This window comes from Nocardia sp. NPDC051463, from assembly GCF_040681975.1.
GTDB lineage: Bacteria > Actinomycetota > Actinomycetes > Mycobacteriales > Mycobacteriaceae > Nocardia.
Map to the genome: position 1 here is coordinate 169,147 of NZ_JBFBAB010000002.1, position 115,343 is coordinate 284,489.

The following is a 115,343-nucleotide window of genomic DNA, read 5'->3' on the forward strand; positions in this document are numbered from 1 at the left end:
CCATCGCGCCCAAATCGCCCACATCCATGGGCGGTAGCACAACAGTGCCGCCATGGGCTACCGCCGCGTCGGCTGTCGCCTTGGCATCCACGGCGGCGAGGTAGACCGTCCATTGGTCGGGGCCCTCGACACCGCCCGCCATCTTCCCCATTGCGCCCGCGACAGCCTTGCCGTCTTTGCGGAAGGTGATGTAGCCACCGAATTCTTCGTCTGCCCGCTCGGCTGTCCAGCCGAAGAGCTCGCCGTAGAAATCGATCGCGCGGTCGGGATCGGCGGTGTAGAGGTCGACCCAGGTCGGGTCGCCGGGCTTGGTGGTCGCGTTGTCTGTCATGAGTGGACTCCTGGCCAGGGGTAGGAACACCTGTCACTGATGCAGACGTGCGCCGCATCCGGAATTCATCGTCGATGGTCGTGCCGGTAGAGCGAGATTCCGGCGCGGGGCAGCTGGGCGGCGGATCAACGAAATACGACAGAGAGTAGGACCCGTGCGGACGGCGGCGGCAGCACCGTTTACGATTCCATGAGCGCAAGCGAACCGTCGTCTATCTCGGCACCGAGATCGGCGCATGAAGCGGAGCCTGCGGAGCGACCTAAAGGCACCTTTCAGGAGGATCAGTGACTGCCGTAGAGCCAAAGCCAGTCCCTCAGTTGGAAGCGACTCGGCCGTATCCGGCTCGGACCGGGCCGAAGGGCTCGTTCCTCTACAAGATGGTCACCACCACTGACCCCAAGGTCCTCGGCACCATGTACCTGGTGACCGCGATGAGCTTCTTCCTCGTCGGTGGTCTGATGGCCCTGATGATGCGCGCCGAGCTGGCACGTCCCGGCCTGCAGTTCCTTTCCCCGGAGCAGTTCAACCAGCTCTTCACCATGCACGGCACCATCATGCTGTTGTTCTATGCGACCGCGATCGTGTTCGGCTTCGCCAACATCGTGCTGCCGCTGCAGATCGGTGCACCCGACGTCGCCTTCCCGCGGCTGAACGCGTTCAGCTACTGGCTGTACCTGTTCGGCGGCACCATGGCGACCGCCGGCTTCATCACCCCGGGTGGCGCGGCGGACTTCGGCTGGACGGCATACACGCCGCTGACCGACATCCTGCATTCGCCCGGTGTGGGCGCCGACCTGTGGATCCTCGGTCTCGCCGTCTCGGGTCTGGGCACCATCCTCGGTGGCGTCAACATGCTGACCACCGTCGTCTGCCTGCGTGCCCCCGGCATGACCATGTTCCGGCTGCCGATCTTTACCTGGAACATCGCCGTCACCAGTGTGCTCGTCCTGCTCGCCTTCCCGCTGCTGACCGCCGCGCTCTTCGGCTTGGCCTACGACCGTCACCTGGGCGGGCACATCTACGACCCCGCCACCGGCGGCATCCTGCTCTACCAGCACCTGTTCTGGTTCTTCGGTCATCCCGAGGTGTACATCATCGCGCTGCCGTTCTTCGGCATCGTGTCGGAAATCTTCCCGGTGTTCTCGCGTAAGCCGATCTTCGGTTACACCACGCTGGTGTACGCGACGCTGGGTATCGCCGCGCTGTCGATCGCGGTGTGGGCGCACCACATGTACGCGACCGGCGCCGTGCTGCTGCCGTACTTCTCGTTCATGACCTTCCTGATCGCGGTGCCGACGGGTGTGAAGTTCTTCAACTGGATCGGCACCATGTGGCGCGGTCAGCTGACCTTCGAGACGCCGATGCTGTGGTCGATCGGCTTCCTGGTGACCTTCCTCTTCGGTGGCCTCTCGGGTGTCATCCTGGCGAGCCCGCCGCTGGACTTCCATGTCACCGACTCGTACTTCGTGGTCGCGCACTTCCATTACGTGCTCTTCGGCACCATCGTGTTCGCGACCTTCGCGGGCATCTACTTCTGGTTCCCCAAGATCACCGGTCGCATGATGGACGAGCGGCTCGGCAAGTGGCATTTCTGGACCACCTTCGTCGGGTTCCACACCACGTTCCTGGTGCAGCACTGGCTGGGCGCCGAGGGCATGCCACGTCGTTACGCCGACTACCTGCCCAGCGACGGTTTCACCACGCTGAACACGATCTCCACGATCGGAGCGTTCATCCTCGGCGCGTCGATGCTGCCGTTCGTCTGGAACGTCTTCAAGAGCTTCCGCTACGGCGAAGTGGTCACGGTGGACGATCCGTGGGGCTACGGCAACTCCCTGGAGTGGGCGACGACCTGCCCGCCGCCGCGGCACAACTTCTACGAGCTGCCGCGTATCCGGTCGGAGCGTCCGGCGTTCGAGTTGCACTACCCGCACATGGTCGAGCGCATGCGCGCCGAGGCCCACGTGGGTTGGGGCTCGGGCAAGCACGCCACCGAGGTGCACGAAGGCGCCCTCGTCAAGAACTAGTCGCCGCACTGGCATAGCGGCAACGAAGTAGCATTCTCGAGTGTGCACCTGCTGGTGACCAGCGGGTGCACACTCGTTTGTGGAGCACATCCGCACCAGCGGCGATGCTGGCGCAAGCGACAATGCGGTCGGCGCAGCGACAACGAGGTCCAGTACCGCGACGGCAAACACTCGAACTTGGAGCACATCAGTTGGCCGACACCACAGTTCTCGTCACCGTCACCGGGCCGGACCGGCCCGGTGTGACGTCCGTGCTGCTCGCGGCGATGTCGCGGCACCAGGTCAGCCTGCTGGACGTCGAGCAGGTGGTGATCCGTGGGCGCCTGACGCTCGGGGTACTGGTCACCTGCCCGAATGACCCCGAGGCATTGCAGGACGAGCTCGAAGAGGCGATGAACACCGTCGGCATGCATGTCGACGTGGAGGTCGACGCCGAGATCGGCAGGCAGCCGATGTCCACGCACGCGGTGGTGATTCTCGGCAGCCCGGTCACCGCGCGCGCGTTCAGTTCGGTGTCGCGCCAGCTCGCAAGCCTCGGCGCCAATATCGACACCATCCGCGGCATCGCCGACTACCCGGTGACCGGCATGGAGCTGCTCGTCACCGCGACCGACACCGATGCCGATGCCGACGCACGGTTGCGCACCGCGCTGGCCGAGGTAGCTGTCGCCGAACAGGTCGACGTCGCGGTGGAGCGTGCGGGCCTGGCACGCCGCGCCAAGCGGCTCATCGTGTTCGACGTCGATTCGACCCTCATCCAGGGCGAGGTCATCGAGATGCTCGCCGCGCACGCGGGGGTCGAGGAAGAAGTCCGCAAGGTCACCGAGGCCGCCATGCGCGGTGAGATCGACTTCGGCGAATCGCTGCGGCAACGGGTGGCGACGCTGGAGGGGCTGGATGCCTCGGTGATCGATGAAGTCGCCGACCGGATCGAGCTGACGCCGGGCGCGCGCACCACCATCAGGACGCTGCGCCGGATCGGTTTCCGCTGCGGCGTGGTGTCGGGCGGCTTCCGCCAGGTGATCGAGCCACTCGCCCATGAGCTGGAACTGGACTTCGTGCAGGCCAATACCTTGGAGATCAAGAACGGCAAGCTGACCGGTCAGGTTGTCGGTGAGATCGTCGATCGGGCGTTCAAGGCGACCGCATTGCGTGAATTCGCCGCGGAAGCCGGCGTGCCGATGGAGCAGACGGTGGCGGTCGGCGATGGCGCCAACGACATCGACATGCTCAATGCGGCGGGCCTCGGCGTCGCTTTCAACGCCAAGCCCGCGCTGCGCGAGGTTGCCGACGCCGCGCTGTCGCATCCCTACCTGGACGCGGTGCTGTTCATCCTCGGTGTTACCCGCGACGAGGTGGAAGCTGCCGATGCTCGCGACGGCGGCGTGCGTCGGGTGCCCCTCATCGGTAGGTGAAGCCCTGTCGTCGGTGCCTCGACCGGGACTTCCGACGAATCGCTGGAATACCATCCGGCACTCGCCTGTTCGGGTATCGGTGGCCGCGGACACACAGCTCGTGTCGGTAGGCTCGCAGAAGTTGATCATTCATCGATCGGAGGCTGCGGTGCGAAAGTTCCTGCTGGTGCTCGTTCTCGCCTCAGCACTCGTCGCATGCGGCACGAACGACTCCGACGTGGAGACGAAGAGGACGTCCTCGGCGCAGCCGACCTCACACGCGGCGCATGACGCACTCGCGGTAACCGATTCGAACAACGGCCAGGAGCGGACGCTGCGGATCGGCCAGCAGCTCGTTGTGTCGCTGCCCGCGAATCCTTCTACTGGCTATACGTGGGCGCTGGGGGAGCTCGAGCAGCAAGTGCTACGGCAGGACAGTGAGCCCGACTATCGCCCCGATCCGAATGTTCCAGCTGCACCGGGGTCCGGCGGTACTGCGGTGTGGACGTTCGTCGGAAACAGTGTGGGCGTGGCGCAACTCACGCTGCACTACACGCGACCGTGGGAGCAGGGCATCGACCCGGCGCAGAAGTTCTCGTTGACGATCAAGGTGGAGTAATGACGGGTTTCCCGGAATGTGGTGCCGATGTCCGGGCCGGCAGCGAAACAGACATCGATGCAGCGGGATTCCATTTCCGGCATGCGGAGCTCGCACAGGGCTACGGTGGCGCGGGCGATCCGGACGATCCGGCCATGGTGCAGGCGATGCAGATGGTGTTGCACATACCCAAGGCCGATCCACCGCGCCGCAGCGCGCTGCTCGAGGCGGCCGCGGCGGCGAGCGTGGCTCTGTGTCTGGATGCGCGGGTCGGGCCCGGTGGGGAATGGGAGCAGCGCTATCTCGGATGGAAGCGATCGCGGATCCGCAAGGTGGCCCGCCGTGCGCGCGGTGCGCAGTGGCTGGCCGCAGGCGAGGTGCCAGGGGTGACTGTCGAAGTCGATGGCGCCCAGGCACGAGCGTTGGTGCCGGGACCCGTGGGTGCGGTGGATCCACGGATCAAGCGCTTGCAGATCGGCGGCACCGATCTCGAACACGACGATCCTGGTTCCGCCGATCCCGGACTCCCCACGCTGTGGGTGAATTCGGAGCTCGGTATGACTCTGGGCAAGGCGGCCGCACAGGTCGGGCATGCCAGCATGCTGCTTGCGGGCGCGTTGCCCGAGGAGCATGCCTATCGATGGGCACAACGCGGATTCCGGTGTGCGGTAAGGGAAGCAGACAAGGATCGGTGGGCGACACTGGTCGATCAGGTGCGACTCGGCACCGCGGTCGCGGTACGCGATGCCGGATTCACCGAGGTCGCGCCGGGTTCTATGACGGTGATCGCGGTACCGGGATCGAAATGAACTGTCCCGGGGCCTGGACGGTACAACCATTCGGAAGTATGGGCGTCGTCCATGGCCGGGAAGACAGCGAGATGACTCGGTGTCCAGGCGCGCGCCGGGGCAGGATTTGCTAGCTGCTTGCTTCGCCGCGAGACGAAACCGATTACGGGGCACTGGTGATCCCGTTTTCGGCACAATGGGGTTCGCATCGCGCTTATCTGGGTATTGAGACGGAACAGGACCGCCCGCACGTAACTCGCCGGAGGACCGCATGATGACAACGCCGTTGGTGATTCTCGCCGTATGGGTGGTCTGCTCGATTCCGCTAGCACTGATTTTCGCGCGGCTGTTCCGCTCGCCGACGTCCACGCCGCTCGATCGATCGAAGGCTGCCGCCTGGCCGGTGGACGAACTCTCGGCCGTGCGCCGTCGCAAGATCGCCAGGTCGGGGAATACGCCATGGGTCGGTAGTACGAACGCGGCACATTTGGTCCAAGATGGAGCCCGTGCCGCAACCGGATCCCGATCTTCTTATTGATTTCACCGACGTGACCATCCGACGCTCGGGTCACACCCTCGTCGGTCCGGTCACCTGGCAGGTCGAGCTAGACGAACGCTGGGTCGTGCTCGGCCCCAACGGCGCCGGCAAGACCTCCCTGCTGCGGATGGCAGCCGCCGAAGTACATCCGACCTCGGGGATCGCCCACTTACTCGGTGAAGTGATCGGCAAGACCAACGTCAGTGAATTGCGTCCGCGGATCGGCCTGTCCTCGGCCGCGGTGGCCAGCCGCATTCCGCGCGACGAAAAGGTCAGCGACCTGGTGGTGTCCGCGGGCTATGCCGTGCTCGGTCGCTGGCGAGAGCGCTACGACGACCTGGACACCGACCGCGCCATCGACATGCTGGAAAGCCTCGGCGCCGAACACCTTTCCGATCGCACCTACGGCACCCTTTCCGAAGGCGAACGCAAACGGGTCCTCATCGCCCGCGCGTTGATGACCGACCCGGAACTGCTGCTACTGGACGAGCCCGCCGCCGGACTCGATCTCGGTGGTCGCGAGGAGCTGGTGGAACGCCTCGGCGACTTGGCCGCGGACCCGGACGCGCCGGCCATGGTGCTGGTCACCCACCACGTCGAGGAGATCCCGCCCGGCTTCACCCACGGCCTGCTGCTCAACGAGGGCGCCGTGGTCGCGCAGGGCCTGCTACCGGAAGTGTTGACCGCCGACAATCTGAGTGCGGCCTTCAGTCAGTCCATCGCCCTGGACCGAGTCGACGGCCGCTATTTCGCTCGCCGCTCGCGCCGCTTGGGGCGGCACCGGTCACGCCAGTAGGCCGAGGCGGTCGCCGCATTTCGCCGCCGCCGATAAGTCGCCGCACGGGCTGTTGGTTGTCGGCGCACCTTACGGCGTCGACTCGAACTGTTCGGTGAACCCCATTCGACCCGCAGGGCAGCATGTCCTTCGGATCATGACCGGTGCCGAGTGTGCGCTGCGATCGTCGCACCCTCTCGGCAGCGCGGAGCCGCGCTCGATGCGCTGACTCGGATAGGCCAGGCGACCCAGTACCAAGCAGGCGCTAGGGTGCAAGGGTGAGTGAGACAAACGCGCAGGCCGGCTCTCAGCCGCAGGTGCCGTCGCCCAAAGACGCGTCGACGGTCATGGTGGTGCGAGACGGCGCCGCGGGACCAGAGGTGTTCCTGCAGCGCCGGGTGGGCGCAATGGCCTTTGCCGCAGGGATGACGGTATTCCCCGGTGGTGGCGTCGACCCCTCGGACGGGACCGCCGACATCGAGTGGGCCGGGCCCGAACCCGCATGGTGGGCCGCGAAATTCGGCACCACGGAGGCGCGTGCCAAAGCATTGGTGGCAGGCGCGGTGCGCGAGACGTTCGAAGAATGCGGCGTGCTGCTTGCGGGGCCGACCGCTGCTAGCGTCGTCTCGGACACCGCAGGTTACCGCGATGCCCGGGGGCGGCTGGAACGCCGTGACGTATCGCTCGCCGCCTTCCTCGCCGAGGAAAAACTCGTGCTGCGCGCGGATCTGCTACGGCCGTGGGCGAATTGGATCACCCCGGTGATCGAGCCGCGCCGCTACGACACCAGGTTCTTTGTCGCCGTGCTGCCCGAGGGGCAGCTGGCCGACGGAGCCACCTCCGAGGCCGAGGAGGTGCAGTGGCGTACGCCTGCCGAAGCGCTGGATCGCTGGCGGTCGGGCACCGATATTCTGCTGCCCCCCACCTGGGCGCAGCTCGTCGCGCTGAGCGAGTTCGCTTCCACCGCGGACATTCTCGCCGCCGAGGTGGTCATCGACCCGATCATGCCGGTGCTGTCGGCGGTCGAAGGACGTCAGGTGCTGACCTTCCCCGACAATCAGCGCTACTTCGCCGACCTCCCGGATCAGGGTCGGCTCAAGGGATCCGTGCGCAAGTGAGGAAACCGGCGGCTACCCGGTAGCGTGGCGTTCCATGGCCGAATTCGTGACCCTGGATCTGCCCGAGGATGGTGCCGCGCGTGGCGTGGCCGTGCTCCGGATCGCCCGCCCGCCGATGAACCAGTTCACCGTGCAGCTGGTGCGGGAAGTGGCCGCGGCAGCAGAAACGGTCGCCGCGGACACCCGCGTCGCGGCGTTGGTCGTCTACGGCGACGAGCGCGTGTTCTCGGCGGGTGACGATCTCGCCGAACTGTCCGGGCTGGACCCCGATCAAGCCGCCGCCATGGCAGCCGATCTGCAGACCGCTCTCGGTTGCCTGGCCAAGATCGGACAACCGACGGTAGCCGCGATCACCGGCTACGGCCTCGGCAGCGGGCTGGAACTGGCGCTCGGTGCTGACCGGCGCATCATCGGCGACAACGTCAAGCTCGGGTTACCACAGATCCAGGCCGGTTTGCTGCCGCTCGCGGGGATTCGTAGGCTGTCGCTGTTGATCGGCCCCGGCCCCGCCAAAGACCTCGTCTACACCGGCCGCTTCGTCGAAGCGGAAGAGGCGCTCGCCCTCGGCCTGGTCGATGAGGTGGTTGCGCCCGATGATGTGTACACCGCCGCGCTGCGCTGGGCCGAGCAATTCATCGGCGGCCCGGCTCGTGCGTTGGCGGCTGCCAAGGCGGTCTTCGAGGCGGGTCCGCACGGTCTGGACCGCGCGCGGACGGAGTGGGCCGATCTGTTCACCACCGAGGACCGAGAAATTGGAACGCGTTCCTACCTGGCTGACGGTCCGGGGTCCGCGGCGTTCGTCGGCCGGTAGCTCGGCGGATCTCCAGTTCCCTCCGTGCAACAGCCGGTGGCGGTTGCACGCGGGTAACTCGCCGAGCGCGTCCGAAATCGGACCGGGTTCTCGACCGTGGACCCGCACCGCGAATTAGGCGGCACTCACTACTCCGCTGACGACCGGCACCGGCGGGTTAGCTAGGCTAGCCGACCATGACGGTACGTTCCGACGACCCCGCGCCGAACCCGCATGCCACCGAGGCCGAGGTCGAAGCAGCGCTCAAGGATACAAAGCTCGCCCAGGTCCTGTACCACGACTGGGAAGCCGAGACCTATGACGACAAATGGTCGATTTCCTATGACGAGCGCTGTATCGAATACGCCCGCGGTCGGTTCGACGCCGCCGTGGGTCCCGCCCCCCTGCCATACGAGCGGGCGCTGGAACTCGGCTGCGGCACCGGCTTCTTCCTGCTGAACCTGATGCAGGGCGGCGTCGCGAAGTCCGGCTCGGTCACCGACCTTTCGCCGGGCATGGTGAAGGTCGCGCTGCGCAATGCGCAAAACCTCGGGCTCGATGTCGACGGCCGCGTTGCCGACGCCGAGACCATCCCGTACGACGACGACACCTTCGACCTGGTGTGCGGGCACGCGGTGCTGCATCACATCCCCGATGTGGAGCTGGCGCTGAAGGAATGCCTCCGGGTGCTCAAGCCGGGCGGGCGTTTCGTTTTCGCGGGCGAGCCGACCACGGCGGGCAACTTCTACGCACGGTGGCTGGGCCGGATCACCTGGAAGGCCACCACCACGGTTACCAAGCTGCCCGCATTGGCGGGCTGGCGACGGCCGCAGACGGAGCTGGACGAGTCGTCGCGTGCCGCGGCGCTGGAAGCGGTCGTCGATCTGCACACCTTCGACCCGCGCGAGCTGGAGGCCATGGCGTCCTCGGCGGGCGCGGTCGAGGTGAAGGCGACCACCGAGGAGTTCGCCGCCGCCCTGTGGGGCTGGCCGGTGCGCACCTTCGAGGCCGCGGTGCCCGAGGAGAAGCTCACCATGGGTTACCGCCTGGCGATGTACAAGGCGTGGCTGGGGCTGAGCTGGGTGGACGAGAACGTCATGCGCCGCGTGGTGCCGCGCCAGTTCTTCTACAACGCGATGATCACCGGCGTGAAGCCCGGCGCTTCCGCGAAGTAGTGGGGTACAGCTTCGGCGCCGAGGATGTCACATTTCTCGGCGGTGCGGCGGGTATCGCCGCGCTGGCCGAGGTGGATGGGCTGGAGCTGACCACCACGACGCACCTGCGCGATCTCGAGTGGGTGCGTCGTGCGCACGGCGACCGCGCCGCCGCCCTTGTCGAGACCGTACGGTTGCGCCGACGAGCCGCGACGAAGCTCTCCGATGCCGGAGCGTGGCTGTTCACCGATGACGCGCTGCAGCAGGCCACCCCCACCCTGGTGGCCCGGCACCGCGCCGCGCGGCTGGCCGATCGGGCTGTGCACGACGTGACCTGCTCCATCGGCGCGGAACTCGCGGAGCTGGCTCGTGCCTGCCCGGCCGTGATCGGTAGTGATCTGGACGATGTTCGACTCTCGATGGCCGCGCACAATCTGGCAGGTGCGCGAAACGTGGTGCTGGCCAAGGCGGATGCCCTGGTGTCGTGCAGTGTCGGCACGGTCGTCATCGCCGACCCCGCCCGGCGGGCCGACGGTCGCCGCACCCACGATCCGGCCAAGCTGCAACCGCCTCTGCCCGATCTGCTTGCCGCCTACCCGGGTCGCGATCTCGCCGTGAAGTGTGCGCCCGGGCTGGATTTCGATCGACTCGACTGGTCGGGCGAGGTCGAAGTGGTGTCTTTGGACGGGGCCGTGCGAGAGGCCTGCCTGTGGTCGCCGGGACTGGCCGAGACCGGCACCCGCCGGGCGACGGTGCTGGACTCCCACGGCGAATCCTGGACACTCACCGATGCCGAGCCCGACGAGATTCCCGAACAGGATCCGGGGGAGTGGATCATCGACCCGGACGGTGCCGTCGTGCGCGCCGGCCTGGTGCGCCACTATGCGGCGAAACACGGTCTATGGCAACTGGACCCGCGCATCGCCTACCTCACCGGCGACCAGGTGCCCGACGGGGTGCGCGGCTTCCGGATCATCGATCGGCTCGACTACCGAGAGAAGAGCTTGCGCACCGAGCTGCGCAAGCGTGAGTGCGGGCCGCTGGAGATTCTGGTGCGTGGAGTCGATGTCGATCCCGATCTGCTGCGCCGCAGGCTGAAACCGTCCGGCTCCCAGCCTTATACGTTGGTCATCACGCGAATCGGCCGCACCGCGGCCGCCTTCCTGTGCACCGCGCACCGTGCTCGGCAGGCCCGCGCGTCCCCTACTCCTCGGGCTTGAAGACGAACAATTCGCCGATGCGCGTGGCGAGCACGACCTCACCCTTGGCCCCGATCGAGGTGCCCGTGGTGCTGCCCTTGGCGTCCGGAAGCGCGTCCGAGTCGAGGGTCGTCCCGGTCTTGGTGTCGAAGGTGATGAGGTTCAGGCCCTCGCCGATGGCGGCGGCGGTGTATCCGGTGCCGCCGTCGGTCTGCACCGGAATGCCGCGTAGGGCGAGATCCTTACGCTCCCAGACGATTTCGGCCGTGCTGCCGGTGTCCCGCAGCGCGACCAAATAGCCGTCGTCGCCCGCCGGGATGATCAGGCCGTCGCCGGAGACCGAGATCCCGCCGCGCGGCGCCCATTCGAGGGCGTGCACCCATTTGGTGTGGCCGTCGGCGGCATCCATGGCGATGAGCCGGTTGCTGTTGTCGCCCACATAGACGGTCGTGCCGTCGGCGGACAGGGCCGGGCTGGTTGCGCTGCCGTCGGTGAGTATGTCCGCGTGCCACTGCTGCTCGATCGTGTTGTTGCCGTAGCGCATTGCCACCAGGGCGGCGGTGGGCGCGCCCGGCTTCCACACTGTGACGAAGAAACGGCCGGTCGACACGTCCATCGCCGAGATATTCGCGATGGGGCACTGCGGGCCGCCGGTGGAACAGTCGTCGAGACCTTGGCCCGAGGCCGGTCGGGTGAGATCCGGATATTCGAGGAAGTCGGGCTCGCCGAGTAGCTGCACCGTGGGGACCACACGCTCACCTGTCTGGCGCGAGAGCACGTCCACCTGGCCGGATTGTGTCACCGACAGCAGATCGCCGTCGCCGGTGAACTGCACCGAAACCGGAACCCCCGCAACGGGAGTGCGCCAGCGTGGCTGACCGAGATAGTTGAAGGCATTCAGCGCGCCGTCGTCCCCGACATACACATTGGTGCCCCCGTCGACCACCGACGGTGCGGAGACCGTATTCGGGCCGAGCTGCTGGTTGCAGAAACGCTTACGGCCGCTGCGCATCTGGAAGGAGAAGATCACGCACCCCGACGGCGTCCGTGCGGTGACGAACATCTGCCCGTCCGGGCCGAGCGTGACGGCCTGCTCGATCGGACCGCCGAGCGGGCGCGACCAACTCAGCGTCATCCTCCGCGACCCTGTGACCGGGCTCGTTCCGTCGTTACGGGCGTCGTGATGCGCCGAGGGCCAACCCGTGCCCGGACCGACGGTGATGTCGTCGACATCGGTGCCGCAGCCGGTCAACGCCAGCACACCGATCGCGGCCAGCGAGATCGCTGCCCGCCGCCGCACCGGACGCCACCTGGATGTAGCCAGTACGCCGCCGCTTCGCACCTGCTGCTCTCCTGTCGTTTTCGGCCGCTCGCCCGAGACCGAAGCGTGTCGAACCTCAGCTCGTTCCCCACCCGAGCCGGGTGTCCGCGTGCGGGTTCGGAGTCACTGTACGGGAGGGTCATCGGCGGGTGTACGAGTCCCAGGGGTGTCGTGGTGGGCACCGCGTCCTCCGGAGATGCAGGCAGATAGGCTCTATCTGTTGCGGCCGGGTCGGACGCGACCCGAAGAACCACGAAGGAGATCGTTCGTGACGAGCATGTGGGGCGCACCGTTGCGCTCGCGGTGGCGCGGATCGCGCCGCCGGGATCCGCTGCAGGCACGTTTTCTGACCGTAGCTTCGCTGCGCTGGGTGCTCGCCAACCGGGCGTACACGCCGTGGTATCTGGTGCGCTACTACCGGCTGTTCAAATTCAAGGCGGCCAACCCGCACATCGTGCTGCGCGGCATGGTCTTCCTGGGCCGCGGGGTGGAGATCCACGCGACACCGGAGCTCGGACGGATGGAGATAGGTCGCTGGGTGCACATCGGCGACGGCAACGCCATTCGTTGCCACGAGGGTTCGCTGCGCATCGGCGACAAGGTGGTCTTCGGCAAGGACAACGTCGTCAACACCTATCTCGACATCGAGATCGGTGAGTCGACGCTCGTCGCCGACTGGTGCTACATCTGCGACTTCGACCACCGTATGGACGACATCAACATGCCGATCAAGGATCAGGGCATCGTGAAGAGCCCGGTGCGCATCGGCCCGGACACCTGGATCGCCGCGAAGGTGACCGTGCTGCGTGAGACGCGCGTCGGCCGCGGTTGTGTGCTCGGTGCGCACGCGGTGGTCAAGGGCGAGATCCCCGACTACAGCATCGCCGTCGGGGCCCCGGCCAAGGTAGTCAAGAACCGCAAGGAGACGTGGGAGGCGGGCGCGCAGGAGCGCGCGAAATACGTTGCCGCGTTGGAAGATATCGCGCGCAAGAAGAACGGCGTCACGCAGTCGGCGTAGCCGTGTCGCAGGCCGCGCTCGACCCGCAGGCCGGGCGAGCCGGTGTTTGTCGGTCACGATGGGTACGGTCGGCGCTATGAACAGGTACGCCGCGCTGTTGCGCGGGATCATGCCGACCAACCCGAACATGAAGAACGAGAAGCTGCGCGGGGTGTTCGAGGGTCTCGGCTTCGAGCACGTCACGACGCTGCTGTCGAGTGGCAATGTGGTGTTCCGCAGCGCCGATACCGACATACCGGAGTTGGAAGCGCGCATTCAGGACGCGTTGAACAGCGAGCTCGGGATTCCGGGCGGCACGATCATTCGCAGCTACGAAGAACTGCGGGATCTGCTCGATACCGATCCGTTCCCCGGTCTGACGCACGGTCGCGAAACCTACCTGATCGCGACCTTCTTCAAGCAGCCGCCATCGAAGATCACCGCGGAGCTGCTGAAGCACAGTGAGCCGGGCGTCCGCATCGTCGGCTATGACAAGAAGGCCCGCGTCGTCCTCTCGGTCATCGACAACACCGAGCCGCGCACCCCGGACTTCATGGCCTGGATGGAGAAGACCTACAGCAAGGAGATCACCACGCGCACGTGGCTCACCGTCCAGAAGGTCGTGAAGAAGCTGGAAGCGTAGTCGCGGCGCTCAGACGGGCTGGTTCGGATCGCGTTCGGGGAGTGGGCGTTCCACGATCGTCGGACGGCCCATCGGGTTGCGGACGCGGCGTTTCGCGGACTGGTAGATCTGGATCGTCTCGGCGGCCACGACGTCCCAGGCGAAGTCGGCGGTGAGGCGTTCGCGGGCGGCGTAGGCGCGATCCTGGGCCGCTGCGGGGTCGTCGAGCACGGCACGGACCGCATCGACGAGTCCGTCCACGTCGGCGGGTTCGAAGGACGCGCCGGTGACACCGTCGACGACGAGTTCACCGAGACCGCCCGCGGTGGAGGTGACCAACGGGATACCCGCCGCGGCCGCTTCCAGGGCGACGATGCCGAACGGTTCGTAGCGGCTCGGCAGCACGATCGCGTCGGCGCCGTGCAACCAGCCGAGCAGCTCCTCGTGGCCGAGCTGTCCGGCGAAGGTCACCGCACGCGCCACCCGATGCACCCGGGCCCGCTCGCGCAACCACTCGAACTGGGTGCCGACTCCGGCGACGGTCAGCGTGGTGCCGGGGTGCGCGCGCCGGATCCTGGGCAGCGCCGCGATCGCGTCCTGCACGCCCTTCTCGTACTCCAGCCGCCCCACATACAACAGCCGCGGCGGGCCCGTGCGCGGTGCGCGCGGACGGAAGGTCCAGGCGCCGACGTCGATGCCGTTGCGGATCACCCGCAGCGGAATCCGCTCCGGCCCGTAGAGCCGCTCCACCTCGTCCTGCATCGAGGCCGAACAGGTGATGAGCGCGTCGGACTCGTTGGCGAGCCACCATTCGACCGAGTGGACCTGCTTGTTGACCCGGCCCGATACCCAGCCGCTGTGCCTGCCCGCCTCCGTCGCATGCAACGTCGAGACCAGCGGCACGTCGTAATACTCGGCGAGAGCGATCGCAGGATGGGCGACCAGCCAATCGTGCGCGTGCACGACGTCGGGGACCCAGCCGTCACCGATGCCCGGCTTGCCCAGTGCGACACCGGCCCGCACCATCGCGTGCCCCATGGCCAGCGTCCAGGCGAGCATGTCGTCGCCGAAGTCGAAACACGGCGGATCCTCCGCGACCGCGACCACCAGTACACCATCGGCGATGAAGGAGTGGGTGGGATGGGTCGAGGAGTCGGTGCCGGTAGGGCGACGCGACAGCACGACGACCTCGTGGCCCGCGGTGGCCAGCTCGATCGCCAGGTGATGCACGTGCCTGCCCAACCCGCCGACCACGACCGGCGGGTACTCCCACGACACCATCAAAATCTTCATGCATGTCCTTCTGAGGCGGAGCCTTGGTCCGTGGCGGGGCCTGGTCCCGGCGCAATTTCCGGCGCGGCAGCGTGATGACCGGACCCAGAATAGGCAAGTCGCCGTGCGTCCACACCGGGGAAGAATCCGTCAGCCGCACCCCATCCTGCCGCCAAGTGTTGTGCTTTGGCGACTTGGCCCGCCCCGACCGCGGCTGCGATCTCGCGGACGGCATGCGCGTGCCGGTGCGCGCGATCCCTGGCGTACCCCGCCGCCGAGTCCTTGCTGACCATGAAGGCCCAGTCGCTGGACACAGTGAGGACCGCCTCGCGCAGCAGCTGGTCGGCGACGTGGTCGCGCAGTTCGGCGCCGCCGTCCGCGGTGCGCATCTTGTCGACGGTGTCGAGGGTCAGGCGGACGATGTCGTCGTTGAGTTCCACCAGGTCACGGACTTGGTCGCCGGCCCAGACCCGCCAGTCCTTGCCGGAGCCCCACGACGAATCCGCCAGCGGTACCGGCTCGCCGACGAATCCGCGTTCGCGGGCACCGGCCAGGGTGCCGACCGACACGCCTGCCTCGGGCAACGCACGCAGGACCTGCTCGAGCCACTGCGGACCCTCATGCCACCAATGGCCGAACAGTTCGGTGTCGAAAGCGGCCACGACCAGGGCGGGACGGCCGATCCGCTCGGATTCGGCGATCAGCCGCTCGCGCACTGTCTGTACGAAATCGTCGACATCGCGGGTGATCGCGGCGGCGGCGAGTTCCGGGTCGTACGGTGCCTTGTCCGGGCCCGCCACCGTCTTGCCGGTGACGCGGGAGGGCTTGAGACCGGTCGCGTGGTCATAGTGATGAAAGTCACGGTAGGCGCTGTGTCCGGGATAGCCGGATTTGGGCGACCACACTCGGTAGCTCACCTGGAGGTCCCGTCCGAAGGCCACCACATCGGACTCGTGAACGGGTCGGCCCAGCGAGGTGTCGCCGCGCAGCGCGGGACCGTCGACCATGAAATGCGTCACACCGGCGTCGGCGTATCCGGTCTCCATGCCCGGGGTGTAGCCGCATTCCGGCGCCCAGATCCCGGCTGGGGTATGGCCCCAGCGCTGCTGTGCGTCGGCGAGCCCCTCGGTGAGCTGGAAGGCGCGCAGCCGCGGGTCCAGCAGTGGCTGGAACGGATGCGCGAGCGGACCGCCGAGCAGCTCGATCGCGTCGGCGTCGATGAGGGCCCGCCAGACCGGGGCCGCGCCGTGCCGCCAGCGCTGTTCGAAGTCGGCCAGTGCGGCGGTGGCCAGCTGGTGTTCGTGCCTGCCGAGCGCGGTGTTTCCGGCCATCGCGGCCTCGTCGGCACGCAGCTGCCAGTTGCCCAGCCAGTGGTGCATGCCGGACAGGCAGTGTGGATCGTCGAGCTGGGCGGCGAGCACTGGGGTGATCCCCAGGCTCAGCAGGTGTGAACGTCCCTCGGCGGCAAGGTTTCTCAGTACCTCCGCGACTGGGAGGTAGGACGCCGCCCAGGACTGATAGAGCCATTCTTCGCCGACCGGCCAGCGGCCGTGATGGGCGAGCCAGGGCAGGTGTGAATGCAAGACCAGAGTGAACTGGCCGGGTACGGTCGAGCTGCTCAAGGCTTCACCGCGATGGCGACCAGGTCGAGGCTTGCATCGATGTCGTCGGTGACCAGGGCGAAATCGTCGATGCCGACAGCCGCGACGTCGGCGGTCAGCTCGGCGGGCCACGGCTCGCCGGCGAGCGCGCGTTCGATCTGGGCGTCGATGAACGAGCCGCCGTGTTTGGTGTCCAACGCTTTCAGGCTCGGGCCGTGGTGCACGCCGGTCATCAGCGTGACCTCGAATCCGGCCTCGACCAGCAGTTCGGCCAGCTCAGCGGCATTCAGCTCTCTGGTGTGGAACGGGTTGAGCGGCGTGTCGCGACCCGGCGAGAAGGTGATCCGATTGGGGGTGCTGATGAGCAGCTCGCCGCCCGGCCGCAGCACTCGAAGGCATTCGCGAATGAACTGTCCCTGGTCCCAAAGATGTTCGATGACTTGGAAATTCACCACCACGTCGACCGCGGCGTTGTCCAGTGGGAGCGCAGCGAGATTGCCTTGGAGCATCTCGACGCGTGGGTAGCGTGCGCACACGTGTGCGACCGCGCTGCTGTCGTAGTCGAGGCCGATGACCTTGGTGGCCACGTCGGCGATCATGTTCGCGCCGTAACCCTCCCCGGATCCGGCCTCCAGTACCGTCTTTCCCGCGCATCGCTTCAGCAGGCGCGCATAGACGATCTCGTGCCTGCGGAACCAGTAGTTCTCCTCGGCGATGCCGGGTACGGTGCGCTCGCCGGTCAGCGGCAGCGGCTCGAGGTCGCCGGTGGTCGACTCGGGAGTAATGCCCGGTGGGGTGCCCACTGCGGCAGGGATCACAGCCTCGCTCATCCGTCCGACGTTACTGGTACAACCGGCGCACGATATCGGCCGGACCGGTGTTGTGAGAGAGAAGCGGGTAAGTTACCCATGGGTAACTTAACGTAGGGTAGTGTCACGCCCTGAGCTACTCAATGGACGTACGGCCCGCTCGTGCGACCACCACAACGTGCCCCCAGAACAGGAGGTCGACGAAGACCAATGCCGAACATCGTCGTACTCATCAAGCAGGTTCCCGACACTTGGTCCGAGCGCAAGCTGACCGATGGTGACTTCACGCTCGACCGCGAGGCTGCCGACGCCGTCCTCGACGAGATCAACGAGCGCGCCGTCGAAGAAGCGCTGCTGATCAAGGAGGCCCAGGGCGGCGAGGTCACCGTGCTGGCCGCCGGTCCGGACCGTGCCACCGAGGCCATCCGCAAGGCGCTGTCCATGGGCGCCGACAAGGCCATCCACGTGAACGACCCGGCGATCCACGGCTCCGACGCCGTGCAGACCGCGTATGTGCTCGCCGCCGCACTCGGCCAGGTCGAGGGTGTCGAGTTGGTCATCGCGGGCAACGAGGCCACCGACGGTCGCGCCGGCGCCGTGCCCGCGATCATCGCGGAGTACATCGGCATCCCGCAGCTGACGCACCTGCGCAAGCTGGTCGTCGACGGCGACAAGATCACCGGCGAGCGCGAGACCGACGAAGGTGTCTTCAAGCTGGAGGCCACCCTCCCGGCCATCGTCAGCGTCACCGAGAAGATCAACGAGCCGCGCTTCCCCTCCTTCAAGGGCATCATGGCCGCGAAGAAGAAGGAAGTGCAGACCCTCACGCTGGCCGACCTCGGTGTCGATCCGGCGACCGTCGGCGTCGCGAACGCGGGCACCACCGTCACCGCGGCCACCCCGAAGCCGCCGCGTACGGCGGGCGAGAAGATCGCGGACGAGGGCGACGGCGGCACCAAGATCGCCCAGTACCTCGTCGGTCAGAAGATCATCTGATCCGGCTGAGCCTGTGCGGGACGCCCGCACCCGGTCGGGCGGAACGAGCCGCTGCGCGATTGTCGCTCGTCCCGCCTTCCAGGCCCGAGACTGCTTAGGAGAGAACACAAAATGGCAGAAGTACTTGTGCTCGTCGAGCACGCCGACGGTGCGATCAAGAAGGTCACCACCGAACTGCTCACCGCCGCCCGCACCCTCGGCGAACCGGCTGCCGTCGTGCTCGGCGCGGCCGGGACCGGCGAGAAGCTGGCCGACGCGCTGGCCGCGGCCGGCGCCGAGAAGATCTATATCGCCGAATCCGACGATGTCGAGAACTTCCTGGTGACCCCGAAGGTCGACGTGCTCGCCGCGCTGTCGGAGTCGGCCTCCCCGGCCGCCGTCATCGTCGCCGCCACTGCCGAAGGCAAGGAGGTGTCGGGTCGCCTCGCCGCCCGCATCGGCTCCGGCCTGCTGGTGGACGTCATCGATGTCAAGGCCGACGGCTCGGCCGTGCACTCCATCTTCGGTGGCGCGTTCACCGTGGACGCCAAGGCCACCGGCGACGTGCCGGTGATCTCGGTGCGCCCCGGCGCCATCGAGGCCGCGGCGCAGGCCGGTGCGGGCGAAAAGGTGACCGTCGAGGTCCCGGCTCAGGAAGAAGGCGTCGTGCGCGTCATCTCCCGCGAGCCGATCGTCGGTGGCGACCGTCCGGAGCTCACCGAGGCGAGCATCGTCGTCTCCGGTGGCCGTGGTGTCGGTTCCGCCGACAACTTCGCGGTCGTCGAGGCGCTCGCCGACTCGCTGGGCGCCGCTGTGGGCGCCTCGCGTGCCGCGGTCGACTCGGGCTACTACCCGGGTCAGTTCCAGGTCGGCCAGACCGGTAAGACGGTCTCCCCGCAGCTGTACATCGCCCTCGGCATTTCCGGCGCGATCCAGCACCGCGCGGGAATGCAGACCTCGAAGACCATCGTCGCGGTCAACAAGGACGAAGAGGCCCCGATCTTCGAGATCGCGGACTACGGCATCGTCGGCGACCTGTTCAACGTCGCCCCGCAGCTGACCGAAGCGGTCAAAGCGCACAAGGGCTGATAGCTCCGCGCTGAGCGTTTCTCGAGTGGCCCCGGCTGGAAACAGCCGGGGTCGCTTGCATTTTCGTACCGCGCATTCGACGGGCAGAACCAGCCGTCGGCGCACCCGGCATTGCCGCGGCGCAGCGGGTATCGCCGTGATGCCTCGTTCGGCGTCGGCTAGGTGGATCTCATTCCGCGATCGAGGTGCGGTAGGCCCAGGTGTAGACGCGTAACGGCCCGTCGGTGGTGTCCTGCAGTCGAGGAGTCACCTCGAAGTGTTCGTAGCCGCCTCTGAAGGGCACCTTGATTTCGGTCCCCGGCGGGGTGATGGGAACAACGCGGTCCGGTAGATCCGCCGGTCCGCCTTCCAAGACAGCTTTCGCAGCGTTGCTCATTCTCCGATGCTAGGCGCGCCGCCGCCCTGTTCCAGGGATTTCGGCGCAACACAAAATCGGCACTCTCCTCGCGTGGGGTCGGAGGTGTCTTCATCATCGTCGATGCTGCGCTGCGGGATCAGATGCGGATCGCATCTTCGAAATCGCGGACCAGCGCATCGCCGGTGACCTGTTCGTCCTCGCTTCTCAGCTGACCGAAGTGGTCACGCCCACCGGTGCCGTCAGTCTCGTGCTGGGCATGCTCGAACTTCTTCGACTGGAACAGCAGGGGCCACTGACATTTTCACGCGCGCTGTGGCAACGCGCGCGGCCTTGTTGCCCGAATTCGCGGCTATGGCATCGTTATCGACATGTCCCAGCCGATGTCTGGCGCACCTTGCTACTCCGGCGGTCGGCCACCGCGACGGAGCAGCGCTGGTGTACGACCATGCCTATCCCGAAATGCACTGGCTCGCAGGTCACTTCACCGGGGTGCGCTGTCGATTTTCGCCGCCCTTGTGTTCGTGTCGCTGGTGGTCGCCGGCTGTGGCTCGGAGAGCTCGTCGCCGATGGAGGCCGGCACCTGCGGCTTTTTGGTCGATCCCCCGGGAAAGGATCGGTTCGACTTCCGAAAACGTGTTGTGACAACCCTGAGGCGGCGATACGGGTGGTGCGCGGCTGGAATGTGCAGCACTGCCCCGGGGGCGAGTTCGAAGAGTACGACTCCCCACGGCGCGGCCGAACCAGCTACATATGCCTGCAGCTCAATGCCGCGCTCGGCGACTGCTTCACCGAAGTCCAAGTCCCGATGCGAATTACCAAGCTGCGGAAGATTCCCTGCACCCAACCCGGTGCGTTCCAGGTGAACGCCAAGCTCGACGCCCGTGATGACGATGTCTGCACCACGGCCATCAGGAAACAGCATCCCGGCACGAACGCGTTGAAGCACTCCGACAAGAGCTACTGCCTGCACCCGATCGCCCCGTGAGAACACGGCGGCCGCATGGTTGTGGGTCGCCATGTGAATGCGCATCGCCCAGTCGAGAAGAGTAGGCGGTCGATTTCCGTTGTGGCCGAACGTGCCTCGGCTGGCCATGCGATCACGCGCTGAGCGCAGACGAACGGGTCATCCGAGTCGCAGTCCTCCAGCGGGTCGTATTCGCGCGTAGTTGCTGCTGCCTGGCCAGCTGGACTCATGGGGCCCTGGTAGGTCAGCGCGGGCGCGGCCGCTGCCGACAACAAGCCCAGAGGCCGGCGCTGGTGGCGATGCCGGTGTTCGGACTGCGTCCGGACACACTGAGATCGGTGGCTCGATACTGCTGATCGCGGTGATGGCCGCCGGTTTCCCCGCGGCGTCGATCTTCGAGATCGCGGACTACGGCATCGTCGGGACACTTCGGTCCTGCCGCCGTCCGCATGGTTGCCGGGGCCGCCGGATCGGCTGCGGCCACGAGCAGGCAGCGCTTAATCCTGCATTTCTCGCCGCGGCCACTCGCGGCCGCTTCGAGGCAGATCGGCGGGAGCGGTTGCCAGTGTGGTGGATTTGCGCCGGGTGGCTCCGGACTGGGTGGATCGGGGCTGGGCAGCAGCGGGCCGGGCAGGTACGGGGAGTGGATCGGGCTTGCTGAGTTCGTCGAGTTCGGCCAGCCCAACCACGGCGACCAACATGATGGTGATCACGGTAACGGTCAGGATCAGCGGTGTGATCAGCTGCATGGGGTCGGCACCGTCGGGGAGAACAGCATGCTGACCGACGTGCTGGGCGTGCATCGACGCCATTCCGGTGTAATGCATGCCGCACACCGCGAGGCCCATGATCAGCGCCGCGCCGATCGTTGCGCCGAAGCCGCTGACGTGCAGCATGAACCATAGCGCCGCGGTCGCAGCGACCACGGCGATCACCAGCGACAGCGCAACAGTTCCGAGGTCGTATCCCACGGTCGCGTCCGTGTTCATCGCATACATGCCCAGGTAGTGCATGGCGGCCACGCCGAGCCCGGTAATCGCACCGCCGATCGGCAGCGCAAGGGCTTCTCGTTGCCAGCGCACGACGACCGACAGCCCGATCCACACCACCACGATCGCCACGGCCGCGCTGAGTAGCGTCATCGGCACGTTGTAACGAATGGTTCCACCGCGGATGGAGAAGCCGAGCATCGCGGTGAAATGCATGACCCAGATACCGGCGCCACCCAGGGCAACCGCTGCGGCGATGAGCCACCCTGCCGGCCAGTACGACGATCGGGCGTGCACCGCGCATCGAAGGCCGAGCATCGATCCGGCGACGGACATGGTGTAAGCCAGAACGGGGGTCACCCACCCGTTACTGAAGTGATCGAGTTCCAGCACGCATCCGCTCCGTGGCCACTAACCGGCTTCTTGCCAGCAAATCGACTGCGACCATAGCGCAACTCGACGCGAGTTGCATTATGCAGATTTCACATTGCGCGATTGCACTGCGTGCACCCCGTCGGAGTCGCCACTCGGTTCGAGGCAAGGAAGGCGGTTTGTACTGGGCGTCTATTTAGATCTGCGCGGTGGTAGCTGCCACGGATCGTCATGATGCCCACCATCTGCCGGGGCCGGTGGTTAGCACTGACCACTGCGGTCTGCGTCGTCCACGCCGGTGGGAAACCACGCCGGAGCGCTTCGTTGGATCCACGCGCTAAGTACTGGCAAATAGGCGCGCAAGGCAGCAGTAAATTCATAAGCGACCTATACCCACGATCGTGAAGTCCTTGCGCGCCTTCGCCTTCGACGGGCGCACGGAAGAGAATGTCACGGCAGTACAAACATTCAACATGTCTGGTGGACAGGAATGACGCCATCGCCCATACGCAGAACGCGAACGCTTTGAATGGTGTACCTCTGCGATGCCTCGAACGCGACTTCGCGGTCGAGGCGGAATCCGGCTACCCGATTTCCTGCCCTACGTTGCTCGACGAGGGCACCGGTAGGGGTTCAGCGCGCGGGAATCGGGGAGCTCCATAGGCTTTCGTGGTGGATGATCTCCGCCCGGTATTGCTGGAGCAGCATGACAACGTGGGGGTCATGGACCGGGTCGAACGGCCAATTCGCGCTGCGGCGTAGCTCGGCCGAGGCGACCACGAGTTGCCTGGCTTGCCAGTGGCCGGGCACGGACAGCACGGTGAGCGAGGCCAGTCGGTTGCCGTGTTCGGTATACACATCGACGCGGGAGCGAACCGCGCCGAGCATCCTCGGCACGACCAGGATCGTCCCCACGATCAGCTGCACCGCCAATTCGATCGACGCGCATACGCACAGCACGAGAAAGAGCAAGAACATCAGCAGCTCTAGCACCTGTCCGACGAGCGCAACGAGCGCGAGGACGATGAGCAGCAGCGGAAACCAGTACAGCCATTGCCAGCCTTCGACCCGGTCCAGCTTGTGCTCCCGATCGTCCCGCCGTTGTTGGCGGCGAGCAGCGCGCGGGGTGGGCCGCTGAACCGCTCGCGGACCTGAGGGCGGCGCGGCTCCGACAGGAACCTTGTACCGGAAGTATGTGCCCTCCATGCCGATATTGAACGGTTGGACCAGCCGTCGCCACGGCAAGAACCTACGTCGCAGGTACCAGGCACGCTTACCTGTGTCTGTAACCCTCACGCGCTTCAGTAAATCAGGCCTGCTTCCGCTCTTCTCGCGAGATGCTGTGCCTCGCACGATGATCTTTCCGGCAGCGGGGGTGGAGGGGGTGACGCCAGGAACAGCTCCAGTGCCGGTTCGAGTGCTCGATCGAGCATTCGGCTAGCTCGCCTCGATGTCCAGCACCCGCAAGGTCGCGCGGGCGATGAGGGGTTCGAAGTGGTCGGTGAACAGCTTCGCGACGAGTTCGCCGCGGCTGGTGACACCGACCTTGTCGAAGACGGACTTCACGTGGTCACGGACAGTGTGCGCGGAAAGGAAGAGCCGAGCAGCGATTTCGCCCGTGGAAAGCCCGCGGGCGATGAGTTCGGTGACTTCCAGCTCGCGGCGGGTCAGTTCGTAGGCGGCGACCACCAGGGACGCGACATCCGACGGCTTGGCCGGTTCGATGACCAGCGCTGTCATTCCGGCGTTCCCGTCGGCGTCACGCAGGCACGAGGCGTGGCAGAGCAGCCAGCGACCTGTCGTGGTCCGGATGCGGATCCGCGTGCTCTCGCCGGTCAGCCGCGCTCGGCCCGCGGTACTGAGAATCCAGACCGGCAGCGGCAATTCGATGCCCAACGAGGTCGGTGTGGACGGGCCCGGGGGCATCTGCGCGAGCAGGTCACGAGCCTCATCGTTGACCGAAATCAGGCCGCCGGCCGCGTCGAAGAGGAGCATGCCGGGAGCAATGGCCAGGTTCGGCGACGAGTGTGGCGCCGGTTGGGCGTAGGTGCGCAATCGCCGCGCCATCGGGGCGGACAGAGTGTGGACCAGCGCGATATCTCTGGCCGAGAACGGCTTTCGCCCGCGCTCACGGAACAGGCTGAGCTGGCCCCACGGTTGCCCGTCGATACGCAGCACGGCGCGCAGTTCGTCCTCGAAACCACGCGGGCACATGAAATTCCGGTACAGCCGGCTCAACGTCGGGCGATCACCGGTTACCTCGCGTAGCCCGGCGACCGGAATCGTGGCTCGTGCAAGGTCGCGGAAGAGATTCACGTGCTCGGCGAAAAGTTCTGATTCCCAATAGGTTCCGCAACCACTCTCGTGCAGGTTCTCCACCCGTACCGGTGCGGCGGTCAGCCCGTTGATCGGATCGGTGGCCACCCAGACGGCGGCGTCGAAGGGCGCGAGCCGGCGCAGCCGGGCAGAAGTTTCCGCGAACAGCGCGTGCGCGTCGGGAGCGTCCGCGATGCCGGTCAGCAGGGCGCCGACCGCGTGCGGAGTCGGGGTGGCCATGTCGCCATCCTGCTACCGCCCGCGGGTGCCCGCTATCCCCCATAAGGGGGGAAATTGACCCGCCGCCATCGAAATTCCCGCAATCGCGGGATATCGCCCTGGCCGCGGCCGGATGAGGCTCGACACGGCAAGACACGAATCGAGGGAGATCATGATGCGGATTGGAATCGTCGGCGGGGGCGCTGCAGCGGTCGGCCTGCTGGACACACTCGCCGGAACCGACTCGGCCCGCGGCCGCATCACGGTGTTCGACGGTTCGTCCGCGGTATGGCGCGGTCGCCCGTACCAGTCGGACCTGAAGGCGGTGCGGGTGAACGCCCCGCCTGCCTTGATGTCGGTACGCGTGGGCGACCCGGCGCACTATGTGCGCTGGCTGCAAGCCCGAAACGATGCGGCGAGCTACTTCGACGAGGGGCTCGGGCAGCCACTTGTGCCGCGCGGCGTATACGGCGAATATCTCGAGCAGACCGCGCTGGCCGCCATCAGGTGGTTACGGCGCGCAGGGTGGCAGGTGAGCGTGGTCAATGCGCGCGTCACCGGGTTCGCCGATGGCGGCGGTACCGTCCTGCACACCGAAGACGGGAGCGCCCATCCGCTCGATCGCGTCGTGCTGTGCGTCGGGAGTGGCCGTCCCCGTGACCATTACGGCCTCACCAACGCCCCGGGGTACGTCAACGAGCCGTACCCACTCGAGCACACACTCGCCGCCGTCCGAGCCGACGCGCACGCCGCGGTCATCGGCAGCGGCCTGACCGCGGTCGACATCGCCGCCGCGCTGACTGCGAACGGCCATACCGGGCCGATCAGCCTGCTCTCCCGCAGCGGCGTTCTGCCCTACGTCCAACAACGCCCGCTCCCCCTCGCCCCACGGCACCTCACCCCCGCCAACGCACTGCGAGCAGCTGAACAGGGCACTGTCACCTTTGCCGAGTTGGTCGAGCTCATGCGGGCTGAACTAGCCGGTCTCGGACAGGATTTCGACTCCTTCGCTTCCGAAATCCGGGAGACCGGCACCGAGGAACCCGTCGCTCGCCTGCACCGCCAACTGGCCGAGGTCGACTCCCCGCACCAGGGCCGCCGCCTGCTGACGATGGCGATCCGCACCATCGGCCCGATCCTGTGGCCCGTGCTCGCGGAGAACGACCGAACAATGCTGCGCACCGAACACTTCCGCACGGTCGGCAGCCTGAGCTCTCCGATGGTTCCGTACAACGCGAGAATCATGCTGCGCCTCCTGGATTCGGGTCAACTCCGACTTCGCTCCGGACTTACCAAGATCGAAGCTCGCCCAGGCGGTGGATTCACCGTGTTCGACGACGCCGAATGGACCGCTGACGCCGTGTTCAACGCCGTGAACCCGCCTGCCTACACCACGCCCCAGGAAAGCGAACCCTTGGTCAGCGCGCTCCTCGCCGCCGGCGTAGCGGAACTCGCCCCCACCGGCGGCCTCCGCGCCGAATCCGGGACCCGACGGCTTCTCACCGCGGGCGCCCCGAGCCCTACCTGGCACGTCCTGGGCAATCTGGCTGCCGACTCCCTGTTCATCGCCACCAACCCACCCGGCCTCGCCGCCGAAGCGGCCACCCTCGCCGACCATCTCACCTGTTGACCAAGGGAGACTGCCAGACTGTCGCCTGTATTTACGTGGTGGGCGGCAGACGGGTCAGCAGCGGTGCAGGGCGGTGAGGAGGGTGGTCAGGGTGGGGGAGCGGCGGGCGTCGGTGCGTAGGACCGCGGACACCGGGATGCGGAGGCGGTGTTCGGTCAGCCTCAGCACCACCAACCCTTCGGTCGGGCTGTCGGCGTAGAGCACGGTCCAGGCGTCGGGGCGGTTGATCAGTTCCATCGTGGCAGTGTGGTCGGGTGGGATCGGTGGCCCGAAGGTCGGTCCGGTCGGCAGGTCGGCGAATGCCGTTCGAATGATGGTGTGCAGCAAGACCTGTTCCTGCTCGGGGGGCAGCAGCAGCGGATATGGACTCAGTTCCGCCAGTGTCACTTCCTCGCGCGTGGCCAGCGGGTGCCCACTCGACGTGGCGATCACCAGATCCTCGACCCAGAGTTGTTCGACGGCCAGGCCGGGCTGATCGACGCGGCCTCGGATGAGCGCCAGATCGCAGTCGCCGTCGGCCACCGCGGTGATCCGTTGCCGGAACGGTTTGATGACGAACTCGATCTCGGCGTCGGGGTGGGCGGCGCGGGCGCCCGCAATCGCAGAGAGGGATCGAGTCGCGAAGGACATGTTGGCGGCCAGCCGGATGCGGTGCCCGGAAGTGCGCACCGTGGCACGGATGGCGGACTCCAGGCTGAGCATCTGCTTAGCCAGGGGAAGTAGCCGTGTGGTCGCGTCGGTCGGTACGACAGCCCTGGTCGAGCGCTCGAACAGCGGCACACCGAGGTCGCGCTCCAGCCGGGCGATCTGATGACTGATCGCCGATTGGGAGATGTAACAGCGAATGGCCGCTCTGCTGAAACTGAGCTCTTCGCAGACTGCGACGAAGTAGGTGAGCTGGCGAAGCTCCACGTCATCTCCAATTCATGAGCGATCAAGATAAGAGTCATCTACATTATGCGCCTGAACACCTGAAATATCTGCGCTTCGAATGACGGTTGGTAATGAGAGAAGGAGGCTGTCATGGAACACGCAGATGTTGTCATCGTTGGATCGGGATTCGGGGGGCTTGCCGCCGCTAAGCAATTGGCCAAATCGGGTATCAACTACGTACTCATCTCGAGCACGCCGGAACATCTCTTCCAGCCACTGCTCTACCAGGTCGCGACAGGTGTGCTGGCTTCCGATGAGATCGCGCCGCCGATCGCCTCGGTGCTGCGACGACACCGGGGGGCCGACGTCCGGCTCGGCAAAGTGGTAGGCATCGAGCCGGCCACTGCGATCCTCACCTACGAGCACGAGGGGACGCGTCGGCAGATCCGATACGGCTCGCTGATCGCCGCCACCGGCGCCTCGCAGTCCTACTTCGGGCGCGACGACTTCGCCGACAAGACTTTCTCGCTCAAGACCATCGACGACGCGAGACTGCTGCGCGCCCAGATCGAACGGGTCTTCGCCGAGGCCGCGGGCGCGGACGAGGAGACGCGAGGCAGGCTGCTCAGCTTCGTGGTGGTCGGCGCGGGCGCGACCGGCGTCGAGGTCGCCGGCCAGCTGAAGGAACTCGCGAAAAGGCATTACCACCAGGAAGTTTCGGTAACCCTGGTGGAGGGCGCCGGTGAGGTGCTTCCGCCCTTCGGTGGCGGGCTCTCGGAATACGCGAAGAAGTCGCTCACCAAGAGTGGCGTGGAGGTGTTGCTCAGCACCTTCGTGACCGATATCGAGCTCGGCAAGGTGACGGTCAAGGACACCGACGGCGTCGAGCGCAGGATCGCGGCGGAGACCGTGGTCTGGTCGGCGGGCGTGCAGGCGGGCGGCTTCGCGACCCTCCTCGCCGAGGCCACCGGTGTCGAGACCGACCGGGCCGGAAGGCTTTTGATCAACCCCGACCTCACCGTCGGCGGCCATGCCGACATCTTCGCCATCGGCGACATGACCTCGCTCAACGGGTACCCGGGGCAGTCGCCGGTCGCCATGCAGGAGGGTAGGCACGCCGCCGACATCATCCGCAGGAAGAAGCGGCCGGGCACCCCGTTCAAGTACTGGGACAAGGGCAGCATGGCGGTGATCAGCAGGTTCAGCGCGGTGGTGAAGCTCAACGACCGCATCACCTTCCGGGGTGTGATCGCCTGGTTCATGTGGCTTGCCGTACACCTGCTGTATCTGGTCGGCTTCCGCAACCGCTTCGCGGCGGTGGCCTCGTGGCTCGTCGCGTTCATCGGGACGGGTCGCCCCGGCTTCGATGAAGTGGAGCGGACTCCGGTGCGGACTCTGGAACGCACCGCCGCCTGATCGCAGGCCATGACAATCGCGCTGTCCCCACTCAGGGGGCAGCGCGATTCTTTGCTCGATAGGTCGTCGAGCAGCCACAAGGCGCGGTTCGGATGCGAGGGCGGGAACGAAATACGACCGTCTGGTGAACGGGCGGTGTGACCGTCATCGCGTTCACCGAACCGGCATCGACGCGACACTTCGAGGTTGCTCCGCCGCAGCTTCTGACTGGCTTCATCACGGATATGACTATTTCGTCCGTGTTGACAGCCCCGGCTCGACAGACGGAATCCGGGGTGGAGCGATCCCGGTATTCATTGGTCGTTTCCTCCGACGTCGAGCACCGCACGGCGGCCCAGCGGCTGCGCTACGGCGTGTTCGCCGGCGAGCCGGGCTTCCGGATTCCCGACAACGGCACCGGCCTCGACGCCGACCGGTTCGATGAGTACTGCGATCACCTGCTCGTCCGCGACGATGTCACCGAGCAGTTCGTCGGGTGCTACCGAATGCTGCCACCGGACAAGGTGATTGCGGCGGGCGGGTACTACACGGCCACCGAGTTCGATCTGAGCCGGCTCGATCCGGAGGGCAACCGGATCGTGGAGATGGGGCGCGCCTGTGTGGTGCCCGATCACCGCAACGGCTCGGTGCTCACCCTTATGTGGGCAGGCATCCTGCACTACATCCAGCTCACCGGATACGAATGGGTGATGGGCTGCGTGTCGGTGCCGATGCAGGACACCCCCGCCGACCCGGTCGGGGTGAACGTGCGCGGTGTCAGGGACATGCTGCTCGGCAGGCACGGCTGCGATCCGGAACGGCGGGTGCATCCCCACCGGCCGGTGGTCGTCGACGGACTCACCTTGGACGAGATGGCGCCGCCGTCACGGCCCAAGTTGCCCCCGCTGCTGCGCGGCTACCTGCGTCTCGGCGCGGAGATCTGCGGCGAGCCCGCCCACGATCCCGATTTCGCGGTCGCCGACTTCGTCGCGCTGCTCGGGCTCGACACGATCAACACCCGCTATCTGAATCGATTACAGGATGCCGCGAACGCACTCGACGGGGGACGGTGAGGTCCATGGTGTTCGACGCGCCGCCTGCACAGCACACCGCACACGCGTGGATGCCGTCGAGCCCGTGCGGGCCCGGTTGCATCGAGCAGATCGATGAGGTCGGGACCGGCAGGGTTGTCGTCCGGTTGCTCGGCGTGGCCGGGTTGCTGGTCAGCTTCCCGGTGGTGAACATCCTCACCCCGCACGGCAGGCGTGAGCAGCTTCAGCGGCGCTACGCGCGCATGGTGCTCGGCTGTCTCGGCGTGCGATTGCGTGTCGTCGACAACCGGGTGAGGACCCCCGGTGCCCGCGGTGCGTCATCCGACGCACGTTTTGCCGATCGTGGCGAGGGCTTGCTGATCGTCGCCGGTCACATCGGCTGGACCGATGTGGTCGTGATGGCCGCGGTGCAGCCACTCGGATTCGTGGCGCGCGCGGACATGGTCGATTGGCCGGTACTCGGCGGTTTGGCGAAGCTGATGCGCGTCATCCCGATCGAACGCGAGCGGCTACGTGAACTCCCCGCCGTCATCGCCCGCCTCGGCGCGCGCCTCGCGGCCGGTGACCGAGTCGCGGTCTTCCCCGAGGGAACCACCTGGTGCGGCCGCGCTTACGGCACCATGCGCCCCGCGCTGTTCCAAGCCGCGATCGACACCGGCACCTCGGTCCAACCTGTCCGGCTGCGCTATGTGGATCGGCACGGCGCACAGGCTACGGTCGCCGGCTTCGTAGGAGAAGACACCTTCAGCAGCTCCGCGAAGCGAGTCCTCAAGTCCGCAGGTCTGGTGGCCGAGGTGGTGCTCGAGCCGCTCGAGCACCCCGGCCTGGACCGACGTGATCTGGCTCGCCGCTGCGAACTCGCGGTGCGCGGTGCGGAGCGATCACGCCACGGTGTGCTCGTCACCCAGGAATGGATCGAGGCAGGCGCCACCCGCGTCCAGGATCCGGAAGCTCGCGGTGGCCGCGCCCGCGGTCGTCCGCGGGCAGGCGCGACGATTGCGTCCATTCCGTCGGAGCTCGCGCGCCGGGTCGACGCGGTAGATCCTCGGACGATGTCGGTTCCCGGGGAAACAGGGGGCATCGGTGCGAACACCTCGAAGAGCGCGGCCTTGGTGCCGGGCCAGCCGTAACAAGAGGCATCTCCGGGTGATCGGTCGGGGTAAGGGCGGCAACCAGCTGGTAACTGGAGGTGAAGTCGGCATCGGGTCTCGGTAGTTCCCAGTGCTGTGGTCGGCGCTCCTCAGGATCACAGTTGCGACCGAATGGTTGAAATGACAGCCAGTTACCGCATTCATGGTCTGGACGGAGTATCGAAACGAGACCGTGAGCACGGGCGGACCCCCGCCCGAGCACCTAGGTAGTTGAATACTCGTGCAATTCGCGGCGGGATGGCGCATTCTGAGTTAATCGGAACGGTGCCCACAGTTCATGACGTACCTCGGATTGGGACGACCCATCATGTCCACGTCGCACGGACAACAGGCGCTGCGTTACGAACCGTACTCGGTGGCAGGCCAGCGTGCGCAGCAACAGTCGGTTGATGGCGCCATGCTGTCCCACCGTGTGGGGCATGGAATTTGGCGCGAGATTCCACTCGATCCCGACGAGCCGGGTGTGACGATCGGGCGGTCGAACGCGGCGGATATCACCGTGGCCGCCGACGGGACCGTTTCGCGACTGCACGCCATCATCGAGCGGGTGTCCGACTGCTGGGTCGTCATCGACAACGGTATGTCGACCAACGGGACCTTCGTCAACGGCGAGCGGGTCGGCGGGCGTCGAAAACTCAACTCCGGCGATACGATCCGCCTCGGAGAATCGGTGTTCATCTTCACCGACGGCCGCCCGCCCGAAGACGAAATAACGATTGTCCCGATCAACCTGCCGACCCGCAACGACCTGACCGACGCCCAGTATCTGGTTCTGGAGGCACTGTGTCGCCCGTACGATGCTCGGACGACGTACACCTACCCCGCATCGAACTGGCAGATTGCACACGATCTGTGCCTGAGCGTTGCCACGGTCAAGACCCACCTGCGGGCGATATTCAAGATATTCCAGGTCGAAGACCTGCCGCAGAACCAGAAACGCGTGCTTGTGGTCGAGCGCGCCCTCGCGAGCGGCGTGGTCGTCAATCACGAGGGATAGACCTCCGGCCGGAGTGTGATTGATGTCGGTTCGCGCCCCATCACGGCGGCGCCGAGCAACATCTCCTCTCGGTCGATACGTGTCCAGCTAGATCGGGTGGAATCCAGCGCCGACACCACCGCGCGCGTTGATGTCGTCGATGATGGCGGCCATGTTCCCACCGAGTTGCGGTCCGAGGCACGGCACGGTCAGGTATCCGTTGACCATGCCGACGAGCGTTGTTCCGACCGTGACCGGACCGCCGGAGTCACCGGGCAGGACACATATCTGCGTCCAGGTCCAGTTGGGGGACTGGAATACATCTCCGTAGGTCAGTCCGCAGGTCTGGCCCGTGGTGTAGCCCTGCTTGCACGCGATGTCCGGGAACTGCGCTGGACCGCCCAACGTGGTAATCGTCGTGTTTCCCACGCGGTTCACGGGTACGACCTTGCCGGGATCGAACTCGATGACGGCGTAGTCCATATCGGTGTAGGTGAAGGCGAAGGTGCCGACTACACCGGCGTCCCGGTTGGCCTCTGCGGTGACCTGGGTTCCCGCCTGACCACAGTGAGCTGCGGTGAGCCCGACCAGCCGACCTGCGGCATCGTGCCCAATTGTGGTGAGGGTGCAGATACCGAGGTCGTCGATGACCATGCCGGAGCCGCCGCCGAGCACCGCCGGATCTGCCGCATGCGCGGTACCTATTTGTGCTCCGACCAGCATGGCGCCCGCTGAGAATGCCACGGCAGCCCGCGCGAGTTTCTTGAACATGTCCAATCCAATCGTCCGGGCCGCAACCATCCTGCGCGGCGCGAATAACGTCTGCACATTTCCTGGACGGGGTCTATCGCCACGGCGGCCTCAGGCCCCGTCGTCAGGCGTTCTCTGGCGTGGAATCTGGTTGGAGGTGTGTTCTGGTGGCAACGCTATGACGGTCACCACACCCTCGGGTGTGTGACGCGCTGTGTTGTCCGCATTGTTGTAGTGCTGCCCAGCGGGTCAGACCAGGCAGATGCCTGTACCGAACGGGAAGATCGGCGGGACGAAGCAAACCCACCACAGGAATGGGTTCCACCACAAGACGGCAGGCTCAACCTGTACTGGGGTTGGCGCGGAGGGGGCCACCTGGACAGGTAGCGGGGATTCGGCTGGGGCTGCGGTCGCAACGCCGGTGCCGATGGCGATCATCGGTGCGAGCGCCACCGCTGCCACTGCTACGCGAATTTTGGTCGTGTTCATGATGCTTCCTTCGACTGAGCGCTTCCGGGACGCCCTCGTCCGTTGAAGGCTTCCCGCATGTGAACATCACCAACTCTCCTCGTAGAGTGCGCGGGCGATCATCCTCCCGCGGGTTGGAAACACTCAGACCTCGGGTGGAACTGCAACCGCGTCGCCGGCATCACGTTGATTGCGACGAGCGGCAACCGGAGAACACATCGCCGCCCTCGACACCGACACGCATCTGGGTGGACCGACAGCGCGATGCGGCCCTCGGCGAACGGCGAAGTACTGCGGCGCGGGGAATACCGGAAGGCGGCCTGCGGGTTGCCGATCGTAGGTGAAACGTAGGTAAATCGGAGACGGCGGGGGATACCCCCAAGATGTGCAGGTCAAGGCTGGGATAGGCTTTATCGGTCATGAAGTCGGGTTTTTCGGGTCAGCTCAACGGTGCTCCCAAGACGGTCTACCTCGATCATGCGGCGACCACACCGATGCTGCCTGCCGCAATCGAGGCGATGACGGCTGCTCTCGGGCTGACGGGCAATGCGTCGTCGTTGCACAGCTCGGGACGGGCGGCGCGGCGGCTGCTGGAGGAGGCGCGGGAGTCCATTGCCGCGGATCTGGGCGCCAGGCCCTCTGAAGTGATCTTCACTTCGGGCGGCACCGAGAGCGACAATTTGGCGATCAAGGGCATCTTTTGGGCCCGGCGCGCTGCGGATCCGCGGCGAACCCGGATCATCGTGGGCTCGACCGAGCATCACGCGGTGATCGACACCGTCGAATGGCTGGAGCAGCACGAGGGCGCACAGGTGACCTGGCTGCCGGTGGACGGCGACGGAGTGGTCTCGCCGCGTGTGCTGCGGGCCGCGCTGGTCGAACATGTCGACGAGGTCGCGCTCGTGACCGTCATGTGGGCAAACAACGAGGTCGGCACAATTCAGCCGATCCGCGAATTGACCGCTGTCGCACAGGAATTCGGTGTTCCGATGCACAGCGATGCCATCCAGGCCGCGGCTCAGCTGCCGATCGACTTCGGCGCGAGCGGCCTCTCGGCGGCGAGTTTCGCCGGGCACAAGGTCGGCGGTCCGCACGGCGTAGGGGTGTTGTTGCTCGGGAGGAAGGTGCCGTGTGTGCCGCTGCTACACGGCGGCGGGCATGAACGCGATCTCCGTTCGGGTACCTCGGATACCGCCGCGGCGGTCGGGTTGGCCACCGCGCTGCGTGAGCTGGCGGCAGAGCTGTCGACGCGCGCCATCGAGTTGACCGGACTACGTGACGAGCTGATCGAGCGGATCCGCGACATCGTGCCCGATGCGGTACTCAACGGTCCCGCAGGCGACCAGCGACTGCCGGGCAATGTGCACTTCACCTTCCCCGGGTGCGAAGGCGATTCCTTGCTGATGCTGCTGGACGCGGCCGGCATCGAGTGCTCGACCGGGTCGGCCTGCAACGCGGGCGTCGCCTCGCCGAGCCATGTGCTGATCGCCATGGGCGTCGAGCCGTGGCAGGCCCGTGGTTCGCTGCGATTTTCGTTGGGGCACACCTCGACTCGTGCCGATGTGGACGCGTTGACGAGGGTGTTGCCCCAGGTGGTTGAACGGGCCAGGGCCGCGGGTCTGGCCGGTGCGAAGGGAGGTGTCTGATATGCGAGTACTCGCCGCGATGAGTGGTGGTGTGGACTCGGCGGTGGCGGCGGCACGTGCCGTCGACGCTGGTCACGAGGTGGTCGGCGTGCATCTTGCGCTGTCGGCGACACCCGGCACGCTGCGCACCGGTTCGCGCGGTTGCTGCTCGAAGGAGGACGCCGGTGACGCACGGCGCGCTGCCGACGTGCTCGGAATCCCTTTCTACGTGTGGGATTTCGCCGACCGCTTCAAAGAAGACGTGATCGACGATTTCGTCGCGGCCTACGCGGCAGGCGAGACCCCGAATCCGTGCCTGCGCTGCAACGAGAAGATCAAGTTTTCCGCGCTCGCCGACCGCGCGGTCGCGCTCGGCTTCGATGCCGTGGCCACCGGGCACTACGCCCGGCTGGAGGACGGGGTGCTGCGGCGCGCGGTCGACGCCGACAAGGATCAGTCCTACGTGCTTGCCGTGCTGACGGCACAACAGCTTTCGCGTGCCATGTTCCCGGTGGGTGACACGCCGAAGCCACAGATCCGCGAGGAAGCCGCCGAGCGCGGTCTCGCGGTGGCCGACAAGCCCGACAGCCACGACATCTGCTTCATCCCCTCCGGTGACACCCGCGCCTTCCTCGGCGCCAAGATCGGCATCCGGCCGGGTGCGGTCGTCGACAACGACGGCCGGGTGCTCGCGAATCACGAAGGCGTGCACGGGTTCACGATCGGCCAGCGCAAGGGCCTCGGCCTGGCGGGTCCCGCCGCCGACGGTAAGCCGCGCTATGTCACCGACATTGATCCCGACTCGGGCACCGTCAGGGTCGGTTCCGCCGAAGACCTGGAGGTGTGGGGCGTACAGGCCGAGCGCGCGATCTGGACCTCCGGCGTCGCACCGGACGGGCCGATCGAGTGCGTCGTGCAGGTACGTGCCCACGGTGGCATGGCCCCGGCGATCGCCGAAGCGGTCGGCACCGGACTGACGGTGCGCCTACGCGAGCCGTTGACCGGCGTGGCCCGCGGCCAGGCGGTCGTGTTGTACCGTCCGGATGTCCGCGGCGATCAGGTGATCGGTAGCGGGACTATTTCGGGCACGGTGCGCGACGCGGCCGATGAGTCCGATGCGGTGAGCGGCGCGAGCACGACGCAGTGACCGTCGCCGGTGCAGGGCACCAGGCGACATGGAGACGTATCTTTTCGGCACCCCGGCGCGCGTCGGGGTGCAACCCACGATGAGGCGCGAGCCTCCTACAGAGGTGGCACGGTGAGCGAGATCGCCAAGGTAGCCGGCGAAGTCGACGCGAAAGAACCGGTGCGCATCCCCGCCGGCATCGCGACGGCCGTCGGCTCGTGGCCGGGCACCGATGCACGCGAGGCGGCGACCACCATCCTCGGTGAGCTCCCGGATCTGGCGCATCTGGTGGAGTTGCCCGGGCGCGGCATCGGGGCGGACATGCTCGGCCGGGTTTCTGCCCTGCTCGTCGATCTGCGATTCGATACCACGACGCGGGGTTATCGGCTGGCCCCGCGACCCGGTGCCACCTCCCGGCGTGCACGGGACCTGCTGCGCGCGGATCTCGATGCGCTCGAAGAGGCCTGGGAGACATCGGGTTCGGCGGGCACCGGTCGCATCGTCAAGGTGCAGGCCACTGGCCCGCTGACCCTCGCCGCGCAGGTGGAACTGCCGGGTGGGCACCGTATCCTCACCGATTCCGGTGCGGTGCGCGATGTTTCGGAATCACTGACCGAAGGTCTGGCTCAGCATGTGGCCGAAGTGCGCAAACGGCTCGGCGCGGAAGTGGTTCTGCAACTGGACGAACCCTCGCTGACAGTCGTACTGGAAGGCTCGCTGCGCGGCCCGAGCATTCTGAATACCGTGCGGGCACTGCCCGAACCGGAGGCGCTCGCGGTACTGGACGCCGTGATCACCGCACAATCCGCGCCGGTGTTGGTACACAGCTGCGCCGAAGCGCCCGCGCTGGCTTTTCTGCGCGGCAGTGCCGCCGCGGCGATCGGCTTCGACATGGCCGCCATCGGCACCCGCGACCTCGACCACATCGGCGAAATCCTCGACACCGGAAAACGATTGGTTCTCGGTCTGGTGCCGACGGCGCCCCCCGCCGAGCCGGCGACCTGGCGTGACTTCGCCGAACCCGGCGTCCGGCTCATCGACCGCCTCGGCTTTCCGCGCAAGACACTCGCCGAGCGGATGGTGGTCGGCCCCGCGTGCGGGTTGGCGGGGGCTCCGCTGGAATGGGCGCGTACCGCCCTGCGCGTGTCCGCGGAAGTCGCTCGCGCCTACGCCGAAGAACCGGAATCGCTGAGCTTCGACTGACGGTGGGCCGCCACCGTGCCGCCCGATCCGAACCGGGTTGTCGGGGCGGCGACGTGCGGGAACGTGCCATCGAGATGTCGGTGGGCTCGGCTAATGTGCGTTGGGTGAGTGACAGCGACAGTGCGGCGGTCCCGGCGACGGCGGAGCAGCGGGTGCAGTGGCAGCGGCTTGCGGACGAAGTTCGCGAACATCAGTTCCGCTACTACGTGCGCGATGCGCCGATCATTACCGACGGTGAGTTCGACACTCTGTTGCGGCAGCTGCAGGCTCTGGAGGAGCAGCACCCCGACCTGCGCACGCCCGATTCGCCGACCCAGCTGGTCGGCGGTGGGTTCGCGACGGATTTCACCGCCGTGGATCACCTCGAGCGGATGCTGTCGCTGGACAATGTGTTCGACTTCGACGAGCTGCGCACCTGGGCGAGCCGGGTGGAGGCCGAAACCGGGTCGAACCTGCACTATTTGTGCGAGGTGAAGATCGACGGTGTCGCGTTGAACCTCGTCTACGAGAAAGGTCGCCTCGTGCGCGGCGCGACCCGTGGCGACGGCCGCACCGGTGAGGACGTCACACTCAACGCCCGCACCATCGAGGACATCCCCGGCGAGCTGACGCCGACCGACGAGTTCCCGATTCCCGACCTGCTCGAGGTGCGCGGCGAGGTGTACTTCCGGCTGGCGGACTTCGAGACGCTCAATGCCGCCATCGTCGCCGAAGGCAAACCCCCGTACGCGAACCCACGTAATACCGCGGCGGGCTCGCTGCGGCAGAAGGATCCAGCGGTGACCGCGCGACGCAGGCTGCGCATGATCTGCCACGGCTTCGGGCGCATCGAGGGATACACCCCCGCCTCGCAGCACGAGGCGTATCGTGCGCTGGCGGCCTGGGGGCTGCCGGTGTCCGAGCACACCAGGCGGGTGCAGGGCATCGACGCGGTCATCGAGCGCGTCGCCTACTGGGGCGAGCATCGCCACGATATCGAGCACGAGATCGATGGTCAGGTGATCAAGGTCGACGAGATGGCGCTGCAACGCCGCCTCGGCTCGACCTCGCGGGCGCCGCGTTGGGCGATCGCCTACAAGTACCCGCCGGAAGAGGCGACGACCACGCTGCTGAATATCGAGGTGAACGTCGGCCGCACCGGCCGCGTTACCCCGTTCGCGGTGATGGAGCCGGTCTCCATCGCAGGGTCGACGGTGGCGATGGCGACGCTGCACAATGCCTCGGAGGTCAAGCGCAAGGGTGTCCTCATCGGCGACACGGTCACTATCCGCAAGGCGGGTGATGTGATTCCCGAGGTGCTCGGCCCGGTGGTGGATGCGCGGACCGGCGCGGAACGCGAGTTCGTGATGCCGTCGAACTGCCCGGAGTGCGGCACCGAGCTGGCACCGCAGAAAGAAGGCGACGCCGATATCCGTTGCCCGAACCAGCAGTTCTGTCCGGCCCAGTTGCGGGAGCGTGTCTTCCATGTCGCGGGCCGCGGTGCGTTCGATATCGAGTCGCTCGGATACGAGGCCGCGGGCGACCTGCTGAAGTCGGGTGCGATCACCGACGAGGGTGACCTGTTCGACCTCACCGAGGAGCGTTTGCTCACCACCACACTGTTCGCCAATAGGGACGGGGGTCTGTCCGCGAACGGCAAACGGCTGCTGGAGAACCTGCGGGCTGCCAAGGATCGACCGCTGTGGCGGGTGCTCGTCGGGTTGTCCATCCGGCATGTCGGCCCGACGGCGGCGCGGGTGCTCGCGCGCGAATTCGGCAGCCTCGACCGGATTCAGGACGCATCGGCGGCGGAACTCGGCGCGGCCGACGGCGTCGGCCCGACCATCGCCGCGGCGGTGGCGGAATGGTTCACCGTCGACTGGCATCGCGTGATCGTCGGCAAGTGGCGGGCCGCGGGCGTGCGAATGGCGGACGAGCGCGACGAGTCGGTCGAGCGCACGCTGGAGGGTTTGTCGATCGTGGTGACCGGTTCGCTGCAAGAGTTTTCGCGAGACGGCGCCAAGGAAGCGATCCTGATGCGCGGCGGTAAGGCATCCGGATCAGTGTCCAAGAAAACCGCGTTCGTGGTCATCGGTGAGGCCCCCGGCTCCAAGGCCGCGAAAGCCGAGGAACTCGGTGTGCCGATCCTCGATGAGGACGGCTTCCGGCGGTTGCTCGAAGCGGGACCGGAAGCGGTGACGCCGGGTGCGGCCGCGCAGGACACCGCCATCGAGGATGCCGTAGCGGAAGAGTAGGGCGGGTCGGTCGCAGTCCGTGGTTGCCACGGCCGCGATCGTGGTCGGTTCGGCGGCGTTGGTGTGCCGACGGAGAACACTTCTTGACCTAAACCATGGTTAAGGTATGAGGATCGAGTGATAGGCAACTATCAGGAGTTCACCATGGTTCACCGACCTACCGCTCTCATCACGGGCGCTTCCGCAGGATTCGGTCTCGCACTGACGCGTTCGCTGGTCGGGCGCGGCTGGCAGGTGATCGGTACCGGCCGCCGCGCCGACCGACTCGAACGCGTGCGTGCCGAACTCGGTGACGCCGTGCTCGCGCTGCCAGGCGACATCACCGATCCGGCCCATCGCGCCGAGTTGGCCGATATCGCACGGCGGATCGGATACCTCGACCTCGTCGTGAACAACGCGAGCAGGCTCGGCCCGAGCCCGATGCCGCGACTCGCGGACTATCCGCTCGACGAACTCGAGCTGGTGTATCGCACCAATGTCATCGCCCCGCTGGCGGTTGTGCAGTTCGCGCTGCCGCTGCTCGGCTCCGCCGGTGTCGCGATCGACATCAGCTCGGATGCCGGCATCGAACCGTACCCGGACTGGGGTGGTTACGGTTCGTCGAAGGCGGCACTCGATCAGCTCACCGCCATCCTGGCCGCCGAGAATCCCGACGTGTCGATCTACGCCTTCGACCCCGGCGATATGCGCACCGAAATGCATCAGGCTGCGTTTCCCGGCGACGATATCTCCGATCGTCCCGCACCCGAGACCGTCGTCCCCGCGTTGCTGCGGTTGATCGAGGAACGTCCGAAGAACGGGCGCTATACCGCAGCCGAATTCGCTACGGGGGTGGCGAGATGATGTCGGTTCTGGCCGACTGGGCGCACGTCTTGCCGCCGGAGCGCAATGCCATCGCACCGCCGGAGGCGCGCGGGCTGGCGCGCGACGAGGTTAGGCTGCTGGTGTCCGCGGATCGGATCACCCACACCAGATTTCGTGAACTACCACAGCACCTGATGCCGGGTGACCTTGTGGTGGTGAACAATTCGGCCACGATGGCCGCGGCCGTGGATGCCACGATCGAGGGCAGACCGGTCACCCTGCACTTCTCCACGTGGCTCGATGCGGGGGCCGAACCCCCCGCACCGATGATCGGCGCCGCGAACACCACTACCGCAGACACTTTCGGCGCTTGCACGGCGCGGTGGGTGGTGGAAGTGCGCACTGTGGATCGCACGCCGGTACCCGAGGGAGAACTGGACGCGGGCACCGAGATCCGGCTACCGGAAGGCGCGGTGGCCACGCTGCGCGAGCCGTGGCTATCCGGTGCGCGTCGACTCTGGATTGCCGAGCTCACCGGCGATCCGCGGCGGCTGCTGGAGCGCCACGGTTACCCGATCACCTATTCGTATGTGCCACAGCGCTGGTCGTCGTCGTATTACACGACGGTCTTCGGGCGCATCCCCGGCAGCGCGGAAATGCCGAGCGCGGCACGGCCGTTCACCCAGCGACTGGTGTTGGACCTGGTGAGTTCTGGAGTCGCGATCGCGCCGATCACACTGCACACCGGGGTGTCTTCACCGGAAGCGGGGGAACCTCCCAGTCCCGAACGTTTCGCGGTCTGCGCCGCGACCGCGCGCAGAGTCGACGACGCCAAGGCGGCGGGAGGTCGCATCATCGCCGTGGGTACCACGGTGACACGAGCCCTGGAGACCACCGCGGACCACACCGGGCGGATCCATCCCGCCCACGGGTGGACCGAACTCGTCCTCGGTCCCGATCATCCGGCTCGCACGGTCGACGGCATCATCACCGGCTGGCACGCACCTGGCGCGTCGCACCTGGATCTGCTCGTCGCGGTGGCCGGCGAACCGGCCGTGCGCGAGGCTTACGCGACGGCCCTGGACGCCGCGTACCTCTGGCACGAGTTCGGCGACAGCGCCCTGCTTTTCGGTGCGGGTGGCGCTCGGAGTTAGGACGGGGTGATGGTCACCGTGGCGTTCAGCTGACCGGCGATTTCGATTCGCCCGCACTGACCGTTGCTCAGATCGAGGTGCCGCGTGGCGGTCTTGGTCTTGCCTGTCTTGATGGTCGCGTCGACGATCACGTTGACCGGCCCCACCGAGCACACCTTGGAGATGGCGGGCGATCCGTTGAAACTGACCGTGCCACCACCCTGACAGGTATTCGTCTCGTTGGTGAAGAAAAGTCGCGCCGTGCCGTCCGGGCACGGCGCCTCGGCGGCGGCTTGGGGAGCAGCGACAACGATCGACCCCAAGCCGAGGGCGGCGACGATGGAGCTTCGGACCACAAGACGACGAACGGTCATTTCCATCGTTATCCATCCAATCGAAAACAGTTAGTGCAATGAGCACCACGAAACAACCATGGCGCCAGCATGCTAACGCGCACCGCGCACCCCCCGCACCACGAATGGGTCGCGTACCTGCGAAGAAAGCAAGAAATCCGGTGTCGACGACCGGTATTCGTGCCCATCGTGCACGGTCGTCGCTCTGGGCGTTTCCGCTCTTGTGGGCTGCCGATGGCGTGCATTCGGACGCTGAAGTGCCGCGACCGCGGTCGGATTTCCGGGCAGGTGCGGCGCGGTCGGAGGTGGCGGTGTCGCGGCGCGGTGGGGGAGAGGACAGGATGGCGGGATGCTGCGGAGTTTTCAGGTGACCAACCACAGATCGCTGGCGGATCGGCAGGAATTGCGATTGAGCCGGGGGAGCGGACCGGTGGCGGTGCCGGTGACAGGGGTGCACGGCGCGAGCGCCGCCGGGAAGACGAGTCTGATCGATGCGCTGGGCCACATGCGCGACGCGGTGCTGAATTCGGTGACGGGGTGGGATCCGTATGCGGGGCCGGTGCGGTCGCCGCATCTCGGCTTCCCCGATCGGCCTTCGGAATACGTGGCGGGGTTCGTTGCCGAGGGCGTGCCTTACACCTATGGCTTCGAGCTGGACAATGCCGATGTCGTGGCGGAGTGGTTGCATGCGCATCCGCGCTCGCGCAAGCGAATTGTGTTCGAACGCAACGGAGAACAGATCAAGATCGGGCCGATGTTCGAGGCCGCGCGTTTTGGCATCGCTGCGTTGATCCCATTGGTGCGTCCGAATGCTTTGTTGCTCAGCCTCGCCGGTCAGATGTACGCCGAAGCGCTGGTGCCCGCCTATCGGTGGTTCTCCTCGATGCTCGAGGTACAGCAAGGCCCGACGGCGGCAACGGCGGTTGCCCATCGACTCGGCAGCCATGCCTCGGCGTCCGGGGAGAATGCGGTGCGCCTGCTCATGCTGCTGCGCACCGCCGATCTCGGCATCACGGATCTGTTGCTCGCGGAGAACGACCCGCTGTACGCCGATTACCTCCGGGACCTGGACGGCGATATCGCCGCGACCGCCGAACAGCTGGAGCTATGCGCTTCCTCGCCCGGTCACGCCGACAACTTGTTGCGGGAGAACGGGATCACCGAGCTCATGCTCGACCGTGAACTGAGCAATGTGAAGTCGGCGCGCGATGCCCTCTACGCCAGGATGGTGGCCCGCCGCGGCGTCGGGCTGAGCCTGGTGCACGCCGGTATCGACAACGCCTTCGACATCACCGACGAATCCACCGCCACGCTGTCGCTGCTGCGCCTGCTGCCTGCCATGTTGGATGCACTCGATGCCGGCCGTGTGCTCGCCATCGATGACATCGGCGCCGACCTCCCGGCCGAGGAGACCGACCGTCTGATCCAGCTTTTCCAGAACCCGGAAACCAATTCCCGTGGCGCGCAACTGATCTTCACCACCAACAACCGGGCTCTGATCGATCGGGGCAACGGCCGTTCGCAGCGAACGCGCACCGCAGTCTGGCAGGTCCGGCGCACCGAAAACGGCGCCAGCGAGCTCGTGGCTCGGTAGCCGCTGCAGGGGTGTGGTCGTCGATCACACTGCCTGATCAGCGGCACCATCGTCGAACGCACGTGGGCAGACATTCGCATGATCCAGGCGGACAGACCGTGTTCGCCGTGGTGTGATCGGTTGCGGCGCCAGGGCCAATAGCATGGTTGACATGCTGGAGCTCGGGATGCTGCTGATCATGGTCACCGCACTGGTCGGCTGGTTGGTGATCTACCTGCGCGGACGCCGAGGGATCGAGTCCACACAGGCCGAAACGGGTTCGCTGTACCTCACCGGGGTGAGCCCACGCCCCGATGCCGTCGGCGAGCAGTTCGTGACCATCACCGGCAACCTGACGGGGCCCTCGGTCCTCGGCACGGTGGTGTACGGCCGTTTCGTCTGGGACACGAACGAGTGGCCGTCGATCGGCGATTACCTCACGGTCGTCTACCCGCCGGGCAAACCGGAACGCTTCCAGCTCGCCGACCCGACCGCCCGTCCCGACCTCGGCGGCTGATCGCCGCGTGGCCGCGAACGCAGGCTGTGAGCTGCGGCACTGCGGCTCGGCTGTGACGCAGCACGCTCGGCGGCGAATGGGAGGATGCCGGTATGAACGCTGCCGGCACGGATGTGAAGGACGAGGTCGTGGTTCGGATCGCCCGACCGGACGAGTACGACCTCATCGGCGAGCTGACCGTCGAGGTGTACGTCGGCGAAGGGTATGTAGTCCCCGGCAGCCCCTACGCCGCGGAGCTTGCCGACATCACGCATCGGGCAGCGTCGGCGCAGGTGCTGGTTGCCGCGCACGGCGATCGCGTTGTCGGGTCGCTGACGGTGGCTCGGCCCGGCACGCCGTATGCGGAGATCGCTCGACCGGGGGAACTCGAGTTCCGGATGCTCGCGGTCTCGAAGACGGCGCGCGGACTCGGCGCGGGAACGATGTTGGTGCGCACCGTGATCGAGATGGCGACCGCGGAATCGTTCGGCGCGGTGGTGCTCACCACGATGCCCGCCATGGTCGATGCCCGCCGCGTCTACGATCGCTTCGGATTCGTCCCTGTGCCGGAACGGGATTGGCGCACTCCCGCGGGCGAGCAACTGACCGTGCTGGGCCTGCAGCTGTCCTAACCCAAAACGGTCGCGACGATGCCGGCGAGGTAGCCGAGCCGCGCGACCTCGGAGGGGCGGAAGTCGGGGCCGCCGGGTCGTCCGAGTAGCAGGACCTTGCCGGTGTTGCCGAGCGGTGCCGCGGCCAGCTTGGTGTCCATATCGGTCCAGATCTGCGGGACCCACTCGGCCTCCGGATCGAGGACGGCGGGCTTCTCCAGCGGCATCCATGGCGCCGAACCGGCCTGGGTCTCGGGAGCGCTCGGGCTGCCGACAACGCGGTAGGCGCCCTGTGGGCCCATGTCGATGACGGTGCTCCAGCCCACGCGCAGCACTCGGGGCACGCCGTCGACGAGCACCTGTAGGCGGTCGTCACGGGCGCTGGCGACCTGGTCGATCAGCTCGAGTTCGCGATGCGTGTCGAGCACGCCGGAGTACGGGCGAATGGAATCCACGCGGACATCAGGGATGGATTCGGCGGCGGTGATCAACGTGTCGGGTAACGCGCCCTGCGGCACTTCGACGACGAGGTCGTCGATCGCGAAGCCCGCCCCGCGCTCCACGACATCCAGCGACTGTATGTCGGCGCCGACGGAGCCCAGTGCGAGCGCGAGCGCACCCAGGCTTCCCGGTCGATCTGGAAGTTGCACGCGGAGCAGGTATGACACGTGCGTTCCTTTCCTTGGCAGCCGAGCGTGGTGAACGGATACCCGGGTCACGCAATACTTACACCCCGGAGTGCCGGTTATCGACTCGAGGACCGTCGGGTGATCGATACCACTCGGCGATTTCGGGCGAATGCGGCGTGTCACGCTAGTACGCGAGGTGTGTCGTCGTGCGTCCGGCTCCTGTGGAAGCGGGCCGCCGTCGAGTCGCTAGGCTGTGCGTGGCCTATTAAGCACGCTCAACAATGCCGAAAGGGGTTCCGCGGTGCCCGCCATCTCCCGCGACGAGGTCGCACACCTCGCCCGGCTGTCCAGGCTCGCCCTGTCCGAGTCCGAACTGGATCAGTTCGCCGGTCAGTTGGATTCGATCCTGAGCCACGTGCGGACCATCTCCGAGGTCGCCGCCGCCGATGTCCCCGCCACTTCCTCGCCCGATCCGGCGACGAACGTGACCCGCCCGGACGCGGTCGTGCCGTGCCTGACTCCTGGGCAGGCGCTGTCGGGCGCCCCCGCGGTCGAAGAGCAGCGGTTCCTGGTGCCGCAGATTTTGGGAGAGGCCGAATGACTGAGCTGACGACGCTGTCCGCGGCCGAGCTGGCAGGCAAGATCCACGGCGGCGAGGTGTCCTCGGTGGAGGTCACCCAGGCGCACCTGGATCGGATCGCGGCGGCCGACGGCGAGATCAACGCGTTCCTGCACGTCTCGGCGGAGCAGGCGCTCGGCGCCGCGGCGGCGGTGGATTCCGCGCTGGCCGCGGGCACCCCGCCTGCCTCGCCGCTCGCCGGAGTTCCGTTGGCGCTCAAGGACGTGTTCACCACCACCGACATGCCCACCACCTGTGGATCGAAGATCCTCGAGGGCTGGGTCTCGCCGTACGATGCGACGCTGACCACCCGGCTGCGTGATGCGGGTATCCCGATTCTCGGCAAGACCAACATGGACGAGTTCGCGATGGGCTCCTCCACCGAGAACTCCGCGTACGGCCCGACCCGTAATCCGTGGGACACCAGCCGGATTCCCGGTGGCTCCGGCGGTGGTTCGGCGGCCGCGCTCGCCTCGAATCAGGCGCCGCTGGCCATCGGCACCGACACCGGTGGATCGATCCGTCAGCCCGCCGCGGTGACGGCGACCGTCGGCACCAAGCCGACCTACGGCACCGTGTCCAGGTACGGCCTCGTCGCCTGCGCCTCCTCGCTGGACCAGGGCGGCCCGTGTGGGCGCACCGTGCTCGACACCGCGCTGCTGCACGAGGTGATCGCCGGGTACGACCCGCGCGACTCCACCTCGCGCAAGGTGTCTGTACCGCCGGTGGTCGCCGCGGCGCGCGAAGGCGCCAAGGGTGATCTGCGCGGGCTGAAAGTCGGTGTGGTGAAGGAACTTCACTCCGACAGCTACCAGCCGGGTGTGATCGCCTCGTTCGATGCGGCGGTCGCGGTGCTCACCGAGCTCGGCGCCGAAGTGGTCGAGGTATCGTGCCCGCACTTCGAGTACGCACTGTCCGCGTACTACCTGGTGATGCCGAGCGAGGTGTCGTCGAATCTGGCTCGATTCGACGCCATGCGGTACGGCCTGCGTGTCGCTGACGACGGTCAGCACAGCGCCGAGCAGGTCATGGCCGCGACGCGTGCCGCCGGATTCGGTCCGGAAGTCAAGCGCCGCATCATGATCGGCACCTACGCACTCTCGGCCGGCTACTACGACGCTTACTACGGCCAGGCGCTGAAGGTTCGCACCCTGATCGCGCGCGACTTCGACAACGCCTACGAGAAGGTCGATGTGCTCGTCTCGCCGACCAGCCCGTTCACCCCGTGGAAGCTGGGCGAGAAGGTCGACGATCCGCTGGCCATGTACCTCTCGGACCTGTGCACCCTGCCGACCAACCTGGCCGGACACCCGGCCATGTCGGTGCCCTCCGGGCTGAGCAAGGACGATGGCATGCCGGTCGGCTTCCAGATCATGGCTCCCGCGCTTGCCGACGACCGGCTGTACCGCGTCGGTGCGGCGTATGAGGCCGCGCGCGGACCGATCAGCTAGTACGAACGAAAGCGGGGCGGTCGCTCGAGTCCTCGAGGCTCGGGCGACCGCCCATTTCTCATGCGGGCCAGGTGAATTCGGGGTCGGTGAGATAGTCCTGGCGGCGCTGGTCCAGTGCCATGGCTACCATCTGGTGGGCGCCCGGTCCGATTACCTTGCGCACCGGCGGGTTCGGCAGGTCCACGAGCTCGAGCAGTCCTGCCGCGGCCACTTCGGGCGCCGCCTCCACCCACTCCGATTCGGCGTCGGCCGCAGGCGGCGGTGCGCTCGGGTCCGGGTAGTCCGGCATACCGAGGATGGCCGTGCGGAGCCCTTCGTAGGCGGGCAGGCCGGAGCCGAACTTCATGCTCGACTTCGCCCAGTCGGTATCGAAGCCGCCCATCTGCGCGAGGGTGAGGGAAATCCCTAGTGGCCGTAGCTCGTCCGCGAGAGAAGCGCTGAATCCTTCCAGTGCCCATTTGCTCGCGTTGTACATCCCGAACAGCGGCAGGCTGCCAACCGCGCCGACTGTCGAGATCTGCACGATGTGCCCCGACTTCTGCTCGCGCAGGTGCGGCACGGCAGCCTGTGAAACCCAGAGGGCACCATAGAAATTGGTGTCCATCTGGTCGCGGATCTCGGCCTCGGTCAGCTCTTCGATCGCGCCGACGAGGCCGTAGCCCGCGTTGTTCACGATGACGTCGATGGTGCCGCTCAGCTCGAATGCCCGGTTCACGATGGTGATTACCCGATCGCGGTCGCGAACATCCAGGGGTAGCACGGTCAATCGGTCGTCGACGAGGTCGGCCATGGACTTCGGGTCGCGAGCCGTCGCGACAACGCGGTCACCGCGGCCGAGGGCGGCGACGGTGAAGGCCCGGCCGAGTCCGCGGTTGGCGCCGGTGATGAACCAAGTTCTGGTCACTGTGTCGATCCTTTCATCGCGAGACGCGCCGTCTCGTTGAAGAGAGGATGCCAAGCTGATTCACTCTTGTCAAGACGAGACGGTTCGTCTCGATCCTGGTAAAGTTCGGGCATGATCGACACTCCCAGCGCCGCCCGGCGCAGCGAACGCGCCCGCGCCGCGATCCTCGCCGCCGCCACCGAGCTCATTCGAGAGTTGCCCTACGGGAAGCTGACGGTCGAGGCGATCGCAGCCCGAGCCGGAGTCGGCAAGCAGACCATCTACCGCTGGTGGCCCTCGAAGGGGGCCGTCGTTTTCGATGCCATGCTCGAGCTCTATACCGGCCCGGACGGTCTGGTGCTCCCCGATACCGGTGACATTCGGGCCGATCTGCGCGAACTGGTGCGCGGCGCGGTCGTCGAGCTGACTGATCCCGGCTTCGAGGCGTTCCTGCGCGCGATGTACATCGAGATCCAGCAGGACCAGGAACTCGGCGCGGCCTATCGTGAGCGGCTGCTGCTTCCCCAGCGTGCCGCTATCGCGCAGCGGCTTGCCTCGGGGGTGCGGGCCGGTCAGCTACGCGCCGACCTCGACCTCGACTTCGCCGTCGACCTTTTGCTCGGCCCGATCCAAAGCCGTTGGTCTGTTGGTCTTCCCGGACTGACCGAGGCGTACGCCGACGCGACCCTGGAGGCTGCCCTCGGGCATCTCGGCGCCTGACCGGTCGCGGCGGGGGAGCGTCAGGGCGGCCATGGTCAGGGAGTGTGCAGCGATTCGACCTGCTTGCGGATGCCCGCAGTCATGCCGGCGAAGCCGCGCTCGAGGTTCTTGCCGAGGAGGGCGCTCACCACGGGCTGGAACCAGCCCGCGAGTTCGAAGTGGGATTCGTAGCGGGTGCGCTCGCCGTCCAGCGCGGTGACGGTGTGGGACCGCAGGCTGTGCAGGGCGCCCAGCGGCACCGGCTTCATCGAGTAGCTGAGTTCGCGGCCGGGGGTGTGTGAGCGGATCCATTCACGCTGACGCCTCGGCTTCGCGCCGGACACCTGCACGAGCATGTCGATCGGTTCGCCGGGAACGAGGGTGCTGCGGCATTCGGGGACGAAGGGATTCCACTCACCATAGCGGGCGAGGTCGGTGATCACTTCCCACACCAGGTCGACGGGTGCGTCGATGTCGACGGAGGCGTCGATGACAAAGGCCATGAGGAAAAACTAGAACATGTTTCAGCCGTGGGCAAGCATCGGTATCGTCAGCAACTGCCGAGGGCGGTGCCCTGGTCGGTGCCGTAGCGGTGGCCGTGGCCGGGCGGGGCATCCAGTGCGGCGAGCAAATCGGCGCTGGTCTGCAGGAAGCCGACCACTGGGAGCCACTGCGGAACCGGGGCATCCACTCGGACCCCGGTGAGGTCGGGCGCGCGCCACAGCAGCGACGGTGACCAATGCACCACCGGGTCGGAGCTGTTGGCCAGTACCGTCGCGCCGGCACGGTGCACCTGACCCGCAGGCGGGCCCGCCCAGAGTGCCGCGCAGGTCCGGCGGTCCTGATCGGTGTCGTCGGTGAAGACCGAACTGCCACCGAGGGCACCGAGGCTTTGACCGTAGATATACAGCCCGGGCTTGCGATCCATCGTGCGAACGCGGTTCTCGACGGCAGTGAACAGCGCACGCGCGTAGGCCACCGCTTCGTCGCGACCGAACAGAAAGGTCGCCCAGCTCGGCGCGTAGGAGTACTGCATGCCGACCAGCGCGACATCGCCGCCGAAGCGCTGATAGAAACCGGACACCGCGTTCGAGTCGATCCAGCCCGACCCGGTCGGCACCGCGACGACGATATTCGACCGCTCGAAGCCACCCGAGCGCTCCAGCTCCCGAATCGCGAGGGCTACCCGGGAATCGCGGTCCCGCGCGGAATCCAGGCCGACATAGACACGAACCGGACCGGCGGGCGACCCGCTGACGAACTTGCGTCCCTCGGCCCCGAGCGACGGCCAACTGACCGCCGACTCGGCACTGCCGGACCGGAGCAACGAAACCGGCTGCACCAGCGTGGGATCGACCGTCGCATTGGCGGTGGCATAGACATCACGTCGCCAATTCACCACGGCGGGAACACCGACCAGGTACAACACGGACGCGGCGACAGCGGTCACTGCAACACTGCGCGACCACCCCAGCTTGCGCACGACCCACCCGACGGTTCGGGCGGTTGCGGCACACACGCCGACGATCAGTGCGGCCCCGACTGCGCAGCGCAACCAATAGTCCGATCCGATCGGCACTGTGCCCATCGCCGCGCGCAGCCGGTTCTGCCAGTGGCCCGCCCGCGCGGCGGCACCGACGATCGAGATCAGCGTCAATCCGAGCAGCGGAAGACGAAACCGTGCGAGTGGTCGATTGATGTCGAAGTGGTTGCGGGCCGCCAGGAATCGGACCGAACCCGCGACGCCGAGGGTGAGAGCGACGAAGAGTCCGGTCAGCGCGGACTGCGCTCCCGGCGTGCGCGGGAGCAGTCCCGGAGCCAGCGACATGAGCACACCGGCGCCCACGGCGAGGGTGGTGCCGATTCGTGGCCGAAACGTGCGCTGCACCCTGCCGTTGGCAATTCCCCTCCAACGACCGATCCGCGTGTCCGGCACCGGTGTGCCGGACGGGCTGGTGTCCAACCGCTTTCGGGGTGGCTCGCCCAACGATGTTGCGGTGTTGTGTATGTCGGGTTTTGCGGTTTCGACCGCTGTGGCGGTGGTCGGCGAGGTAGTGGTCGAGTTCGTCACCGCGCAACACCCGCCGCTGCGATTCGATTCACCGATACAGTGCGAATCGGCCGGAGGAGTTTGTGGTCGCCGCCGGTGGTCCTGGTCGGTCGTCGCAGGGACGGAGTGACACCGGCCAGCGCGGCTCCCGCGGCGGCGAGGCCGAGTACGCCACCGCCGATAAGTAGGGCAAGCCACCCGCTGAAACTGCGGTTGGCCTGGGAATCAGCTGTGCTCCACAGTGATTCGGCGACCGGTGCGCCGTAGCCCTGTCGGCGGGAGTTGATGTCGACGAACGTGGATGCGATCGTGGCCATGGCCTGGCAGCGGGCGCGGGAGAAGGGGTCGGTGCGGGTATCGCAGGCCTCGTGCATGTGCAGACCGAGGGTGCTATCGAGGGCCTGCCTGGCCCACGGGCCGAGCGGTTCACCGCGCTGATCGGCGTAGCGCAGTAGGTCGTAGCCGAGATCATGAGCTTTGCATGCGGTGTCGAACTCGGCGGGCAAGGTGACCGGCGATGAGCATTCGCCGCGCGGGTTCGCGAGTAGACCGTCGACGAGGCTGGGCCGGTAACCGAAGCGAGCGGCGAAATCGTCGGGGATGGCGCTGACGGCGTCGGCGTCGCCCGCACTCAGGACCGACACCGCCGCACCCACTACGACGTTCTCCACCGGTGGCCCGGTCACCGCGGCGTGGGTTGCGGGTGCAAGGACAACGGTGGCCGCCATGGTGGTCAGCGCCGCGGCCGTCAGCGCCGCGCCCCTTCGGTAACGAGCAGAACGGGGGCGTGCTTCGGTAGCCGCGGACTCGGTGCCTGCCTGCCGCGCGGTCGTCGGTGTGCTCATGATCCAAGACGCTATGAATCGGACGCACCCACGCACCTCACGCCGAGGTGCGGTTCCGCGGCCCGTGCCGCCGGGGGAGCGGGAGTGTCGCCTCCCTCTCGGGTACTGGGGACGAATTCACCCGTGGGTATGAGGACCGCGACACCCTCGGCTTTCTACTGTCGTAGTCATGAAGCAGAAACGTAGTGTCTCGACCAGGTCGATGAATGCTCGGATGTGGTTCGACGCGTTCACCGTGCTGGTCGCGATCATCTTCTACGCGGTGGCGTGGCCGACTCTGCATCTCACGCACGCGGTGCCGGCGCCGGTGCAGCCGTTCATCGCAGCACTCGCCGCGTTCCCGATTCTGCTCATCCGCCTCAATCCGGCGCTGGGCTGGGCGATCTCGGCGGGGTCCGCGCTGGTTATCGCGCTGGCGATCCCGCATCAGCCCGGCAATGAGATCCCGATCCAAGTGGTGCACATCCTGTGCCTGTTCGCGTTGTTGTTCGGAGTGGCATTGCGGGCGGCGGTTCCGGTCATCGCCGTGGCTTGGGCCGCGACCTCCCTGCTGCTCGCCACCACCATGGCCGATGGCGGCGGTGACCTCGCCGGCTCGGCCTGGGGTTGGCCGATCGCCTTGGCCGCGGTCGTGCTGCTCGCGTTGATGATGCGCTGGCTGGTGCAGTCGCGGGAGCAGTTGCTGCGCAAGGAAGAGGAGAACGAGCTGGAGCGGGCCAGGCGCACCATCCTGGAGGAGAAGGCCCGCATCGCCCGTGACCTGCACGATGTGGTGGCTCACCACATGTCGCTCGTGGTGGTGCAGGCGCAGACAGCGCCGTACCGGGTGGAAGGCGTGACACCGGCCGCCCGCGCGGAATTCGAATCGATCGGCGCCACCGCGCGGGAGGCGCTGAACGAGATTCGCGGCATGCTCGGTGTGCTGCGTAGCGATGGGCAGTTGCCCGAGCATGCGCCGCAACCGAAGGCCGTGGATGTGCTCGGTCTGTTCGAGGGTGCGCGCCGGGCGGGCGTGCACCTCGACTGGACGATCGATGGGTCGCTGGATGCGGTACCGGACACCACCGGCCTCGCGCTGTACCGCATCGTGCAGGAGTCGCTGTCGAACGCGTCGCGGCACGCCCCCGGCGCCCCGGTCCAGGTGATGATCAGCTGTGGTGTCGACGTACATGTGAGCGTCGGCAACGCACCCGGTGCGGTGCCTGCCAAACAGGGCGACAACGGCGGCCACGGTATCGCGGGGATGCGCGCTCGTGCGCTCGCCGCGGGCGGCGAGGTGACCGCGGGCGCGCGCGCCGACGGAGGCTTCGAGGTGCAGGCCCGCCTGCCGCTCGGTCCCGTCGTCGACCTGTCGCCGGATCCGGCCGTCGCGCTCGGTCCCACGATCACCGACCGCTGACGGTCGCCGAGAGTGGGGTCGCCGCGGTTGCCGATTAGGGTGGGCGGGTGGCAATAACGGTTTTGATCGCCGACGATCAGGCGATGGTGCGCCAGGGCTTCGGCGCGTTGCTCGCCGCGCAACCCGATATCAGCGTGGTCGGTGACGCGCCGGACGGGAAAGTCGCAGTCGCCGAGGCCAAACGGCTGCGCCCGGATGTGGTGCTGATGGATGTGCGGATGCCCGAGATGAACGGCTTGGACGCCGCGCGCGCTATCCTCGCGGCCGGATTCGATCCGCCGGTGCGGGTGCTGATGCTCACCACCTTCGACATCGACGACTACGTCTACGAGGCGCTCAGCCTCGGCGCGAGTGGGTTCTTGCTCAAGGACGCACCCGCCGAGGAATTGGTGCGTGCGGTCCGGGTCGTCGCCGACGGCCAAGCGCTTTTGGCGCCCACCGTAACCAGGCGGCTCATCGCGGATGTCACCCGACGCCGCACCGCGACCCGCGCCAAACCCACTGCGGCGCTGGGCTCCCTGACTCCGCGCGAGCGCGAGGTACTCGAACTCATCGCAAAAGGGATGTCCAACACCGAAATCGCGGAATCCCTGTTCGTCGCCGAGCAGACCGTGAAAACGCATGTTTCCAAGGTCTTCTCGAAACTCGACCTACGCGACCGCGCGCAGGCGGTGGTACTGGCCTACGAATCAGGACTCGTCACACCGGGCTGAGCGACACGGTGTGGCGCCGGTCAGTAGGGGCACTTGCCGCCGCGCAACTCGTCGAGGTGGCGCTCGATCAGCTGGGCCAGCCGGTCGAGCAGTCCGGTAGCGTCCTCGAACAGGCCCGAATCAGCTTGTGCGGCAAGAGCGATAGCGACGTTGCCGGACTTGGTCGGCACCACGCCGAACTGGCGAACCAGATAGGCGCCGGTGTCGTCGTCCGGGCCCCAGCCGCCTTTGAACTCGGCACCGGCGATCGAGCCGAGGCCCCAGCGCTGATCCGGCGCGATCTGTTCCATCAGTTCGGTCACGGTGGCGGCCTGCGCAAGACACGGCAGTCGTGAGGCGAACCTGGCTTGGTTGGCCAGCGTCCACTCGGTCGCCCCGAACGAGTTGTAGTCCAACCGGGTTCGGGGTCCGGGCACACCGGTCACGGCATCGCCAGCCTCGTCGAGGATGTCCTGGACGGCCTGGGCGGCCTCGAGGCCATCGCCGAGCGACTCCCACAGTGCCTCGGCCGCACCGTTATCCGAAACAGTGATCGCGGCCTCGGCGTTCTCGGCCGCGCCTTCGGGATCCCGGCGCAATGCAGCTATCGCCAGGGGAACCTTGATGGTCGACCAGGCGATGCCGCTGGTCCAGTCGCCGAAGATGGTCATTCGGCCGCCACCGACCGGGATGATCGCCATCCCGACCTGGCCGGGCAGACGGGGCTGGAGCTGGGTGAAATCCGCGGCGAGCGAGTCGGGCAGCGTGACCGACAAATCCGGATGCCACGATCCGGCGGTGTCGACGGTGATCGTCGGTGCGGCCGCGGGGTCGTGCTCGTCCGGCAACAGGACACAGGAGGTGAGCGCGAGCAGCGTGACGAGGGCAGCACAGTGCAACACCGCCCGACACGCAGGAACTGTTCTCAAGACCTCACCACCGCGTCCTCCCCACCACCACAACGTGTGACCGTTGTCCATCGGCGGTGCAAAACTTACCTGTGCTACTCGAATACCCGTTCGGTCGGTGACCGAACACAAGATCATCATCGCGCCGCTGGATGGTGACGCGAAGATGATGCCTCATGGATAGTTTTGCCGATTTTCGCGGAGAATTCGAAACGTCGTGGCCAGGGGGCCACCGGCCGGTCAGCCGCCCAGGCTGGCCCTCGGCCGGGCGCGGGCAGCGGACGGACCGAAGTCCGGCTGCGACTATTAGGCTGATGGTGCTTTTATCACCTCGAAGGGGGTCGCGTTGCTGAACAGCGGTGAGGTGTTTGCCGGGTTCACCATCGAGCGTCTGCTCGGGCAGGGCGGCATGGGGTCGGTGTACCTGGCGCGCCACCCTCGGCTGTCTCGGCAGACGGCGTTGAAACTGCTCAACCGCGAGCTGTTCACCAAGGCCGAGTTGCGCGCGCGGTTCGAGCGTGAGGCCGATCTGGCCGCGCACTTGGACCACCCGAATATTGTCGCCGTCTACGACCGCGGCTCCGAAGACGATCAGCTGTGGATCTCCATGCAGTACATCGACGGCATCGATGCGGCGACGGTGAATCCGCAGACGCTGCCGCCCGAGCGCGCGGTGCAGATCATCGAGGGAGTCGCGGACGCACTGGATTACGCGCATGGCATGGGCGTGCTGCACCGCGACGTGAAGCCGGCGAACATCATGCTGGCGCGTTCGGTCGGCGGGCAGGGCGAGCGGGTGTTCCTCACCGATTTCGGTATCGCGCGGTTGCGTGAGGATTCCACCCACCTGACCCAGGTCGGCATGTTCACCGCGACCTTGGCCTATGCGTCACCGGAACAGATGACCGGCGCGCACCTCGACCATCGCTCCGACCAGTACTCGCTGGCCTGCGCGCTGTACTGGCTGTTCACCGGAATGGCCCCGTTCGATTCGCCCGACCCGAACGACATCATCCGCGGCCATCTGCAATATGCCGCGCCACCACTGGCCACCAAACGCCAAGGCCTCAACCCGGTTCTGGACGGGGTGCTCGCCATGGCCATGGCCAAGCGTCCCGAGCATCGCTTCGCCACCTGCACCGAGTTCGCCGCGGCCGCGCGCCGCGCGCTCACCGCGCCCGCGGTGCAGGCGGCGACGGTTCAGGTCAACCCGGCCTACCCGCCTACCGGGTATCCCGGGCCGGGGGCTGCACTCGCGGTGCCGTCGGCAAATCCGGTCGCCGTGCTGCCGCCCGGAGCGCCGCCGCACGTGCCATCTGCACAGGGTGCTGCGGCCGACCAAGCCGCATTCGCGCAGCAGGTGCCCGCGCAGGCCGTGCCATCGGCATCGCCCGGATATGGTGGTGCGCCCCAACCGCATTCGCCCTACCCCGCCCAGCCTCCCGTCAATCCCGTTGTCGCCCAGCCGATGCAGGCCCCGCCGCAGCATCCGGGGACCTCGCAACCCGGTGCGGCACCACCCGGGTATCCGCCGCCGAACGTGCCGAATTACGTTGGCCCACTGCCGATGCCGCCGAGTCGTTCTACCGGCGCCATCGGCTGGCTTGTCCTCGGTGTGGTGGTTGTGGTGGTCGCTGTCGTCGCGTTCCTCGGGGTCATGGCCTTCGACTCGGATTCGGGCGAGGATTCCGCGGCGTCGCCCGCGCCGTCGGTGCCGGTGTCGACCCCGGCCGCCTTGCCCGCGGATCCGCTGGCACCGAGTCGTCGCGCATTTCCGAATCTGTTGCCGCAAGGCACCGGCGCGTTCGGTGACGCGGAACTTCAGGATGCGGAATGCCTGGCGCGCAAGCCCGCGGACGGCGTTCGACTCAAAGATGAACTGCTGCAAGCCAGCCGCTGGGTGGTGGCGTGGGAGTGCAGCCGCGGCATCGCCGACAGCAACCACATGAACTACACGATCCTCGGTTACGAGTCCGCCGGCGCCGCGCAGGCAGTCGTGGCGGCGCTCCCGCCGAATAACGCGATGCCGTCGCGTAAGGACGGTGCGGGACAGACGGCGCATCTATGGATCGTTCCGGATCCGCCCGGCCCGCTCGCGCAGTTCTATCACACGGCAAAACTGGTGGTCGGCTTCGAATCCGATCCCGCTCGCGCGAATTACCTGCTGTACACGAGCTATCACGGCACCTCGGGCGACCCGCGGACCGCGCCGCCTTCGGCCCAGGAGGCCGTGCTGACCTGGTGGGCCGCCGCGCCGCTATAGCGTCCGCACCGCGTCGTCTCAGCACAGGCCGCGCAACAACACCGCTGCCTCCTTGCGCGATCGGAGTCAGTCGACGGCCAGCGCCTCCACGATCGGCATCCGGGCAGCGCGCAGTGCCGGGGGGATGGAGCCGAGCAGGGCCAGCACCAGTGCGGCGGTTCCGTAGACGAGCAGGATCGGGCTCGGCGCGTAGCGGATATCGATGGTCATGGCGTGTCCCATCGCAACGGTGGCCAGGAGCTGCACTGCCGCGCCGACCGCGAGACCCAGTGCGGCACCGATCAACCCGATGCCTGCGGCCTCGGCGAGCACCGAACGCAGCAGGAACTTGCGGCTGGTGCCCATGGCGCGCAGCACGCCGAGTTCGCGGCGTCGTTCGAGCACCGAGAGCATCAGTGTGTTCAGCAACGCCACCGTCGCGACCAGCATCACGATCCAGAGGATGGCCGCGCTCATCGCCGCACCCTGTCGCACGCTCGACGAGATAGCGGTCACCGTGGCCGCGCCGGTGTCGACGTGCATGCCTGCCGGGGCCACCTGCCGGATCGCGGCCGCTACCGTGCTGTGGTCCACGCCCGGTTGCAGGGTGACCGCAAGGATCGTCTCGCCCGGTCGCTCGTACCACTGGCGCAGCTGCCCGAGATCCATCACGACCACGCCGGCGATGGCGGAGAAGTACGGAATCACCTGCAGCACGGTGGTGGTGTGATCACCTGTCGGCGTCGGCAGCGTGACGTCGGAGCCCACATGCGCCCCAAGCGATCTGGCGACGTCGCGCGAGATCACTACGCCCTGGCCCGCGCCCATGCGCGCCACCACCTCGCGATCCACCGCACTGGTCACCGAACCGTCGATCTCAGTGGGATACCCCTGCAACATCACGCGACCGCTGCCGAGGGTGGCGAACGCCATCTGCGCCGGACGCACCGCGGAGACACCCGGGACCGCGGCGATCTTGTCCCGCAGGTCGCTCGGCAGCAGCGGCCCGGTGGGGAATTGCTCCATGGCGGTCGGACTCACATAGAGGTCGGTATTGCCCAGATCGTCGAAAGTGGCGGTGGCCGAGTCGACCATATTGCGCGAAGCGCCGCCCATGGCGACGGTGGCGGCCACCCCGATCATCACCGTCATGGCTGTCGCCCACACGCGTCGCGGTGCGCGTTCCAGCGTGGTCGCGCCCAGGGCGCCGGGAGCACCGAACAGGCGGGCCACCGCGGCGGTGGCGTGCACGATCGGCCCGGTCGCGGCGAAGCAGAGCGCAACGGCCGCGGTGAACGACAGGGAGATGGCAGCCAGCGAGAAGCGACCGAGGTCGGCCTCGGCGACGCTGATCGCCGCGGCGGTCAGTCCGAGCCCGACCACGATGTGCGCCCACCACAGCATCGGATTCACCCTGTCGGTCCGTGCCACCCCGACCGGGACCAAGGCCTCGATCGGCTCGACCTTGTACACCTGACGTGCCGCGATGGCCGCGGCCGCGACGGCGGCGAGTACACAGGCGGCGATCGCTACGGGAATCGCGTACCACGGCACCAGGTATTCGGTGCGTGCCTCCACCGACTGCACGATCGCCGCGGGCAGCCGGTCGATGGCGTTGCGGCCCATGACAACACCGAGCACCGCCCCGACCGCGCCGCCGAGCACACCGAGCAGCGCCGCTTCGACGAGCAGGTCGCGCACCATGGGCGCGCGTTGGCCGCCGATGGCACGCAGCAGCGACAACACCGGCCTGCGTTGCGCGACGGCCATACTCATCGCGTTATAGATAAGGAACGCCGAGACGATCAGCGCGGCCGCCGAGGACATCAGCGTCGAATACCGGACCAGCTGGATCGCACCGCCCGCCTGGATGGTGCGCAGACTCGGTTCGGCGACAACGGCACGGCCGGCGACGACCTCGGTCAGCGCGGCGCGCAGTGCTCCGAGGTCGGCGCCGTGCGCGGGAACGATCTGAATGGAGTCGAGCCGTCCGGGCCGCCCCGTCACCTGCTGTGCGACCCCCAGCGGGGCGGCGACGATGTGACCACCATTGAGCTGCTCGGATCTGTTGTCGTCGAGAACGCCTGCGACGGTCACGGTTCCGGATCCGAGTGCGAATCTCTCACCCTCGACGCGGCCCATCGCGGCACCGACGAGCACGCCGTTGGGCACGCTCAGCAGCTTGCCCGCCTGCGCGCCCATGGGGCCGGCCAACTCGCTGCCGAGCGCGGCGATGCTCGCGTCGGCGCCGATCAGCAGGGCGCGTTCGGCGCCGCTGCCGATCTGGGTGCGCAACATCGGCACCGCCTTCTCGACGCCGGGCGTCGTGGCGATCCGTTGTTGCAGTCGCTGATCGAAGCCCGCGTCGGTGACACCGGTGATCTCCAGCACGGCCTGACCGCCCAGGCTGTGGGTGAGTCGATCCACCGAACCGGTGACCGAGCCGGAGATGCTGAATACCGCGACGAGCAGGCCCGCCGAAACGCCCATCACGGTCAGCGACATGAGGGTCCGGCCGCGATGCGCGAGCAGTTCGCGGATATTGAACAGCCGCAGCCGATCCCACGCAGCACGGATCATGCCCGCACCGTGCGCTGTTCGCGCTCCACCTTGTCGTTGGAGCCGATCCGACCGTCGCGCAACGTGATCACCCGATCGCAATACTCGATGGCACCCATATCGTGGGTCACCATCACCACCGAGTTGCCGTTGCTCGCGATATCGCCGAGCAGTTTCAGGATCGAAGCACCGGTCTTCGAATCGAGATTGCCGGTGGGTTCGTCGGCCAGGATCAGCGGCGGGTCCATGATCAACGCCCGCGCGACCGCGACCCGCTGCATCTGACCGCCGGATAGTTCGGCAGGCCGGTGCGCGGCGCGGTCGCCGAGCCCGACCAGGTCGAGCAGTTCCAGCGCGCGCGGCTTGGCCTTGCGTAATCCGGTGCCGTCCAACAGCTTCGGAATCGCGACGTTCTCCCATGCGGTCAGCGTCGGAAGCAGATTGAAGAACTGGAAGATGAAACCGACACGATGGCGCCGGAACTCGGACTGTTTTTCCTCCTCCAGTGAGCCTATCTCCGCACCCTGGAAGCGAATCGACCCGGAATCGGGGCTGTCCAGCGCGCCGAGTAGATGCAGCAGCGTGCTCTTGCCCGAGCCGGAAGGGCCGATGATCGAGGTGAATTCGCCCGGGCCGATGCGGAGGCTGACGCCGTCGAGCGCGCGCACGGTCTGCTCACCCACCCGGTAGTGCTTGGTGATGTCCGACAGCTCCAACATCGCGTGGTCCGACATAGCTTCCCCCACTTTCTTTTCGTTGCTTATTGCGCCATGGCCCGCGACCTCAGGTCGCTGCGCCGATGGTGCGCGTCGAGCACCGCCCGCAGCGCTGGTTGTTCCGAGGCGAGTTCGAGGTAGACCTCGACGGCAGACTTCCCCTCCAGCAGAGCCTGCTCCATTTTCGCGTCGAAATGTAGATTCCACCGATATCGCAGTGCGAGCAATAAGCCGTCCGGACCCCCGAAGAGTCGTTCCAACCCCGGGATTTCCGAGAACAGGTCTGGACCGTCCGGATCGACTGCCGCACGGGTGAGCACGGTGTGCACAATGTCGGTTCGGGCGTGCTGATCTTCCCAAGACATGGCATTCGCCTTCCGTGATGTGTTCGTCTCCGGCCGCGAATGACGCAACGCGAAGCGGATGCTGTTCACGCTACGGCCGCCGAAAAGCGCTGTCTTCGTGCCAGGGACCCGAATCGATCTCCGCCCGTGGTAGGAGAGTCGGACCGCTCCAGGGACGATGACCAGGGCCGGTCGGGCGGTTAGCCTTGGATGATGGATGTGACCCGCGCCATGATCTCGCCTGCGGGCGGCGGACCGGCGATTCCGTTCCGGGAGACCGGGACCAACTGGTCACGTACCGTCGCGTTCGCGCGCCACCCCATCGCGGTGGCCAGGCAGAACATCGAAGAACTTCCGTTCGACTACCCGCCCTCGCTGATTGTCAGCGCCGACGTGGCGTTGTTGCTGGTCGGTGTCGCGGCGACGGCACAGCGTCACAGCTATTTCCCGACGGCAGTGCCGGTGCTGGCCATGGTGCTGATGTTCATCGCCGCACCGCTGTTCTGCATTTTCGGCGTGCGTCCGTGGCCGTGGATCGTCGCGTGCTCCGGGATGGCCGCGATGGCGTTGTTCCTGATCCAGCCGGTGTCGGGGGACTTCGCCCCGTTCGTTCTCATCGTCAGCGTCGGCGAAGTGGCCGCCATCGCCCCCAAGCGCGCCAGCGTGCTCTTCGGTGTTGTCGCGATAGTGGAACTGCTCGCCTTCGACCTGGCGGGAAATCTGCAGTGGAGCCCGACGGGTGCGCGGCTGGAAGGGCTGCCGATGTACATCCTCGGGATCGCGCTCGGCTGGCTGGTCGGTGTGATGATGCAGTACCAACGCCGGTTCCTGTACCAGGAACGCGAGTTCCAGGACATTCGAGCAGCTCGAGCCGCCGACGAGGAACGTCGCAGGATCGCTCGCGAGGTGCACGACGTGATCGCGCACTCGTTGAGCATCACACTGCTGCATCTCACCGCGGCGCGGCACGCGCTGCAGACCGATCGCGATGTCGATGACGCGGTCGAGGCGCTCGTCGATGCGGAGCGGCTCGGCAGGCAGGCCATGGCCGACATCCGGCGCACCATCGGCCTGCTCGATGTGCAGCCCTCGAAGGACGCTCCGGAGCCCGGCGTCGAGGACATCGAGGGTCTGGTCGGTGATTTCGTGCGCGCGGGACTGGATGTCCGCTACACCGGCGCTGCCGACCTGGGCATGGTGTCGGCAGCGGTCGGGCTCGCGCTGTACCGGATCGGGCAGGAGTCGCTGGCCAATGTCGTCAAACACGCGCCGGGCGCGGCCGCGTCGGTCGGGCTCGCGGTGGACGCCGCCGCGGTGACCCTCGTCGTGAACAACACACTGCCCGAGGGCTTGCCGCCGAATCGAGGACATGGGATGGGGTTGTCCGGTATGGCCCAGCGGGCCCAATTGCTCGGCGGCCGGATCACCGCCGGTCCCTTCGACGACGGCTGGTCGGTGCGCGCGCAGTTCCCGCTGACGGGCCGATCCGGGCCGTGGTGTTCGCTGCTGGGCCAGACCTCGGCGCGGGAGGACGCGTGAGCTCACCGGGACCGGCCAATGACGAGGTCGCCGTGTTGGTCGTCGACGATCAGGAACTGGTTCGCGGTGGACTGCGGCGAATCCTGCGCAGGCGCGACGGTTTCCTCGTGACGGAATGCTCGGACGGGGACGAAGTGCCTGCGGCACTCGTGGACAAACGCCCCGACGTTGTTCTCATGGACCTGCGCATGAAACGCATCGGCGGCATCGATGCCACCCGAATGCTGCGCACCACAGACGACGCCCCGCCAGTTCTCGTGCTCACCACTTTCGACGACGACCAGTTGCTGTCGGGTGCGCTGCGCGCGGGGGCGGCCGGGTTCATCCTCAAGGATTCGCCCGCCGAGGATCTGATCCGCGCGGTGCGGACGGTGGCTGCGGGCGGAGCCTGGCTCGACCCCGCGGTCACCGGCCGGGTGCTCACCGCCTACCGCACCGTGCGACCCGTGCGTCCCCCCGACTCCCGGCTTCCGGAGCTGACCGCACGCGAGTACGAAGTGCTCGAACTGATCGGCCGCGGTCGAGTCAACACCGAGATCGCTGGTGAACTCGGCATCTCGGAAGTCACCGTGAAAAGCCATGTCGGGCACATATTCGGCAAGCTCGAGCTGCGCGATCGGGCCGCCGCGATCGTCTTTGCGTTTGACCACGGGGTGGTGTCACCAGGAGAATCCACTGTTCGACGGGCAGAACCCGATCGCGAACCGACGTGATTGGCGGTGCGTGATCCCAGCTCGGGATGTGGAGGAATGACGGGGTGGACGGACCTGGTCGGAGGGTCGGAAGTCGATTCGGGCCGTATGAGCTGCGCTCGCTACTCGGCAAAGGCGGCATGGGCGAGGTCTACGAGGCCTACGACGCGGTGAAGGACCGTGTGGTTGCGGTGAAGCTGCTCTCGGAGGAGCTGGCCCAGGACCCGGCCTACCAGGTGCGCTTCCGGCGCGAATCGCAGGCCGCCGCACGGCTGGCCGAGCCGCACATCATCCCTATCCACGATTGGGGCGTGATCGATGGCGTGCTGTTCATCGACATGCGCCTGGTACCCGGCATAGATCTGCGTTCGCTGCTGCGCCACGAGGGGCCGTTGAGCGCCGAACGCGCGATCGGGATCATCGAGCAGATCGCCGCGGCCCTTGACGCCGCACACGCCGACGGTCTGGTACACCGCGACGTCAAGCCCGCCAACATCCTGGTAACCGACGCGGATTTCGCCTATCTCGTCGACTTCGGTATCGCCTACACCGAGGGCGACAGCGCGATGACCCAGGTCGGGATGGCTATCGGCTCCTATACCTACATGGCGCCGGAGCGGTTCGACGTCGGCCAGGTCACCGGCCGCGCCGACATCTATTCGCTGGCCTGTGTGCTGCACGAATGCCTTACCGGATCAACACCCTTCCCGGTGGCGAGCATGAGTGTGCTGATCCGCTCGCACCTTTCCGAGCCGCCGCCGCGACCGAGCGTGCAGCGGCCGGGGATCCCGGCCTCGATGGACGCGGTGATCGCCCGCGGCATGGCCAAGGACCCCGCCGACCGGTATCCCACCGCAGCAGATCTGGCGCGGGCCGCCCGAGCCACCCTCGGCAGCGCGCCGACGGCGAGCAGTCCCACGTTCGTCGTGCGTGCGCCGGACCCGGCGACCTTCGGTCAGTCCGACCCCACCCTGGTGCAACGGCATTCGGCCTTCATTCCGCCGGAGACGACGGGCGAGCTGGTCATCCACCCCACCGGCCCGACGGTGGTCACACAGACCGACCTCCAGTTCACCCCGCTGCCGCCGCAACAGCCCGCGGGGTCGCCGTTCGGACCGCCCGCGCCCTATCCGCCCGCGCAGCAGCCGTCCGTTCGTCCTTTTCCTGATGCGCATCTGTATCAGGACAGCGAGCAGTACTCGCCGCCGCAGCCGTATTCGGAGCCGCAACATCCCGGCGCGCAGCAGTACGCGGACCCGCAGCCGAACTCCGGACCACCTCTGTTCGCAGACCAACATCCTGGTGGACGGCAGTATTCGGATCCGCAGCAGGCCCAGGAAACGCAGCGGTACCAAGCACCGCAGCGCCCCGAGCCGGCGTTCTATCCCGAGACACAGACCCTTTCGGATCCACAGCGGTTCTCCGGTAGCCCGTCGAATTCGCCTTTCCAGCAGCCACACCCACCACAGCACGCCGCGGGTCATGAGTTCCGCGCGTCCGACTACGCGGCGGCGGCCGATTCTCGCGCCCGCGGCGACTATGCGTCTCCCGGCGACTATGACGATGACGATGACGACGATTACTACGAGCCCGATTCGGCGGCGGACCCGTATTCCCCATCACCACAGCGGCGATCGATCGTAATGCCGATCCTGATCGGTGTGCTCACCGTCGTCGTGCTTTCGGTCGGCGCTGTGGTGAGCTGGCAGCTGTTCGGCTCCAACGATTCGGGGACCTCCGCCGCCGACGTCGAGCCCGGGTCGTCAGTGACCCCGACGACCCGCAACAGCACCACACCGAGCGCCTCGACTGCGCCCGCGAAGACCACCGCGCCCACGTCGTCGACTCCGGTCGCCCTGCCCGACAGCGCGCGCCCGTGCTCGGCAAGCGGATCAGGGCGTGGGGCGTTCACCCAGGTGGCCGCAGGCAGCCAAGTGACCAGTTGTGAGTTCGCCGAAGAGGTCCGCAGGGCTTACGCCGAGTCCGCGACCGCCAACGTCTCACGCGCACCGCGCTCGGTGGTGGCGACCAGCCCGGTCACCGGCCGGACATACACGATGAATTGCGTCGCAGACGGCCCGATGATCACCTGCAGCGGCGGTGAGAACGCCGTGGTGTATGTCTACTGAAACGGCAACCACAGCGAGCTCGCACCAGGTTCCGTGTCCGTCGATCGGTGCCTACCCTGTGCCGGCGTGGCACGGGTTGCTGCTGTTCAGCCTCCCGTGGCGATGACGTTCACGGCTCACGATGTGTCGGGTGCACCGGATTCAGCCAGGTGCGGTTCTCGTCATCCGGCTAAGGTTTCCGAAACCGTACTGACACCGGTACTGTGATGAGTTCGCAACGAGAATGTGTCCAAATATGTCTACTGTTCGATCCCGGCGCTTCCGCACGGTTGTCGGCGCCGCGGCGCTGGTCGCGCTGCTGCCGCTGACCGCCTGTGGGACCGGTACCGGTGCGAACTCGGCCGCGCCGCCGTCGAGCATCACCCAGGCCGCGGCGCACACCGACCAACAGCACCTGTCGATGACAATTCCGGGCACGCTCGCCGCCGGATTCGTCGAACTGCAGGCGGGCCTGCGCGGCCGTGTCGGCATGGCGATCATGGCGGTCGGCGGCGACAAAATGGTCACCTTCGGTGACTGGACCACCGGACCCGCCTGGTCGACCATGAAGGTCCCGCTGACAGTCGCCGCATTGCGCCGTAATTCGGCGAACTCGACCTATGCCGCCACCGCGGCGATCACCGCCTCGGACAACGCCGCCGCCGACACTCTGTGGCAATCGCTCGGCAGTGGTCAGGAAGCGGCGAAAGCGGTCGAGGCCGTGCTGCGCGAGGGCGGTGACACCAGAACCACGGTGCCGGCGACGCGGACCAGATCCGAGCACTCGGCATTCGGTCAGGCGGAGTGGACATTGGCTGACCAGGTTCGCTTCGTGTCGCGACTGCCATGCCTGTCGCAGACGGGGAGCGTCATCACGCTGATGGAGCAGATCACGCCCAACCAGCGCTGGGGACTCGGTGCGTTCACCGGTGCCGAATTCAAGGGCGGTTGGGGACCTGACCTCTCGGGCGCATACCTGGTTCGGCAGCTCGGCCTGGTGCCGACGTCGGATGGGCAGATCGCCGTCGCTATTGCGGCACAACCCGATTCGGGTTCGTTCTCGGAGGGAACGGCGGTGCTGGACAAGGTGGCAACGCTGATTTCGCAACACCTCGATGAACTCTCCGGCGGCGCCTGTTCCTGACTCGACCGGGTAGCGACGACCCTTGACGATCACGACTACGGGATGAGGTCGCGGGGCTCGCTGGCCTGTGTGCTCGACGAATGCCCTACCGGCGCACAGCCTTTCCCTTCGACGGGATGAGTCTGCTGATCCGGTCGCATCTTTCCGCGCCGACGCCCCTGCCGAGCGCCGGGCTGCCTGTGGCGGGCGGCGTGAGCGACGCGGGAAGCACCCGCTCGATAGTCGCCTATAGCCAGGCCGAGGAACGGGGACTACACCATGGAATGCGCAGCCGGCGACGAGTTCGTCACCTGCGCCAGCGGCGAGAATGCGATTGTCGATGTCTACTGACCGTTTCCGTAACCCAGGGTTCACGGGGGCGGGGCCCTACGGCCCCGCAGTGCCGGGCAAGATATCGGACATGCGCATCGGAGTCTTGACCGGAGGCGGAGACTGCCCAGGACTGAACGCGGTCATCCGCGCCGTCGTTCGCACGGCGAACGGCCGCTACGGAGACGCGATCATCGGTTTCCAGGACGGCTGGCGTGGCCTATTGGAAGACCGGAAGATCCCGATCCTCAATGACGATCGCACCGACCGGTTGCTCACCAAGGGCGGCACCATGCTCGGCACCGCCCGCACCAATCCGGACGTGCTGCGCGCCGGTCTGGGGCAGATCAGGCAGACGCTCGATGACAACGGCATCGAAGCGCTCATCCCGATCGGCGGCGAAGGAACGCTCACCGCCGCGAGCTGGCTGTCCGATGAAGGGGTCCCCGTGGTCGGGGTGCCCAAGACCATCGACAACGACATCGACTGCACCGACGTCACGTTCGGCCACGACACCGCGCTTTCCATCGCCACCGAGGCCATCGACCGGCTGCACACCACCGCGGAATCGCATCAGCGCGTGATGCTCGTCGAGGTGATGGGACGCCACGCGGGCTGGATCGCCATCCACGCGGGCATGGCCGCAGGCGCGCACCTGACCCTGGTGCCCGAGGTGCCGTTCGATGTGGACGAGGTGTGCACCATGATCAAGCGCCGCTTCCAGCGCGGCGACAAGCACTTCATCTGTGTCGTCGCCGAGGGCGCGCACCCGGCGCCGGATGCCGGATTCACGTTGCGCGAGGGCGGCATCGATGAGTTCGGCCACGAGCGCTTCACCGGTGTCGCCCAGCAGCTCGGCGTCGAAATCGAACGCCGCATCGGCAAGGAAGTCCGCACCACCGTCCTCGGCCACGTCCAGCGCGGCGGCAGTCCGACCCCCTACGACCGCGTTCTCGCCACCCGCTTCGGCCTGCACGCCGCTGAAGCCGTGCACGCGGGACACTTCGGCCAAATGGTGTCCCTGCGTGGTACCTCGATCGACCTCGTCCCGCTGTCGGAGGCCACCAAGCAGTTGAAGCGGGTTCCCGAGGACCGCTACCGCGAAGCGGAGGCATTCTTCGGCTGAGCTTTGCTCGTGGGTCCGGAACGCGTTGTAGAACAGATAGCGGCTGATGCTACCTATGGCTATATGAGCAGGACGATCAGCCAGGCGGAGCTGCGGAATGGCAGCGCCGGTGTGATGGCTGCTCTCGAAGCGGGTGAATGCTTCATCATTACCCGCAACGGTCGTCCAGTGGGTGAGCTGCGACCGTTGGCCCCGAAACGGGAGATCACCACCGCTGAGCTGAAGCAGCGACTGGCCCGCTTTGCCCGCGCCGGGTCGAGTGCCGAAGAACGTGCACAGGTGGACGCAGTTTTCGGTGAAGACCGGCTCGATGACCAGTGAGCGCCACGACGCGGGCCTGCTCGACACCTGTGTGCTGATCGATCTCGACGAGCTGCCGGAAGATCGGCTTCCGATCGTATCGAAGGTCAGCGCCGTGACCCTTGCCGAACTCGGGTTGGGTATCGCAGCGGCACCCGACGCGATCATTCGGCTGCTGCGCACCGAGCGCTTGCAGGAGTTCGAAAGTTCCTTCGAGTCGTTGCCGTTCACGGCCGAAGCGGCTCGCCGATTCACGCTGATGGCGGGCCTGGTCACCGCTGGTGGCCGCAGCCCGAAGCCGCGAAAATTCGATCTGATGATCGGGGCCGTCGCATCGGTGCACGGCTTGCCCCTGTACACCCGTAACCCGAAAGGCTTTCAGGGTCTCGAGCAGGTATTGACAGTCGTGTCAGTGTGATTCGGTGATTCATCCGACCATTTCCGCGGCGTAGGTACTGTGGTGGCCATGCGCAATGGACGAGTGGTCGCGTTCGTTCTGTTTGTCGTTGCCACCATGGTGGCCGGGTGTTCGTCGGGATCCGACAACCCGCCCAACCCGGTGACCGGTGACTGGAAGGGGGCGATCCAGACTCCGGGGAAGCCGCTCGATATCGGGGTGACCTTCGCCGACAACGGCACCGCCACCATCGACATCCCCGTGCAGGGTGTGCACGAGACACCGCTGAAGGATGTGAAGACCGACCGTGACGCAGTGGAATTCGCCATCCCCGACATCCCGGGTGACCCGAGGTTCCACGGCAGGTACGACGCAGGCGCGGGCAAGATCACCGGTGACTTCACCCAGGGCGGGCAGAGTTTCCCGTTGGCGATGGAGCGCGGCAAGGTCGCTGCGCTCCCGCGGCCACAGGAGCCGAAACCGCCTTTCCCGTACCGGTCCGAGGACGTCACCTACCGCAGCGGCGACATCACCATCGCGGGCACACTCACCCAGCCGCAGGGCAACGGGCCCTTCCCTGCGGTGCTGCTGATCACCGGCAGCGGCCCCCAGGATCGCGACGAGGCACTGATGGGCCACAAGCCGTTCCTGCTCATCGCCGACACCCTGACTCGCGCGGGGTACGCGGTGTTGCGTACCGACGACCGCGGTGTCGGCGGTACCGGCGGCAACCTCGACACAGCGAGCTACACCGACCTGTCGGGCGATGCCGGGGCAGGTGTGAGTTTCCTGCGCGGCCGTCCGGACATCGACCCGGCCCGGGTCGGACTGTTCGGCCACAGCGAAGGCGGCTACCTCGCGCCTCTGGTGGCCTCGCGTCCCGGCAGCGGCGTCGCTTTTGTCATCGCGATGGCAGGCCCATCCGTGGTCGGCGCCGATGTGGTGAACGAGCAGACCGAACTGATCGGCGCGGCACAGGGCACCCCGCCCGAAGAACTGGCCGCGCAGGTCCGCGACACTACCGCGGTGACCGCGCTGCTGCGGACCGGTGATGTCGAGGGTGCCAAGAAGCTGGCTCGCGAACAGTACGCGGCACTCCCAGAGGGTAAACGCACCAAGGCAGCCGACCTCGAAGCTCAGATCACCCCGTACTTCGCGGCGTTGGTCGCCTACGATCCGGCACCCGCACTGAAGGCGCTGCGTGTGCCGGTCCTCGCCTTCTACGGTGGCAAAGACCTCCAGGTTCCCGCCGCCCAGAACGAACAGCCGATGCGTGACAACCTCGCCGCCGACCCCGACGCGACGGTGCTCACTTTCCCCGGCCTCAACCACCTCATGCAGCCCACCGAGACCGGCTTGCCCAGCGAATACAACACTATCGAGACCACCATCTCGCCAGAGGTGCTGGCCTACGTCACCACCTGGCTGACCCAGCGGGTCCCGCCGAAGTGATCGCGGCTGCTCCGGTTGCCACTTCGACACCCGACGGTGATCGATGTGGCTACCGATAGTGGCTGGTAGCCGCCGCCGGATCGGCCGCAGGAACCCTCGGAATCCGACGGCGGGCGGGTGAATAGACTTATCGCCATGAGCGCACCCTCCGACGACCTGATGGACTATGCCGATGTCATCGCCCGGTTCGAGCCGGTGCTGGGCATGGAGGTTCACGTCGAGCTGAATACCGCGACCAAAATGTTCTGCGGTTGCCCCACCGAGTTCGGCGCGGAACCGAACACTCAGGTGTGCCCGGTATGCCTCGGACTGCCCGGCTCGCTTCCGGTGGTGAACGAGAAGGCGGTCGAGTCGGCGATCCGGATCGGGCTGGCGCTGAACTGTTCGATCACCCCGTGGGGCCGGTTCGCGCGCAAGAACTACTTCTACCCAGATCAGCCCAAGAACTACCAGATCAGCCAGTACGACGAGCCGATCGCTACCGACGGCCACCTGGATGTGGTGCTCGACGACGGCAGCGTCTTCCGCGTCGAGATCGAGCGCGCGCACATGGAAGAGGACACGGGCAAGTCGCTGCACGTCGGTGGTGCGACCGGCCGCATCCACGGCGCGAGTCACTCACTGCTGGACTACAACCGGGCCGGTGTGCCGCTGATCGAGATCGTCACCAAGCCGATCACCGGCTCGGGTGAGCGCGCGCCGGAGGTGGCCCGCGCATACGTGACCGCCCTGCGCGAGGTGCTGAAGTCGCTCAACGTCTCCGACGTCAAGATGGAGCAGGGCTCGCTGCGCTGCGATGCCAACGTGTCGCTGATGCCCATCGGCGCACCGGAATTCGGCACCCGCACCGAGACCAAGAACGTGAACTCGCTCAAGAGCGTCGAGGTCGCCGTCCGCTTCGAAATGCGGCGTCAGGCCGCGCGCTTGGCCGAGGGCCTGAGCATCGTGCAGGAGACCCGCCACTTCCACGAGGCCGACGGCAGCACCTCGCCGGGCCGGGTCAAGGAAACCGCGGAGGACTACCGCTACTTCCCCGAGCCCGACCTGGAACCCGTCGCGCCCGAAACGGACTGGGTAGACCAGCTGCGCACCACCATTCCCGAGTACCCGTGGTTGCGCCGCGCCAGGATCCAGGCCGACTGGGAGCTGTCCGATGAGGTGATGCGCGACCTCGTCAACGCGGGCGCGCTCGACCTCATCATCGCCACCGTCGACGCGGGCGCCCCGGCCAACGAGGCGCGCTCTTGGTGGGTTGCCTACCTCACCGAAAAAGCCAAGGAGCGCGAGGTTTCGCTGGAGGACCTGCCGATCACCCCCGCCCAGGTCGCCGAGGTGATCAAGCTGGTCGAGGCGAAGACAGTGAACAACAAGGTCGCCAAGCAGGTCGTCGACTTCGTGCTGGCCGGCGAGGGCAACCCGGCGGAGATCGTGGCCGCGAAGGGGCTGGGCATGGTCAGCGACGACAGTGCGTTGCAGGCCGAGGTAGAAAAGGCGCTCGCCGCGAACCCGGACATCGCCGATCGGATCCGCTCCGGCAAAGTCCAGGCAGCAGGCAAGATCGTCGGTGACGTCATGAAGGCCACCCGCGGGCAGGCCGACGCCGCCAGGGTGCGCGAACTGGTGCTCGCCGCCTGCGGCTGATACTGGGCTGAACTACCCCCTGCCGCAACAGAATCGGGCCGCAACACCAGGTGTTGCGGCCCGATCTCTCCGAGGGTGCGGTCAGTCCGACCCGCCACCGCCCTGCGGTGGCGGGATCCGCACGACGCGATCGTCGAACGGCCCGGGCTGACCATCGGTCTTGTTGACCGTCGCCACCCAGATAGTGCCGTCGCCGCCGGCCGCCGCGCCGCCGAGCTGTCCGTACTTGTCCTGTGCGATGAGGCTGGGCGCGGAGGTCACGGCGTGCGTATTCGGGTCGGCTATGGCGATCGCCACCGCTTTCGCTGTGGTCAGTGCGATGGCGACGCCGTCGCTGGCCGCCGCGCATCCCGCGACGCCGGGACGGTCGGGCCAGGTCCACGCGGTGCTGACGGTGCCGTTCTTGGCGAGCAGCTGCAGGCGGTCCTCGGTCGCGGTGCGGTCAGTGATCCAGACGATGTCCTTGCCGTCGCCACAAATATCGCCCGCGGTGCCGATGCCCGACACCACGACCTCCGCCGTCGACCCGGGCGCGGGGGAGTTGACCCGCAGCAGTTTGCCACCCAGCGAGGACGCTGATGCGGCAGCGCCGGGGTTGCCCGCATCGCCGGTCAACACCAGCATCTGCGTCGGTGTGACGAACTCGATCGAACCGTGGTTACCGGTGGCGCCCTTAGGAATTCCGGTCAGGATCGGCTTCGGCGGTCCGCCCTCCGCGATGCGGACGACCCGGTTGTCGGTGGCGGTCGTGATGTAGGCGTAAATCAGCCCGTCCTCGCGAAAGGTGGGGGAGAGTGCGATGTCGGAGAGCCCGCCGTCGCCGGAGCCGTCCACCTCGACGCGCGTGACCTCGGTCGGAGTTTCCTGCGGGCTGCTCGGGTCCACCGACACCACCTTCAGGATGCGCCCGGTGCGCCGCTCGGCTACCAGTGCGCTGTCACCGAGCGCGATCAGACCGCCGGTGGTGTCCATGCAGGTCGCCACGACCGCCGGGTCGGGATCTATGCACGGACCGGTCGGGCGAGCGCCCGGGGTCGGCGGCTGCTTGGGCGGTTTGGGGTCGGCGGGATTGACGGTCGGCTCGGGGGTGAACGGACTGGAAGCTGAATCGTCGAACCGTGCGCAGCCTGCCAGCAGGACGGAGCCGAGCGCCAAGCTCAGGGCGACACGGCCCGCGACAACCAAACTCATGGTTCAGACGTTACGGAAACACTGACCGTCGCGCCCCTCCCGGGTCGGGTGTTGTCGCACCGAACCCGGAAGCTGACACGCCGTTGCTTCCAGACCGCCCGTCGGTGCCCGCCGCGGCATAGGGTGTTAAGCCGTGAGCGAGTCTGTGAGCGAACGATCAACACCGTGCGCCTCGCGCGCGCCGAAGCCGAACCCGGGCGAGGTGCGGTCGTGAGCCAGGAAACCATGTCACAGCGCGCGTTGAGCGCTACCGAGGCGAGTGTCAGCGAGGGCGGGTCGTGACCGACAAGTCGAAGGACACATCCACGACCGTCGGTTCCGCAGGCGGCACGGCGCCGTCGACGGCGGAGCAGGAGGCGGTTTCGACCACCGGCAGCGGTGTGAGCAGCCCGTTCGATTCACCCACCGAACAGCTCTCCCCGCTGGCGAAGGGTCCCGAGCTGACCAAGGACGTGCCGCACACCGACGACGAGCTCGGTCTGGACCCCGAGGTCCCCGCCGTCGGTGAGCAGGCGAACCAGGCAGAGACCGCACCTGCCTACGCGTACGCCAGCATCCCGCCCGCCGCGAGCCCGCCGAGTGAGCCGAGTCGACCACTGCGCCGTCGCAACGGTGACAATCGCCGCGGCACCCTCGATCTGGGCCTGTTCGCGCTGCGCCTGGTCGTCGGCGGCACCTTCATCTACCACGGGCTGATGAAGCTCACGGGCTGGTTCCACGGGCCCGGCCTGGACGGCACCCGCGACATGATGGCCAACGGCGGCTGGGACCACCCCACGATGGCCACCATCCTGGTGACGGCCGGTGAACTCGGCGGCGGCGGACTGCTTGTTCTCGGCCTGGCCACCCCGCTGGCCGCAGGGGCCGTACTCGCGGTCATCCTGGACGCGTGGGCCTGGAAGCAGGGCATGCTTCCCGGCTTCCAATACAAGGTCGCGACCGGCGTCGAACTGGAATCCATCCTGGCGGGCGCTGCCGCGGCCATCATCCTGACCGGACCGGGCCGCCTGTCCTTCGACCGCAACCGCGGCTGGGCCACCCGCCCCGCCTACGGCTCCTTCGCTGTCCTGATCCTCGCCATCGCCGCCGCCGTCGGCACCTGGATCTGGCTGCACGGCGGCAACCCCTTCCTCGGCATCCGCCCCTTCTAGTCCGCCTCCCCGAATCTTCGGGCCGTACCGGTCGGGGTGCCCGCGAGGCCTGCGTCCACCCCCTGCACCGGGTGCTCGGGTCAGGCTCCGGGCGTGCGCGGTGAGCTGCCCATGTACTCGCGAGATCAGTTGTCCGGGTCCCACCAACGGATCGATAGCCAACGGCGTCCCTCGCATCGATAGGAGGGACGCCGTTCATGTGTCGGTCAAACGGGACATGGTTGTCGGCACGTGTCGAATAGATCGCTCGGTCATGTCGCGTTCGCCACCGAGGCGTCCGGATACCCGGGTCTGACGATGAACCGCCTCAGGGCGATAGTTCGTCGGCGCTCTCCGCTATATCTCCTTCGACGCCGGGACGCCGGGACGCCGGGACGCCGGGACAATTGGTCTCGCTCAACGAAAACGGCGCCCCACGTCGTTCGACCTGAGGCGCCGTTCGGGCCGGCTGCTACGGGACGTAGCGGACGGCGCCCTTGTCTGCGGAGGTGGCGAGCGCGGCGTAGGCGCGCAGCGCCGTGGTGACAGGTCGGACGCGGTCGACTGGCTGCCACGGGCGTTCGGACGCATCCATTTTCGCGCGCCGCTCGGCCAGGACGGCATCGTCGACGAGCACCTCGAGGGTGCGGGTGGTGACGTCGATGCGGATCTGGTCGCCATCCTCGATCAGGCCGATCGCGCCGCCGCCGGCGGCCTCGGGGGACATGTGGCCGATCGACAGGCCCGAGGTGCCGCCGGAGAAGCGGCCGTCGGTGATCAGCGCGCACTCCTTGCCCAGGCCCGCACCCTTCAGGAAGGCGGTGGGGTGCAACATCTCCTGCATGCCGGGCCCGCCCTTCGGGCCCTCGTAGCGCACCACGATCACGTCGCCCGGCTTGATCTTCTTGCCGAGGATCGCCGACACGGCCGCTTCCTGAGATTCCACGACCACCGCGGGACCCTGGAACGAGAACAGCTCCTCGTCGATGCCCGCGGTCTTGAGGACAGCGCCGTCGACGGCGATATTGCCGCGCAGCACAACCAGGCCGCCCTCTGTGGTGTAGGCGTGCTCGAGGTCGCGGATGCAGCCGCCCTCGGCGTCGGTGTCCAACGAGGACCAGCGGTTGTTCGTGGAGAACGGCTCGGTCGTGCGCACGCCACCGGGTGCGGCGTGGAACAGCTCGATCGCCTCCTCGGAAGCCTTGCCGGAGCGGATATCCCAGGTGTCGAGCCACTCGTCGAAGCTCTTGGTGTGCACCGTGGTGACGTCGGTCTCCAACAGGCCAGCGCGCCGGAGCTCGCCGAGGATGGCGGGAATGCCGCCGGCCCGGTGCACGTCTTCCATGTGGTAGTCGGAGTTGGGCGAGACCTTGGACAGTGTCGGCACCCGGCGGCTGGTCTCCTCGATGGTGTGCAGATCGAAGTCGATCTCACCCTCCTGTGCGGCGGCCAACGTGTGCAGCACCGTGTTGGTGGAGCCGCCCATCGCGACGTCGAGTGCCATCGCGTTGCGGAAGGCCTTGGCGTTGGCCACATTCCGCGGCAGCACCGACGCATCGTCTTCGCGATACCAGCGATTCGCGATATCGACGATCACCGTGCCCGCGCGCTCGAACAGCGCGTGCCGAGCCTGGTGGGTGGCCAGCGTGGAACCGTTGCCGGGCAACGCGAGTCCGAGCGCCTCGGTGAGGCAGTTCATCGAGTTCGCGGTGAACATGCCGGAGCAGGAGCCACAGGTCGGGCACGCACTGCGCTCGACCTCGCTCAGCCCTTCCTCGCTGACGTTCATATTGGCGCTGGCCGCGATCGCGGTGATCAGATCGGTCGGCGCCTGCGCGACACCGCCGACGACCACCGCCTTGCCTGCCTCCATCGGGCCGCCGGAGACGAACACGGCCGGAATGTTCAGGCGCATCGCGGCATTGAGCATGCCCGGCGTGATCTTGTCGCAGTTGGAGATGCACACCAGCGCGTCGGCGGTATGCGCGTTCGCCATGTACTCGACCGAGTCGGCGATGATTTCGCGCGAGGGCAGCGAGTAGAGCATGCCGCCGTGCCCCATGGCGATGCCGTCGTCGACCGCGATCGTGTGGAACTCACGCGGCACACCGCCCGCGGCGCGCACCGCGTCGGCCACGATCTCGCCGACGTTTTTCAGATGCACGTGCCCCGGCACGAACTGGGTGTAGGAGTTCGCGATGGCGACGATCGGCTTGCCGAAGTCGGAGTCGGTCATACCGGTGGCGCGCCAGAGTGCGCGAGCGCCTGCGGCATTGCGGCCGATGGTGGTTGTCCGTGAACGAAGCGGTGGCATGTATGAATCCTCGGGAGGTCGCGGGGGCTGAGTTGCGACTGCGCACATTCGCTCGGCGGCGCCGAGCGAATTCGACGGTCGCCCACGTTACCCCGCGCGCGTGCGGGCCGACGTGCCGGTCATCGGGGGTGGGCCGCCGTCGAACTGTGCTTCTCGCTGTCGGTCTGTGGTTCGGGATGGTGTCGCCGCGCAGGGTTTGCGTCGGCGCTGACGGTGTCATCGGTTGTGTCGGTTCCGGCACCGTCGGTGTCCACAGGTCTGGTGAATCGGGGCGGGGGTCCTCCGTCCCACGCGTTCACCAGATCGCGCATCCGGCTGTCAGCCTACCGGTGGTGGTCACGCCGATAGATCGATGACGTGGTGAGGATGCGCATACCCGGTTCGGGAATAACGCACCACGCCGCTATCGGTCCTACTCTGCGCTGTCGCCCGGCTTGGTCGCGGTGCTGTCGGTATCGGTGTCGGCGGGCTCGGCCGCGACGTCCTTCGCCTCGGCGCGCTCCGCTTCTGCCTTTTCCTTCTCGGTCGCTACCTTGGCCTCCCACGCCGCGGCCTCTGCGGCGAACAGGTCCGGGATGCGGCCACCCGACGCGTCGATCAGATCACGCAGTCGGTCATAGCTGACTGCGGGAAGTTTCACATCGCTGTCGTCGGTCAGGTGGGCGCGCACGAACCCGCGCTTGGGGATCGTCACCCCCGCGACCTGTGACCATTCGAGGTGCCGTGTACCGAATACGGTGCGCAGATCCAGCCCGGCCTCGGAGACGGTGGTCCTGGTGCGATAGATCCACACCGCTACCGCGACCGGGATCAGCAGCAGCCACCACAGCGCGATCGGCCAGCCGACGAACGGGAAGAACACGCAGAACAACAGCACGAGTACACCCAGGTAGGCCAGCTGCGGCACTCGGATGATCTTGGCGGCCCGCGGCGGCTGCGCCGGATCCGTCGAGCGACCCGTATCCGAGCCGTCGTCGGAGATGTGGGATGATTTAGCCGGTGGCACGGACTGATGCGGTGATGACACACCACCATCCTCGCATCATGGTGGACAGACTCGAGCACCCACTCTGTCCCACATAATGGGACTTGTTTGACTGATCGACTCGCGCACACATACCGTCATGCGCGTGAATCGAAACGAGTTGCTCGTAATCGGCCGGCGCGTCCAGCGTTGAGCCTGACTATCTGAGTCGAATACGTCAGCTCCCGCGCGACGCGCCACCCTCGAACAGCCATGCTGTCGGGGGCTTTTTTGTGTTCGGACTATCGACACCGAGTTCCGGACCACGGCGCGGCGCATGCACCGCGTGCACAGCCAGTGTTGTCCGGGGTCAGAACGACAAGCAGTGAGGAAACCAAGACGGTGAGCGCACCAACCGCCCGGCCAGGGCCCTCGGCCCGCAGGCCGGCGCCTTCGGCGAATCAGCCGGCATCGCCCGCTGGCATCCCGACGAACGCGGCGAACCGCCGCCAGGTCCCGCCCGAGCGGGTCACCGGCGCGCAGTCGGTCGTCCGTTCGCTCGAGGAACTCGGCGTCGACACTGTATTCGGCATTCCCGGCGGCGCGATTCTTCCGGTGTACGACCCGCTTTTCGACTCCGTCAAGGTGCGCCACGTGCTGGTGCGCCACGAGCAGGGCGCGGGCCACGCCGCGACCGGTTATGCCCAGGCCACCGGCAAGGTCGGTGTGTGCATGGCCACGTCGGGTCCCGGCGCGACCAACCTGGTCACCCCGATCGCCGACGCTCAGATGGACTCGGTGCCGATCGTCGCCATCACCGGCCAGGTCGGCCGCGGCCTGATCGGCACGGACGCGTTCCAGGAAGCCGACATCTCCGGCATCACCATGCCGATCACCAAGCACAACTTCCTCATCACCGAGGGCATCGATATCCCGCGCATCATGGCCGAGGCGTTCTACCTGGCCGCGAGCGGTCGCCCCGGCGCGGTGCTCGTCGACATCCCGAAAGACGTGCTGCAGGCGAACACCACCTTCAGCTGGCCGCCGGAAATGCGGCTGCCCGGCTACCGCCCGGTCACCAAGCCGCACGGCAAGCAGGTGCGCGAGGCGGCCAGGATGATCATGGAAGCCAAGCACCCGGTGCTCTACGTCGGCGGTGGCGTGATCAAGGCCGACGCCTCGGTCGAGCTGCTCGAACTGGCCGAGTTGACCGGTATCCCGGTGGTCACCACGCTGATGGCGCGCGGCGCGTTCCCCGACAGCCACCCGCTGAACATGGGCATGCCCGGCATGCACGGCACCGTCGGCGCGGTTGCCGCACTGCAGAAGTCCGATCTGCTGATCACCCTCGGCGCGCGCTTCGACGACCGCGTGACCGGCCAGCTGGATTCTTTCGCGCCCGACGCCAAGGTGATCCACGCCGACATCGACCCGGCCGAGATCGGCAAGAATCGGCACGCCGACGTCCCGATCGTCGGTGACTGCCGCGAGGTGATCGCCGAGCTGATCGAGACCCTGAAGTCCGATCCCGCGACCACCTCGGCGCCGCTGCTCGCACTCGGTGAATGGTGGAAGTACCTCGACGGCATCCGTAAGAGCTACCCGCTCGGTTGGAGCACGCCGAGCGACGGTTCGCTCTCGCCCGAGTTCGTCATCGATGCGCTCGGCCGGTTGGCCGGACCCGACGCGATCTACTGCGCGGGCGTCGGGCAGCACCAGATGTGGGCCGCCCAGTTCATCAAGTACGAGAAGCCGCGCACCTGGCTGAACTCCGGTGGCCTCGGCACCATGGGCTACGCCGTGCCGGCCGCCATGGGCGCCAAGATGGGCGCACCGGACAAAGAGGTGTGGGCGGTCGACGGTGACGGCTGCTTCCAGATGACCAACCAGGAGCTGGCCACCTGCGCGGTGGAGGGCGTCCCGATCAAGGTCGCGCTGATCAACAACGGCAACCTCGGCATGGTCCGACAGTGGCAGACGCTGTTCTACGAGCAGCGTTACTCCAACACCGATCTCGGCACGCACACCCTGCGTATCCCCGACTTCGTCAAGCTCGCCGAAGCACTCGGCTGCCACGGCATCCGGGTCGAGCGGGAAGAAGACGTCGAGGCCGCCATCCGCGAGGCGCAGTCCATCACCGACCGTCCCGTGGTGATCGACTTCATCGTCGGCAAGGACGCCCAGGTGTGGCCGATGGTCGCCGCGGGCACCAGCAACGACGAGATCATGGCCGCGCGCGGCATCCGCCCCCTGTTCGACGAGGACGAGTCGGCCGCCGAGCCCGCCGTGATCCACGAAGCCATGTCGCACCAGCACGAACAGAACAAGGTGAACGAAGGATGAGCACGACTCACACCCTCAGCGTGCTGGTGGAGGACAAGCCCGGTGTGCTCGCGCGAGTCGCGGCGCTGTTCTCGCGTCGTGGCTTCAATATCGAGTCCCTCGCGGTCGGTGGCACCGAGCTGCCCGAGATCTCCCGCATGACCATCGTCGTCACCGTCGACGACCTGCCGCTCGAGCAGGTCACCAAGCAGCTCAACAAGCTGGTGAACGTCATCAAGATCGTCGAGCAGGACTCCGACGCCTCGGTGGCCCGTGAACTGATCCTGGTCAAGGTGCGCGCTGACGCCAGCGTGCGGACCCAGGTGATTGAGGCCGTTGCCCTCTTCCGGGCGAAGGTCATCGACGTGTCCCCGGACGCGCTCACCGTCGAGGCGACCGGAACCCGGTCCAAGCTCGACGCGCTGCTGCGCATGCTCGAACCGTTCGGAATTCGAGAGATCGTGCAGTCCGGAGTTGTCGCAGTCGGCCGTGGTCCGAAATCGATTACGGCTACCCGCTAGGGTGCGAGCCGTTGATCGCAGCGACCAGCTAATCTTGCTGCGATCAACGGTCGGCGTACCGCAAGCCCCGTGTACGCGGGGAAGATCCCATTTGCACATTCAGCACCTGCGTCCGCACGGTGCGCTCCCCGCCGAGGCGGGGCTGATCCTCCAGAAGGGAACCAACCAGTGGCAGTCGAGATGTTCTACGACGACGACGCCGACCTGTCGATCATCCAGGGCCGCAAGGTCGCTGTCATCGGCTACGGCAGCCAGGGCCACGCGCACTCGCTGAGCCTGCGCGACTCCGGCGTCGACGTTCGCGTCGGCCTTGCCGAGGGTTCGAAGTCGCGTCCGAAGGCCGAAGAGGCCGGTCTGACCGTCGGTACCCCCGCCGAGGTCGCGGCGTGGGCCGACGTGATCATGGTGCTCGCGCCCGACACCGCGCAGGCGTCGATCTTCACCAACGACATCGAGCCCAACCTGAAGGACGGCGACGCGCTGTTCTTCGGCCACGGCCTCAACATCCACTTCGGTCTGATCAAGGCTCCGGCCGAGATCACCGTCGCGATGGTCGCCCCGAAGGGCCCCGGTCACCTGGTCCGTCGTCAGTTCGTCGACGGCAAGGGCGTTCCGGCCCTGATCGCGGTCGACCAGGACCCCAAGGGTGAGGGTCAGGCCCTGGCGCTGTCCTACGCCAAGGGCATCGGCGGCACCCGTGCCGGCGTCATCAAGACCACCTTCAAGGAAGAGACCGAGACCGACCTGTTCGGTGAGCAGGCCGTGCTCTGCGGCGGCACCGAGGAACTGGTCAAGACCGGTTTCGAGGTTATGGTCGAGGCGGGCTACGCGCCGGAGATGGCGTACTTCGAGGTCCTGCACGAGCTGAAGCTCATCGTTGACCTGATGTACGAGGGCGGCATCGCCCGCATGAACTACTCGGTCTCCGACACCGCCGAGTTCGGTGGCTACCTGTCGGGCCCGCGGGTCATCGACGCCGACACCAAGAAGCGCATGCAGGACATCCTGAAGGACATCCAGGACGGCAGCTTCGTCAAGCGTCTCGTCGCGAACGTCGAGGGCGGTAACAAGGAGCTCGAGGGTCTGCGTAAGGCGAACGCCGAGCACCCGATCGAGGTCACCGGTGCCAAGCTGCGCGGCCTGATGAGCTGGGTCGACCGGCCGATCACCGAGACCGCCTGAGTCTGGGTCGAATAGGCGAACGGCCCGGCACCTGGGCGGGTTCACGCGATCGTCGCAACACTCTCGATTTGAGAGGTTGCGGCGATCGTGTCGTTTCAGGAGGATTTGGCCCGGTTCGGTGATCAGCTGGCGCGGCTGGTGGATTCCGGTGTGCCGGTGAAGGATGCCGCGTCGGCGTTGGGGATTGCGCGGCAGCGGTGCTATGCGATTCTGCGGGCGATGGGCCGTTGTCGTCGCCGAGTCGGCGGATGGTGCGGCATGCAGCCGGAACTGCGCATTCGGACCGGGACCCGTCGGAACCCGTGGGTTCTCGCTATTGCCCTGGGCTCGGCGGGTTGGCCGGGTGGCCCGGGAAGTTCGGGTTGGCCGGGTTATTGGGGTTCATCGGGCTGGCCGGGTTGTTCGGATTCATGGGGTTGAGCGGACTCTCGGGGTTGGCCGGGTTGCTCAGATTATGCGGATTCTGTGGGTTGCTGGGGTTGTTGATGTTGTTCGGGTTGAGCGGGCTGTTGGGGTTGATTGGATTGGACGGGCTGTTCGCCCAATCGCGTTTGGCCTTCGCCTGCTGTGCTGGCGCGCAGTCGTCGCGTCGTTCCTGGGTATCCGGGTTGACGCAGTCCTGCAGCAAGTCTTGTTCGATTTCCGTGGCGACAGTCGAGGATGTCACCGGTTCGGCCGAGGCAGGCAACGACCATGCGGCCAATGGCCCAGCGGCTATCGCGGCGGCGACGGCGGCCTTGGTCAGCAATCGGCGGGGAATGGTTGTCGAGAACACCATGAATTCTTTCTGAATCTGCTGGGCAACGCATTCATTGCCGTTGTGGCACACGATGATCGAGCGTCGCGCATCCAGCGGGCTGACATCGAAGTCCATGCGGGCGGAACCCCCGACAGCGGCTTTCCGGTGACGTGCCGCTCAGTCCCGCCCTGTCCAGCAACTAGCTGCTGCCGAACATTCCGCCTGGGAAGAGGCGACCGAACGGCCCTCGGTCGTCGTGACGTCCACGATTGTGACGTCCGCCACGGTCGCAGTCGTCCCAGCGGCCGTCGCTGTGATTCCAGTCGTCCCAGGGGCCGCGGCGGTCGCAATCCCAGTCGTTGTCCCATGGGTCGTGCCGGTGGTGCCGGACTTCGGTCAGCGCAGGACCATCGGCTGTGACTTCCGCCGAGGCCGGAACTGCCAAGGCGGTCAATGGAACTGCGACAAACGCGCCGGCCATGGCAACACGAGCCAATCTCCGGCGTGGCGTGGTCGACTTTGCTGTCGAGAACACATGGATCCTTTCTTTTTTCGGTGAACCCGCTTGTTCACCATCCCTCTGCGAGGGGTCTGCTCCAGTGGGCGAAGCCCGTCGGGCAGGTCGGGATCGAGGTCGCGATCATGGCCGTCATGAGTGCGGATGAGACCTGAACGCGTCGACCGGACGGTCTACACTCTGCCGGAGATCGGCCGAAAGACAATGGGGCTAACACCATTACAGGGAAGTTTCATTCTTTGGTATGACGGTTCCCCTAGCCCGCGGGTATCAGGACTCGGGGTCTGCTCCGGCCTGGGCACCAGTGCGGTCGGCCGGAAGGGCAGGACGGCGAAACCTGCTGCGTGCAGACGTTCTAGACTGTTACCGATGAGTAAGTTCTTTGGTTCGGTGGACGAGGTGACCCAGCGACTCACCGACGCCGGATACCTGCCGTCCCTCGACATCGCCACCGCGGTTTTCCTCGCGGGCCATCTCGGTAAACCGCTGTTGATCGAGGGCCCCGCGGGCGTTGGCAAGACCGAACTGGCCAAGGCCGTCGCGACCGCGACAACCGCCGATCTCGTACGCCTGCAATGCTATGAAGGCATCGACGAGGCCCGCGCCCTCTACGAGTGGAACCACGCAAAACAACTGCTGCGCATCACCGCGACCGACAACGAAAGCTGGGACAGCACCCGCGACCACGTCTTCACCGAGGAATTCCTCCTCGCCCGTCCTCTGCTCGCCGCGATCCGCAACCCGAACCCCACGGTCCTGCTCATCGATGAACTGGACAAGGCCGACGTCGAACTCGAAGGGATGCTCCTGGAGGTGCTCGGCGACTACCAGGTGAGCATCCCCGAACTCGGCACCATCACCGCCGTCCGCAAACCCTTCGCCATTGTCACCTCGAACGCCAACCGCGACCTGTCCGAGGCACTGAAGCGGCGGTGCCTCTATCTCCATATCGACTATCCGACAGCCGAATTGGAACGTGCGATCGTCCGGATGAAAGTCCCCGAACTGGACCGGGATTTGGCCGAACCGCTGGTCGGCGTCGTCGGCGCCCTCCGCGAACTGCCCTTGCGCAAAGCGCCATCGATCGCTGAAACCCTCGACTGGGCGCGAACTCTCGCCACCCTCGGCGCCCGCAACGTCAGTAGCGCCCTTGTCCGCTCCACCCTCGGTGTCCTGCTCAAGTACCAATCCGACCACCGCATCGCGACCGAACGGCTGGGCTTACTCGGCGCGGATGGGGCGCACGGGAAGGACGCGGTGCAGTGACGGCGCATGACATTGCGAGAGCGAGGATCGCGCCGTCCTTTGCTGCGGACGCGGCCACCAATGGGTTCATGGTTCAGGTGCTGAGCATTGATCCGATGCCTCGGACCGAATCGGCTGATACTCCTGCCCCAGTGACCAGGTGGCGCGCCGGTAGTGCGGCATTTGGCGATGCCGTGGGACCTTTCGCGCTTGTGTGCCGCGCCAACGTTCCCCAAGGCGGGGCGCGATGACGGCACCCGCGCGGCGTGGTCGACCCGACCGGCCCGCCGAGTCGATGACCGACCGCCTCGTCGAATTCGTCGGCCTGCTCCGCGACCACGGTATCCACGCGGGTCCCAGCGAAACCATCGACGCCGCCGAGGCGATTCTCGTTCTCGGCCTGTCCGATCGGAACCGACTGCGCTCGGGGCTGGCGGCAACCCTGTTGCGCCGCAACGGCCAACGCGCTGTCTTCGATCAGCTCTTCGACCTGTACTTCCTCACCCCAGACCCGCTGGAGTCGGTATGTCCGGCCCATCCGGAGTCCGCCGATGCGCTACGCGATCGACTGGTTTCCGCACTGGCACGAGATGATCGCGCGGCCGCCACTGAACTCGCTCAACAAGCACTGACTGAACTCGGCGCCTACGGGGGAGCTGGAACAGGCCAGAGCTCGGGCCCCGTCACCACCGCCTCCGGCGCGGGCTGGTCCTCCTACCTGACCATGAAAGCCCTGCGCCCAGAAGACCTGATCGACCGCATCGTCGCAGGCATGGGCGGATTCACCGGCGAATTCGACACCACCGTGCGCACCATCGAAGCCAACCGCCGCCTCACTCAATTCCGTACCGCGGTCCACACCGAGGCCCGCCTCCGCTCCGCCCAACTCCGCGGCACCGAATACATCGCCCGCCGCGGCGTCGAATCCAGCACCGACCAAGTCGACTTCCTCGGCGCCCGCGAACAAGACCTGGCCGAAATGCGCCGCCTCGTCACCCCTTTGGCCCGCAAACTCGCCACCCGCCTCTCGGCCCGCCGCCGCAAATCCGTCCGCGGCCACATCGACATGCGCCGGACGCTCCGCCGCTCCATGGCCACTGGCGGCGTCCCCATCGACCCGGTCCTGCGCGCCCGCAAACACGGCCGCCCCGACCTCGTCGTCCTGGCCGACCTCTCCGGCTCGGTGACCGGCTTCGCCGAATTCACTCTCCAACTGGTCCAAGCCCTCCAAGATCAATTCAGCAAGGTTCGCAGCTTCGGCTTCATCGACACCTGCGACGAAATCACCCCCTTCTTCATCCCCGGCGAACCTCCCACCCCCGGTACCGCCGCCCGAATAGTCCGCACCGCCAACGTCACCCGCTTCGGCAGCAGCAACTACGGCGAATCGCTTCAGTGTTTCGTGGACAACTACATCGACGCCCTCGGCCCCCGCACCTCTCTGCTGATCCTCGGCGATGCCCGCACCAATCGGACTGATCCGAATCTTGCTGCGCTACAAGCGATGACGGCGCGAGCCAAGCATGCCTACTGGCTCAACCCAGAGCCAGCCCGCTCCTGGTCCACCGGCGACTCCGCCGCTCAGGTGTATGCCGAGCACGTCACGATGCACGAGTGCCGCAACGTCAAACAGCTCGCCGAGGTAGTGGCCCGCCTCTTGCCTGCGTGAGTCATATCGTTCCGTCGAGGACCGATGTGATTTGAGTGCTATGCGGCAAATAGCACCAGCCTGCCTCGAAGCCCGCCGAAACCGTCTTCAGCTGGCGGCTCGGAATTCCACGAAGCGTTCCTCGAGTCGGTCTGGCGAGGGGTGGTCCTTCTTCGAGCGCGGCAGAGCCAAGGATGTGCCGTTCAGTGCTTGCAGGCCATGCTTCAGCATCAGCCCACCTCGCGGATCGTGCATGAGCTCAGCGCCGATATGGACCTCGTACTCGGGTGATATGCCGAGGAGGTTGGCATCGTAGGCGGCATGATGAATCTTGCAGAGGCATAACCCATTGTCGATGTCCGCCGAACCGTGCTCCTTTCCATCGGCAATGATGTGCGCCGCCTCCAACAACTGTTTGTGTCCCACTCCGCACACAGTGCATCGATCCTTGTATGCGAGCAGGATGCGAGCTCTGAATTCCGGCTGGTGCAATCGCTGCTTTGTCATACGTTCCGCGTACGCGCGCTCGATCGGTTTCAGATGGAGTGGGTCGGCGACAGATCGTAAGCTTTCGTCCACCGCGAGGATGAATCGTCTGTTGGTTATATCGTCCGCGACTACATAGACTGGGCACACGGGGAAGTAGACACCGTCCCGGATCCATCGCAGCAGGATGATGGGCAACTCTAGTTGGTACGCACGCCGCAGCTTCGTGTTGTCGCCGTTGATGTTTCCTTCTCGGTAGGCATAGGCGAACAGAGATTCGCCTATCTCCTCATCCGAATACGCGCTATTCGGGGTGGACATGATCGACAAGGTGGCCAGCATATGCTTCGGATTCCATATGCCTTTGCTGCGGTCGATGAGCTTGTAAACTTCGCCTCTGGCAGGGAAGTTGGTGAGTTCGGTCCGAGTCAGCGTCCCCCTCTCCTCGACCACCTGTGTAAGGTGCTCGCACAACATCAGCCGTAGCTCTAGCTCCGCCCCGCTCTCCACGAGTGGAGTGTGCCATGTTCACACGACTCGTGTTGATCTTTCTAACCATCGAGGTGGTTGCCAGTCGTTGAGGTGTTCCATCGCGACGAAGACTTGGCCAACGCGTCCACATCGTCTGTGATGCTCTTGCTGCCGTTGGGTGTGCTCTGGTTGGTGAGGCACTCGATCGGAGCCAGCTTCCTCCACAGTCGACGATTCTGCTCATGCCTCCTTGGTAAGCCGCCAGCACCGCCTTAACTGCGTCCGTTACAGGTGGCTCCTCGCAGAGGCCGGTCCAGGTGTAAGCATCATGTTCAGTCAGCTCAACCAGCTCGGGATCCACAATGTCCACGGTGAAGTTGAACTGGCGGCTCTTCTTGCCACGAGCACATTGATAGTCGAACTCGCCCAGATAGTTTCGGATTTTGGCGATGTCGAGCCCCGTCTCTTCCTTGACATACGACCGCGCAACGACGCCGGCAATCGGCGGATTCGATCGGATCGGCCCTGCGGACGTTGCTGAGCTGCTTCTTCTCTTGCGGTGTGCTCCTCGTACAGGTGAGGGTAATGGTGCGGGCTGATCGGATTCATGTGGTTTTCTTGCGAGCTACCGGCCGCGGGCAGGTGCGCTGCCGGTAGCTCGACGACCAACTCCAGGTCAGCGGCGGACCTCGGCTACCGCAACCGGGCGGCGCTCCCGCCGCGAAAGTTCGCAGGCCTCAGCGATATAGATCGCCTCAAGGGCATCGGTCGCTGTGCAGGGGCTATCGATCTCCCCGGTTGCGACGGACAGGAACGCCGCGAGCTCGTCGGTGTACGCGCGCCGAAAGCGTTCCATGAATCCTGGATAGGCGGGAAATGGCGAGGGAACGTAGTCGGGTTCGACGGAGGTCAACGGCGCGCGGTCATCGAGACCCACGATCGCGTTGCCTCGGGAGCCGAGTGCCTCCAGGCGGACGTCGTAGCCCGCCCCGTTGTAGCGGGCGAGGGAAACTGTTGCCAGGGTGCTGTCGTCGAGGCGCAGGACTACCGCGGCGGTGTCCACGTCGCCCGCATCGGCGAAGAATTGTTCGCCTCGGTTGGCGCCGGTGGCATACACCTCCACCACTTCACGGCCGGTCACCCAGCGGATGATGTCGAAATCATGAACACCGCAGTCGCGGAACAATCCGCCGGAGCGGGGGATGTATTCGGCGGGCGGCGGTGCGGGGTCGAGAGTGGTGGCGCGCAGGGTGTGCACCCAGCCCAGGTCGCCGGCGGCGATGGCGGCGCGGGCGGCGCGGTAGCCGGCGTCGAAGCGGCGTTGGAAGCCGATTTGCACGGGGACGGTCGAGTTTTCGATGTGTTCGATAACGGCGAGGGTGCCTTGGATATCGGCGGCGACCGGCTTTTCGCAGAAGACGGGGATGCCTTGGTCGACGGCGCGGGTGATGAGCTCGGGGTGGGAGTCGGTGGCCGTCGCGATGATCAGGCCGTCGAGGTCGGAGGCGAACAAAGCGTCGAGGTCGGGTACCGCTTGGACGCCGAGCTTTCCGGCTGCGGCGCGAGCTCGTTCGGCGTCGGCGTCGGCGACGATGACAGTGCCGACGCCGGGAAGGTGCTTCAGGGTTTCGGCGTGTGAGGTGCCGATTCGTCCGGTGCCTGCCAGGCCCAAGGTGACGGGTGTTGCGGATGTCATCGTCGCTCCTCCTGGTAAAAACTCGTCGTGTGGTGGGAAATTCGAGCCCATGGGATCCGAAAGTAGCGGGCAGCGGCCTTGTTCAGCTGCGGGGTGCCGCGGTCGTCGCGCGAACGACGAGCGCTGGCTGTAGGCGGCGTCGGACCGGTTCGGCGCGACCGTCGCGGAGGCGTTCGGTGAGCGCTTCGATTGCCAGGCGGCCCATTTGGGTGCGGGGCTGGTCGATGGTGGTCAGTGCGACGTGGCGTAGCGCGGCCAGGGAGGTGTTGTCGTAGCCGACGATGGAGACGTCGTGCGGCACGCGCAGACCCGCTTCTTCCAGCGCGGACATCGCGCCGACCGCGTTGAAGTCGTTGCTGCACACCAGTGCGGTGGGGAAGTTGGTGTGGGAGAAGAGGTTCAAAAGCTTCTGGACGGCGGCGATGCCCGCCGAGTCGGTGTGCTCGCTGGGGACGATCATCGGTTCCAGGCCGTGGCGGGCCATGGTGTCGCGATAGCCGCGGCGGCGCGCGGCGGCGGTGAAGGCGGCGCCGCCGTCGAGGTGCACGATGCGGCGATGACCGAGGGAGACGAGGTGGTCGACGGCCAGCGCCGCACCGATCTCGCCGTCGTCGTTGACAGTGTCGACATCGGGGATGGTGGAGCTGCGCGAGACCAGTACGACCGGTCCCTGCTGTGCCGCATCGCGAATCGCGGCGGCGGGCAGCACCGGTGACAGCAGGATGATGCCGCCGGGGCGGAACGCGAGCAAGCTCTCCAAAGCGGTGCGTTCGCGGGCGGCGCTACGACGGCCGGTGTTGAGGATCAGTTCGAATCCGGCGTCCTGTGCCGCGGTGTCCATGCCTTCGACGACATCGGCGAAGAAGGCATTGCGCAGGTCGGAGACCATGACGCCGATGATGTTCGACGTTCGGCTCGCTAATGATCGCGCCATGATATGTGGCTGGTAACCGAGGTCTTTGGCGGCCGCCAGCACGGCGTGGCGGCGGTGCTCGCTCACCTTGGGTGAGTCGCGCATGACGAGGGAGACCAGGGCGCGTGAGACGCCGGCGCGCGACGCGACGTCTTCCATGGTCGGTCGCGCCATGTCGCCTCCGTTCCGCGTGTGGTGAGTTGTGCAGTGTCGGACGTTACAAGGTCGGCGCACGCTAATCAATAGAGCGCTCTAATTGGACATTCTTCACCTCGACGGCGCTTTCAATTTGCCCTGGTTGGCGACATATTCCCAGGTCATAGCGATATCGCGGCCAGCGATGCAGTACTTGACACGCTATGACCCACGTTACATAGTTGGAGCGCTCCAATAGTTCGGAGTGCTACACGTCGATCGACACCGAAGGTCGGAGAAGTCCTGATGACCGAACCTCTCTACCCGCTGCGTATCGCGGCCGCGCCCATCTCTTGGGGAGTCTGTGAAGTCCCCGGTTGGGGACACGTGCTCGACGCACGGACCGTTCTGACCGAGATGGTCACCCTCGGGATCTCCGCGATGGAGCTCGGTCCACCCGGCTACCTCCCGCGGGATCCGGTCGAATTGCGCTCGCTGCTGGACGGGTTCGGCATCAGCGCGGTCGGAGGCTTCCTCGCGCTCGCACTGCATCAGGATCCGTCCGGCGCCATCGAGACCGCGCGGGAGACCGCAGAACTGTTCGCCGCGACGGGGGCGGAGGTGCTCGTGCTCGCGGCCGCGACGGGACTCGACGGGTACGACACCCGGCCGCCGCTGGCTGATGCGCAGTGGCGCACCCTCATCGACACCGCCGCCGCAATCCGCGATGTCGCCGCTGAGCACGGCCTGCGCACCACGTTGCATCCGCACGTGGGCACCTATGTCGAGAGCGCGGCGGAGGTCGAACGCTTCCTCGCCGACTCCGAGCTCGACATCTGCCTCGACACGGGCCACCTGCTCATCGGCGGCACCGACCCGGTCGGCCTCGCGCAGCGAAATCCCCACCGGATCGGGCACATTCATCTCAAGGATGTGCGCAGTGCGCTGGCGGACGGCGTGCGCAGTGGTGCCCTCGAATACAGCGAGGCAGTCCGGCGCGGGCTCTATGTTCCCCTCGGCGCGGGCGATGTCGACATCGAGGCTCTCGTGCGCAGCGTGCACCAGGCCGGATACCGGGGCTGGTACGTCATCGAACAGGACACGGCGCTCGGCCAGGACGCCGGCGCACAGCTGCCGAGCCGGGATGCCCTCCGCAGTCTGCGCCACCTTGCGGGCATCGGCGCCGCACTGACATCGGCTCGAATCTAGGGGGAAGTGATGACGACGATGTCTCTACGAGCACACCGCCCCGCCCGCGGCGCCAGGTCGTGGTGGCGTGGGCCGCGGCGCATTCTGCCCTGGGTGGCGGCGACCGCCGTCCTCGCGGCCTGCAGCGGACCGGGCACCGACGCCCCCGCCTCGACGCAATCACCCATTGCCGCAGGCACATTGAACTCCGTCGCAGTGGTAACGCACGGCAGCCCCGGCGACGCATTCTGGAATGTCGTCAAGAACGGGGCCGAGGCAGCGGGCAAGGACCTCGGAGTCGGCGTCGAGTACAACTCGGCCGGCGATCCGGGACAGCAGGCGAAGCTCATCGACAACGCCGTCGCGCAAGGGGTGGACGGCCTCGTCGTATCGATGGCGAATCCCGAAGCGCTGCGGCCTTCCATCGAAAAGGCGGTCACCGCGGGCATTCCAGTGGTGACCATCAACTCGGGTGAGAGCGAGAGCGCGAAGTTCGGTGCGATCGGTCATGTCGGGCAGAGCGAGTCGCTGGCAGGGCAGGCCGCGGGCAAGCGGCTGGCCGATGCCGGACGCAAAAAGCTGCTCTGTGTGATCCACGAGGCAGGCAATATCGGCGCCAATCAGCGTTGTGAGGGCGCCACCAAGGCATTCGGCAACGGATCCACGTTGCAGGTGGACATCAACAATCCGACCGACGCGCAGTCCCGCATCAAGGGCGCGTTGGAGGCCGACAGGTCCATCGACGCGGTGCTGACGCTGAATTCACAGGTTGCCGCGCGTGCGGTGGATGCGGTGCGGGAATCGCAGTCGGCGGCGACGGTCGCGACTTTCGATCTCAATACCGATGTGGTCGGCGCGATTCGAGCGGGCAAACTGCTCTTCGCGGTGGATCAACAGCAATTCGAACAGGGCTATCTGCCGGTAGTGATGCTGCAGCTGTCGCGGACGAACCTGAACCACGTCGGTGGTGGCGCACCGGTGCAGACCGGCCCGGCCTTCGTCGACAAGAACAACGTCGATGCCGTCGCCGCGCTCGTGGCGCAGGGCACGCGGTGAGATCGGAGTGGATCACATGAGTACTGCCACAAAGACTTCCGACGTCACCGTGCATGAGCCGCCGGATGGTCCCTCCCTGTTCCAGCGACTGATCGTGCGACCGGAGATCGGCGCGCTGCTGGGCGCGCTGCTGGTATTCGCGTTCTTCTCGATCATTACCGACCGGTTCCTCAGCGCGCTCGGCATCGCGACCTGGCTCGACGATTCCTCCACGCTCGGGATCATGGCCGTCGCGGTGGCGCTGCTGATGATCGGCGGCGAGTTCGATCTGTCGGCGGGCGTGATGACCGCCTCCACCGCATTGGTGACCGCCTTGCTCGCGGTCAACGCGGGGTGGAATGTCTGGGCGGCCCTGTTGGTTTCGCTGGTGTTCGCGCTGACCGTCGGTGCCTTCAACGGCTGGTTGGTGATGCGCACCGGGCTGCCGAGCTTCATTGTCACCCTCGGTACTTTTCTTGCGCTGCAAGGTCTCAACCTAGGTGTCACTCGGCTGGTTACCGGAACCGTGCAGGTGTCCGGCATTCGTAGCGCCGACGGCTACAACTCGGCGGGGTGGGTGTTCGCATCGACGTTGAATGTCGGTGACACCCACCTGCAAGCGTCGGTCGTCTGGTGGATCGTGTTGACGGCCATCGCCGCAATTGTTCTGGTGCGCACCAAATTCGGGAACTGGATCTTCGCGGTCGGCGGCTCGCTGCCCAGCGCCCGTGCTGTCGGTGTCCCCGCGGATCGGACGAAGATCGTGTTGTTCATGACCACCGCGTTCGCGGGCTGGGTCGTCGGATCCTGCGGCATCCTGCGTTTCGCCAGTGTGCAGGCCAATCAGGGTGTCGGGTTGGAGTTGCACTACATCATCGCGGCCGTAGTCGGCGGCTGCCTGCTGACCGGTGGGTTCGGTTCGGCGATCGGCGCCGCACTGGGTGCGCTGATCTTCGGTATGGCCCGCCAGGGCATTGTGTTCGCCCGTTGGGACAGCGACTGGTTCATGCTGTTCCTCGGCGTGCTGCTGCTGGCTGCTGTGCTGGTCAACAACAGATTCCAGAAGCGAGCCGAGAGGGTGCGCCGATGACTACTCCACTGATCGAAGCGATCAATGTCGGCAAGAGCTACGGCGGCGTCGTCGCGCTGCGGGATGTCACCACCGTGGTGAATGCGGGACAGGTCACCTGCGTCCTCGGCGACAACGGTGCGGGCAAGTCGACCCTCATCAAGATTCTGGCCGGTGTCCATCAGCACGACCACGGCGAACTGCGCGTCGAGGGCCGAGCCACCCGATTCGCCTCGCCCAGAGCGGCTTTGGACCATGGCATCGCGACGGTGTATCAGGACCTCGCCGTCGTCCCGCTGATGAGCGTCTGGCGCAACTTCGTCCTCGGTTCGGAGCCGACGGTCGGATACGGCCCGTTGCGGTTGCTCGACCGAGGCAAGGGGCGCGAGATCGCGCGACAGGCGTTGCAGGACATGGGGATCGAAATCCGCGATATGGAGCAGCCGGTCGGCACCTTGTCCGGGGGCCAACGACAGTGTGTCGCCATCGCCCGTGCCGTGCACTACGGGGCCAAGGTGCTGATTCTCGACGAGCCGACCGCGGCGCTCGGTGTGAAGCAGGCCGGTGTGGTGCTGAAATACGTGGTGCAGGCGCGTGATCGTGGGCTCGGGGTCATCCTGATCACCCACAATCCGCACCACGCCTACCCGGTCGGTGACCGCTTCCTGCTGCTCAAACGGGGTGCGATGCTCGGCTCCTATGAGAAATCGGAGATCGATGTCACGGAGCTGACCCGCCAAATGGCGGGCGGTGCGGAGCTGGACGCGCTCGAGCACGAGCTAGAGCGTGTGGTGACGCCGTGACGGCTAGCCGAGTGTCGGCCGATGTCCCCGGCGCGCGAAGGATCGTGCGTCCGACCGCTGCCGCACGGCAGGCGGTGGCGTCGTGACCGGGCTGGAGGCACTCACCATCGGACGAGTCGGCGTCGATCTGTATCCACAGCAGAGCGGAGTCGGACTGGCCGAAGTCGAGACCTTCGCAAAGTTCCTGGGCGGCACCGCGACCAACGTCGCGGTCGCCGCCGCTCGACTCGGCAGGCGTACCGCGGTGTTGACCAAGGTCGGACCGGACGGCTTCGGCGGCTTCGTGCGCTCGGCACTGATGGGCTTCGGCGTATCGGCCGAGTACGTCACGACCGCGCCGAATCTGCTGACCCCCGTGGTCTTCTGCGAGCTCGACCCGCCCGCCGACCCACCGCTGCTGTTCTACCGTGCGCCTATCGCACCGGATCTCACCATCGAACCGGACGAGGTGCCGTGGGATGTAGTCGATGCCGTACCGCTGCTGTGGGTTACCGGCACCGGCGTGAGCGCGGAACCGGCGCGTTCCACCCAGCGATCCATACTCGAACGTCGAGCCCGCCGCGGGCACACGGTGCTCGACCTCGACTATCGGCCGATGTTCTGGCCGGACGAGGCAACCGCGCATGCCGAGATCAGCTGGATGCTCGACCACGTGAATGTGGTGGTGGGCAACCGCACCGAAGTACAGGTGGCGGTCGGCACCGCCGATCCGGACGATGCGGCCGACCAGCTGCTTGCCCGCGGCGTGCGGCTTGCGGTGATCAAGCGCGGCGCCGAGGGCGTGCTGATCGCGACCGACTCCGGTCGCTGGTCGGTGCCGCCGTGCCCGGTCGAGGTGATGTGCGGGCTCGGCGCGGGCGATGGGTTCGGTGGCGCGTTGATCCACGGTCTGCTCTCGGACTGGGATCCGCAGCGGATCGCCACCTACGCCAACGCCGCAGGTGCGTTGGTGGCATCGCGACTGGCGTGTGCCGACGCGATGCCGACGAACGCCGAGATCGAGGAGGTGCTGTGTATCTGACCGATGAGCGCTGGCAGGAACTACTGCGTGTGCGCGCGACCGACCCGGCGGCGATCGAACGGGCCTATGCCAAGCGGCATCGGCGTCCAGGTCTGTTGTCGGAGAAGGAAACGCTGTTCCTCGTCGCCGCCGACCATCCGGCGCGTGGCGCGCTCGGCGTCGGCTCGGATCTGACGGCGATGGCGGACCGCCGCACGCTGCTGGAACGACTGCTCGTCGCGCTGGCCCACCCGGAGGTGGACGGTGTGCTCGGCTCCCCGGATGTGGTCGAAGAACTACTGCTGCTGGACGCGTTGGACGACAAGATCGTCATCGGCTCGATGAACCGCGGTGGTCTGGCGGGCGCGGAGTGGGAAATCGACGACCGCTTCACCGGATACGACGCCGCAGCACTGGTTCGCTTCCGCCTCGACGGCGGCAAAATGCTCCTGCGTCTGGTCGACTCGGACGCGGGCACCATCCCGACGCTGCACGCGTGCGCCCAAGCTGTTTCGGAGCTGGCCGGACACGGTCTGATGGCGATGGTCGAACCGTTGCCCTACCACCGCGACGCCGCGGGCGCCCTGGTGATGAGCAGGGATGCGCCCGCGCTGGCCAGAGCGATCACGGTAGCGTCCGGTCTCGGTGTCACCTCCGCCTACACGTGGTTGAAAATACCGGCGCCGCAAGAATTTTCGGTGCTGGATGCGACGACCCTGCCGGTCGTGGTGCTCGGAGGTGCTCCATCGGGCGACCCGGCCGCCGATCTCGCCTCCTGGGGTGGCGCACTCGGCCACGACGTGGTCCGCGGCCTTGTTGTCGGCCGCACGCTTCTCTATCCGCCCGACGGTGACGTCGCAGCCGCGGTGGATGCGGCCGCCCAGATCCTGAAAGAGGCGCGATGAATCTGCATCGGCGGGCCGGGACGTTGAGCGACGGTGGGGATCCGGTGTTGCTGACCGCCGAAGCGGCGGGGTGGAGCTATGCCGGGCTGCGGGTGGTGCGGTTGGGGGCGGGGGAGACGCGGATGGTGCGCACGGGGGAGTACGAGGCGTTCGTCCTGCCGTTGGCGGGGTCCTGCACAGTGCGGGTGGACGGTCTGGAATTCGGCTTGGACGGACGGGATTCGGTGTTCACGAGGGTGACCGATTTCGCCTATGTGCCACGCGATGCCGAGGTCGAGTTGTCGACGGCGGGTGGGATCGAGGTTGCGCTGCCGATGGCGCGGTGCGTGCATCGGTTGGAGCCGAGATATGGTCCGGCGGAGCAGGTCCCGGTCGAGGTGCGTGGGGCGGGGCCTGCGACTCGGCAGGTCACGAGTTTCGGCGTACCCGGGATATGGGACCACGCAGACAAACTCAACGCATGCGAGCTGATCACCCCGGACGGTAACTGGTCCTCGTACCCGCCGCACAAGCACGACGAGGCGAGCGAGTGCGAGGTGATCAATGAGGAGATCTACTATTTCCGCATCGCGGGGCGCGACGGGATCACCACCTCCGATGCGGGTTTCGGCGTACATCGGACCTATACCGTCGACGGCGCGCTGGAGGAGAATGTCGTAGTCCGCGATGGCGATGTCTTCCTGGTGCCGCGCGGCTACCACGGCCCGTGCATCGCCGCCCCCGGCTATCCGATGTACTACCTCAACGTGCTGGCAGGCCCGGCCCCCGAACGCTCGATGGCCTTCTGTGACGACCCGGCGCACACCTGGGTGCGCGACAGCTGGGCGCGACAGCCGACCGACCCCCGCTGCCCGGTCACCGACCACGAAGGCCGGTGCCGATGAATCCGCCCATTGCCGTGGCGCGTACGAGCGCTTCGTCTTCGCACACCCCCGCTGGCAACGGCCGTATCTACTCACGTTGTGAAGCAGCCGATCTCGAAGGACGGAGCGCATGAAGCTGACCACGGCCCAAGCGTTGGTGGCGTGGCTGATCGCCCAGCGGTCGGAGACCATCGACGGGCATGAAGTGCCCTTGTTTCCAGCGGTGTTCGCGATATTCGGGCACGGCAACGTACTCGGCCTCGGTACCGCGCTGCACGAGCGTCGCGACGAGATACCGGTCTGGCGTGGACATACCGAGCAGGGGATGGCATTGGCGGCGGTCGGATTGGCCAAGGCGACCCATCGGCGGCAGGTCGGAGTTGCTACCTCCTCCATCGGACCCGGCGCGCTGAACATGGTGACGGCGGCCGGTGTTGCGCATGCGAACCGGCTGCCGCTGCTGCTGCTTCCCGGTGACACGTTCACCACCCGCGCGCCGGATCCGGTGCTGCAGCAGGTGGAGCATTTCGGCGACGGGACGCGCACGGTGAACGATGCTTTTCGGGCCGTGAGCCGCTATTTCGATCGCATCACCCGGCCCGAGCAGCTGCTCGCGGCGCTGCCTCAGGTGGCGCGGGTTCTCACTGACGCGGCCGATGCCGGGCCGGTGACGCTGGCGCTGCCGCAGGACGTCCAGGCCGAGGTCTACGACTTTCCGGAGTCGTTCTTCGAACCGGTCGTGCATCGCCTTGTCCGGCCCCGTGCGGACCAGCGCTCCCTGGCCGATGCCGCAGCGGCGCTGCGGGCGTCGTCACGGCCACTGCTGGTGCTCGGCGGCGGCGTGCGCTACTCGGGCGCGGCCATAGCGGCGGTGGAACTTGCTGAGCGGCACGGGATCCCGATCGTCGAGACAACGGCGGGCCGCACCCTGATCCCGCATCGGCACCCCCTGTATGCCGGACCGCTCGGTGTCACCGGCTCCGCTTCGGCCAACACGATGGCCGGCGCGGCCGACCTGGTGCTCGCGGTGGGCACCCGGCTACAGGACTTCACGACGGCGTCATGGACGGTGTTCGACGCCGACGCCACCCTGGTCACGATCAATGCGGCCCGCTTCGATGCGGTCAAACACGGCGCGCTCGCAGTCGTGGGTGATGCCGCTGTGACGCTCCGGGAACTCACTGCGCGGCTCGACCCGAATGCGATCTGGCAGAACGAGTTTCGACACTCCGATGGCCTCGACGCCGAGTGGCGAGTCGATGCGGACTGGACGGCCCGAGCACTCGCGGTGCGCACCGAATGGGACGCGCACATCGAGACGTTGCGCGCCCCGACCACCGGCACGCCCACCTACGCCCAGGTGGTCGGCGTCGTCAACGAGCTGAGCGGGCCCGACGACTACGTCATGACCGCGTCGGGCGGCATGCCCGGCGAACTCGTCGGTGGCTGGCGGGCCACCGGCGGCGCACCGACCATGGATGTCGAATACGGCTTCTCCTGTATGGGATACGAGATCGCGGGCGCCTGGGGCGCGGCAATGGCACACGCCGGCCTGGTCACCACCATGCTCGGCGATGGTTCCTACCTCATGCTGAACTCCGAGTTGTTCTCGGCGGCCTTCGCCGGACACCCGCTGGTCGCCATCGTCTGCGACAACGACGGCTACGCGGTGATCGCCCGGTTGCAGGAAGGCCAGGGCGGCGCACCGTTCAACAACTTCTACGCCGACTGCCGCACCAACCACGCCGATCCGCAACGAGTCGACTTCGCGGCCCATGCGCGCGCTCTGGGCTGCGCCGTATTCGCCGCCACCGACCTGGATGAGGTCCGCACCGCCTACGCCCAGGCCCGCACCGCCGCCCGCGTCGAGTCGCGCCCCGCCGTACTGGTGGTGCGCACCCAGCCGTCCGCATGGACGGAAGCCGGAGCCTGGTGGGAGGTCGGGGTGCCGGAGCACCTTTCCGGCCGGGCGGCGTACGAGGAATCGAAGGTGCGCCAGGTGCGGTATTTGTAGTCACCGTCCTGCTCGGTGGAAGCTTCGGCGACGTGTTGGACCCGGACCCGGCGGCATCCCCCGTCTCAGCCCGATCAGGGCATGGCTGCCGGTCGCGCCCCGCAATGGGCGACCACCGTGTAGGGGACGCAAATGTCCGTTCGGGCCGGCGCGGGCGGGTAGCCTCCGCCTATGGGCCCCCTTGCGGATGCCGAAGTTGTCGCTTTTGTGCCGTCGTCAGACCTGACTCGGTCCAGCAAGTTCTTCGCGGAGGTCCTCGGTCTGACAATCGTGGAGGCGACGCTGTATGCGGTTGTTGCGCGCGGCGCGGGCACGACGGTCCGCATCACCCTGGTGAACGAGCTTGCACCACAACCTTTCACCGTGCTGGGCTGGGTCGTCCTCGATATCGGCCGAGCCGTCGCTGATCTGACCGAACACGGTGTGGTGTTCCTCCGCTACGAGGGGATGCCTCAGGATGCTGCCGGAGTGTGGACTTCGCCGGGTGGTGACAAGGTTGCCTGGTTCGCCGACCCGGACGGAAATGTGCTGTCGCTGACCGAGTTCGCCGGCTAGCCGGTTGCCGGTGCCTGCTGAGGTGTTGTCCTCAGTGCGCACCCGACCGCCAGAATCCACAGCATGGTGAGGCCGCCGACGGAGGCCGTCGTGCCCCAGCCGTTCGCCGCATAAAAGTCGGCCGGTCTGTTCCCGAAGAACAGCGACGGGACGAATGCGATGTTGATCAGCGCAAGTACCAAGGCCGACCAGCCGGCCCAGCGCGGCAGCAGCGCGGTGCGCAGCACCGCGAAGCCGAAGGTCACGAAGAACAACGTCTCGAGCAGTCGGGAGATCGTGCCGTACAAGATGTAGGTGCCGCTGACGGTGATGGTCGGATCGATCGGTTCCGGCGCTTGGATCACCGCGCCGACCTCCAGGCCCATCGAGACGAAGGCTACGGTCAGCCACATCAGCCCCGCGGTGGTGGCGACGGAACCGACCCAGGCGTATTCGGTCTGCTTCAACAGGTACCCCAGGCCCGAGATGAAGGCGACGAGCAGGGTAAGCCCCGCGAGCCCGAACATGCTGCGGATCAAGACATTCGAGTCCGGCGGCGCACCGTCGTAGACGAAATACAGCGGTAGTTCGATCAGTGTCAGCACGGCCGCGACGAGACCGGCTATTCCGGTAGCGCGACGTATTGCGGTGGCGTCCATGCGCTCTCGCTCTCGAGGAGTTCCGAATCGGCCGCCGACCTCGCCGACGGAGCAGACTCGCAGAAAGTATACGACTTATACTATAAGTCATATGTTAAAGTTTGGCGAGGCCTCGACCGGTGGAAATGGAGGTTCGCGACGATGTCCAGCGAGAAGCTGCCCGACCAGCTCGTGCGCCTGTGGCGGCTGCCGACCGGCCCGCGGCTCGGCCGGCCCGCGGAACTGGACGTGGACCGAGTTGTCGGCACGGCGGTCGCCTTGGCCGACCGAGCCGGACTCCACGGCGCGACACTGCCGAAGATCGCTGCGGCACTGGGTGTTACGCCTATGTCGCTGTACCGCCACATCGGCTCCAAAGACGAACTGAACGATTTGATGGCCGACCACGGCCTCGGTTCAGCGACGGAACTCGCTGTCTCGCAAGGGGGATGGCGCGCGGATTTGCGTCGGTGGGCGCTCGCGCAGCTCGAAGTTTTCCGCCGCCACCCCTGGTTGACCCAGCTGCCGATCAGTGGCCCGCCGCGCGGGCCCAACGCGATCGACTGGATGGACGCTGGTCTGCGCGCCTTACGCGGGACGAAGCTGGACTCGGCGTCCAAGGTCGGTGTGATCATGGTCGTCAGCGGCTATGTCCGGCAGGGTTTCGTGCTGGCGCACCAACTCGAACACGGCAGCCGAGCGGCCGGTCTCGACCAGACGCAGGTCGAGCAGAATTATGGCCGTGACCTGGCCCGTCTTGTCGATCCCGGCCGATACCCCGACGCTGCACAGCTCTTCGGATCCACCATTTTCGAAGAGGCGCCCGCCGCCGACGGAAGTGACGATCACGATTTCACCTTCGGTCTGGAACTCGTACTGGACGGTGTTGCCGCCGCAATTCTCGACGCGGAGCCGGGGGCCGACGGCTCCGCGTGATCCGCCGCGAACCTCGGGGGTTCGGCGCCTCGTCGGGCACATTCTCGCGGCGCCGCGGAGCCGCCGCCTGCCGCGCGCGGCAGGCGCGAATCCGACGCGGTAATCGTTGTGCGACTGCAACATTGCGATCTCAGACCGGTCTCGAACTAGCCCGTCTGTTGCCTCCGCCCGCCGTCAGAGCCGTTTTCGTGCCACGCGCTCCGGATCCGGGTTCGGTGCCACAGCGCCCCCGGAACGTCGGTTTGCTCACAGTGGGAGGTGCCAGATGTGGAGGAATTCGTCGGATGATGGCATTGTTGACGTCGAGACCGGGCTTATCAAAGTGATCTGCCCGGCTCGCCTACAGGAAGTAAGAAGTAAAGAACATGGCTCAAGGCAGTGTGAAGTGGTTCAACAGCGAAAAGGGCTTCGGCTTTATCGCCCAAGACGGAGGCGGCCCTGACGTCTTCGTGCATTACTCGGCCGTCAGCGGCTCGGGTTTCCGGTCCCTCGAAGAGGGCCAGCGTGTGGAGTTCGAGATCGGCCAGGGCCAGAAGGGTCCGCAGGCCCAGGACGTCCGCGCTATCTGATCAAGCGTGACTTCTGAGAGGCTCGCACCCGGCAGGGGGTGCGGGCCTCTTGCCATATCCGGGGGCGGGTCGGCTCAGGGGATTTTGGCGAACTGGACGTGAGTGACGGTGGGGGAGCTCATGATTGACGTGCATTCGTATCCGGGCAGCGTCCCGAGCTCGTCGTAGAGTCGTTCGCCCGCGCCGAGCAGGATCGGGACGACGGCCAGGTGTAACTCGTCCACCAAGCCTGCGAGCAGGAACTGCCGGACGGCTGATGCGCCGCCCGCCAACCGCACATCGGCGCCTTCGGCAGCTTCGAGCGCCCGGCGCAACACTTCTTCCGGGCCCTCGTTCACGAAGTGGAAGGTAGTACCGCCCGCCATCGAGACCGACGGCCGTTGGTGGTGGGTCATGACGAAGGTGTCGTGGTGGTAGGGCGGGTTGTCGCCCCACCAGCCGGTCCATTCATGATCTGTCCATGGTCCGCGGATCGGTCCGAACATGTTGCGGCCCATGATGGTTGCGCCGATTCCGACGTCGCCGGCCACCACGAAATCGTTGTCGATGCCGGTGTCGCCGTCGGGGTCCGCGCCAACCGTCGAGCGACCGTACTTTGTGGCGAAAGCCCAATCGTGCAGGCGCATGCCGCCTTCGCCGAGGGGGGTGTCGTGACCTTGGTTCGGTCCCGCGACATACCCGTCCAGGGAGATCGCGAGGTTGTGTACGCGCAGCTTCGGCATGAGGACTCCTTCGTCAAGCGATTGCAATTTGCAATCGCATGCCGGGTACTGTAGGCGCAACTGGTTGTATATTGCAATCAGAAGTTTCTGGATTTCGGCATGAGAAAGGGGCACCGCATGCGCGACGACGGACGCTCGGGTTGCCCGATCAACGCCACCATCGAGGTGATCGGCGACCGGTGGACGTTACTGGTGCTGCGCGACGTGATGTTCGGCAACCGGCGATACTTCCGCGAGCTGCTGGCCGGATCCGAGGAGGGCATCGCGTCGAACATCCTGTCCGACCGGCTCAAGCGCCTCGTCGCGGCCGGGCTGCTCAGCCGTGAAGACACCCGCCCCGGCCAGAAAACCGAATACCGGCTAACCGAGCCGGCCATCGAGCTGGTGCCGATCATGGCCCACCTCGGTGCGTGGGGGTTGCGGCATCGGCCGACGACCAAACGGCTCCGGGTACGCGCCGAACTGCTCGAGGAGGGCGGACCGCAGCTGTGGAACGAATTCATGGACGAACTGCGCGAGTCCCATCTCGGTATCCCGCGGCCGGATCCGAGCGGGCCACGGGCGACAGAACGACTCGCTCAGGCCTACGCTGCGGCGATCGTCGAATCGTAGTGCCGCACTGCTCGACTCGGTCGCGGATGTCGTCGGCGTGACTGGGATGTCGATGTCGTCGACGCGATCGACGCCGAGTCATGAACCTGTACACCCCACGTCATTCAGGAACGTTCGTAGACAGTCCGGGCGGTGCGGGGGAGTGACCGAACCATCCTGCGGCACGTCATCTCTCGTTGACCCTGACGCGACCGGCCAGTTCCGGGACGACCTCCGACCCCGCACAACTGGCCGACGGGCGCCGACCTGGTCCGGCGGTGGACCTCCAGTCGCCTGGCCTCCCATGCCGCGGCCGCTCCCGGTCCGTGCTATAGCAACCGGTCCCGCTCGCACTCGCTGAACTGGATCGCATCGGAATCTGCGATGTTCAGAGGACCGGCTCTACCTCGTGTGGCGTCACCGAACGGACTTCCTTGCGGAAGAAGTCTGACGTCGCCGCGTGTACGCGCGCCATGTCGCGGTCCGGGGTCTTCGGGAAAGCGGGTGCGGCGCGCGCGAATTCGGCGGCGATGAAGTCGGCGATCGGCGCGGGAACGGTACCACTGCCCATTTCGCGGGTGCGCGACTTCAGCTCGGTGAGCTCGGCGATGGTCGCGACAAGATCCGCGGGCAGATCGCACTGCTGCAGTAGTGTCGGCAGGTGCATGGGCGCGACGGCAGCATCGGGATGCTCGCGCAACCAGCGCAGCGCCATCGCCGGGCGGAGCGAATAGAACACCTTCTTCAACGACCGATGCTTGTCGAACAACGACCATTGCCTGCTGCCCAGGTGTAGATAGTGGCGGGCCACCTGGTTGCGATCGGCGACCTCGGTTGCCAAGGCGCGCAGGTCATCACGGAATCGGGTGTCGCCGCGGTAGACGATCGGCGACATCAACCATTCGATCAACACGGCATTGCCCTTGACCAGAAGTCGCAGTGCCTTGGCCAGATCCCAGCCGTTCACATCCAGCAGACCTGTCAGCGGAGTCTCGATCACATCCCTGGTCCGCCACGGCGACAGGTAGGTGTCGAGGTTCGCCACATAGACGAACCGGCAGTCGTAGTCCGAATCGGGGGAGGGGAAACCCCAGGCCCGGCTGCCGCTCTCGATCGCCAGCCGCACCGTGACTCGATTCTCCTGCTCGACCCGATCCAGCTCGGCGTCGATGGATCCGACGACCGTCGGGTCCATGGAGTAGGGGATCGCGCGTAGGGACATTCGGTGATGCTAAGTGCCGGTGATCGCAGGGTGCAGCCCATTTTCGGTCACCGGTTCGCTGCGCTGCGAGTGCGTGGCCGGTTGCGTCGGGTGCTGGGCGGTATTGCTGCCGACCGGTCGACCCGCGCCGGATATGTCATGTCGCGTGTTTGTCGGACGTGTGTATCGCCGTGTTCGTCCGAGTTCAATCGGGTGTGATCTTTGGTAATTCTCAGGCAATTGCCAAGTTCCCCTTAGGAATTCGCAACACAGATCCTTCGCCGGAGTAATTACCGGCATTGGAAACCGGCGTTAACCTGGTCCGTCGGAATCTGGGCTGCTCAGGATGCTTATGGGCGATCGTCCAGCTCACGATTGAGATCAAAATGTAATCCGAGTCACAATATTGCCGAATTCCGTAACCAGATTTGTGAGAGCCCCGATGTGCACTGTGTTAGCCAGTCAAACTGGATTTCGTTCGACGAGAGGTAAGAAATGATCCCCGTTATCATCGACACCGGTAGTGCCGCCCTGAACGGTCTTCTGAGCACTGGCAGTGCGGCTCTGAACGGCATCCTCAGCACCCTGTGGACCGGTTCTTTCGGCGGCTGAGTAGGTATGACGGTCGATTGACTCGACTTCCAGCAGGCCCCCGGGCGCCCATCGGCGCCGGGGGCCTGCTGTATTTCCGGGTCGAGTCGATCGCGGACATGCCGCTGAACAGGCCCATCGATCGCACTGACGGCGGCCGCCTGCCGGGGGGTAAAAAGCCGCGAACCCTCGCCCACTAAGCTGAACGGCGGTAATTGCCGACCCCTTTCTCCCCAGGAGTACTCCACCGTGAGCCAAGCAGGCCGTCCTGTTGTTCTGATCGCCGACAAGCTCGCCCAGTCGACCGTCGATGCGCTTGGTGACGGTGTCGAGGTGCGGTGGGTCGACGGACCCGATCGCCCGGCGCTGCTCGCCGCGGTCCCCGAGGCCGACGCGCTGCTCGTGCGCTCCGCGACCACGGTCGACGCCGAGGTGCTCGAGGCGGGCAAGAACCTGAAGATTGTCGCGCGCGCAGGCGTCGGCCTCGACAATGTCGAGGTGCCCGCCGCCACCGAGCGTGGCGTCATGGTCGTCAACGCGCCGACCTCCAATATCCACACCGCCGCCGAGCACGCTGTCACGCTGTTGCTCGCCGCCGCCCGCCAGATCCCCGCCGCCGACGCGACTCTGCGCGAGCACACCTGGCAGCGCAGCAAGTTCAACGGTGTCGAGATCTTCGACAAGACCGTCGGTGTCGTCGGCCTCGGCCGCATCGGCCAACTGTTCGCCGCGCGCCTGGCCGCCTTCGAAACCAAGATCATCGCCTACGACCCCTACGTGTCGCCCGCCCGCGCCGCGCAGCTCGGTATCGAGCTGCTCAGCCTGGATGAGCTGCTCGAGCGCGCCGACCTGATCTCCGTGCACCTGCCGAAGACCCCCGAGACCAAGGGCATCATCGGCAAGGAAGCTATCGCCAAGACCAAGCCGGGCGTGATCATCGTCAACGCCGCCCGTGGTGGACTCGTCGACGAGCAGGCGCTCGCCGACGCCATCAAGTCCGGGCACGTGCGGGCCGCCGGCCTCGACGTGTTCGAGACCGAGCCGTGCACCGACAGCCCGCTGTTCGAGCTGCCGCAGGTCGTGGTGACCCCGCACCTCGGTGCCTCCACCTCCGAAGCACAGGACCGCGCAGGCACCGATGTCGCCAAGTCCGTGCTGCTCGCGCTGGCCGGTGAATTCGTGCCGGGCGCCGTGAACGTCACCGGCGGCTCGGTCGGCGATTCGGTCGCACCGTGGCTGGACATCGTTCGCAAGCAGGGCGCGCTGCTCGGTGCACTGTCCAACGAGCTGCCGGTCAGCCTCGAGGTTCAGGTCCGGGGCGAGCTGGCCTCCGAAGATGTTGCGGTGCTGGAGCTTTCCGCGCTGCGCGGCGTCTTCTCGGCATTAGTCGAAGACCAGGTCACTTTCGTGAACGCACCCGCGCTCGCCAAGGACCGCGGCATCACCGCCCAGGTGACTACCGCGTCGGAGAGCCCGAGCCATCGCAGCGTCGTCGATCTGCGTGCGGTGTTCGGTGACGGCAGCACGCTGAACGTGGCGGGCACCCTGACCGAGCCGCAGCTGGTCCAGAAGATCGTCAATATCAACGGCCGCAACTACGACCTGCGCGCCGAGGGCCTGAACCTGGCCGTCCTGAACTACGAGGACAGGCCGGGCGCACTGGGCAAGATCGGCACCAAGCTCGGCGAGGCAGGCGTCGACATCCTTGCCGCGCAGCTGAGCCAGGATGTCGACAAGGAAGGCGCCACCGTCGTGCTGCGCGTCGGCCGTGAGGTAACCGCCGACGTCCAGGCCGCCATCGCCGAGTCCGTCGGCGCAGGCAAGGTCGTCCAGGTCGATCTGTTCTGATCGGCCGGCCGGGGCGCGAGCGTTCGTGGTTGTTCCCGGCCTTTCATAAACCCCGTTGCGCGCCGTCACCAATCGTGGCGGCGCGCAACGTATGAAAAGGCGTAACGGGGCCAACCGCCTGGTACGGGCCGAACAAATGAAGCGTCGGCTGTGCACCGTGAACCAACGGCAGTAGTGGTCTGAAGTTGGCGGCCGAGCTGGTTCGCCGGGTCTATGCGGCTGCGCGGTCGTGGCGTGGCCCGTGCTGGGTGTGAAGTTGGGTGGTGGCGTAGCTGGGTGGTTGCGGCTGCGCGGTCGTGCGGGCTGGCCCGTCGTTGGTGTCAAGTTGGTGGCGGCTCGGCTGGATCGCGAGGGTGGTTGCGGCCACGGCGCTGTTCGCAACGGCCCGCCATGGACGCGAAGCTGAGAGCAAGCTCGTCCCGGTGTCCCGGCGCTTCGGTCGATCGAGCTGCAATATGGCCGCGCCCGACGGTCGCCCGTTGTGATGCACCAAGTACGGTGATGCTGCTGGTGTTCGCTCGATGGGATACGAGCGGGCGCATGGCGTCGGCCCGGATTCGCGAAGACATCCGAAGATCAGGGCGGGCGCACACAGCTCGCCGTGAACCCGGCGCCGCCGGTGACCGGCAATACTGAACGGAGCAATGTTGTCATGAAGCTTGCTGTCATCCCCGGTGACGGAATCGGTCCCGAGGTCATCGCCGAGGCACTGAAGGTGCTCGACGTGGTGGCGCCCGGTGTCGCGAAGACCGAGTACGACCTCGGTGCCAAGCGCTACCACGCGACCGGTGAGATCCTCCCGGATTCGGTGCTGCCGGAGCTCAAGCAGCACGACGCGATCCTGCTCGGTGCGATCGGCGATCCGTCGGTGCCCAGCGGTGTGCTCGAGCGCGGACTGCTGCTGCACACCCGGTTCGCGCTGGACCACCACGTGAACCTGCGGCCGTCGAAGCTGTATCCCGGGGTGACCAGCCCGCTGTCGGGCAACCCCGACATTGATTTCGTCGTCGTGCGTGAAGGCACCGAAGGGCCGTACACCGGCACCGGCGGCGCGATTCGGGTGCGGACCCCGCACGAGGTCGCCACCGAGGTGAGCACCAACACCCGCTTCGGCATCGAACGCGTCGTGCGTTACGCCTTCGCCAAGGCGCAGGCCCGCCGCAAGCACCTCACCCTGGTGCACAAGACCAACGTGCTGACCTACGCCGGTTCGCTGTGGCAGCGCACCGTCGACGAGGTCGCCACCGAGTTCCCCGACGTGCAGGTCTCCTATCAGCACATCGATGCCGCGACCATCCACATGGTCAACGACCCGGGCCGCTTCGATGTGATCGTCACCGACAACCTGTTCGGCGACATCATCACCGACCTCGCTGCCGCAGTGAGCGGTGGCATCGGCCTGGCAGCCAGCGGCAACATCGACGCCTCCGGCACCAACCCGAGCATGTTCGAGCCCGTGCACGGCAGCGCCCCCGACATTGCAGGCCAGTCCAAAGCCGACCCCACCGCCGCCATCCTTTCGGTCTCCCTACTGCTCAACCACCTCGGCAACGCCGAGGCGGCTACGCGCATCGAGTCCGCAGTAGCCAAGGACCTGGCATCACGCACCGGCACCGCCTCCACCGTCGAGGTCGGCGACCGAATCGCCGCCGCAGTGTGACCAACCACCCAGCCTCCACTCCCGAACCCGGGCGCGGAGGCTGGGTGTCTCGCACTTTCCCCCGAGCGGAATATGACCAGGGAGTCCTCTGCATTTGCCGCACCGGCGTCCTGTTCGGTGTGCGTTTCCGCCATTGGTACATGGCGGGTCGGCGGGTGTGCCGTAGCGATGTGCCACTCGTAGGTGTGCCGCGCTGAGTAGCACCTGATGGTGGACATCTCGGTGTTTGCCGCATCCAATCGCCGTCCGTGGGTACGTCTTCGCCGAGTGGAACATCATGGTGGGGCCTCGGTGTTATCCACAGCCGTGTCACGCGCGGCGAGCTGGCGATGCGGTTCCTATCGGGGGCTGGTGATGCGGAGGTTCGACCACGTCAACACTGCCGATCTTCATGCTGGAAGTTGTGGGTTTGGGTGTCCGAGTTGTGGAAGCGGGAGTGGGGTGCCTCTCCGGGGTGGCCAGCGCTGCCCGGGTAAACCTGTGGGGGCAACTGGACTGGGCAGCGCGGTTCGGGGAGTTGAAGGTTTGTGAGCGCTACCTTCGGGGGTCTTCATGCTGGAAGTTGTGGGTCTGCTTGCCTGAGTTGTGGAAGTGGAGGTCGGGTGCCTCTCCGGGGTGGCCAGCGCTGCCCGGGTAAACCTGTGGGGGGCAACTGGACTGGGCAGCGTGCTTCGGGGAGTTGAAGGCTCGTGAGCGCTACCATCGCGGGTTTTCGCGCTGGCAGTTATGGGTCTGCTTGCCCGAGTTGCGGACGCGGAAGCCGGGTACCTCACCCGACGTACCCAGCACTGCCCGGAATAATCCGCAGGAGGCAATCGAAACTGGACAGCGCGCTCCAGGGTTCGAAAACGAGCTCACCTCCTCGGTGCAGCGCCGCCAACTGGCCGGCCGAACTTCGGTGGCGTGCCCCAGGTTGGGAAAAGCGAAGTCACCTTCCGGCGGCGTTCCGGGCAGTGCCGGGTGCGTCGTGTGCCGTACCCGGCTTTCTATTCCGCAGCCTGGGTAGGCAGGCACAGGCTTCCGGCATAGGGACGGATTGTGGTTGCGTTGCAAGCACTTTCGGCAAATGAGGGTAGTGAAATGGTGGCTGTTGAGGTGGTGCGGACCGCCATTTCTCTCACGCCGACCGGAGCAGACGGGTAGCGGCTTCTGACGTGAGGAGTAGCTGTGGGTGCGTTCGGGGGATTTGGTAGTGGAGGTGGTAGTCCCGCGAGGGTTTCGCGGCGGCTATTCAGTTCGGGTTTCGGTGGGGACCAGGGGGATGGCGGCCGCTGCCAGGACTGCGGCGCTCAGGTAGGCGGCGGCGAAGCCGGTTGCGGTGATGAGGGCGCCGAAGGCTGGCGGGATGGCGGCCATGGCGAGGTTTTGGCCGGTGTTCTGGATGCCGAGGCCGCGGCCGCTCCAGTAGGGGCCTGCGATTTCGGCGACGGCGGTGAAGGCAAGCCCGTTGTCGGCGACGGTGATTACCGAGGCTGCGATCAACAGGGGGATGGCTGCCCACCAGGAATGTGTCCATGCAGTCAAGGCCAAACCGGACATGGCGAGAACAGCGGCGACGGCGACGGTGCGCAATGGACCCAGTCGGCTGCCGACCTGATCCGACCAGTGGCCTGCGCCGATTCTGCCCAAGGCGCCCAGGATTTGGGTTGCGGTGACCAACGCGCCCGCAGTTGCCAATGACCAGCCGACGTCGCGGTGCAGCCACAGCAGCGCGAAGGTCCACACCGTGCCCTGCGGTACACACAACAGCACGGATACCGCATGGATGCGCCACAGCGTGGAATCGCCGCGATAGGGATTGGCCCGATCGGCTGCTCTGCCCTCGGGGCGAGGTGGGTCGACGATCCAGATCAGGCAGCCGATCGCGGCGACACCGGCCATGACGGCCGGAACCAGGATCGCGGCCGAAACCCCGTGCGCCGCAGCTACGGCGGGGATCGCCAGTGCCCCGACGCCGACGCCCAACGGCTGCGCTGTCTGCCGAATCCCCATCGCCAGTCCACGTCGTTGCGGCGGGAACCAGCCGACGATGACGCGGCCGCTGGCGCCGTTGGTGCTCGCGGCACCGATGCCGCCCAAGAACAACAGGACGCCGAGCACGCCGTAATTCGATGCCGTCGCGGCCGCGGCTCCCGCCACCAACATCAGCACCGGTCCGCCGACCAGCACCTTGCGCTCGCCGAGGCGATCGACGACATAGCCCCAGGCGATCAATGTGCACACCAGCCCCACGGTGGGCATCGCCACCAGCAGGCCCGCGGTGGCCAAGGGCATGCCGCCCGCGGTCAATGCGGGCAGCAGGAACGGAACACCGTGGATGAAGACCGCGCTCGAGGACTGCGCGAAGACGCCGAGGCCGAGCATTGACCACCGCCGGACCTCGCGGATCTGCGTGACGGTAGCCATCGGCCTCACCTCTGAATCTCATAATGTGAAATCAAGTTCTCACTGAATGAACTTCGGGTCTCACCGTACACCTGGTCGGCGGCCCTATTTCCGGTTCGCGCTGTCGATCGGGTCACAGCGCCGCTGATTTCGGACAGGCAGACGTAGCGAGCGCCTCTACGCCCGCCGCTTGATCACTCGAGGCTGGGCTGAACCGCTCAACTCGGTTGATGGGTCGCGGTCGCAAGCCCTTCGGGCCGAGAACACCGCTCTGCCGTGGGCGCCGCAAATCCGGTGCAGGCGCGTTCGAGCAGGTGGAAGGTGGTGGATAGACTGCGGGTCATGCGTCTAGGTCGAGTTGCCAGTCCCGATGGGGTCGCTTTCGTCAGCATCGAGGGAGAGGGAAGCGACACCGTCGCCAAGGAGATTGCGGAGCACCCGTTCGGTACGCCGACGTTCACCGGGCGGAGCTGGCCGCTGGCCGATGTGCGCTTGCTCGCGCCGATCCTGGCGAGCAAGGTGGTGTGTATCGGCAAGAATTACGCCGCACACGCGGCCGAGATGGGCGGGCCCGCCCCGCAGGATCCGGTGATCTTCCTCAAACCGAATACCTCGATCGTCGGGCCGAACGCACCGATCATCTTGCCGCCCAGCTCCTCTCAGGTCGACTATGAGGGCGAACTGGCCGTGGTGATCGGGCGTCCGTGCAAGGACGTGCCCGCAGCGCGGGCCATGGACGTGGTGCTCGGCTACACCGCCGCCAACGATGTCACCGCGCGTGACCAGCAGCGTCACGATGGTCAGTGGACCAGGGGCAAGGGCTACGACACCTTCTGCCCGCTCGGTCCCTGGATCGAAACCTCCTTGGACCCATCGGATCTGGAGATCGTGACCGAGCTGGCGGGCGAGGTTCGCCAGCGCAGCCGCACTTCGCTTCTGCTGCACGACATTCCGAAGCTTATCGAGTGGGTCAGCGCCGTAATGACGTTGCTGCCCGGCGACGTGATTCTGACCGGGACCCCGGAGGGTGTCGGCCCGGTGCAGGCTGGGCAGCAGGTGTCGGTGACCATCGAGGGCATCGGCACTCTCACGAATCCTGTTGCGGCTAAACAGCGTTAGCGACGGCGTGCCGGTCGCTCGAAAGAGTCCGTCAGCGACTACTTGTAGGTCGCTCGAAAGGGCCCGCAGACGATTGCTTGCGGGGTCGCTCGAAACAACCTCATCGAAAGAGAGCCATGACTGAAGTACGGGTCCGTTTCTGCCCGTCACCCACTGGGACGCCGCATGTCGGCCTCATCCGGACGGCGCTGTTCAACTGGGCGTACGCCCGCCATACCGGCGGAAAATTCGTCTTCCGTATCGAAGACACCGATGCGGCACGCGATTCCGAAGAGTCCTACCGCGCAATTCTGGATGCGTTGCGCTGGCTCGGCCTCACCTGGGACGAAGGCCCGGAGGTCGGCGGCCCGTATGAGCCATACCGGCAGTCGCTGCGGCGTGATTTGCATCTCGATGTGGTGGTGAAGTTGCTGGAGGCGGGAGAGGCATACGAATCCTTTTCCACGCCTGAGGAAGTCGAGGAACGCCACCGCGTTGCGGGCCGCGATCCGAAACTGGGGTACGACAACTTCGACAGGGATCTGACGCCCCAGGCGATCGAGGCATACCGGGCCGCCGGCCGCCCGGCGGTGATTCGGCTGCGGATGCCCGACGAGGACCTCACCTGGCATGACCTCGTGCGCGGCGAGACCACGTTCAAGGCGGGCACCGTGCCGGACTTCGCGCTCACCCGGGGTAATGGCGATCCGCTCTATACGCTGGTCAACCCGGTCGACGACGCGCTGATGAAGATCACCCACGTGTTGCGTGGTGAGGACCTGCTCTCCTCGACGCCGCGGCAGCTCGCCCTTTACCGCGCATTGTGCCGGATCGGGGTGGCCGACTTCACCCCCGAATTCGGCCATCTGCCGTTCGTGATGGGGCAGGGCAACAAGAAGCTGTCCAAGCGTGATCCGGAGTCGAATCTGTTCGCGCATCGCGATCGCGGATTCATTCCAGAGGGTTTGCTGAATTACCTCGCACTACTCGGATGGAGCATCGCGGACGATCACGATGTGTTCTCGATGGCAGAGATGGTGGCCGCCTTCGATATTTCGAAAGTAAATTCGAATCCGGCTCGTTTCGACCAGAAGAAGGCCGACGCGCTGAACGCTGAACATATACGGTTGCTGGAGCATGGTGATTTCACTCACCGACTGCGTGAGTATCTGACCGAGCACAATCACATCGGCGCCGAAATCGACGAGAAGACCTTCGCTGTGGCGGCCGAACTGGTGCAGACCAGGATTGTGGTGTTGTCCGATGCGTGGGATCTGCTGCGATTCCTTTTCGCGCCCGCGGAAGAGTTCGCGATCGACCCGCCTGCGGGGGCGAAGAATCTCGGTGCGGACGCCACCCTGGTATTGCAGGCCGCTATTGCCGCGCTGGAGCCGTTGGCGCAATGGTCGACAGCCGCAATCGAAGAAGCGTTGAAAGCGGCGCTCATCGATGATCTGGGGCTCAAGCCTCGCAAAGCCTTCGCGCCGGTGCGCGTCGCGGTGACGGGTTCGCACATCAGTCCGCCACTGTACGAGTCGCTGGAGCTGCTCGGTCGGGGGGTGACTCTGGGGCGGTTGCGGTCGGCGCGAGAGTGGACCGCGACGGCGTCAACCGAGTCGGTTCAGCCAAAAACCGGCCGCTGACCAGCCGATTTGTAGTTACCCGGGCGCTGTTTGGTACTCTCTTTCTCGGCCAGGAACACGGCCTCGGAGTCAGCCAGACACGAGGCCGAGCGCCCGGTGCATTGGGGTATGGTGTAATTGGCAACACAGCTGATTCTGGTTCAGCCATTCTAGGTTCGAGTCCTGGTACCCCAGCGGAGTTTGTTGTCGACCTCGGTTCGCGGCCGAAAGATCAACAGCAACCGGCGATTTGGTCGCCGAGCTTCGGCCGGTTAAGCTAGCCGAGCTTCCACTGATCGAAAGATCACGGATGGTCACCACGAAAGTGGGAGATCAGTCCTGGCCCCGTCGTCTAGCGGCCTAGGACGCCGCCCTCTCAAGGCGGTAGCGCGGGTTCGAATCCCGTCGGGGCTACAACGCGCGAAAGGCTCATGCTCATGGAGAGCATGAGCCTTTCGCGTTTTCGCATGTCTTGTGGGGGCGCAGCCCCCACGCCCCGCCCGGTGGGCTGTGCCCCCGGACCCCCGGACCCCCGGCCGGCGGGCTGCGCCCAGCCGAGCCTGTTGAATGTCGAGTGCTTCGTCTCGGCCCGAGCTTCCTCGCTTCTTGCGGCCCTTGCTTGGCTGGGTGGCGGCCATGCTCGGCTTAGCTGCGTGGAGGGTCTCGATCCATCCGGCTCCTGCTCGCGGGCTGCGCTGGCCTGTCTGCGCTCGGCTGGGCTCGGCTGCTTGGGTGGGTGCTGCTCGGCTGGGCTCGGCTGCTTGCATTGGTCCTGCTCGGCTGGTGCTGCAGGAAGTTCTGCCTGGGCTGGTCTCCGTGCTCACGCTGCGATGGGTCCGGCTCAGCTGGAGCTGTGTGGAGGGGTTCTGCCTCGGCCGGTTTCCGGCGCTCGCGTGAGCTGCTGAGTCGGTCCTACTCGGCTCTAAGCGTGTGGAGAGGCACCACGGCTCCCCGCTCCTCGTTGCCGGCGCTCGGCTCGGGCGGCCCTATGGGTCCTGGCGCGCATGGATCCGCTCGGCTGGCCGGTAGGGCGTTGGTTGGTGTCTCGAGGCGATTCGCATCTGCTCGGGTCCTGTCGGCCTACTCAGGGCATAAGTAAGGCCCTCCAGTCGGGTGCCTGGAGGGCCTTCTCAGGTTTACGTTTAGCCGCTCTTGCGCCGGAACTCACGCTTGTGGCTGGCGTTGCCGTGCGCCGAGGTGGCCTTGGACCGTCCGTCCAGGTGATCGGACGCTTTGGCGGACTGCTGGTTCTTGCGATCCAGCGCCTCCTTGAACTTGCGCTTCACCTCTTCGGCACTGCTGCCGTTGGAACTATCCGCTTCCGCCATCGCCTGCTCCTCGTCGTCGCGGCCGCGCCGCTCGTCCTCCAGACGGACGTGCGGGGCCGATTCGTGTCGAACTATGTGACGCTAACGCGCCTACGCCGCTCTGTCAGGCGGATTTCGGTCGCGCCGCGCCGGTCTATTCCGGCCATGTGGCCAGGCTCTCACTCGCGGGGGGATCAGTCGAGCGCGTTGGCGGTGGTGCCGCCGAGCGGCAGGGCGGGCAGACCGAGCTTGCGATGATCCCAACTGCGCAGTCGATCCGGCACCAGGCGCACTGCCACGCGCTTGTGCAGCATCTGTTCGACGAAGGGGCGGACATCTTCGCTGTAGGGCCCGGTGTAGCGCTCCCACACGCTGACGCCGACCGCGTACAGCTTGTCCGTGTCGTCGATGATCTCGGCGTGGCCTTCGATCGAGACGCCGCGCAGGGTGTCGTAGGTCTGGCCGGCCTCGACCATGCAGGTGACCCGTGGGTCGCGGCGCAGGTTGACCGCTTTCTGCGACTTCGCTTTGGTCTCGAACCAGATCTCGCCGTCGATCAGCGCGTACCACATGGCGGTCAGGTGCGGTGTGCCTTTGGGGCCGATGGTGGCCAGCGTCGCGATCCTGCTGCGCGCCAAGAAGTCGGTGATCTCGGTCTCGGACATGACGATCTGTGCCCGTTGGTTTGCTCCCATGGGGCAACTGTAGAGACTGATTACTAGAACGCGTTACAGGCGCTTGTGTAAGGCGTCGGCGGCGGCGACCAGGTCTGCTGCCCAGCGTGCGCCTGGTCGCCTGCCCATGCGATCGATCGGGCCCGATACCGACACCGCGGCGATCACGGTGCCTCCCGCGTCGCGCACGGGCGCGGAGACGCTTGCCACGCCGCTCGCGCGTTCGGCGGCGCTCTGCGCCCAGCCGCGGCGGCGCACCTCGGCGAGGGCGCGCTCGCCGAAGACCGCGTCGGCCAGGATCATGCGCTGTAGCTCGGGGTCGGCCCAGGCGAGCAGCACCTTGGCCGCGGATCCCGCGGTGAGCGGCAGTCGGGCCCCGATGGGGACGGTGTCGCGTAAACCGACATTGGGCTCCAGGGCGGCCACGCAGACCCGTGCGTGGCCATCGCGGCAGTAGATCTGGACGCTCTCGCCGGTGATCTCGCGTAACCGCGGCAGGATGACCGCCGCGGCCTCGTTCAGCGGGTCGGTGGCGCCGGCGGCGAGCTCCGCGAGCGCTGGTCCCGGCCGCCACAGGCCGTTGTTGTCGCGGGCGAGCAGGCGGTGCACTTCGAGGCCGACGGCCAGCCGGTGGGCGGTGGCGCGCGGTAGGCCGGTGCGGGTGCACAGCTCGTTGAGACCACAGGGTTGCTCCGCGACGGCGTAGAGCACTGACACCGCTTTGTCGAGGACGCCGATACCGCTATGCTGTCTCATAGAACGATACTAGCGTCTCGGATGTTGAGATCGCCAATGTTGAGGAATCGACGTGGACGGCTCATTCCATTCCCTGACGCCGTTATCCACAAACCTGTGCAGCCGGCCCTCGCGCACTCAGCCCAGATCGCGCGGATCGGATGCTCGTCGGAAAGGGTGATCGAGAATGGCCGAACGCGCACTGACGCTGGCCGAGAAGGTGTGGGAGCAGCACGTCGTCGCTCGTGGGGAGGGTGAAGGGGCCTCGCGTGAGCCGGATCTGATCTACATCGATTTGCACCTCGTGCACGAGGTGACCAGCCCGCAGGCCTTCGACGGGCTCCGCGCCGCGGGCCGCAAGGTCCGCCGACCCGACCTGACCATCGCCACTGAGGACCACAACGTCCCGACTATTGATATCGATCGGCCGATTGCCGACCCGATTTCGCGGACCCAGGTCGAAACACTGCGGCGCAATTGTGCGGAATTCGGTGTGCGGCTGCACCCGATGGGCGATCTCGACCAGGGCATCGTGCATGTGGTCGGGCCGCAGCTCGGCCTCACACAGCCTGGTACGACGGTGGTGTGCGGCGATAGCCACACCTCCACCCACGGCGCGTTCGGCGCGTTGGCGATGGGTATCGGCACCAGCGAGGTCGAACATGTCCTTGCCACCCAGACACTCTCGCTGCGCCCGTTCAAGACGATGGCGATCACGGTGGACGGCCGATTGCCGGACGGTGTCACGAGCAAAGACCTGATTTTGGCGGTTATCGCCCAGATCGGTACCGGCGGCGGTCAGGGCTATGTGCTCGAGTACCGCGGTGAGGCAATCCGCGCCATGTCGATGGAGGCGCGAATGACGATCTGCAACATGTCCATCGAAGCGGGTGCACGAGCGGGCATGATCGCGCCGGACGAGACAACCTATGAATTCCTCAAAGGTCGCCCACACGCGCCGCAGGGGGACGACTGGGAGGCCGCAGTGGCCGCCTGGGAGGCGCTGAAGACCGACGAGGGCGCGATTTTCGACTCCGAGGTGCATATCGACGCCGGCACGCTGACGCC

Annotated in this window: 101 protein-coding genes, 2 tRNA genes and 1 pseudogene (2 of these 104 only partly in view); 67 read left to right on the forward strand and 37 right to left on the reverse strand. The window is 66.5% G+C overall.

Annotated features, from left to right (window positions below; translation table 11 throughout):
* Positions 1-331, reverse strand: partial view of a VOC family protein gene (locus AB0M74_RS06445; RefSeq protein ID WP_364902314.1) — the 5' end (the start) only. Its footprint begins 476 nt before the window's first position; only the first 331 of its 807 coding nucleotides appear in the window; the start codon lies at positions 329-331; its stop codon lies beyond the left edge, outside the window.
* Between the two features lie 284 nt (positions 332-615).
* On the opposite strand from AB0M74_RS06445, the gene ctaD reads away from it, so the two are divergent.
* The 9 genes from ctaD (at position 616) to AB0M74_RS06490 (ending at position 10,733) form a co-directional block, all read left to right on the forward strand.
* The gene (gene ctaD / locus AB0M74_RS06450) at positions 616-2,358 is read left to right on the forward strand and encodes a cytochrome c oxidase subunit I (RefSeq protein ID WP_364902316.1); all 1,743 of its coding nucleotides are present in this window, start codon (positions 616-618) and stop codon (positions 2,356-2,358) included.
* Between the two features lie 122 nt (positions 2,359-2,480).
* A complete protein-coding gene (gene serB / locus AB0M74_RS06455) occupies positions 2,481-3,773 on the forward strand; it encodes a phosphoserine phosphatase SerB (protein WP_364902699.1) in 1,293 nt (430 codons plus the stop codon).
* 148 nt (positions 3,774-3,921) lie between these two features.
* Entirely contained in the window at positions 3,922-4,371 is a 450-nt protein-coding gene (locus tag AB0M74_RS06460; protein ID WP_364902318.1) for a protease inhibitor I42 family protein, read from the forward strand.
* Complete coding sequence (locus AB0M74_RS06465) at positions 4,371-5,159, forward strand: aminoacyl-tRNA hydrolase (RefSeq protein ID WP_364902320.1); 789 nt, start codon at positions 4,371-4,373, stop codon at positions 5,157-5,159. Before AB0M74_RS06460 ends, AB0M74_RS06465 begins: the two co-directional genes overlap by 1 nt.
* A 476-nt stretch (positions 5,160-5,635) precedes the next feature.
* Positions 5,636-6,472, forward strand: coding sequence for an ABC transporter ATP-binding protein (locus AB0M74_RS06470; protein ID WP_364902322.1), 837 nt, complete (start codon positions 5,636-5,638; stop codon positions 6,470-6,472).
* 326 nt (positions 6,473-6,798) lie between these two features.
* A complete protein-coding gene (locus tag AB0M74_RS06475) occupies positions 6,799-7,569 on the forward strand; it encodes an NUDIX hydrolase (RefSeq protein ID WP_364902702.1) in 771 nt (256 codons plus the stop codon).
* A gap of 34 nt (positions 7,570-7,603) precedes the next feature.
* Complete coding sequence (locus tag AB0M74_RS06480; RefSeq protein ID WP_364902324.1) at positions 7,604-8,380, forward strand: enoyl-CoA hydratase-related protein; 777 nt, start codon at positions 7,604-7,606, stop codon at positions 8,378-8,380.
* A 176-nt stretch (positions 8,381-8,556) separates the two neighbouring features.
* Positions 8,557-9,534 carry a class I SAM-dependent methyltransferase gene (locus tag AB0M74_RS06485; protein WP_364902326.1) on the forward strand — a complete coding sequence of 326 codons (978 nt, stop codon included), beginning with the start codon at positions 8,557-8,559 and terminating at the stop codon, positions 9,532-9,534.
* Positions 9,534-10,733: a class I SAM-dependent methyltransferase gene (locus tag AB0M74_RS06490; protein WP_364902328.1), complete on the forward strand. Its 1,200-nt coding sequence runs from the start codon at positions 9,534-9,536 to the stop codon at positions 10,731-10,733. The genes AB0M74_RS06485 and AB0M74_RS06490 overlap by 1 nt, the downstream gene beginning before the upstream one ends.
* On the opposite strand, the gene AB0M74_RS06495 is transcribed toward AB0M74_RS06490, so the two are convergent.
* On the reverse strand, positions 10,717-12,012 hold the full coding sequence (locus tag AB0M74_RS06495; protein ID WP_364902330.1) for a PQQ-binding-like beta-propeller repeat protein: 1,296 nt from the start codon (positions 12,010-12,012) through the stop codon (positions 10,717-10,719). The genes AB0M74_RS06490 and AB0M74_RS06495 overlap by 17 nt on opposite strands.
* A gap of 289 nt (positions 12,013-12,301) precedes the next feature.
* On the opposite strand from AB0M74_RS06495, the gene AB0M74_RS06500 reads away from it, so the two are divergent.
* Entirely contained in the window at positions 12,302-13,051 is a 750-nt protein-coding gene (locus AB0M74_RS06500) for an acyltransferase (RefSeq protein ID WP_364902332.1), read from the forward strand.
* Between the two features lie 76 nt (positions 13,052-13,127).
* Positions 13,128-13,673, forward strand: a complete 546-nt coding sequence (locus AB0M74_RS06505) for a DUF1697 domain-containing protein (protein WP_364902333.1) — start codon at positions 13,128-13,130, stop codon at positions 13,671-13,673.
* A 9-nt stretch (positions 13,674-13,682) separates the two neighbouring features.
* On the opposite strand, the gene AB0M74_RS06510 is transcribed toward AB0M74_RS06505, so the two are convergent.
* Genes AB0M74_RS06510 through AB0M74_RS06520 form a run of 3 tightly spaced genes read right to left on the reverse strand, consistent with a single transcriptional unit; the run spans position 13,683 to position 17,355 of the window.
* Complete coding sequence (locus tag AB0M74_RS06510; RefSeq protein ID WP_364902335.1) at positions 13,683-14,945, reverse strand: glycosyltransferase family 4 protein; 1,263 nt, start codon at positions 14,943-14,945, stop codon at positions 13,683-13,685.
* Positions 14,942-16,546 (reverse strand): glycoside hydrolase family 57 protein, encoded by a 1,605-nt coding sequence (locus tag AB0M74_RS06515; protein WP_364902336.1) that lies wholly within the window; start codon positions 16,544-16,546, stop codon positions 14,942-14,944. The genes AB0M74_RS06510 and AB0M74_RS06515 overlap by 4 nt, the downstream gene beginning before the upstream one ends.
* Complete coding sequence (locus AB0M74_RS06520; protein WP_364902338.1) at positions 16,543-17,355, reverse strand: methyltransferase domain-containing protein; 813 nt, start codon at positions 17,353-17,355, stop codon at positions 16,543-16,545. Before AB0M74_RS06520 ends, AB0M74_RS06515 begins: the two co-directional genes overlap by 4 nt.
* A gap of 189 nt (positions 17,356-17,544) precedes the next feature.
* On the opposite strand from AB0M74_RS06520, the gene AB0M74_RS06525 reads away from it, so the two are divergent.
* Both AB0M74_RS06525 and AB0M74_RS06530 read left to right on the forward strand, forming a co-directional pair.
* A complete protein-coding gene (locus tag AB0M74_RS06525; protein WP_364902340.1) occupies positions 17,545-18,330 on the forward strand; it encodes an electron transfer flavoprotein subunit beta/FixA family protein in 786 nt (261 codons plus the stop codon).
* Between the two features lie 111 nt (positions 18,331-18,441).
* On the forward strand, positions 18,442-19,398 hold the full coding sequence (locus AB0M74_RS06530; RefSeq protein WP_364902342.1) for an electron transfer flavoprotein subunit alpha/FixB family protein: 957 nt from the start codon (positions 18,442-18,444) through the stop codon (positions 19,396-19,398).
* A 169-nt stretch (positions 19,399-19,567) separates the two neighbouring features.
* Here AB0M74_RS06530 and AB0M74_RS06535 read toward each other — a convergent pair whose 3' ends face one another.
* From AB0M74_RS06535 to AB0M74_RS06555, 5 genes are all read right to left on the reverse strand, one after another.
* Positions 19,568-19,774, reverse strand: a complete 207-nt coding sequence (locus AB0M74_RS06535; RefSeq protein WP_364902344.1) for a DUF5988 family protein — start codon at positions 19,772-19,774, stop codon at positions 19,568-19,570.
* A 463-nt stretch (positions 19,775-20,237) separates the two neighbouring features.
* Complete coding sequence (locus AB0M74_RS06540; protein WP_364902345.1) at positions 20,238-20,849, reverse strand: hypothetical protein; 612 nt, start codon at positions 20,847-20,849, stop codon at positions 20,238-20,240.
* A gap of 368 nt (positions 20,850-21,217) precedes the next feature.
* Complete coding sequence (locus tag AB0M74_RS06545; RefSeq protein WP_364902347.1) at positions 21,218-22,102, reverse strand: MHYT domain-containing protein; 885 nt, start codon at positions 22,100-22,102, stop codon at positions 21,218-21,220.
* Positions 22,103-22,714: 612 nt separating this feature from the next.
* Positions 22,715-23,377: a hypothetical protein gene (locus AB0M74_RS06550; protein ID WP_364902348.1), complete on the reverse strand. Its 663-nt coding sequence runs from the start codon at positions 23,375-23,377 to the stop codon at positions 22,715-22,717.
* 141 nt (positions 23,378-23,518) lie between these two features.
* Positions 23,519-24,637, reverse strand: coding sequence for a helix-turn-helix transcriptional regulator (locus AB0M74_RS06555; RefSeq protein ID WP_364902350.1), 1,119 nt, complete (start codon positions 24,635-24,637; stop codon positions 23,519-23,521).
* Positions 24,638-24,788: 151 nt separating this feature from the next.
* On the opposite strand from AB0M74_RS06555, the gene AB0M74_RS06560 reads away from it, so the two are divergent.
* Positions 24,789-26,246 (forward strand): FAD/NAD(P)-binding protein, encoded by a 1,458-nt coding sequence (locus AB0M74_RS06560; RefSeq protein WP_364902352.1) that lies wholly within the window; start codon positions 24,789-24,791, stop codon positions 26,244-26,246.
* Between the two features lie 54 nt (positions 26,247-26,300).
* Here the strand turns inward: AB0M74_RS06560 and AB0M74_RS06565 are convergent, their stop codons facing one another.
* Positions 26,301-27,158 carry a LysR family transcriptional regulator gene (locus AB0M74_RS06565; protein WP_364902354.1) on the reverse strand — a complete coding sequence of 286 codons (858 nt, stop codon included), beginning with the start codon at positions 27,156-27,158 and terminating at the stop codon, positions 26,301-26,303.
* Between the two features lie 111 nt (positions 27,159-27,269).
* Between AB0M74_RS06565 and AB0M74_RS06570 the strand changes: the two genes are divergently transcribed.
* The 4 genes from AB0M74_RS06570 (at position 27,270) to AB0M74_RS06585 (ending at position 31,714) form a co-directional block, all read left to right on the forward strand.
* Complete coding sequence (locus tag AB0M74_RS06570; RefSeq protein WP_364902356.1) at positions 27,270-28,535, forward strand: NAD(P)/FAD-dependent oxidoreductase; 1,266 nt, start codon at positions 27,270-27,272, stop codon at positions 28,533-28,535.
* Positions 28,536-28,759: 224 nt separating this feature from the next.
* Positions 28,760-29,587 carry a GNAT family N-acyltransferase gene (locus tag AB0M74_RS06575; protein ID WP_364902358.1) on the forward strand — a complete coding sequence of 276 codons (828 nt, stop codon included), beginning with the start codon at positions 28,760-28,762 and terminating at the stop codon, positions 29,585-29,587.
* A 5-nt stretch (positions 29,588-29,592) separates the two neighbouring features.
* The gene (locus AB0M74_RS06580) at positions 29,593-30,696 is read left to right on the forward strand and encodes a lysophospholipid acyltransferase family protein (protein ID WP_364902360.1); all 1,104 of its coding nucleotides are present in this window, start codon (positions 29,593-29,595) and stop codon (positions 30,694-30,696) included.
* Positions 30,697-31,024: 328 nt separating this feature from the next.
* Positions 31,025-31,714 (forward strand): FHA domain-containing protein, encoded by a 690-nt coding sequence (locus AB0M74_RS06585; RefSeq protein ID WP_364902362.1) that lies wholly within the window; start codon positions 31,025-31,027, stop codon positions 31,712-31,714.
* Positions 31,715-31,801: 87 nt separating this feature from the next.
* Here AB0M74_RS06585 and AB0M74_RS06590 read toward each other — a convergent pair whose 3' ends face one another.
* Together AB0M74_RS06590 and AB0M74_RS06595 are read right to left on the reverse strand one after the other, a co-directional pair.
* Positions 31,802-32,464 (reverse strand): serine protease, encoded by a 663-nt coding sequence (locus AB0M74_RS06590; protein ID WP_364902364.1) that lies wholly within the window; start codon positions 32,462-32,464, stop codon positions 31,802-31,804.
* A gap of 228 nt (positions 32,465-32,692) precedes the next feature.
* On the reverse strand, positions 32,693-32,932 hold the full coding sequence (locus AB0M74_RS06595) for a hypothetical protein (protein WP_364902366.1): 240 nt from the start codon (positions 32,930-32,932) through the stop codon (positions 32,693-32,695).
* A gap of 398 nt (positions 32,933-33,330) precedes the next feature.
* Between AB0M74_RS06595 and AB0M74_RS06600 the strand changes: the two genes are divergently transcribed.
* The 6 genes from AB0M74_RS06600 to AB0M74_RS06625 all read left to right on the forward strand — a co-directional run bounded on the left by AB0M74_RS06600 (position 33,331) and on the right by AB0M74_RS06625 (position 41,057).
* The gene (locus tag AB0M74_RS06600) at positions 33,331-34,557 is read left to right on the forward strand and encodes a cysteine desulfurase family protein (RefSeq protein ID WP_364902368.1); all 1,227 of its coding nucleotides are present in this window, start codon (positions 33,331-33,333) and stop codon (positions 34,555-34,557) included.
* A 1-nt stretch (position 34,558) separates the two neighbouring features.
* On the forward strand, positions 34,559-35,683 hold the full coding sequence (gene mnmA, locus AB0M74_RS06605) for a tRNA 2-thiouridine(34) synthase MnmA (RefSeq protein WP_364902370.1): 1,125 nt from the start codon (positions 34,559-34,561) through the stop codon (positions 35,681-35,683).
* Positions 35,684-35,803: 120 nt separating this feature from the next.
* Positions 35,804-36,865: a methionine synthase gene (locus AB0M74_RS06610; RefSeq protein ID WP_364902704.1), complete on the forward strand. Its 1,062-nt coding sequence runs from the start codon at positions 35,804-35,806 to the stop codon at positions 36,863-36,865.
* Between the two features lie 152 nt (positions 36,866-37,017).
* Entirely contained in the window at positions 37,018-39,099 is a 2,082-nt protein-coding gene (gene ligA, locus AB0M74_RS06615) for an NAD-dependent DNA ligase LigA (protein WP_364902707.1), read from the forward strand.
* A 144-nt stretch (positions 39,100-39,243) separates the two neighbouring features.
* Positions 39,244-39,942 (forward strand): SDR family oxidoreductase, encoded by a 699-nt coding sequence (locus AB0M74_RS06620; protein WP_364902372.1) that lies wholly within the window; start codon positions 39,244-39,246, stop codon positions 39,940-39,942.
* Positions 39,942-41,057: an S-adenosylmethionine:tRNA ribosyltransferase-isomerase gene (locus AB0M74_RS06625; RefSeq protein WP_364902709.1), complete on the forward strand. Its 1,116-nt coding sequence runs from the start codon at positions 39,942-39,944 to the stop codon at positions 41,055-41,057. The genes AB0M74_RS06620 and AB0M74_RS06625 overlap by 1 nt, the downstream gene beginning before the upstream one ends.
* Here the strand turns inward: AB0M74_RS06625 and AB0M74_RS06630 are convergent.
* A complete protein-coding gene (locus AB0M74_RS06630) occupies positions 41,054-41,410 on the reverse strand; it encodes a hypothetical protein (RefSeq protein ID WP_364902374.1) in 357 nt (118 codons plus the stop codon). The two genes, AB0M74_RS06625 and AB0M74_RS06630, sit on opposite strands and share 4 nt — an antisense overlap.
* A 346-nt stretch (positions 41,411-41,756) precedes the next feature.
* Here AB0M74_RS06630 and AB0M74_RS06635 point away from each other — a divergent pair, with 346 nt between their 5' ends.
* From AB0M74_RS06635 to AB0M74_RS06645, 3 genes are all read left to right on the forward strand, one after another.
* Positions 41,757-42,983 carry an ATP-binding protein gene (locus AB0M74_RS06635; protein WP_364902376.1) on the forward strand — a complete coding sequence of 409 codons (1,227 nt, stop codon included), beginning with the start codon at positions 41,757-41,759 and terminating at the stop codon, positions 42,981-42,983.
* A 151-nt stretch (positions 42,984-43,134) separates the two neighbouring features.
* The gene (locus tag AB0M74_RS06640) at positions 43,135-43,479 is read left to right on the forward strand and encodes a hypothetical protein (RefSeq protein ID WP_364902378.1); all 345 of its coding nucleotides are present in this window, start codon (positions 43,135-43,137) and stop codon (positions 43,477-43,479) included.
* A gap of 92 nt (positions 43,480-43,571) precedes the next feature.
* Positions 43,572-44,090 (forward strand): GNAT family N-acetyltransferase, encoded by a 519-nt coding sequence (locus tag AB0M74_RS06645; protein WP_364902380.1) that lies wholly within the window; start codon positions 43,572-43,574, stop codon positions 44,088-44,090.
* Here the strand turns inward: AB0M74_RS06645 and AB0M74_RS06650 are convergent.
* Positions 44,087-44,737 carry an amino acid-binding protein gene (locus AB0M74_RS06650; protein WP_364902382.1) on the reverse strand — a complete coding sequence of 217 codons (651 nt, stop codon included), beginning with the start codon at positions 44,735-44,737 and terminating at the stop codon, positions 44,087-44,089. The two genes, AB0M74_RS06645 and AB0M74_RS06650, sit on opposite strands and share 4 nt — an antisense overlap.
* A 262-nt stretch (positions 44,738-44,999) precedes the next feature.
* On the opposite strand from AB0M74_RS06650, the gene gatC reads away from it, so the two are divergent.
* Positions 45,000-45,299 carry an Asp-tRNA(Asn)/Glu-tRNA(Gln) amidotransferase subunit GatC gene (gatC, locus tag AB0M74_RS06655; RefSeq protein WP_364902383.1) on the forward strand — a complete coding sequence of 100 codons (300 nt, stop codon included), beginning with the start codon at positions 45,000-45,002 and terminating at the stop codon, positions 45,297-45,299.
* Positions 45,296-46,768: an Asp-tRNA(Asn)/Glu-tRNA(Gln) amidotransferase subunit GatA gene (gene gatA / locus AB0M74_RS06660; protein ID WP_364902385.1), complete on the forward strand. Its 1,473-nt coding sequence runs from the start codon at positions 45,296-45,298 to the stop codon at positions 46,766-46,768. Before gatC ends, gatA begins: the two co-directional genes overlap by 4 nt.
* 58 nt (positions 46,769-46,826) lie before the next feature.
* Here the strand turns inward: gatA and AB0M74_RS06665 are convergent, their stop codons facing one another.
* Positions 46,827-47,672: an SDR family NAD(P)-dependent oxidoreductase gene (locus AB0M74_RS06665; protein ID WP_364902387.1), complete on the reverse strand. Its 846-nt coding sequence runs from the start codon at positions 47,670-47,672 to the stop codon at positions 46,827-46,829.
* A gap of 111 nt (positions 47,673-47,783) precedes the next feature.
* On the opposite strand from AB0M74_RS06665, the gene AB0M74_RS06670 reads away from it, so the two are divergent.
* The gene (locus AB0M74_RS06670) at positions 47,784-48,371 is read left to right on the forward strand and encodes a TetR/AcrR family transcriptional regulator (protein ID WP_364902389.1); all 588 of its coding nucleotides are present in this window, start codon (positions 47,784-47,786) and stop codon (positions 48,369-48,371) included.
* A 35-nt stretch (positions 48,372-48,406) separates the two neighbouring features.
* Here the strand turns inward: AB0M74_RS06670 and AB0M74_RS06675 are convergent, their stop codons facing one another.
* From AB0M74_RS06675 to AB0M74_RS06685, 3 genes are read right to left on the reverse strand one after another with little or no spacing between them, the layout of a single operon-like run.
* The gene (locus AB0M74_RS06675; RefSeq protein WP_364902391.1) at positions 48,407-48,853 is read right to left on the reverse strand and encodes an SRPBCC domain-containing protein; all 447 of its coding nucleotides are present in this window, start codon (positions 48,851-48,853) and stop codon (positions 48,407-48,409) included.
* Between the two features lie 47 nt (positions 48,854-48,900).
* Complete coding sequence (locus AB0M74_RS06680) at positions 48,901-50,421, reverse strand: alpha/beta-hydrolase family protein (RefSeq protein WP_364902393.1); 1,521 nt, start codon at positions 50,419-50,421, stop codon at positions 48,901-48,903.
* On the reverse strand, positions 50,418-51,245 hold the full coding sequence (locus AB0M74_RS06685; protein ID WP_364902395.1) for a hypothetical protein: 828 nt from the start codon (positions 51,243-51,245) through the stop codon (positions 50,418-50,420). The genes AB0M74_RS06680 and AB0M74_RS06685 overlap by 4 nt, the downstream gene beginning before the upstream one ends.
* 169 nt (positions 51,246-51,414) lie before the next feature.
* On the opposite strand from AB0M74_RS06685, the gene AB0M74_RS06690 reads away from it, so the two are divergent.
* Both AB0M74_RS06690 and AB0M74_RS06695 read left to right on the forward strand, forming a co-directional pair.
* Complete coding sequence (locus AB0M74_RS06690) at positions 51,415-52,644, forward strand: histidine kinase (protein ID WP_364902396.1); 1,230 nt, start codon at positions 51,415-51,417, stop codon at positions 52,642-52,644.
* A gap of 47 nt (positions 52,645-52,691) precedes the next feature.
* Entirely contained in the window at positions 52,692-53,357 is a 666-nt protein-coding gene (locus tag AB0M74_RS06695) for a response regulator transcription factor (RefSeq protein ID WP_364902398.1), read from the forward strand.
* Between the two features lie 20 nt (positions 53,358-53,377).
* Here the strand turns inward: AB0M74_RS06695 and AB0M74_RS06700 are convergent, their stop codons facing one another.
* Entirely contained in the window at positions 53,378-54,265 is an 888-nt protein-coding gene (locus AB0M74_RS06700) for a hypothetical protein (protein WP_364902400.1), read from the reverse strand.
* 325 nt (positions 54,266-54,590) lie between these two features.
* On the opposite strand from AB0M74_RS06700, the gene AB0M74_RS06705 reads away from it, so the two are divergent.
* Positions 54,591-56,507: a protein kinase gene (locus tag AB0M74_RS06705; RefSeq protein WP_364902402.1), complete on the forward strand. Its 1,917-nt coding sequence runs from the start codon at positions 54,591-54,593 to the stop codon at positions 56,505-56,507.
* 66 nt (positions 56,508-56,573) lie between these two features.
* On the opposite strand, the gene AB0M74_RS06710 is transcribed toward AB0M74_RS06705, so the two are convergent.
* From AB0M74_RS06710 to AB0M74_RS06720, 3 genes are read right to left on the reverse strand one after another with little or no spacing between them, the layout of a single operon-like run.
* Entirely contained in the window at positions 56,574-59,066 is a 2,493-nt protein-coding gene (locus AB0M74_RS06710; protein WP_364902404.1) for an FtsX-like permease family protein, read from the reverse strand.
* Complete coding sequence (locus tag AB0M74_RS06715) at positions 59,063-59,764, reverse strand: ABC transporter ATP-binding protein (protein WP_364902406.1); 702 nt, start codon at positions 59,762-59,764, stop codon at positions 59,063-59,065. Before AB0M74_RS06715 ends, AB0M74_RS06710 begins: the two co-directional genes overlap by 4 nt.
* Before the next feature lie 41 nt (positions 59,765-59,805).
* Positions 59,806-60,126 (reverse strand): hypothetical protein, encoded by a 321-nt coding sequence (locus AB0M74_RS06720; protein ID WP_364902408.1) that lies wholly within the window; start codon positions 60,124-60,126, stop codon positions 59,806-59,808.
* Between the two features lie 189 nt (positions 60,127-60,315).
* Between AB0M74_RS06720 and AB0M74_RS06725 the strand changes: the two genes are divergently transcribed.
* From AB0M74_RS06725 to gatB, 9 genes are all read left to right on the forward strand, one after another.
* Complete coding sequence (locus AB0M74_RS06725) at positions 60,316-61,644, forward strand: histidine kinase (RefSeq protein WP_364902410.1); 1,329 nt, start codon at positions 60,316-60,318, stop codon at positions 61,642-61,644.
* The gene (locus AB0M74_RS06730) at positions 61,641-62,357 is read left to right on the forward strand and encodes a response regulator transcription factor (RefSeq protein WP_364902411.1); all 717 of its coding nucleotides are present in this window, start codon (positions 61,641-61,643) and stop codon (positions 62,355-62,357) included. The genes AB0M74_RS06725 and AB0M74_RS06730 overlap by 4 nt, the downstream gene beginning before the upstream one ends.
* A gap of 44 nt (positions 62,358-62,401) precedes the next feature.
* Positions 62,402-64,465 carry a protein kinase gene (locus AB0M74_RS06735; RefSeq protein WP_364902412.1) on the forward strand — a complete coding sequence of 688 codons (2,064 nt, stop codon included), beginning with the start codon at positions 62,402-62,404 and terminating at the stop codon, positions 64,463-64,465.
* 235 nt (positions 64,466-64,700) lie between these two features.
* Complete coding sequence (locus AB0M74_RS06740; protein ID WP_364902414.1) at positions 64,701-65,588, forward strand: hypothetical protein; 888 nt, start codon at positions 64,701-64,703, stop codon at positions 65,586-65,588.
* A 400-nt stretch (positions 65,589-65,988) separates the two neighbouring features.
* Entirely contained in the window at positions 65,989-67,023 is a 1,035-nt protein-coding gene (locus AB0M74_RS06745; RefSeq protein ID WP_364902712.1) for an ATP-dependent 6-phosphofructokinase, read from the forward strand.
* 63 nt (positions 67,024-67,086) lie between these two features.
* Positions 67,087-67,344 carry a prevent-host-death protein gene (locus AB0M74_RS06750; RefSeq protein ID WP_364902416.1) on the forward strand — a complete coding sequence of 86 codons (258 nt, stop codon included), beginning with the start codon at positions 67,087-67,089 and terminating at the stop codon, positions 67,342-67,344.
* Entirely contained in the window at positions 67,334-67,741 is a 408-nt protein-coding gene (locus tag AB0M74_RS06755) for a type II toxin-antitoxin system VapC family toxin (protein WP_364902418.1), read from the forward strand. Before AB0M74_RS06750 ends, AB0M74_RS06755 begins: the two co-directional genes overlap by 11 nt.
* 48 nt (positions 67,742-67,789) lie before the next feature.
* The gene (locus AB0M74_RS06760; protein WP_364902420.1) at positions 67,790-69,172 is read left to right on the forward strand and encodes an alpha/beta fold hydrolase; all 1,383 of its coding nucleotides are present in this window, start codon (positions 67,790-67,792) and stop codon (positions 69,170-69,172) included.
* A gap of 135 nt (positions 69,173-69,307) precedes the next feature.
* Entirely contained in the window at positions 69,308-70,813 is a 1,506-nt protein-coding gene (gatB, locus tag AB0M74_RS06765) for an Asp-tRNA(Asn)/Glu-tRNA(Gln) amidotransferase subunit GatB (protein WP_364902422.1), read from the forward strand.
* Between the two features lie 81 nt (positions 70,814-70,894).
* Here the strand turns inward: gatB and AB0M74_RS06770 are convergent, their stop codons facing one another.
* Positions 70,895-72,004, reverse strand: coding sequence for a PQQ-dependent sugar dehydrogenase (locus AB0M74_RS06770; RefSeq protein WP_364902424.1), 1,110 nt, complete (start codon positions 72,002-72,004; stop codon positions 70,895-70,897).
* Between the two features lie 278 nt (positions 72,005-72,282).
* Here AB0M74_RS06770 and AB0M74_RS06775 point away from each other — a divergent pair, with 278 nt between their 5' ends.
* Positions 72,283-73,155, forward strand: coding sequence for a DoxX family protein (locus tag AB0M74_RS06775; RefSeq protein ID WP_364902426.1), 873 nt, complete (start codon positions 72,283-72,285; stop codon positions 73,153-73,155).
* 451 nt (positions 73,156-73,606) lie between these two features.
* On the opposite strand, the gene ilvD is transcribed toward AB0M74_RS06775, so the two are convergent.
* Both ilvD and AB0M74_RS06785 read right to left on the reverse strand, forming a co-directional pair.
* Complete coding sequence (ilvD, locus tag AB0M74_RS06780; protein WP_364902428.1) at positions 73,607-75,448, reverse strand: dihydroxy-acid dehydratase; 1,842 nt, start codon at positions 75,446-75,448, stop codon at positions 73,607-73,609.
* A 412-nt stretch (positions 75,449-75,860) separates the two neighbouring features.
* A complete protein-coding gene (locus AB0M74_RS06785; protein ID WP_364902430.1) occupies positions 75,861-76,475 on the reverse strand; it encodes a PH domain-containing protein in 615 nt (204 codons plus the stop codon).
* Positions 76,476-76,814: 339 nt separating this feature from the next.
* Here AB0M74_RS06785 and AB0M74_RS06790 point away from each other — a divergent pair, with 339 nt between their 5' ends.
* From AB0M74_RS06790 to ilvC, 3 genes are all read left to right on the forward strand, one after another.
* Complete coding sequence (locus tag AB0M74_RS06790; RefSeq protein ID WP_364902432.1) at positions 76,815-78,755, forward strand: acetolactate synthase large subunit; 1,941 nt, start codon at positions 76,815-76,817, stop codon at positions 78,753-78,755.
* Positions 78,752-79,255 (forward strand): acetolactate synthase small subunit, encoded by a 504-nt coding sequence (gene ilvN, locus AB0M74_RS06795; RefSeq protein WP_364902434.1) that lies wholly within the window; start codon positions 78,752-78,754, stop codon positions 79,253-79,255. The genes AB0M74_RS06790 and ilvN overlap by 4 nt, the downstream gene beginning before the upstream one ends.
* Positions 79,256-79,435: 180 nt before the next feature.
* Positions 79,436-80,437 carry a ketol-acid reductoisomerase gene (gene ilvC, locus AB0M74_RS06800; protein ID WP_364902715.1) on the forward strand — a complete coding sequence of 334 codons (1,002 nt, stop codon included), beginning with the start codon at positions 79,436-79,438 and terminating at the stop codon, positions 80,435-80,437.
* Between the two features lie 313 nt (positions 80,438-80,750).
* Here the strand turns inward: ilvC and AB0M74_RS06805 are convergent.
* Positions 80,751-80,933, reverse strand: a pseudogene (locus AB0M74_RS06805) (hypothetical protein); the annotation flags it as partial.
* Between the two features lie 1,129 nt (positions 80,934-82,062).
* On the opposite strand from AB0M74_RS06805, the gene AB0M74_RS06810 reads away from it, so the two are divergent.
* Positions 82,063-82,959 carry a MoxR family ATPase gene (locus tag AB0M74_RS06810; RefSeq protein WP_364902437.1) on the forward strand — a complete coding sequence of 299 codons (897 nt, stop codon included), beginning with the start codon at positions 82,063-82,065 and terminating at the stop codon, positions 82,957-82,959.
* 226 nt (positions 82,960-83,185) lie between these two features.
* On the forward strand, positions 83,186-84,607 hold the full coding sequence (locus AB0M74_RS06815; protein ID WP_364902440.1) for a VWA domain-containing protein: 1,422 nt from the start codon (positions 83,186-83,188) through the stop codon (positions 84,605-84,607).
* An 87-nt stretch (positions 84,608-84,694) separates the two neighbouring features.
* Here AB0M74_RS06815 and AB0M74_RS06820 read toward each other — a convergent pair whose 3' ends face one another.
* From AB0M74_RS06820 to AB0M74_RS06830, 3 genes are all read right to left on the reverse strand, one after another.
* Positions 84,695-85,525, reverse strand: coding sequence for an HNH endonuclease (locus tag AB0M74_RS06820; protein WP_364902443.1), 831 nt, complete (start codon positions 85,523-85,525; stop codon positions 84,695-84,697).
* Positions 85,526-86,219: 694 nt separating this feature from the next.
* Positions 86,220-87,239 (reverse strand): Gfo/Idh/MocA family oxidoreductase, encoded by a 1,020-nt coding sequence (locus AB0M74_RS06825; RefSeq protein WP_364902445.1) that lies wholly within the window; start codon positions 87,237-87,239, stop codon positions 86,220-86,222.
* Between the two features lie 82 nt (positions 87,240-87,321).
* The gene (locus AB0M74_RS06830; protein WP_364902447.1) at positions 87,322-88,326 is read right to left on the reverse strand and encodes a LacI family DNA-binding transcriptional regulator; all 1,005 of its coding nucleotides are present in this window, start codon (positions 88,324-88,326) and stop codon (positions 87,322-87,324) included.
* Positions 88,327-88,593: 267 nt separating this feature from the next.
* On the opposite strand from AB0M74_RS06830, the gene AB0M74_RS06835 reads away from it, so the two are divergent.
* The 9 genes from AB0M74_RS06835 to AB0M74_RS06875 all read left to right on the forward strand — a co-directional run bounded on the left by AB0M74_RS06835 (position 88,594) and on the right by AB0M74_RS06875 (position 97,719).
* Entirely contained in the window at positions 88,594-89,496 is a 903-nt protein-coding gene (locus AB0M74_RS06835; protein WP_364902450.1) for a TIM barrel protein, read from the forward strand.
* 9 nt (positions 89,497-89,505) lie between these two features.
* Positions 89,506-90,531: a sugar ABC transporter substrate-binding protein gene (locus tag AB0M74_RS06840; protein WP_364902453.1), complete on the forward strand. Its 1,026-nt coding sequence runs from the start codon at positions 89,506-89,508 to the stop codon at positions 90,529-90,531.
* A 16-nt stretch (positions 90,532-90,547) separates the two neighbouring features.
* Positions 90,548-91,600: an ABC transporter permease gene (locus tag AB0M74_RS06845; protein WP_364902457.1), complete on the forward strand. Its 1,053-nt coding sequence runs from the start codon at positions 90,548-90,550 to the stop codon at positions 91,598-91,600.
* Positions 91,597-92,382 (forward strand): ATP-binding cassette domain-containing protein, encoded by a 786-nt coding sequence (locus AB0M74_RS06850; RefSeq protein WP_364902460.1) that lies wholly within the window; start codon positions 91,597-91,599, stop codon positions 92,380-92,382. Before AB0M74_RS06845 ends, AB0M74_RS06850 begins: the two co-directional genes overlap by 4 nt.
* Positions 92,383-92,464: 82 nt before the next feature.
* Complete coding sequence (gene iolC / locus AB0M74_RS06855) at positions 92,465-93,403, forward strand: 5-dehydro-2-deoxygluconokinase (protein WP_364902462.1); 939 nt, start codon at positions 92,465-92,467, stop codon at positions 93,401-93,403.
* The gene (locus AB0M74_RS06860) at positions 93,394-94,287 is read left to right on the forward strand and encodes an aldolase (RefSeq protein WP_364902465.1); all 894 of its coding nucleotides are present in this window, start codon (positions 93,394-93,396) and stop codon (positions 94,285-94,287) included. The genes iolC and AB0M74_RS06860 overlap by 10 nt, the downstream gene beginning before the upstream one ends.
* A complete protein-coding gene (iolB, locus tag AB0M74_RS06865) occupies positions 94,284-95,171 on the forward strand; it encodes a 5-deoxy-glucuronate isomerase (RefSeq protein WP_364902468.1) in 888 nt (295 codons plus the stop codon). Before AB0M74_RS06860 ends, iolB begins: the two co-directional genes overlap by 4 nt.
* Positions 95,172-95,280: 109 nt before the next feature.
* Positions 95,281-97,164, forward strand: coding sequence for a 3D-(3,5/4)-trihydroxycyclohexane-1,2-dione acylhydrolase (decyclizing) (gene iolD / locus AB0M74_RS06870; protein ID WP_364902471.1), 1,884 nt, complete (start codon positions 95,281-95,283; stop codon positions 97,162-97,164).
* A 171-nt stretch (positions 97,165-97,335) separates the two neighbouring features.
* Positions 97,336-97,719 carry a VOC family protein gene (locus tag AB0M74_RS06875; protein ID WP_364902474.1) on the forward strand — a complete coding sequence of 128 codons (384 nt, stop codon included), beginning with the start codon at positions 97,336-97,338 and terminating at the stop codon, positions 97,717-97,719.
* Here AB0M74_RS06875 and AB0M74_RS06880 read toward each other — a convergent pair.
* A complete protein-coding gene (locus AB0M74_RS06880; protein WP_364902477.1) occupies positions 97,716-98,357 on the reverse strand; it encodes a hypothetical protein in 642 nt (213 codons plus the stop codon). The two genes, AB0M74_RS06875 and AB0M74_RS06880, sit on opposite strands and share 4 nt — an antisense overlap.
* A 141-nt stretch (positions 98,358-98,498) precedes the next feature.
* Here AB0M74_RS06880 and AB0M74_RS06885 point away from each other — a divergent pair, with 141 nt between their 5' ends.
* On the forward strand, positions 98,499-99,272 hold the full coding sequence (locus AB0M74_RS06885; protein WP_364902480.1) for a TetR/AcrR family transcriptional regulator: 774 nt from the start codon (positions 98,499-98,501) through the stop codon (positions 99,270-99,272).
* A 365-nt stretch (positions 99,273-99,637) separates the two neighbouring features.
* Entirely contained in the window at positions 99,638-99,841 is a 204-nt protein-coding gene (locus tag AB0M74_RS06890; RefSeq protein WP_040693519.1) for a cold-shock protein, read from the forward strand.
* A 74-nt stretch (positions 99,842-99,915) separates the two neighbouring features.
* Here the strand turns inward: AB0M74_RS06890 and AB0M74_RS06895 are convergent, their stop codons facing one another.
* Positions 99,916-100,563 (reverse strand): dihydrofolate reductase family protein, encoded by a 648-nt coding sequence (locus AB0M74_RS06895; RefSeq protein WP_364902483.1) that lies wholly within the window; start codon positions 100,561-100,563, stop codon positions 99,916-99,918.
* 99 nt (positions 100,564-100,662) lie between these two features.
* Between AB0M74_RS06895 and AB0M74_RS06900 the strand changes: the two genes are divergently transcribed.
* The gene (locus tag AB0M74_RS06900) at positions 100,663-101,175 is read left to right on the forward strand and encodes a helix-turn-helix domain-containing protein (protein ID WP_364902486.1); all 513 of its coding nucleotides are present in this window, start codon (positions 100,663-100,665) and stop codon (positions 101,173-101,175) included.
* Positions 101,176-101,542: 367 nt separating this feature from the next.
* Here the strand turns inward: AB0M74_RS06900 and AB0M74_RS06905 are convergent, their stop codons facing one another.
* A complete protein-coding gene (locus AB0M74_RS06905; protein WP_364902489.1) occupies positions 101,543-102,376 on the reverse strand; it encodes a nucleotidyltransferase domain-containing protein in 834 nt (277 codons plus the stop codon).
* 819 nt (positions 102,377-103,195) lie between these two features.
* Between AB0M74_RS06905 and serA the strand changes: the two genes are divergently transcribed.
* Positions 103,196-104,794 (forward strand): phosphoglycerate dehydrogenase, encoded by a 1,599-nt coding sequence (serA, locus tag AB0M74_RS06910; RefSeq protein ID WP_364902492.1) that lies wholly within the window; start codon positions 103,196-103,198, stop codon positions 104,792-104,794.
* Between the two features lie 652 nt (positions 104,795-105,446).
* Complete coding sequence (locus tag AB0M74_RS06915) at positions 105,447-106,454, forward strand: 3-isopropylmalate dehydrogenase (RefSeq protein WP_364902495.1); 1,008 nt, start codon at positions 105,447-105,449, stop codon at positions 106,452-106,454.
* 1,227 nt (positions 106,455-107,681) lie between these two features.
* Here AB0M74_RS06915 and AB0M74_RS06920 read toward each other — a convergent pair.
* Positions 107,682-108,860: an MFS transporter gene (locus tag AB0M74_RS06920; protein WP_364902498.1), complete on the reverse strand. Its 1,179-nt coding sequence runs from the start codon at positions 108,858-108,860 to the stop codon at positions 107,682-107,684.
* 321 nt (positions 108,861-109,181) lie between these two features.
* Here AB0M74_RS06920 and AB0M74_RS06925 point away from each other — a divergent pair, with 321 nt between their 5' ends.
* The 4 genes from AB0M74_RS06925 to AB0M74_RS06940 all read left to right on the forward strand — a co-directional run bounded on the left by AB0M74_RS06925 (position 109,182) and on the right by AB0M74_RS06940 (position 111,973).
* Complete coding sequence (locus AB0M74_RS06925; protein WP_364902499.1) at positions 109,182-109,958, forward strand: fumarylacetoacetate hydrolase family protein; 777 nt, start codon at positions 109,182-109,184, stop codon at positions 109,956-109,958.
* 116 nt (positions 109,959-110,074) lie between these two features.
* Positions 110,075-111,580, forward strand: a complete 1,506-nt coding sequence (gene gltX / locus AB0M74_RS06930) for a glutamate--tRNA ligase (protein WP_364902502.1) — start codon at positions 110,075-110,077, stop codon at positions 111,578-111,580.
* A gap of 102 nt (positions 111,581-111,682) precedes the next feature.
* A tRNA-Gln gene (locus AB0M74_RS06935) sits at positions 111,683-111,754 on the forward strand.
* Positions 111,755-111,900: 146 nt separating this feature from the next.
* Positions 111,901-111,973, forward strand: a tRNA-Glu gene (locus AB0M74_RS06940).
* 728 nt (positions 111,974-112,701) lie between these two features.
* Here AB0M74_RS06940 and AB0M74_RS06945 read toward each other — a convergent pair.
* The 3 genes from AB0M74_RS06945 to AB0M74_RS06955 all read right to left on the reverse strand — a co-directional run bounded on the left by AB0M74_RS06945 (position 112,702) and on the right by AB0M74_RS06955 (position 114,296).
* Entirely contained in the window at positions 112,702-112,887 is a 186-nt protein-coding gene (locus tag AB0M74_RS06945; protein WP_328404262.1) for a DUF5302 domain-containing protein, read from the reverse strand.
* Between the two features lie 173 nt (positions 112,888-113,060).
* Complete coding sequence (locus AB0M74_RS06950) at positions 113,061-113,561, reverse strand: PPOX class F420-dependent oxidoreductase (protein ID WP_364902505.1); 501 nt, start codon at positions 113,559-113,561, stop codon at positions 113,061-113,063.
* 33 nt (positions 113,562-113,594) lie between these two features.
* Positions 113,595-114,296: an IclR family transcriptional regulator gene (locus AB0M74_RS06955; RefSeq protein ID WP_364902508.1), complete on the reverse strand. Its 702-nt coding sequence runs from the start codon at positions 114,294-114,296 to the stop codon at positions 113,595-113,597.
* A gap of 166 nt (positions 114,297-114,462) precedes the next feature.
* Between AB0M74_RS06955 and leuC the strand changes: the two genes are divergently transcribed.
* Positions 114,463-115,343 carry the 5' portion of a 3-isopropylmalate dehydratase large subunit gene (gene leuC / locus AB0M74_RS06960; RefSeq protein ID WP_364902510.1) on the forward strand. Its footprint extends 544 nt past the window's final position, so only the first 881 of its 1,425 coding nucleotides appear in the window; its start codon is at positions 114,463-114,465; its stop codon lies off the right edge, out of view.

Excerpts from the sequence above, each read along its gene's own strand:
- serB (WP_364902699.1), top strand. The coding sequence starts at position 2,481 with ATGCGGTCGGCGCAGCGACAACGAGGTCCAGTACCGCGACGGCAAACA.
- AB0M74_RS06465 (WP_364902320.1), top strand. The coding sequence starts at position 4,371 with ATGACGGGTTTCCCGGAATGTGGTGCCGATGTCCGGGCCGGCAGCGAA.
- AB0M74_RS06470 (WP_364902322.1), top strand. The coding sequence starts at position 5,636 with ATGGAGCCCGTGCCGCAACCGGATCCCGATCTTCTTATTGATTTCACC.
- AB0M74_RS06475 (WP_364902702.1), top strand. The coding sequence starts at position 6,799 with ATGGTGGTGCGAGACGGCGCCGCGGGACCAGAGGTGTTCCTGCAGCGC.
- AB0M74_RS06480 (WP_364902324.1), top strand. The coding sequence starts at position 7,604 with ATGGCCGAATTCGTGACCCTGGATCTGCCCGAGGATGGTGCCGCGCGT.
- AB0M74_RS06485 (WP_364902326.1), top strand. The coding sequence starts at position 8,557 with ATGACGGTACGTTCCGACGACCCCGCGCCGAACCCGCATGCCACCGAG.
- AB0M74_RS06505 (WP_364902333.1), top strand. The coding sequence starts at position 13,128 with ATGAACAGGTACGCCGCGCTGTTGCGCGGGATCATGCCGACCAACCCG.
- AB0M74_RS06510 (WP_364902335.1), bottom strand. The coding sequence starts at position 14,945 with ATGAAGATTTTGATGGTGTCGTGGGAGTACCCGCCGGTCGTGGTCGGC.
- AB0M74_RS06520 (WP_364902338.1), bottom strand. The coding sequence starts at position 17,355 with ATGAGCGAGGCTGTGATCCCTGCCGCAGTGGGCACCCCACCGGGCATT.
- AB0M74_RS06525 (WP_364902340.1), top strand. The coding sequence starts at position 17,545 with ATGCCGAACATCGTCGTACTCATCAAGCAGGTTCCCGACACTTGGTCC.
- AB0M74_RS06530 (WP_364902342.1), top strand. The coding sequence starts at position 18,442 with ATGGCAGAAGTACTTGTGCTCGTCGAGCACGCCGACGGTGCGATCAAG.
- AB0M74_RS06535 (WP_364902344.1), bottom strand. The coding sequence starts at position 19,774 with ATGAGCAACGCTGCGAAAGCTGTCTTGGAAGGCGGACCGGCGGATCTA.
- AB0M74_RS06540 (WP_364902345.1), bottom strand. The coding sequence starts at position 20,849 with ATGGCCAGCCGAGGCACGTTCGGCCACAACGGAAATCGACCGCCTACT.
- AB0M74_RS06555 (WP_364902350.1), bottom strand. The coding sequence starts at position 24,637 with ATGGCCACCCCGACTCCGCACGCGGTCGGCGCCCTGCTGACCGGCATC.
- AB0M74_RS06560 (WP_364902352.1), top strand. The coding sequence starts at position 24,789 with ATGATGCGGATTGGAATCGTCGGCGGGGGCGCTGCAGCGGTCGGCCTG.
- AB0M74_RS06570 (WP_364902356.1), top strand. The coding sequence starts at position 27,270 with ATGGAACACGCAGATGTTGTCATCGTTGGATCGGGATTCGGGGGGCTT.
- AB0M74_RS06575 (WP_364902358.1), top strand. The coding sequence starts at position 28,760 with ATGACTATTTCGTCCGTGTTGACAGCCCCGGCTCGACAGACGGAATCC.
- AB0M74_RS06580 (WP_364902360.1), top strand. The coding sequence starts at position 29,593 with ATGGTGTTCGACGCGCCGCCTGCACAGCACACCGCACACGCGTGGATG.
- AB0M74_RS06585 (WP_364902362.1), top strand. The coding sequence starts at position 31,025 with ATGTCCACGTCGCACGGACAACAGGCGCTGCGTTACGAACCGTACTCG.
- AB0M74_RS06590 (WP_364902364.1), bottom strand. The coding sequence starts at position 32,464 with ATGTTCAAGAAACTCGCGCGGGCTGCCGTGGCATTCTCAGCGGGCGCC.
- AB0M74_RS06595 (WP_364902366.1), bottom strand. The coding sequence starts at position 32,932 with ATGAACACGACCAAAATTCGCGTAGCAGTGGCAGCGGTGGCGCTCGCA.
- AB0M74_RS06600 (WP_364902368.1), top strand. The coding sequence starts at position 33,331 with ATGAAGTCGGGTTTTTCGGGTCAGCTCAACGGTGCTCCCAAGACGGTC.
- mnmA (WP_364902370.1), top strand. The coding sequence starts at position 34,559 with ATGCGAGTACTCGCCGCGATGAGTGGTGGTGTGGACTCGGCGGTGGCG.
- AB0M74_RS06620 (WP_364902372.1), top strand. The coding sequence starts at position 39,244 with ATGGTTCACCGACCTACCGCTCTCATCACGGGCGCTTCCGCAGGATTC.
- AB0M74_RS06625 (WP_364902709.1), top strand. The coding sequence starts at position 39,942 with ATGTCGGTTCTGGCCGACTGGGCGCACGTCTTGCCGCCGGAGCGCAAT.
- AB0M74_RS06630 (WP_364902374.1), bottom strand. The coding sequence starts at position 41,410 with ATGACCGTTCGTCGTCTTGTGGTCCGAAGCTCCATCGTCGCCGCCCTC.
- AB0M74_RS06640 (WP_364902378.1), top strand. The coding sequence starts at position 43,135 with ATGCTGGAGCTCGGGATGCTGCTGATCATGGTCACCGCACTGGTCGGC.
- AB0M74_RS06645 (WP_364902380.1), top strand. The coding sequence starts at position 43,572 with ATGAACGCTGCCGGCACGGATGTGAAGGACGAGGTCGTGGTTCGGATC.
- gatA (WP_364902385.1), top strand. The coding sequence starts at position 45,296 with ATGACTGAGCTGACGACGCTGTCCGCGGCCGAGCTGGCAGGCAAGATC.
- AB0M74_RS06670 (WP_364902389.1), top strand. The coding sequence starts at position 47,784 with ATGATCGACACTCCCAGCGCCGCCCGGCGCAGCGAACGCGCCCGCGCC.
- AB0M74_RS06675 (WP_364902391.1), bottom strand. The coding sequence starts at position 48,853 with ATGGCCTTTGTCATCGACGCCTCCGTCGACATCGACGCACCCGTCGAC.
- AB0M74_RS06685 (WP_364902395.1), bottom strand. The coding sequence starts at position 51,245 with ATGAGCACACCGACGACCGCGCGGCAGGCAGGCACCGAGTCCGCGGCT.
- AB0M74_RS06690 (WP_364902396.1), top strand. The coding sequence starts at position 51,415 with ATGAAGCAGAAACGTAGTGTCTCGACCAGGTCGATGAATGCTCGGATG.
- AB0M74_RS06710 (WP_364902404.1), bottom strand. The coding sequence starts at position 59,066 with ATGATCCGTGCTGCGTGGGATCGGCTGCGGCTGTTCAATATCCGCGAA.
- AB0M74_RS06715 (WP_364902406.1), bottom strand. The coding sequence starts at position 59,764 with ATGTTGGAGCTGTCGGACATCACCAAGCACTACCGGGTGGGTGAGCAG.
- AB0M74_RS06720 (WP_364902408.1), bottom strand. The coding sequence starts at position 60,126 with ATGTCTTGGGAAGATCAGCACGCCCGAACCGACATTGTGCACACCGTG.
- AB0M74_RS06725 (WP_364902410.1), top strand. The coding sequence starts at position 60,316 with ATGATGGATGTGACCCGCGCCATGATCTCGCCTGCGGGCGGCGGACCG.
- AB0M74_RS06740 (WP_364902414.1), top strand. The coding sequence starts at position 64,701 with ATGTCTACTGTTCGATCCCGGCGCTTCCGCACGGTTGTCGGCGCCGCG.
- AB0M74_RS06745 (WP_364902712.1), top strand. The coding sequence starts at position 65,989 with ATGCGCATCGGAGTCTTGACCGGAGGCGGAGACTGCCCAGGACTGAAC.
- AB0M74_RS06750 (WP_364902416.1), top strand. The coding sequence starts at position 67,087 with ATGAGCAGGACGATCAGCCAGGCGGAGCTGCGGAATGGCAGCGCCGGT.
- AB0M74_RS06755 (WP_364902418.1), top strand. The coding sequence starts at position 67,334 with ATGACCAGTGAGCGCCACGACGCGGGCCTGCTCGACACCTGTGTGCTG.
- AB0M74_RS06760 (WP_364902420.1), top strand. The coding sequence starts at position 67,790 with ATGCGCAATGGACGAGTGGTCGCGTTCGTTCTGTTTGTCGTTGCCACC.
- gatB (WP_364902422.1), top strand. The coding sequence starts at position 69,308 with ATGAGCGCACCCTCCGACGACCTGATGGACTATGCCGATGTCATCGCC.
- AB0M74_RS06770 (WP_364902424.1), bottom strand. The coding sequence starts at position 72,004 with ATGAGTTTGGTTGTCGCGGGCCGTGTCGCCCTGAGCTTGGCGCTCGGC.
- ilvD (WP_364902428.1), bottom strand. The coding sequence starts at position 75,448 with ATGCCACCGCTTCGTTCACGGACAACCACCATCGGCCGCAATGCCGCA.
- ilvN (WP_364902434.1), top strand. The coding sequence starts at position 78,752 with ATGAGCACGACTCACACCCTCAGCGTGCTGGTGGAGGACAAGCCCGGT.
- ilvC (WP_364902715.1), top strand. The coding sequence starts at position 79,436 with ATGTTCTACGACGACGACGCCGACCTGTCGATCATCCAGGGCCGCAAG.
- AB0M74_RS06810 (WP_364902437.1), top strand. The coding sequence starts at position 82,063 with ATGAGTAAGTTCTTTGGTTCGGTGGACGAGGTGACCCAGCGACTCACC.
- AB0M74_RS06815 (WP_364902440.1), top strand. The coding sequence starts at position 83,186 with ATGACGGCACCCGCGCGGCGTGGTCGACCCGACCGGCCCGCCGAGTCG.
- AB0M74_RS06825 (WP_364902445.1), bottom strand. The coding sequence starts at position 87,239 with ATGACATCCGCAACACCCGTCACCTTGGGCCTGGCAGGCACCGGACGA.
- AB0M74_RS06830 (WP_364902447.1), bottom strand. The coding sequence starts at position 88,326 with ATGGCGCGACCGACCATGGAAGACGTCGCGTCGCGCGCCGGCGTCTCA.
- AB0M74_RS06835 (WP_364902450.1), top strand. The coding sequence starts at position 88,594 with ATGACCGAACCTCTCTACCCGCTGCGTATCGCGGCCGCGCCCATCTCT.
- AB0M74_RS06840 (WP_364902453.1), top strand. The coding sequence starts at position 89,506 with ATGACGACGATGTCTCTACGAGCACACCGCCCCGCCCGCGGCGCCAGG.
- AB0M74_RS06845 (WP_364902457.1), top strand. The coding sequence starts at position 90,548 with ATGAGTACTGCCACAAAGACTTCCGACGTCACCGTGCATGAGCCGCCG.
- AB0M74_RS06850 (WP_364902460.1), top strand. The coding sequence starts at position 91,597 with ATGACTACTCCACTGATCGAAGCGATCAATGTCGGCAAGAGCTACGGC.
- iolB (WP_364902468.1), top strand. The coding sequence starts at position 94,284 with ATGAATCTGCATCGGCGGGCCGGGACGTTGAGCGACGGTGGGGATCCG.
- iolD (WP_364902471.1), top strand. The coding sequence starts at position 95,281 with ATGAAGCTGACCACGGCCCAAGCGTTGGTGGCGTGGCTGATCGCCCAG.
- AB0M74_RS06875 (WP_364902474.1), top strand. The coding sequence starts at position 97,336 with ATGGGCCCCCTTGCGGATGCCGAAGTTGTCGCTTTTGTGCCGTCGTCA.
- AB0M74_RS06880 (WP_364902477.1), bottom strand. The coding sequence starts at position 98,357 with ATGGACGCCACCGCAATACGTCGCGCTACCGGAATAGCCGGTCTCGTC.
- AB0M74_RS06885 (WP_364902480.1), top strand. The coding sequence starts at position 98,499 with ATGTCCAGCGAGAAGCTGCCCGACCAGCTCGTGCGCCTGTGGCGGCTG.
- AB0M74_RS06890 (WP_040693519.1), top strand. The coding sequence starts at position 99,638 with ATGGCTCAAGGCAGTGTGAAGTGGTTCAACAGCGAAAAGGGCTTCGGC.
- AB0M74_RS06895 (WP_364902483.1), bottom strand. The coding sequence starts at position 100,563 with ATGCCGAAGCTGCGCGTACACAACCTCGCGATCTCCCTGGACGGGTAT.
- AB0M74_RS06900 (WP_364902486.1), top strand. The coding sequence starts at position 100,663 with ATGAGAAAGGGGCACCGCATGCGCGACGACGGACGCTCGGGTTGCCCG.
- AB0M74_RS06905 (WP_364902489.1), bottom strand. The coding sequence starts at position 102,376 with ATGTCCCTACGCGCGATCCCCTACTCCATGGACCCGACGGTCGTCGGA.
- AB0M74_RS06915 (WP_364902495.1), top strand. The coding sequence starts at position 105,447 with ATGAAGCTTGCTGTCATCCCCGGTGACGGAATCGGTCCCGAGGTCATC.
- AB0M74_RS06920 (WP_364902498.1), bottom strand. The coding sequence starts at position 108,860 with ATGGCTACCGTCACGCAGATCCGCGAGGTCCGGCGGTGGTCAATGCTC.
- AB0M74_RS06925 (WP_364902499.1), top strand. The coding sequence starts at position 109,182 with ATGCGTCTAGGTCGAGTTGCCAGTCCCGATGGGGTCGCTTTCGTCAGC.
- gltX (WP_364902502.1), top strand. The coding sequence starts at position 110,075 with ATGACTGAAGTACGGGTCCGTTTCTGCCCGTCACCCACTGGGACGCCG.
- AB0M74_RS06945 (WP_328404262.1), bottom strand. The coding sequence starts at position 112,887 with ATGGCGGAAGCGGATAGTTCCAACGGCAGCAGTGCCGAAGAGGTGAAG.
- AB0M74_RS06950 (WP_364902505.1), bottom strand. The coding sequence starts at position 113,561 with ATGGGAGCAAACCAACGGGCACAGATCGTCATGTCCGAGACCGAGATC.
- AB0M74_RS06955 (WP_364902508.1), bottom strand. The coding sequence starts at position 114,296 with ATGAGACAGCATAGCGGTATCGGCGTCCTCGACAAAGCGGTGTCAGTG.